The sequence below is a fragment of the Bradyrhizobium iriomotense genome (genome assembly GCF_018130765.1).
GTDB classification, from domain to species: Bacteria; Pseudomonadota; Alphaproteobacteria; order Rhizobiales; family Xanthobacteraceae; genus Bradyrhizobium; species Bradyrhizobium iriomotense_A.
Genome location: NZ_JAFCJZ010000013.1, coordinates 55,646 through 170,988 on the forward strand (window position 1 = coordinate 55,646; position 115,343 = coordinate 170,988).

The following is a 115,343-nucleotide window of genomic DNA, read 5'->3' on the forward strand; positions in this document are numbered from 1 at the left end:
TACGCGGCGAACTGGTGATCGAATTGGCGCCGCGCGCCCAGACCATCGCCGCCTTCTGGAAGCCGGCGAAGTCTCGTGCTTCGGCCTCGACGGAAAGGCTGCCCAGGCCGACCGGCAATCGCGGCACCGGCACGGGCACGCCAGGCAACGCCACGGTCTTTGCAACCGCGGCTGCCTTCGAGGCCCCCGCCGCCGTCTCACCGGTCGGCGTCGCATGAGTCACCGTGGCTTGGATCGTCAGGTCGGCTTCGTCGTCGCTCGAGACGATGCGAAACTTCTCGCTCAGCCTGAGACAGAGCTCGCGGCTGATCGCATTCGCGACCAAGGCCCGCTCCTTCTCGTTGAGAGGCACCCCGGCCCGCGCCGGAAACATGGCGGGAGCGATCCGAACGGTCTTTGCAGCGAGCAAGTCCTTCTTGCTTGCCCGGATCTGCGCCTTGGTGATCAGGCCATCGGCCTCCGACAGGCGGTCGTAACTTCGAAGCGAGCCTGCGCGGTCCAGCGGGGCTGTCGCGCACCCCCCGACCGCCAGAGCCAGCGACGCCATCGCGGCCACGTCCGCCCAGCAAAAACGCGAAGAGATGCGCACCACAGGAACTCGCAACGATTATTAGACTTATCTCTCTAATAATGGATCCGGACGACCTGTCAAGAATAATAGAGTTACCTCTCTATTTTTGACGCCGCCGCGGTCAAATTGTGGTAAGCGAATGTCAGAATTGGAGACGCCGATCGTGCGAAAAGTGGACCCCGTCAAACACGAACAGAAGCGCCGGGACATCCTCGACGCGGCGTTTCGCTGCTTCATCAAGGACGGTTACCACGGGGCGAGCACGACGGACATCTGTGCCGCGGCAAAGATCAGCCCGGGCCACCTGTACCACTACTTTCCCAGCAAGGAGGCGATCGTCGAGGCGATGACCGATATCGGCCTCGCGCGCGCGGCGGAGGAATTCGGAAAGATATCGGCGGCGCCGGACTTCATCGAGGCCCTGATCAAGTATCTCGAACAAGGCAGCCTGCGCCATCGCACAGCCCAGGTCCTCAGCCTCGATGCATTGGCGGAAGCCGCCCGAAATCCCCACTTCGCCAGGATTGTCGAGAAGCACGCCAGCTCCTTGCGGAATCTGCTGGTCAATTTTGTCGGCCAGGCGCAGCGCGAAGGGCGGATCGATCCGGAGCTCGACCCGACAGCCACCGCCAACATTCTGCTCGCAATCATCGACGGCGTGCGTGCGATGCCGATCCGCTCGCCGACGTTGGACATCGAGCATAGTGTCGGCCATCTTCGAACCCTGCTGTCGCGCTTCCTGAAGCCGCCGAAAGAGGTGTCAGCGCACGTGCGCCGCGTCACCAGCAGCAGGAACGCGGCCCTGAACACAAACCGGAAGAAATAAGCGGCGACAACGCGATCAACGCAGGGCAACGATCCATTTCATGGACCACTTCAGCACAAGCAGATTGATCGCCGAAAGGCTGAACGAAAGTCACCTCGCCGATCTGGTCGCGCTGCATCTCGACGCCGACGTGTCTCGTTATCTCGGCGGGGTGCGCTCGGCGGAGGCGACGAAGACCTATCTCGACGTCAACATGGCCCATTGGGACCAGCACGGTTTTGGCCTCTGGGTGCTGCGAACGAAAGACGGCGCGTTCGCCGGGCGGGCGGGCATCAGGCACATCCTCGTGGATGGCGTGGACGAGATCGAGATTGCCTACGCGTTCACGCGCAGTGCCTGGAGACTGGGATTTGCCAGCGAGATCGCGAGTGCGATGACGCGCATCGGGCTGTCACAGCTCGCGCTGCCCTCGCTCATCGGCATCGTCCATGCCGACAATGGCGCATCCCGCCGCGTGCTGGAGAAATCGAATTACCTGCTCGAGCGGAGCACGAACCGCTACGGCAACGACGCCGTGATCTATCGTAATCGACCGTGAGGGAGCATCCTCGTAGTGTCCTCGTAGGATGGGTAGAGCGAAGCGAAACTCATCGCGCCTCGACACGCTCAGAAGTAATGATGGGTTTCGCAAGAGCTCTACTCATCCTACGGACCAGGACGCGTACCCATAAACTGTCAGCGATGTCTGCTTCGCTCCGACACCGACCGCCTCTGTGCAACCGCAGAAAATGTCGCGAAGGGCCATCAGCAGAAATCATCGTCCACAGGTGCCGCCATTGACCGAGGCTGTCAAAGGTAGGCCGTATACGAGCTGACCCAGACCAGGATCGACATGATCAAGCCGATGACGCCGGCGTTCTCTGCAAACACGGTGGCGGTTCCGGGCATTCCGAGCCTGAGCTTGGTGCGGTCGAAGTCCTTCGGGATGGAAATGGCCGCCGGATAGACTTTGACGCCGCTGATCGAGCCCACCTTTGCCAGCGTCCCCGAGACCTCAAGCTGGCCTTGTCCCACGCCCTGCGGGATGTGCGTAATCGTCCCGGCGTAGATACGACCGGGGTCGTCGTCGAACACGAGCTTGACCCGCGCGCCGGGCTTGATGGTCTTAAATCCGTTGGGCGAGAACATGCCGACGATGTAGATCTCGTCGGCGACGATGAACGACATCACCGAGCGCGCTTGCACCGCGCGGTCGCCGACGGTCAGGGGCATCACCGTCACGAGGCCGTCGCCAGGCGCACGGATGGTCGTCTGGTCGAGCTCCCACTTGGCATTGTCGAGTTGGGCCTGGATTTGAGCGACGGTCGTGTTGATGCCACCGATCTCCGAGTCCATGGCAAGCTGCGCGTTGAGCTGCGCGGCCTTGGCCGCCTGCAGCTGGAACTCTACCGTCTCGTACTGCACCTGCGTGTCCTGCAGGCGAAACTGGCTCTGCGCGCCCTCACTGGTCAGCTTGCCGTAGTCGTCAAGCCGACGCTTGTGAAAGGCGAGTTGCTTGGCAAGTCCCTCAGCATTTGCGGTCGCCTGCTCATAGTTGGCCGCAAGTTGCTTGACCTGCTGCCGCGCCTGGGCGAGCGACGCCTCGAGTTGGTTGACCTTGTACTGGTACGGCGCCGGATCGATGCGGAACAGGACGGCCCCGCTCTTCACAGGCTCGTTCGTCTTGATCGGTATCTCGATCACTTGGCCGGAAACATTGGGCGTGACTTCCAGGACGCGAGAAATGACGACGAAGCTCCCCGACGGGGTCAGGTAGTTGAACATCGCCAGGAACACGGCGAGGATGAACGCACCGATCAGGACCGCCACCGTACCGGAGCCCCAGCCCCACCGGACCAGCTTGAGCTTGGAGAATACGAGCCACACCAGGACGACGTAGAGCGTCAGGATGATAAGCATCTAAAGGCTCCTTAGGTAATCTCCATTCACTTCGTCGCGGCCATTGATCGACGGACTGACTTACCTCGGTGTCATACCGGTCCCGCCGCACACCAGCGGCGGGACCTATAAGCCGGCAGCTATTTGCCCTTCTATCAAACCCTCTTTATTCCGGGCGGCTGCCAGGTGCCTTCGCCCGCGGGCAGGACCGAGGGTGGTTCTGTCTTCGGCCAGTAGAGCCGCATCACCAGATAGATCGGGCCGTTCGGGGCCGGCAGCCAATTGGCTTCCTTGTCGGCGCCTGGAGATTTGTTCTGGATGTACAGCGTCAACGACCCGTCCGGATTCGTCTTCATGGCCGGCAGCATCGGTGAATTGATCAGATACCGGTTGATCGGATTCTCGATGAGCAACTGCGTCTTGCCGTCGTACATTGTGATGGACCAGAAGGCACTCACCGGCGGCTGCTGACCCGGTGCAAAGGTCAGCGTGTAATTGTGCTTGCCGCCATCGAGAGTCTGGCCATCGCTGTCGCTGCGCGTGAGCGGATATACCGCCTCCACGGCATCATTGCCGTAGATACCGGCCTTGGCGGCGACAGCGCGCTTCAGCCAGTCGCCATTGTAGTGCGCGCTATCGCCCGGCAACGAACTGATCCGCCAGCCGTTGACATCCTTGCCGACCGTCGCGACGGCCTCATCGATCTTGCGCTCACCTTCCTTCATGCCGAGACCGACTTCGAGCTTTTGTTCCAGCGGCAGGTCCTTGAAGTTGAAGGTCTTGCCCGGCCCGACGCCGATGGCGGCAAGCTTTGCGCGTATCTCCTTCTCGTTCTCTTGGGCGGGCGCGAACTGCAGCGCGAAGTCGAGGTATTCGAAGAAGTTCGTTTTCACGAGCTGCTTGTCGATCTTTGGGAAGTCGACGGTCGCCGCGGCAGTCGTGCCCGGTTGTTTCAGATAGGCGGAAAGCGTCTGTACCTTGTATCCATCCTGCACCTTCTTGACGTTGTCGAGATCATCCGGGTTGAAAAGCTGGGTGCGATAGCCAGCCACTGAAAACTGTGTGCTTGACCGGAACACCTTCTTGATCCCGGGTGGGGTCGCGCCCTTCCAATCCGGCCCCACCACCATGTAGTCGCCCGGTTCACTTCCCGTGGCACGGCTGCCGATATAGCCGTAGTTGTAGGTATTGCCGTCGCAGAGCATGACCGAATAGTAGCGCTTGGGGTCTACTGCCGGAACGGACAGGACGACCGGCTCCGCCCGCAGGTCCATCCACACGAACGAATAGGGCGTGTCGCTGTTCGGCGTGACAATGGCAGTGTCTTTGTAGGTGAATACGTTGGGTTCGTTCTTGATCTGATTGAATGGCGCCTTGAATTGCCCGGAATTGCGATCGACGGCGTACTCGTACATGACGGCGTAGTTCATCACGATCGGCAGGCCGTAGATGAAGCCGGCTTCGGCAATGTCCTTTGCCTTGAAGAAGCCCGGACGATCGGTGCTTGTCTGCGCATGTACTGGGACGGATTTTGCCGTCGAGGCGGTGATCGCGGCGAGGGCGGCGGAACGAAGAAGATCGCGCTTCGTCAGCATTTGAACGTCTCCTCTTGTAGTTGCTTCACGGGCCGCCCATCGCGGCGCGCCGGGGGCTTTCATCCCCCAACGCAAGCGTGGTGAGGTTCACGCGACCCCGTCCTTTTTCACCGGCGGAATCTTCCACGATCCGTTGATGATCGAGGGGTTCTTCTCGCTCGGCCAGTACAGCCGCATCATCAGCACAAAGTCGCCTGCCGGTGCCGGCAGCCAGTTCGATTCCTTGTCCTTCCCGGGCGATTCTTTCTGGATGTAGAGGTCGGTCGAGCCGTCAGGGTTGGATTTCAGATTCTGCCGCGCGCTGATCGAATAGCGGTTGATCGGGTTCGCGACGAAGAAATAGTCGGCGTCATACATCGTCACCGACCAGAAACCCTGCGCCGGCGGCAACTGTCCCTTGGGAAAGCGGATGACATATCTGTTGGTGCCGTTGTACTTTCGGCCTTCCGCATCCTTCGTCGAAGTCGGATAGACGGCATCCTGCGGCCGGTTTGCACCGAGCCCGATGGCCGTGACGAACGCCCGCATCAGATAGTCGGTGCCGTAGATGCCTGTTTTGGTCGTGAATCCCCAGCCGTTCTCATCCTTCACGTCCTTGTTGATCTTGAACTGGAGCATGATCCGGTCGAACCCGATTTCCGGTACGTGTTTGACGAAATCTGCTTTGAGCTTGCTTGCATCGAAATCCTGTCCCGGCACGATGCCGATCCTGGCGAACCTGGCGAGCTGAGGCGCATCCGCAGCCGCCGGCGGGTTGTCCTTCATCAGCTTGCAAAGCAGCGTGAAATAGGCCGTCGTGTCCATGCGGTTGACCTGTTCGCGCACTGCCGTCTTCATGTCTTGGGACGGATCGACCGTGCCCGGCGGCGGCGTGTAGGGCTTGCCGTAGGCACTCAGCGGCACGAGTTTGACGTCGTCCTGCAACTTGTGCACTTCGGCGTAGTCCTCCGGCGTACCGGTGCAGTAGATGCGGCCGAGCAGCCACACGATGCTGGTGGGCGACTTGTACTCCTTGACACCGGCCGGCAGTGTGCCTTTCCAGCCGGGTCCGGTGATGGCGTAGGTCTGCGCGGCGGTGCCGGTGGTTCGCTTGCCAGGCACCTGGAATACCGTGGTCCAGCCGTCCAGCATCGGAAAGAGTGCATAGCGGCCTTTCATGTCGGGGAGGCTGAGCACCCACGGCTCCTTGCCGACGTCGAAGAAGGCGGTGGTGTAAAGCGTGTCAGCATTCGGCGCAGTCACGTCCCGGAAGGACGCATTTGGATACTCGCGCAGCTTGATGATCTGCCCCATCGGCGCCTTTGTCCCCTCCGGTGCCGCGACGTTGGTGATGACCCTGCGCGTCATCTCCATCGTTACCAGCGGATAGCCGTAGATGTAGGCATCAGTGGCGAGCGCGAAATCCTCAAGTCCCTCGCCGATGCCGAGAAGTTCACCAAGCTCGGCGCGAGTTGGTGCGCTCATCGAGGTGCCGGCGAGCAGGCTCATGCTGCCAATCATGACGTTGCGACGGGTGATGCTCATGGGATGGCCTCCCTTGGGATTCGATATCGAAAACCTGTTATCGCTTTTCATTGACAGGGCCCGCGTGTCGCCCTCTCACTCGCCTCAATAGCAAGGTGGATAAGGGTAATAGCCGCAGGCGGGGCGGCCGTAGCCGTACGCATAGGGCGCTGCGTATGCCGCCGCTCCCACGGCGCCGGCATACATCGCACCGCGAAACGCGGAGCGACGCGCTACGCCCGCAAACGACAGCGGCGTGAACGGGCGGCCGATGATGTCGATAAAGAGGGCAGCCCCGCCATCCGCGCCGGCGAGATCACCTTCGAGGATCTGAACATTGAAGGTCAGCTTGTCGCCCTCGAGCTTCGGATTCTTCAGCACCACGACGGCGTCTTTCACCGAGCCTTCCTTGCCGAGGACGGAGACGGTGGCATTCGGAGGATTCTTGGCAAAGCTGTCATCACCCGATCCCCATTCCGCGATGACGTCAGCGGTCGGCTGGTGGCCTGCCGCTCTGACCGGCCGATCGGCAAATATGATGGCGCTCGGTGTCACGCCGGTCAGCGTCAGGGTATCGCCCTGCAGCGTCGCGCCGTGGGAGTTCAACACGAACAGGGAGGGCACGATGTCTGGCTTGGCTGCGGCCGCGGGCGTGCCGATTGTTTTCATCGACGGCGCTGGCGGAGCGGTTTGCGCCACAGCCGCTTCCGCGCCCAGCACTATGGTTGCTGCCAGCAGCCCCGCGATCTGAACCAGTTTTAAGCTTCTCGTCATGTCAGCGTCTCCTGTCGGGAGTTCGGCTAAGCCTTTTCGAAATCTGCTTGCGGAAGGTCACGCGTTCGTCCGCACCGGTCTAAAAGCAATTCTCCCCTGGCGCGCGCGAAGTTGCGCCCAACGTGGGGCTGCGGGCGCAGTTTGTGCTGTCGCCCATCCGGCGCGCAGAGCAGCCCGGCAACAGTCAAGGTGAAGCAAGTTGCATGCTGTCGCATATGGCATCGCTCCATGAATGGGTGTGAGCAATACGTATTGGGTTCAGAGATTGGTGTCGAAAAGCCGTTGCACGCGCCGGATGGGTGAACTTAATGCTTGGTATCAGACGCTCCCTGCTCGCGACGAGATCGAGCCCATTCCGTGTTCAGGTGTAGGAGAAACGGAACGGCCCCCGTTCTGATTGATCTAGATCAAGGGAATGTCAGCCTTACGTTGCTGAAGTACAATGGCACCCGCTTTTCGAGAGGCATGGTTGGCTGCGTCCTGTCGCCTGGCACGGTTCCGTCAGGAGCTTCGGTGAAACACCTGAACGCAACCGACCTGAACAGCCATTCAAGAAAGTTTCGTCGCTGTTCCTGCAACAGGTGCTGGCGGCAGCCGTTGACCAGGCGACGATGCAGACCAAGGAGGAACAGATGAAGAAGCTGACTTACGCTCTTGCAGCCGTAGCGACGCTTGCAATCGGGACCCCTACCATCGCCAACGCGGCCGGCTTCGGCGTCTATATCGGCGGCGACAGGGATTATTATGTCGGCCCCCGCGCACGCTTCTACGAGCATGACCGCGGCTGGCATCGTGGCTGGTATCACCACGATCGTGACTACGACCGCGGCGTCGTGATCCGTCGTTATCATTATTGGGACGATTAGTGCGAGCCAGCACGGTCGAACAAGGAGGCCTCGCTTCGGCGGGGCCTTTTTGCATTTTGCATTGGACGCAAGGAGGCGGCCAAGCGCGGTCTCTCGATCGACTCAGATCGCACAGCAGCCCGATCACTCGCCGCGATGGCGCAGCGCGTCGACGATGACCTTGAAGGCGGGTGCGTTCTGGCGACGGCTCGGATAGTAGATGTGGTAACCGTCGAATGTCGGCGACCAATCGTCCAGCACCAGCACGAGGTCGCCCGAGGCGATGTGCTGCTGCGCGATGTTCTCCGGCGCATAGGCGATGCCGTATCCCTTCAGGGCTGCATCGACCTGGGCGTAGGAATTGTTGAACGTCAATTGTCCGTCGACGCGGACGCGAAGCTCCTGGCCTGCCTTGGCGAACTCCCACGCATAGAGCCCGCCCGCCCGTTCCATGCGCAGGTTGATGCAATTGTGCCGCACGAGCTCGTGGGGATGCGTCGGCGCGCCGTGCTCGGCGAAGTAGCCGGGTGAGCCCACGGCCACCAGCCGCCAGTCCGGTCCGATCCGCACCGCGACCATGTCCTTCTCGACGCTCTCGCCGAGACGGACGCCGGCGTCGAAGCCCTCCTCGACGATGTTGCGAAATCCACTGTCGAGGCTGACCTCGAGCTTGATGTCCGGGTAATCCTTCAGGACCGGCTGGAGCTTCGGCCACACCACGCTGTGGAACGCGTGCTCGGAAATCGTCATCCGGATCCGCCCTGACGGCTTGTCGCGGAATGCCATCAGATCGGCAATGTCGGCCTCGATCTCGGCAATGCGCGGCGCCATCGACAACCGCAAGCGCTCGCCGGCTTCGGTGAGTCCGACGCTGCGGGTCGTGCGCGTCAGGAGCCGGATACCCATCTGGTCTTCCAGACGCTTGATGGTGTGGCTCAGGGTCGACTGGGCGATGCCGAGCTTGGCGGCTGCCTTGGTGAAACTGCGCTCCCTGGCGACGGTGAGAAACCACAAGAGATCGTTGAAATCGTGCCTGGCCATCACTGTCCGCCGCTGAAACCCTCCATTTATGCTGCAGGTCGATCAATGCAAGCGGACTATTCCATCTAATCGGGTCGCGCGCGGGGCGCTATCTGGGACGGGACGGATCGAGCTTCTGTCCTGACGATCAAACCCGAAAGGTTACGAGCATGCTGGCAACGCTCATGTACGGTCCCGGCGACGTTCGCTGCGAAGCCGTCGACGATCCCAGGATCCTCAAGCCCACCGACGCCATCATCAAGCTGTCGGCGACCTGCATCTGCGGCTCGGATTTGTGGCCCTATCGCGGCCTGCAACCGACCGACGGCCCCGCGCATATGGGCCATGAATATTGCGGCGTCGTCGTCGAGGTCGGGAGCGAGGTGAAGACGGTGCGGCCCGGGCAATTCGTCGTCGGCTCGTTCTGCATCTCCGACAACACCTGTCCGCATTGCCGTTTCGGCTTCCATTCCTCCTGCGTGCAGCGCGAGTTCATGTCCGGCGCGCAAGCCCCCTACGCGCGCGTGCCGCTGGCGGACGGTACGCTGGTTGCGACCGCGGAGCTTCCATCGGCCGATCTCATTCCCCATCTGCTCGCGACCTCCGACGTGCTCGGCACCGGCTGGTATGCCGCCGACGCCGCCAACGTCCGCGCAGGAGCGACCGTCGTCGTGGTCGGCGACGGCGCGGTCGGATTGATGGGCGTGCTGGCAGCCAGGGAGATGGGCGCCGGGCGGATCATCGCCATGAGCCGTCACGCGACGCGGCAGAAGCTCGCCGCCGAGTTTGGGGCGACCGACATCGTGGCGGAGCGCGGCGACGAGGGCATTGCGCGCATCAAGGATCTCACCGGCGGCGTCGGTGCCGATTCCGTGCTGGAGTGCGTCGGCACGCAGCAATCGATGACGCAGGCGATCGCCTGCTCACGGCCCGGCGGGTCGATCGGCTATGTCGGCGTGCCGCACGGCGTGACCTTCGAGGGCGAGGCGATGTTCTTTGCGCAGCGGCGCATGCTCGGCGGGCCGGCGCCGGTCCGGCGCTTCCTGCCGGACCTGATCGACCGCGTGCTCGCCGGCAGGATCAAGCCGGGCAAGGTGTTCGATCTCAAGCTGCCGCTGTCCGAGGTGGCCGAAGGATACCGCGCCATGGACGAACGGCGCGCGATCAAGACGCTGATCACGGTGTGAAGATTTCGCTGCACTCGCAATGACGGTGTGGAAGCAGCTTACCTGAAATAACCCACGACGAGATCGACATCCGCGCTGCAGGCCACCGTGCCGGTCAGCTCGGCGTCGATGACGCGGCGGCAGGCCTCGATCGCGGCGTGGTCGCCGAGGTCGTTGGCGGCTTCGAGCACGAGCCAGGCTGCGTCCACCGAGGCCTTGTCGGGTGCTCCGCCGCCGAGATCGGTGGCGACAGCATTGTTGAGGTTCTTGTTCTTGCGAACTGCGGTGCCGAACTGAGGCAACATCTGCAATACTCCCCTCTCGAATTCCTGCTCAGTGCAATTCTTCAGTGAACCTGGAGCTCGGGCTGACGGCCCGAGGCGGAATCGGCACCCGCGCTGTTCTTGCGCGACTGGTAGAATTTCAGGATGCTGCGCGACGTCTCGATCTTGAGCCGGCCGAACTCGCGTTCATTGTCCTGGAGGTCGCGCGCCGTGATCAGATGATCCTTGGCGCCGAGGAACAGCAGCGACATGGTCGTATCCCAGGAGAAGTCGAGCGCCTTGCACAGCACCAGGATCATCTCGCGGTTGCGGTCCATCAGCGCGCGCTCGATGACGTCGACCGGCAGCGCCGACAGCAGCGACAGGCCGATCTGCACCTCGTCGAAGCGGTGCTGGCGCGCATAACTGGAGATCGAATCCTGGTTGAGGTTGCCCTGGCGGTACTGCGTCGTGACCACGCGCTTGGCGACGAAATAGCTGCGCGAGGACGGACCGAACTTGGATTGCAGATCGCCGGTGACCTCGGTCACCGAGCTCTGGATCTGCGCCATCATCTCGGGGCGTTCGGTCTCCAGGCGCCGGCGGACGTCTTCCGACGCCTTCGCGATCAGCTGCTGGAAGATGTGGCGCGGAACGTCCTTGCGGAGGCCAAGCTGCTCGGCAAGGATCGAGTCGCCCTCGGCGCGACGTACCATGTGCAAGAGGCCGGAGCCGGAGAAGCGCGCGCCTTCGTTCTTCGCAACCGAGGTCACGACCTCCTGATTGCCGCGCTTGACCAGCACGTCGGTCACGGCCTCGCCGATCGACTGACGCTGCGAGATCGCGAGCAGGTGCGCCTGGCCCTTGGTCATGGCGCTCTCGACCAGCACCTTCTCGGCGATCCGGGTGGAATCGCGTAGCACCGGGCCGGCGACCTCGATCGCATCGTCAAAGGCGAGCTTCTCGATGACGTTGAGCGGAGCGTGGTCGCAGGCCGACATCAGTTCGGACAGCTGCACGCGCGCGGCGACCTCGATCTCGTCGGCGAGCCGGCCGATCACCTCGCCGAACATGCTGATCTCGTCGTCGACATAGCGGCCGGTGATCAGAAGATCGGTCGCGTGCCACAACGCGCGTGCCCGGCTTTCGTCGGTGCCGCGCGCGATCGCGTCGTCCAGATCCTGCAGAAGCGATTTCGCCCCGTTCATCTCGATACCCCAGTTCTTGGTCGTTCTTTGGCGAACCGTTGCGCCTGTCTTGGCGCGACGCCGAATTCCTCTGGGAACCAACGCTAGAGATGAAACGCGAGAATTCGGTAAAATCGGCAAATCAGTTTTGCCGACGAAAATTCATTCAAATGCGAGGGAATGGGTTAACCGGCGTGCAAGGGGCTGCGCGGGAGGTGCGCTCCCTCTCCCGCTTGCGGGAGAGGGTTGGGGAGAGGGTGTCTCCGCAACGGGATAATCCCCAAGAGGAGAGAGCCCTCACCCGCGCCTTCGGCGCGACCTCTCCCGCAAGCGGGAGAGGTTAAGAAAGCCCGCGGCTCAATTCGCGCAAACCAATCCGCTCACGGATTCTGCGGCGTCAGCACCAGCGGCGGCTTCGGCTTGGGCTTTGCGGGCGGAGGGCCCGGCGCCGGCCGCACTTCGATCGGCGGCGGCAAGGGCGCGACCTGCTGGCTTGCGAGCGGCGGACTCGTGAGTGGAGGACTTGGCGCGGCGGGAGCGGCCTGCGGCGCCTTCGGCATCGGCGCGGCCTTCTTGGGCGGCGCGCGGCGCGGATCCTGGCCCGGCAGCGGCACATTGGCCGGCGCCGGCTCGGGCGCTGTCTCCGGAGAGACCAGCGTCGGCAGCGCGGCGGTGGCCGGTGGCGGCTCGCCGCGCTCGATCGCATCGAGCCGGCGCGTCTCGCGATCGATCGTGCGCACCGCAAGCCATGACGACAGCGGCGCGAGATCGACGGTGCGGCTAAGTCTATCGGGGGGACCTGCCGCAAACAGCTGGATCTCCGGCGGCGCACCGGAGAGCCCGGTCATGATCGGCGTCAGGCTGGCGCGGATGTCGGCCTGGTCGGCGGGAATGTCGTAGCCGCCGGAGACGATGGCGCGCGCGTTCTTGGCCTCCAGCGGCGTCGCGCCGACCCGCAGCCGCCCGTCGCGGATCGTGAACGGGATCTGCGCCGAGGCGACCGCGATGGGAGCGGCCGACAGCGCCGGCTCGACCAGCTGCCGCAGGCGGTTGTCGTCGCTGACCTGGCCGCCGTCACTGGCGCGGATGGCGATCTCGAAGGCGCGCGGATTGAGGCCGCTTATCTCGGCGGATTCCAGCGTCACGGTGCCGTTGCCGGCGAGCGCGCCGGTGAGCGCCGCGACGCTGCGGCCCTGGCTGGTCAGCGCCATCTGCACCGAGGCGCGGCCCTTCGGCAGCGCGAGATCGCGGTAGCGCAGCACGGTCGCATCGACATTGCTGAGCTCGATGCGCACATTCAGGGCAAGACCATTGGCGCCATTGCGCGCGTCAAAACTCGCCGACATCTCGCCGCCGCCGACACCACCCTTGAGGCCATCGAGCGCGAGCGACTGGCCGTCGCTGCGGATCATGCCGCCGAACGGGCGCAGCTCGATGCCGCCGGGCATCATGCCGCGCAACGCCTGGAAGGCGATGCGGCCGCGCCAGCCACCGAGCAGCCCCGCACTCAGCGGCTCACCCGCATCGCGTCCCGCCGCGCCGATCGCCATCGCGAGCGCAGGCCCAAGGTCGAGCGTATCGAGGCCGACCTCGCCGTCGACGCTATTCTCCTGATCGAGCGTGACCGCAAGACGGCCGCGCAGATGCGAGCCGGCCGCGCTGCCGTCGAGATCGTTGAAGGTCAGGCGGTTGCCTGACAGCGTGAGGCGCGAGGACAGGCTGGCGCTCTGCGCCGATTTGTCGGCCGTGCTCGTCCCAAACAGCGGCGCGAGGTTGACGTTGCGCACGCGCAGATTGACGCTGGCTTTCGGGTCCGACAGTTCGACGCTGCCCTGCGCATCCGCATCCAGCCCGCCGCCGCTAAGTTTTGCGTTGAGTTGCAGCGGCCGCCGCCAGGCGCCACTCAGCTTGCCTTCGAACTGCGACGCGCCCTCGCCCGCGGCCACCACGCGATCGAGGCCGAGCATGGCCAGCAATGCGCCGGCCTGCGGCGTCGAGACTTTCGATTCCAGCGTGAAGTCGCTGCTCTGCAATTTGTCGATATCGATGCCATTGACGGCCGCCACCGGTGTCTGCGCAGCCAGCGTCGCATTGGCCTTGAGCTGCGGCGCGTCGAGATCGAGCACGGCGCGGGCGTCGCTGCGATCGGCATGCTCGGCATTCTTGTCGAGGCTGAGGTCGAGCTTCAGGCGGGCTGCGCCCGGCAGCGACGGCAGGGCATCGAGGCGCGCACGCACCGACGGCGCAAACGGCTCGATCAGCGCAGTCAGCTCGCGCAGCGAATTGGCGGAGGATTTCAGCGCGAGCTTGCCGGTGGCCCTGGTGCGGTCGAAGCTGCCGCTCGCTTCCGTGGTCACGCCGCTGGTCTGGCCGAACCGCAACTGCTCCAGCGACAGCGACGCCGGCGAATAGCCGAGCTTTGCCGCGAACGGCCGCAGCTCCTGCCCGGCGGAGATGGCGCGGCCGACATCGAGCGAGAGCTTGGCTTCCTCCGGCCATTCACCTTGCGGCCCGGCGAGCGCGCGGACGAAACTCGCGGCGGCGTCGAGATCGAGCCGGTCGGCCTTGAGCTCGGCATCGATCCGCGAGCCCTTGCTCGCGCCGGTCTGAACGAAGGCAATCCGTCCCTCGACGGCGCCACCCTCGATGTCGGCCTTCAGCCTGTCGACGGCGAGATGGTTGGCGGCAATGGTCACGTCGCCGGCAAGGCGCAGCGGCCGGGTGCTGCGGCGGTTGATCTCGCTGCGGCCCAGGAGCCAGGCGACCAGCGTATCGGGATCTGACGACTCGACGTTGAGGCGGCCGCTGAAACTGTCGGCGCCCGGGGTTGCGCCGTTCAGCGAGAGCTGCGTCATGCCCGGCGCGCGCAGCTCGAGCCGCCGGAAGGTCCAGGACCGGCCGTCGGTCGCAAGCTCCGCCGCGATGTTCTGGAGCGGGCGGCCACCGAGCATGATCTGGTCGGAGTTGAACTCGATCTGCGCCGGGATCGGCGCCTGCGGGATCGCGGCGAGGCCCGCGCGTAGCGCCGGCAGGATGCGCAGCGGCTCGGAATCGTTTTTGGCTGCCAGCCTGTCGGCATCGATCTGGCGGGCCGACAGCACCGCGCGCAGCAGCGGCGAAGCGCCGAACCTGAGGTCACCGACGCCGCCGGCTTTCAGTGCGTTGTCATCAGTGCCGACGCTCGCATCGATCTGGTCGAACCTGGCGCCGGCCGGGTCGGCCTTGAGTTTTGCGGTGAGCTTCCACGGCGTCGGTCCCGCCTCGCCCGGCTTCTTCGCCGCGGGCACGGCGAGCGTCAGCGCGCCGTCGAATTTCGGCTGGCGGTTGTCGAAGGCGAGCACGCCTTCGAGATCGGCCAGGATCGCGCGTTCGCCGGGATCGACGTTGAGATGCAGACGCGTGGCGCTGCCGTCGGCGCTCGGGCCGGAGGAGATGCGGAACGGGTAGCGCATACCCGACACCTTGAAACTGCCGTCGCCGCGCACCGAGCCGGCGAGCGAGCGGACGTCGCCGGAGAACGCGATGTCGGTCAGCTCCAGCGTCGAACGGCTGGCGGCATCGTGCAAGGCGATGCGCCCGGTGAGGTTCACCCGCTCGATGGCGAGCGAGGCGAGGTTGAAGCTGCCGTTCGCGGTGGACGGCAAATCGACCCGCCCGCGCGCATCGAGGCCGAGATCGACCGCCATGCCGCCCACGGTCAGCTCGGTGGCGCGCCATTCGCCGCGCATGAGGGAGCCCAGGCTGAACTCGACGTCGAGCTTGTCGGCGCGCAGCCGGCCGAGATCGTTGTTGCCGCCGAATGTCACCGAGCGCAGCCGCAAGGTCGGCGCCGGCAGGAGCCGCGCGTCCAGCTCGCCCGCCACCCGCACCGGCACGCCGATGATCCGGCCGGCCTCCGCCTCGAACTGGGGCCTGAACTGGTTCCAGTCGATGAAGTAAGGCCCGATCAGCGCCGCCAGAAGCGCTAAGATGAAGGCAATCGCCAATCCGAGCAGCGTCGTCTGCACGGGTCTCCCCTCGGCCAAACCGGCACCCGGGCCAAACCTTGACCCCTGCAAACCTTGGCCTTGAGGCTTCAGGCGCGCCGGAACAGCCCCTTATATAGAGGGAAGTGTGGCGAAGTCACAGCGACTGTTGCGCGCGGAGGTTAACGCTGCGGCCTCACCAGCTGGCCGGGAGCTGCGTCAGGCCGCGCAGCACGAAGGTCGGCCGCCATTTCGGGCTCTCGACGTCGTCGATGCGCAAATCAGGCAGCCGCCGGAGCAGCGTCGCGATGGCGATCTCAGCCTCGATGCGCGCCAATTGGGCCCCGAGGCAGAAATGGATGCCGCCGCCGAAGGACAGCGGCTTCACGTTCTGCCTGGTGACGTCGAGCCGGTCGGGGCGATCAGGGTAAACGGCGGGATCGCGGTTGGCCGAGCCGAGCAGGCAGAGCACGGTCTCGCCCTTGGGGATCTGCTTGCCGCCGAGATCCTCGATGTCCTCCAGCGTGACGCGGCCGGTCATCTGCACCGAGGAATCGTAGCGCAGGAATTCCTCGATCGCGCCCACCATCAGCTCCGGCCGCGCCTTGAGCAGCGCAAGCTGGTCAGGATTGCGGTGGAGCGCCAACAGACCATTGCCGATCAGATTGACCGTGGTCTCGTGGCCGGCGCCGAACAGCAGGATGATGTTGGCAGTCAGCTCCTCATTGGTGAGCTTGTTGCCATCCTCCTCGGCCTGCACCAGCTGCGTGATGAGGTCGTCGCCGGGATTTTTGCGGCGCAGCTCGAACAGCTGCTGGAAATACATCTGCGCCATCATGTTGCCGGCGTTGCCCTTGGCGATCTCCTCCGGCGTCAGCGGCACGGGGTCGAGCAGCCGGCCGCCGTCGCGCGAGCTCTTGTAGAAGACCTCGCGATGGTCCTCGGGGATGCCGAGCATGTCGCAGATGATGGTGACGGGCAGGCGGAAGGCAAAATCCTCGATCAGGTCCATGTGGCCGCGCGCGATCACGGCATCGATGGCCTGGTCGACGATCTCCTGGATGCGCGACCGCATGTCCTCGACGCGGCGGGCGGTGAAGGCCTTCACGACCAGGCCGCGCAGGCGAGTATGGTCAGGCGGATCAGACTGCAGCATCCAGTGGCTCATGCTGCGGAACACCGGCTCGTCCATGATCTTTTCGCTGTAACGGCGCTTGGAGCGCTCGACGAAATCCTTGCCGAAGCGCTTGTCGCGCATCACGAGGCTGACATCGGCGTGGCGGCTGGCGACGAACTGGCCGAACGGCGTCACATGGATCGGGTCGATCGCGCGCAGGCGGTCGTAATGCGGATAGGGATCGCGGATGAAGTCCGGCGACAGCGGGTTGAACAGCGGATCGCCGCCTGCGGGTTGCACTTGCTCGTTCATGGTGACCTCAATCGGTTGCCGCATGACACGCATACGCAAGGCAGCCCCTGCCCGGCGTAACCATCCCCAAAACCGTTGAACTGCTGTCAACTCGATACATTATTGTATCGAGTTGCATTCTGCCCTAAGCTGCGCCGATGTCAAGGGTGAGAACCAGGCCGACCAGGGACGACACGCGCGACAGACTGTTCGAGGCGGCCGCGCGCGTGTTCGAGGAGGACGGCATCGGCGGCGCCAGCATCGAGGCGATCGCGGCGGCCGCGGGCTTCACCCGCGGCGCCTTCTATTCCAATTTCAAGAGCAAGGACGAGCTGATCATCGCCATGCTCGAGGACCATGTCGAGCAATCGATCCGCCGCAACATGGACATCCTCGCCCAGCACGACAATCTCGATGATTTCATCGCGGCATTGAAGGCGATGGACCGCAGCCGGCAGGATCCGCTCGGCCGCGCGCCCCTGCTCCACATGGAGATGATCCTCTACGTCGCGCGCGCCGAGAAGCGCCGCCCCGAACTAGCAAAACGCCTGCGCGCGCGGCGCAAGCTGGTCGCCGACATCGTCGAGGCGACATTGAAGGGCAACGGCAAGAACGACACCGTGAACCCGCCCTGGATGGCCTCCGTCGTGCTCGCGCTGGAAGACGGGTTCCGCCTGCACCGGCTGATCGATCCCGAGACGACGCCGGCCGACAGCTTTCTGCGTGCAATTACGGATTTGCGGCGCAGGACAGGACTTTCGTCGAACTAGGGCGTGGCTGCAGATGACACCTCTGTCACGCGCGCCGCCCGGTTTGCGATCAAAAGGACACACTCAACGTCGGGTACCGCATGTTGTACCAAATTTAATTTGCACCTCGCGATTTCAGGACGTAACTGCCATTCAAGAGCGACGTGATCCGGCAACGACCGGACGAGAAGGCGCTGCACCAACAATCAAGAAAAGCAAGCACTGCGGCTACTTTTCGTTCAGGAGAATTCATTGCCCGGCATCGTCCATGTCGTGGATGACGACGCATCGTACCTATCGGCCATCCAACAAGTTCTAGAGGCAAGCGGATACCGCGTCGCCACCTATGCATCGGCGCAACAGTTGCTGGAACAGCAGCCCGACGAAAGCAAGGGCTGCATTCTTCTGGACGTCAGGATGCCGGGCATGAGCGGGCTCGAGCTGCAGAGCCGCTTGACCGAGCGCGGCTCGACACTGCCCATCATCTTTCTGAGCGCTTATCCTGATGTCGGCGTCACCGTGAAGGCGATCAAGGCGGGCGCGGACGACTTCTTCATCAAGCCGGTTGGCGCGGATGATCTCTTAAGCGCTATCGCACGCGCGATCGCGCGGCATCGCAACGCGCGCGAACTCGACGGCGAACTGGAAGCGCTTCGGGCCCGGCTTTCGACCCTCACCCCGCGCCAGCGGCAGGTCTTCCAGATCATCGTCCAGGGCAAGACGAGCAAGCATGCCGCGCGCGAGCTCGGCAGCACCGAGCGGACCATCAAGGCGCATCGGAGCGCGATCATGGAGAAGCTTCAGGTTCAATCGGTGGTCGAGCTGGTCAGGATCGCCGAGCGGCTCGGCGTGCTCGGCGCAAAGGACGAGCCGGACACGACTGCATGAGCATGGCGCGGGGCCGTTGCTAGAGCGGAGCGGCTTCAGGTTCGAATGCCGCGGACCTGTTCACCTTTCCCGCTTGCGGGAGAGGAACAGGCCACTATTCCGGACAGACCCCGGTTGGACGCCTGCGAGGTAGAAGCGGACATCAGCCGGCCGACAATCTCTGCCGAAACCGTCGAAAATGTTCTCGGACATCAGCCCGGCCCGGTGACATGCGATTCAGGCTATCCCGGCCCTTCCTGAATGATGGTTTGGACCGATAAGATACCCTTCTTGACCCTTTGGGGGCGGATATGGCGCGGCCATCAAGAACGGGCGGCAAGACGAGCCAGGCGAAGACCCGCAAGGGCCGCAAGACCACCAAGAGCAAGCGCCGCATTGCGCCAGCGGCCAGCCGAGCGAATCGTCGTTCGGTCGCCGGTCCGAGCAAAGACCTGAAGGAGGCCCGCGAGCAGCAGGCGGCGACGGCCCAAATATTGAAGGTCATCGCAAGTTCGCCTGACGATGCGCAGCCGGTATTCGAGGCGATTGCGATCAGCGCCAACAGGCTGATTGGCGGTTTCTCTACGTCAGTGTTTCGCTATATCGACGGCATGCAACACCTAGAGGCGTTCACGCCGACCAATCCGGTCGCTGACGAAGCGTTGCGAGCTTCGTTCCCGCGGCATCTCACAACGTCTTCGGCGCCCTTCGAGTTGCTGCGTGATGGCAAACCAATGCAGATTGTCGATACCGAATCCTCGCCAAACATACTGGCCAGGGATTTGGCGCGATTGCGCGGCTTTCGCAGCATGTTGTTCACGCCGTTGATGAGCAATGGGGTGCCTATCGGCTTGATCACCGTGACGCGAGTCGAGACCGGTTCATTCGCCGACCATCACGTGCAATTGCTACAGACCTTCGCCGACCAGGCGGTGATTGCGATCGAGAACGCGCGATTGTTCAATGAAACGAGGGAAGCGCTGGAGCGGCAAACCGCGACGTCGGAAGTGCTACAAGTCATATCCAGTTCGCCTGGCGGACTTGGGCCGGTGTTCGAGGCCATGCTGGAAAATGCCGTGCGCATCTGCCGTGCCAGTTTTGGGACGCTGCTCCTATACGAAGGCGACAGGTTGCGGCGGGTGGCGCGAATGGCCGCGCAAAACGTGCCGCAATTGTACGCGCCCGACCAGGAAACGCCGCCACACTTCATCGCGCCGTTTGATGGGGCGCCTTCGCTGGGGCGCCTCGTCGAGACCAAGGCGCTGGTTCACATTGCCGATATCGCCACAGAGCATCCCGACGATCTGATCTACAAGGTCGCCGCAGCCCGCACCGTTCTGATTGTGCCGATGCTCAAGGAGAGCGAGCTTGTCGGTGGCTTTGCTGTCTACCGCAAGGAAGTGCAAGAGTTCAGCGACAAACAGGTCGAGTTGCTGGAACATTTTGCGGCACAAGCGGTGATCGCCATCGAAAACACACGACTGCTCAAGGAGCTGCGGCAGCGAACCGACGATCTCTCGCAATCCCTCGACGACCTCCGCACCGCACAGGACCGCCTGGTGCAGACCGAAAAGCTTGCCTCGCTCGGCCAGCTCACCGCGGGCATTGCGCACGAGATCAAGAACCCGCTCAACTTCGTCAATAATTTCGCAGCCCTTTCAGCGGAGTTGACCGAGGAGTTGAACGAGGCCCTCAAGCCCGCCGAACTCGTCGACAAGATCCGCACCGAAGTCGATGAGCTGACGGCGCTTTTGAAGAGCAACCTCGAAAAGGTCGTGCAGCACGGCAAGCGGGCCGATTCCATCGTCAAGAACATGCTGCTGCACTCACGCGAGGGACCGGGCGAGCGCCGCCTCGCCGACATCAATGCCCTCGTCCAGGAGAGTCTTAATCTAGCCTACCATGGCGCGCGCGCAGAGAAGTCCGACTTCAACATCACGCTCACGCAGGACCTCGACCCCGACGCGGGCGAAATCGAGGTATATCCGCAGGAGATCACGCGCGCGCTGCTCAACGTGATCTCCAACGGCTTCTATGCCGCGACCAGGCGCAAGTCCGAGGCGGGAGACGAGACCTTTGAGCCTGTGCTGAGTGCGACCACGAACAACCTTGACGACAAGGTCGAAATTCGCATCCGCGACAACGGCACCGGGATTCCGGTCGAGGTGAAGGAAAAAATGTTCAATCCCTTCTTTACTACCAAGCCAGCTGGCGAAGGCACGGGGCTCGGTCTGTCGATGACCCATGACATCATTGTCAAACAACACGGCGGAACCCTCGATGTCGAGAGCGAGCTGGGTGTGTTTACCGAGCTCATTATCACGCTGCCGCGAACCTCTTTGGCCCATCGCGACTGACTGCGCTGCCGCACGAACTTGGTCGCTATAGGAGCAAAGCGGACGTAGTCATCCGCCGGGTTGTTAGGTACACGGCCTAAGCTGACCGCTTCACCGCCTCGCGTTCCACCACCGCAACATCCAGCCGCCCCAACATCGCCCTCGCCTGCTCGGCGCAGTGCTCGATCAGCCAGCGCTCGAAGGCGACGGGCGCGAGCGCAGGCGCATAGAGGAAGCCCTGCACGACGTCGCAGCCGAGCTCGGCCAGCGTCCTGCGCTGGCCCTCGGTCTCGACGCCTTCGGCGACGACGGTCATGCCAAGGCCCTGACCGACACGCACCACGGCGGTGGCGATCGCGAGCGCGCCAGCGTCACGCTCGATGTCGCGCATGAAACTGCGATCGATCTTGAGCTCGCGGATCGGCAGATGCGCAAGGCGGCTGAGGCTGGAATAGCCGGTGCCGAAATCGTCCACCGAGAGCCCGACGCCGAGCTCGCGGATCGCATTCATGGTCTCGAGCGCGGCGACGCTGTCATGCATGAAGGCGCCCTCCGTGATCTCGAGCATCAGGGCGTCCGGCGGCAAATCGTATCCGGCCAGGATGTCCTTCAGGCGCTCGGCCAACGTGACGTTGCGGAAATTGATCGGCGACAGGTTCACGGAGACGCTGGGGACATTGAGCCCGGCGCCGCGCCAGCTCGCCATCTGCCGGCAGGCCTCGCGTACCGACCACAGGCCGATCTGCTCGATCAGGCCGCACTCCTCGGCAAGCGGGATGAATTTCGCCGGCGAGACATCGCCGAGCTCGGCATCATGCCAGCGCGCCAGCGCCTCGACGCCATGGATGGCGCCGTCGCAGCTGCGGATCTGCGGCTGGTAGCTGAGGCTGAGCGCGCCGTCCGCGATGGCGCGGCGCAGCGCCGCGATCAGCGCCAGCCGCTGCTCGGTCAGCCCGTTCATCTCGGCGCTGAACAGGCGATGGGTGGAGCGGCCGGCCTGCTTGGCCATGTACATGGCGGCATCGGCCTGCTGCATCAAAGTGTCGATGTCCGTCGCGTGATCGGGATAGAGGCTGATGCCGATGCTGGCCGACATCGGCATCAGCTTCGATCCGAGCCTCAAAGGCGCGGCCAGCGCTTCCGCGATCCCGGCCGCGATACGCTCGGCGGCCTCGGCGTTACGTTGCGGCAGCAGGATGACGAACTCGTCGCCGCCGAGCCGTCCCAGCATGTCTTCGGGCCCGATCTGCTCGCGCAGGCGCTGCGCGAGCTGGATCAAGAGCTCGTCGCCGGCGGCGTGGCCGAGCGTATCGTTGACGTCCTTGAAATGATCGACGTCGAGGAAGGCCAGCGCGACATGGCTGCCGGTCGAGCAGGCATCGATCGCAGTGGTGATCAGGTGGCGCAGCTGCGCGCGGTTGGGCAGGCCGGTGAGGATGTCGTGATAGGCGAGCCGCGCGATCTCGGCGCGCGCCTCCTTGCGCTCGATCGCGAAGGCGCCGAGATTGACGCAGGCATCGACGATGCGCCGGTGCCATTTGCTCGGCGCACGCGGCTCACGGAAATAGAACGCGAAGGTGGCGATGACGCGGCCGTCCTTGGCCTTGATCGGGGTCGACCAGCAGGCGCGCAGGCCGATCGCGAGCGGCATGGCCTTGTAAGGCTGCCAGCGCGGGTCGGTGTCGAGATCCTCGGCCAGAACCGGCACGCCGTAGAAGGCCGCGGTGCCGCAGGAGCCGACATTGGGGCCGATCGCGACGCCATCCAATGCGCGAGAATAATCGTCGGGCAGGCTAGGTCCGCCGAGCGGATGGACCAGGCCCGCGGCATCGATGTGAAGCAGCGAGCAGACCACGTCGGGTGCGATCTCCTCGACCCGGCGGCACAGCCTGTCGGCGATGTCGGCGATCGGAATCTCGTCGGCCAGCGCGCTCATGATGAGCTGCTGGAGCGAGCGGAGCTGCTTGGACTCGGTGATGTCATCGAGCAGCGCGAAGATCTGCTTGACCCGCCCCTTCCTGTCGCGGAAGGCATCGATCCGGGCGCAGACCCAGATCTCCTCGCCGTCCTTGTCGTAGACGAGCACCTCGACCTCGCCGCCGTGGCCGCCAGTCATCAGGCGCCTGACGAGATTCACAACGGCGTTGCGATCGGTGTGGCGGCCGGCGATCAGCTCGCCCGCGCGGCGCCCTTCGGCCTCCTCGCTGGTATAGCCGAACAGAGCCGTGAACGCGGAATTGACGTAGACGATGTTCTGCTCGACGTCGGTGATGATCACCACGCGGTTAGTCTGGTCGGAGACCGCGTGGAGAAGCCCGATCCTGGCGCGGCGTTCGGCATCGAGGGTGACGTCGCGCGCGAACACGATGCGATGGGTCGCGCCATCGACCGTCGCCGACGACATCGACACAAGCGCCTTGATACGGCTGCCGTCGCGCCGCACGAGGCTGATCTCCTCGCGGAGATCCGCGGTCGCACCGGCCTCCAGGCATTTGAGGGCGAGAACGGCGGCATCGCGGCCGAGCACCTCGGTAGCGGCGAGCTTCCAGATCCGTTCCGCGGCGGGGTTGAAATGCGTAATGCGATGCGCCTCATCGACGATGACGATGCCGTCGTCGGCGCGTTCGAGCACGGCGCGCGGCACGTCCTGAGTTTCTGTGACAAGGCGATCGGAGGCGGACATCGTCTGAACCGGCGGCATCGGGAAATGCGGCAATCGGCGAGAGGTTAACGCTCCGATGGTGTCCAAGACGTTTTTGCCATTCCGCCGCACCGCGCCAAGAGGCAGCATGCTTAATGCTTCGCGAAAACGGCAGAGCTATCTTGATGCGTCCGGAACCTATTCGGATGCCGGTTTGAGCTTGTGCAGCCGTCCGGCTACGGCGCGCACCTTACCCGGCGAGGCCCGCCACACCGACAGCGCCGACAAGCCGCTCACGACCATGGCGATGGCAAAGGCGAGCGTGTAGTCGCCGGTGCGATCATAGAGCAGACCCGTGAGCCAGGGACCTGCCGCACCGCCCGCCAGGGCCGCGAGCATGATGGTGCCGAAGATGCTGCCCTGGTGCCTGCCCTGAAAAATCTCGAACACCACCGCGCCCATGATCGAGGTCAGGCCGTAGCCGAGCGCGCCTTGCGTGAACACCATGACGTAGACGAGCCAGAGCGACGGCAGATATTTCAGCGCGATCAGCGCGCCGAAGCAGACGACAAAACCTGCGCAGCTGATCGCCCAGACCCACTCGCGCCCGATGCGGTCGGAGACATGGCCGAGCACGATCTGGCCGGGAATGCCGAGCAGGCTGACGATGCCGAGCGCCCACACCGCGACAGAAGGGCTGAAGCCGATATCGAGCAGGAATTTCGTTTGATGCACCTGCACCGCGTACCAGATGTACAGGCCGGAGAAATAGCCGACCGCGATCCACCAGAACCGCGCGGTCGCGACGGCGCGTTTCAGCGTCCAGTCGGTATTGACCCAGACGGGGTCGACCACATTGGAGATCGGCTTTACCGCGCCTGCGGCATGCGCCGCATCGCCGTCCGGCTGGAGGCCGATATCCTCGGGGCGCCTGTGCAGCAGCAGATTGATCGGCGCCAGCGCGATCAGGACGAGCAGGCCCATCGCGGTGCAGGCGGTGCGCCAGCCGGTCTGCTCGATCATGTGCTGCACCCATGGCAGCAGCGTCACCGAACCGATGCCGACGCCGGCAAAGGCGATGCCGATGGCAAAGCCGCGCTTGCGGATGAACCAGTTCGGCAGGAACAGCGACTGGCCGGAATAACCGAGACAGACGCTGCCGGCGCCGACCATGACGCCGATGGTGAGATAGAGATGCCAGGGCTGGCTGGTGAGCGGCGCCAGCAGCAGCCCGCCGCCCATCAGCGCCACGCCGAGCTCCATCACCGCGCGTGGGCCGGCGCGATCCATCAGGCGGCCGATCAGCGGGCTCGCAACGCCCGAGGCGACGAAGCCGAAGGAGAAGGCACCCGCGGTGATGCCGCGCTCCCAGCCGAATTCGGAGATGATCGGCGGAAAGAACAATGAGAAGGCCGTGCGCGCGTTGACGCCGATGGCCATGGTGACGAAGGTCACGGCGACCACGACCCAGCCGTAGAAGAACGGAAGCCGCATTTTTCTGTTTCATCCCTAGACGATCCTTCGGACCATCTGAGGGTGTCCGGGTCAAGCGCTTTTCGCGCATGCCCGTCGGGCAATGCGCTCAGGCCGCGTCGAGCTGCGACGGCTGGACTGACTCGTCGAATGCGATCTCGTCGACCGGCTGCGGGCGCCCGAACAGATAGCCTTGGGCGAAATTGACGCCGAGCGCCCTCAGCCGCTCGAATTCCTCAGCTGTCTCGACGCCCTCGGCGGTGACCGACATGTCCAGCCCGCGCGCCAGCGTCACGATCGAGGAGATGATGGCGGAAGAGCGCGGCTGGTGCGTGAGGTTGCGGATGAACGACTTGTCGATCTTGATCTTGTCGAACGGGAACGCGGTGAGATAGCTGAGCGACGAATAGCCCGTGCCGAAATCGTCGAGCGCGAGCTCAATGCCGATGCTCTTCAGCCGCTCCATGAAAGCGTGATTCTCGACGCCGCGCTCCAGCAGCACGGATTCCGTGATCTCGATCTCCAGCCGCTCGGGCGACAGGCCGGAATCCGCCAGCGCCGCACAGATCATCTCGAACAGCTCGGCTTCCTTGAACTGGATCGGCGAGAGATTCACGGCGACCATCAGGTCGGAGGGCCAGCCGGCCGCGTCCGCGCAGGCGCGCCGCAGCACGAATTCGCCGAGCGGAACGATCAACCCGGTCTCCTCGGCCAGCGAAATGAACTGATCCGGCGGGATCAGTCCGCGGCTCGGATGCCGCCAGCGCACCAGCGCCTCGAAGCCGCACCGCGCGCCGCTCGTGGCACCGACGAACGGCTGGTAATGCACCTCGAGCTGGCAGCGCGCGATGGCGTCGCGCAAGTCCCCTTCCAGCGTGTTGCGCGCCTCGAGCTCGGCCGACATCGCCTCGTCGTAGACGGTGAAGCAGTTGCGGCCCGCCGATTTCGAGCGGTAGAGCGCAAGGTCGGCCTTCTTCAGCAACTGCTCCTGGTCGCTGCCGTGATCCGGCGCGATCGCAATCCCGATGCTGGTGCCGATCTCGACACGATGGCCGGGCAGCAGGAACGGCTGCGCCACAAGCTTGGCGATCCGTGCCGCGAGCTCGGTCGAGCAGGTGCGCTGATCCTCGCAGGCCTCCTGGATGATGGCGAACTCGTCGCCGCCGAGCCGGGCCAGCACGTCGGTGGCGCGCAGCGCGGATTTCAGCCGCTGCGCCACCTGACGTAGCAGCACGTCGCCGGCGCCGTGACCGAGGGAGTCGTTGACGTTCTTGAAGCGGTCGAGGTCGAGCATCAGGATCGAGAAGGTCGCGCCGTTATCGTCGAGCTGGCGGTTGAGCTCGTCGAGCCGGGCGAGGAAGAAGGCGCGGTTCGGCAGGCCGGTCAGGATGTCGGTCTGCGCGAGCTCGAGCACCCGCCGGTTCGCCAGCGATAGCCGCCGCGAATTGCGGCTGGCGAGCATGAGATAGGTGGACAGCGACAGCGTGAGCAGCATGCCGACGATGAGGACCGCGGCCGCGCGATCATAGCCCGTCTCCAGCGCGCCGCCGGCCGTCGGCATCGCCCGCACCTGCCAGTCGGTGTCGCCGATCTTGAGACTGCCCGACCAGTGCAGAACCCGTGCGACGTCCCGCATCGACTGCGGCGCGGTGGCCGCCGACGAATAGTCCGGCAGCATCTCCTCGAGGCTGACGATCTGGCCGGTGAAGGGCGGATAGACGTTCACACTGACCGCGGGGCTTGCTCCGGTGGTCACGCGGATGGACTGGATCAGCAGCGGCAGATCGAAGACGCCGACCACGAAGCCGGCCAGATTGCGGCGCCGGTCCGCGACCGTGTCGCGCGACGTTCCCTTGGCGTAGACGGGAATGGCGACGAGGACGTCGGGCAGCCGGCCGCCCTCCCTGGGCTCGTAGAGGCGGGTACGGACGGCAGCAACCCGATCGCTGTCGCGGGCGCGCTCCAGCACCGCAAGGCGTTCCGGGATGCTCGTGTAATCCATGCCGTAGACCTGTGACGTCTTCGGCTGCGTCGAGTAGAACACCGGGAAATATTCGTCGCTCTGCGGCGCGGCCGCGAAGGCATCGCCCTGGAGCGACTTGATGCGATAGCCCGACACGCCGTCAGCGACCGCGGCGGCCTCGTATTCGGCGCGCTCCTTGCGGTTCACGCGCGGCAGCCAGGCGATGCGCAGCATGCCGGGATGGCGCTCGAACAGACGCGCGCTGAAGGTCTCGAACTCGCTGCGGGTGATTTCCTCGTTGGTGGATTCGAACAGCGTGCGCAGCGCGACCAGCCGTGAGATGTACTCGCCCATGCCGTTCTGCATGACGATCGCTTCGGTTTCGGCCGCGTTCTCGAACTCGATCCGGTTGACGCGGTTTTCCCAGCGCGCGACGGCGGCGGCGCCCACGATCGAGAACAGAAGCCCGACGGCGACCGCGACCAGCGCAGGGCGATAGAGCCCGAGCAGCGGCGCGGCACGCCACCATCCGGTCACACGCTTCCGATCCTGATCGTTCTGATCGCGACCGCCCATCTTGATCCGCACGTCCCCTTCGGCGCGGCGGCACGAACCTCTGGTTGAGCCGCCGGAACTGCTATCGGACAAGGATTGGGGTTAAGAACTGCACAATTTCGGAACAAGGGCGCCCCGCAATGCACGGCTTAGTTAATGATTGCCCCGCAAGTGCCGACAGACTGGAAATAACTTGCCGGTTTTACCCGGAGTCATACGGATCGGCGTTGCGACGCCGGTTAGCGAGCTGTTCAGCCTGCAGAACTATTGTGCGCGGGGCTCATCCTGCACCCGGCAAGCATCCCCATGATACGATCGCACTCAGCGACATGCCTCGCCTTGACCATCGCTTTGCTGGCAGCAAGCCTGCTGCCGGCGCAAGGCGGCGAGGCCGGCGTCAGCGACGATGCGATCCTGTTCGGCCAGGCGGCCGCGCTCGAGGGCCCCTCCTCCGCGCTCGGACAACGCATGCGGCAAGGCATCGTCGCGGCGTTCACCGAGATCAACGCCAAGGGCGGCATCCACGGCCGCAAGCTCCAGCTCATCAGCCGTGACGACGGCTATGATCCCGACCGCTCGGTGGCGCAGACGATGCGGCTGATCGAGGACGACAAGGTGTTCGCGCTGATCGGCGCGGTCGGCACGCCGACCGCGATGGCGACGATCCCGATCACCAGCGCCCGGAACATCCCCTTCATCGGCCCGTTCACCGGCGCCGAGTTCCTCCGCGACCTCGAGCTTCCCAACGTCGTCAACATCCGCGCGAGCTATGGCGCGGAGGCCGAGGCCTGGGTCAAGCATCTCACCGAGGACCGCCAGTTCACCCGCATCGGCATCTTCTATCAGGACGATTCCTTCGGCCGCGACGGCCTTGCCGGCGTGAAGCGCGCGCTCGCCAAGCGCGGCCTCGAGCTCGCCGCCGAAGGTACCTTCGAGCGCAACACCCGCGCAGTCGGCGCGGCCTGGCGCATGATCAAGCGCGCCGAGCCCGAGGCCATCGTCATGGTCGGGACCTACGGGCCCTGCGCCGAGTTCATCAAGCTGGCGCACCGCAGCGGCGCCTATCCGACCTTCGTCAACATCTCCTTCGTCGGCGCCAATGCGCTCGCCAAGGAGCTCGGCCCCGACGGCGAAGGCGTCATCGTCTCGCAGGTCGTGCCGTTTCCATGGGATCGCTCGCTCAAACTCGTCGCCGACTACCAGGCGGCGCAGCAGGCGTTCGACCCGACACTGACACCGGACTTCGTGTCGCTCGAAGGCTATCTCTCCGGTCGCCTCACCGCCGCGGCGTTGGAGAATGCAGGCCCGCAACCGACGCGCGCGAGCCTGCTGCGCGCCATCAACGACATCGGCCGCTTCGACATCAGCGGCAGCATCGTCACCGTCGGTATGCGCACGATCGACGCACCGCCGAAGGTGTTTTTGACGGTGATCCAGAAGGACGGAACGTTCAGGGCAGTGGACCGGCTGTAGGGGCTAGCGATCGGACTTCCTGCCATTCGCCTGGCCGTAAGGCGGCTTGTTGTCGGGATCGGATGTGAGGCAGGCGCTCAGAGACACGCCGATCAGGACCACGCACACCGCAGCGATCAGAAACTTCATCTGCTCAACCCTGCTCAATGAACCATTTCCCGACAAGCACGGAACTTTGACGTCGCGGGCCCGGACGAGGTTCAAGGCAGGGCGAGCTCTCAGGGCCGCCTAGTCCAACGCTCGGCGTTGACGGCGCCCGGCGGGACTTCGCCCCGTACGATCGCTTCCACCTGCCGCACGGTTTCGAGCGACTGGTATTCGATCGCCTGCGGCGTCAATCCGCCGACATGCGGGGTCGCGATCACGTTCGGCAGCTTTGCGAGCTCGGGCGTCGGCATCTGGTCGGGTGCACGGCCGACATCCATCGCCGCGCCGGCGATGCGGTTCTCGCGCAGCGCCTTTGCGAGCGCGGCCTCGTCGACGAGATTACCGCGGGAGAGATTGATGAACACGGCATGCCTCTGCATGCGCGCCAACGCCGCCTCCCCGATCAAATTCTCGGTCTGCTCGTTGGCGATGGCGAGGCAGACGACATAGTCCGACGCGGCAAGCAGTTCGTCGAGACCGACCTGCCTGATCGCGGCATCGCTGACGGTTGCGAAGGGATCGGAGACCAGCACCTCCATGCGCATCACCTTGGCGATCTCAGCAAGATAGCGCCCGATGCTGCCATAGCCGATGATGCCGATTTTGCTGCCGGCGAGCTGGCGGCCCATCCGTGCTTCCGGCTTGCGCCCGGCCTGATAGTCCGCCGTCGTCCGCGAGACGCCGCGGGAGAGGTCGACCATGAAGCCGAGCGCGAGTTCGGCAACCGCCTGCACGAAGCCCGGGCCGGCGCGGGTCACGAGCACGCCGGCCTCCGAGGCCGCGTCCACATTGACGTTGCGGATGTCGACGGCGCAGCGGACGAAGGCGCGCAGGCGCGGCAGTTGCGCAAAGATCTCGCCGCGCCCTTCCGTCATGCGATCGGCGACGATGATATCGGCATCTTTGGCGGCGCGCACGAGGCCGGCAGCGTCCAGCGTCTCATCGCTCTCGTGCAGGATCACCTCGGCAGCCGCGCGCAGGCCGTTCAGGCTGCGATCGCCATAGTAGTTGCGCCGCATCTCCGGCGTGTGCGCGAGCAGGACCTTCACGACAAAACTCCTTCAGTAGCCGAATGCTCGCGGCAGCGCGGTCGAGAGCCATGGCACGAAGGCGATGACGAGCAGGCAGAGGAACAGCAAACCAAGATAGCCCATGATCGGCTTCACCGTCTGCTCGATCGGCACGTTGCCGATCAGGCACGCGCCATAGAGCCCGAGCCCGAGCGGCGGCGCGAACAGGCCGATGCCCATCGCGATGACGAGCACGACGCCGAAATGCAGGGGATCGACCCCGAGCTGCACCGCGACCGGCAACAGCAGCGGCCCGAAGATGATCAGCGCCGCGGCGCCTTCCAGCACCGAGCCCATCACGATCAGCACGACGATCGCGAGCAGGATGAACAGCCAGACGCCCGAGGTCTTCGACAGTCCCAGCATGAAATCGCCGACCGCGTGCGGCACCTGCTGCAGGGTCAGCGTGAAGGCGAGCGACTGCGCGGCGGCGACGATGAACAGCACGAGCCCTGCCCTGGTCGCGGCCTGGACGAAACTGTGCGCGGCGGTCTTGAAGCTGAGCTCGCGGAACACGACGCTGCCGACGACCAGAGCATAGGCCACGGCAAAGGCGGAGATCTCGGTGGCCGTGGCAAAGCCGCTCTTGAAGCCGAAGAAGATCATGAAGATCAGGCCGAACGCGGCGATCGCGCCGCTCCAGAGCCCGGACACCGGCGCCTGCGGCGCGACGTCTTCGGCTTCTGCCGGCGGCTTGCCGAAGATGATGGACACCACGATCAGCACCAGCGCCATCAACGCCGCCGGCAGCAGCCCCGCCATGAACAGGCCGCCGATCGACAGGTTGGCGACGAAGCCGAGGATGATCAGGTTGATGCAGGGCGGAATGGTTTCCGCCATCACCGCGGAGGCCGCGAGCAGCGCCACCGCACCGCCCGGATTCTGCCTGGAGCGGCGCGCCGCCGGAATCAGCACGGAGCCCACCGCGGCGACGTCGGCCATCTTCGAGCCTGATATCCCCGAGAACAGCACCATCGACGCCACCATCACGACGTTGAGGCCGCCGCGCATGCGTCCTACCGCGCGCTGCAGCAGCTCGATCAGGCGCACCGACATGCCGTTGGCTTCCATGAGGTAGCCGACGAGGATGAAGAAGGGGATCGCGAGCAGGACGAAATTGTCGATGCCGCGCGCCATCTGCTGGGCGAAGATGACGCCGGGCAGCGCGCCCTCGACCCAGATGAAGATCAGCGCGGCGAGCGCCAGCGCAAAGCCGATCGGCAAGCCGCCGAACAGCGTTGCGAAGAAGCCGATCAGCATCAAGGTGCCCGCCGACGGCACCGTGGACGGCGACAGATAATCCCAGGCCAAATAGAGGCCGGTCACCACGATGATCGCGACGAGCCCCCTGACGATATCAGGAAGTGGCCGCGCACAGAGATGGTCGATCGCGAACACCGTCATGAACAGCGCACCGATGCCCATCGGGTAGAACGTCAGCTCCAGCGGCAGGCCGGAGCCGGTGGTCTGGCCGGCGGTGAGCGAGCCCAGCTTGATGGCGTGGTAGGCGACGTAACCGGAGATCAGCACGATCAGCAGTGCGCTGGCGGCATCGACCAGCGTGCGCAGCCGCACCGGCAGGAGATCACGGAAGAAGGAGACGCCGACATTCTCGCCGCGCGCGAGCGCGCTTGCCGCACCGAAGAAGGCCGAGCCGACCATCAATCCGCGTGCGACGTCATCGGACCATTCGACCGGCGCATTGAAGAAGAAGCGCAGCAGCACGGAGGCGCAGACGACCACGAGATCGGCGGCCAGCAGAGCGGCCGCGATCGCGTCGCTGGCGCGAAGCAGGAGCGTCATGCTGCCGTGGCGGCCGCCCGAGAAGGGCACGGCGGCTGTCATCGCCATTTCGGACTTGGCCATTGGAACTTGGCCATCAGGCTTGCGTCGCACGGATCATGTCGATGACCGGCTTGGAGTCCGGCCGCGCCTTGATGAAGTTCTCGTATTGCGGCGCGACGCGCTTTTTGAAGGCTTCGCGGTCACATTCGGCCACAGTCACACCCTTCTCGCCGAGCGCCGCCAGCGCCTCCTTCTCGACCGCAAGGCCATGAGCACGGGTGTCGACCGCAGCCTTCTTCGCCGCATCGAGAAAGCCCTCGCGCAGCTTCGGATCCATGCGGTTGTAGGTCATGTCGCTGAAGTAGATCGCGAGCGGCGAGAAATTGTGCTGCGTCAGCGCGTAGAGTTTTGCCGTCTCGAAGAACTTGCTGGCGAGGATCGTCGGCGGATCGTGCTCGAGTCCGTCAAGCACGCCGGCCTGCAAGGCCGTGTAGATTTCGCCGAAGGCCAGCGGCGTCGCGGCCGCGCCCATCAGGCGCAGGCATTCGGTGATGACCGGATTGGGCAGCGTGCGGATCTTGAGGCCGGCGAGATCCTCCGGCGTCCTCACCGGCTTCTTCGCCAACACGCTGCGCGAGCCGAAATTATAGGCCCAGGCGATGATGCGGATGTTGCCGCCCTTGAGCAGTGCATCCTCGATCGGCTTGGCGGCGCCGGAATCGAACGCCTTGGTCTGCTGCGGGAAGCTCGAGAACAGGAAGCCGAGATCGAAGGTGCCGACCAGCGGCACCAGATTGGCCGAGATCGATGAGCCCGACACCATGAGATCGATGACGCCGAGCTTCACCGAGTTGATGACGTCGATTTCCTGGCCGAGCTGGTTGTCCGGGAAGAAGGCGACCTCGACCTGCTCGCCGAGACCGTTCGCCTTCAGGTTCTTGACGAGGTTGTCGTAGTAGACGCGGCCATTGGCGTATTTGGGATCGTTCGGCAGCGAGGAGGAGCATTTCAGCTTCATCGTCGCAGCTTCGGCGCGGCCGATGATCGCGGGAGAGAGCACGAGGCCGGCGGTGACCGCCGCAGATGACTTGATGAACGCGCGACGGTTCACGGGCACGATGGTCATGGTGCGGTCTCTCCCCAATTATTCTTTTTGCAGCCGCGATCGTTGTCGCGGCGTGTTGGCTCGACTGTATGGCCAAAGCGACGACACAGGCAAGGGATGCAGCCGGCGGCGTCGCGATGGCGCGAGCGACAGGCGCTCTGCGGAAACCGCGACGGAACGCCTTTATTTATCGGTGTTTTCGCGCATGCCGCACGGCAGCGACGAGGCCTGCCATGCAAGATTGCGACGGATCGATCCAATTCAGGTATGGATCAATGCCGAACGCATATCGATTGGATTGTACGAAGCAGACGAACGAAAGCCGCGGGATCGTGATCCCGCGGCTCGCAAGGTCTAAGCGAATGCCGTGACGTCAGCGCGAATGCGCGCCGCTGAGCTGGCCGCCTGCCGCCGCGACATCACGCGAGGGGCGTAGCGCGTAAGCGCCGTCGCCGAGCAGGGCCTGCGCCGCGAGCGCGATCGCCCAGAAGGCAGGGAATTCCCAGCCGCCCTTCGGATTGGTGAAGAAGAAGCCGGCGGCGCCGTGCACCGTGAAGATCGCGCCGAGCAGGATCGGAATGCCGGCCAGCGCCGCATAGCGGGTCCAGACGCCGAGGATCAGGGCGACGCCGCTGAGCACTTCCACGGTCATGATGAGATAAGCGAGCTCGGGCGGGAAGCCGAGGCTGCCGAAGAACTTTGCGGTACCAGCGGGGGTGAACACGAACAGCTTCAGGCTGGCATGGGCGAGGAACAGTGCGCCCAGGGTCACGCGCAGCACCAGTGCGGCGTACGGGGCGGTACGGGAATCGATCATGGCGGTCTCCTTTGCGGCGCAACATGATCTATTCTCATTTGGATGATAATCTGCTATTTTCGAAATATACTTCACACCAATAGAGTGAGATAGGCTTGCTCGACCGCCTGACCAGCTTGGAGGTCTTCGCCAGGGTCGCCGCCGCCGGCAGCCTCTCCGGCGCGGCCCGGGCGATGGGCCTGTCACAGACCATGGTGACCAAGCATGTGGCCTCGCTTGAGGCGCGGCTCGGCACAAAACTGTTCCACCGCACCACCCGCCGGCTCTCCATCACCGAGGCCGGACGAAGCTATCTGGAATCCGCCGAGCGCATCCTCACCGACATGGAGGCCGCCGACGCCGCGATCGCGCGCGAACGCGTCGAGCCGCGCGGGCTGCTGCGCGTCAATGTCCCCGTCGTGTTCGGCACAAGGCAGATCGCGCCTGCGATCGCGGAGTTTTCGGCAGCCCATCCCGAGGTCACCGTCGAACTCGGTCTCAACGATCGCCTCGTCGATCTCGCCGAGGAAGGCTGGGACCTCGCGATCCGCATCGGCAGCTTGCGCGACTCCAGCATGGTGGCCCGAAAGCTTGCGCCGAACCGCCTCGTGGTCTGCGCCGCACCGTCCTATCTTGCCAAGCACGGCACGCCGCGCACCGTCGCCGACCTCGCCCGGCATAATTGCCTCGGATACACGCTCTCGCAGCAGGCGAGCGCGGCGGAATGGCTGTTCGGTGCAGAGGGCGAGATCCGCGTCCAGGTTAGCGGCACCTTGCGTGCCAACAACGGCGATGCGCTGCGCGCGGCGACGCTGGCCGGCCTTGGCCTCTCGCGGCAACCCACCTTCATCATCGCCGACGATCTTCGCTCAGGCACGCTCGCCGCGCTCCCGCTCGACCAGCCCGAGATCCAGACGTCGGCGGTGCATGCGGTCTACCTACCCGACCGCCGCCCGCCGGCCAAGGTGCGCGCCTTCATCGACTTTCTCGCCGCGCGCTTTGCGCCTGTGACGCCCTGGGACCGCGGACTGCCGTGACGCCGCACGGCCGGACGCGCCGGCCGGGCAGACATCCTGCCCGATTTGTCGCACGCCAAGCGTGAGCCAGCGCACAGACGGCGTCATGGTACGGATCTAGAAAAGGTGGCATCATCGCGCGCATTGCCGATGGAGGTGACATCATGCGCCGTCCAGTCCTTTCCAATTTGCTGCTTGCGTCCGGCCTTCTTGCTCTCACACAACTGACGATGCCGACCGATGCCGCGGCCGAAGCGCGGCTTGCGCTGGTGATCGGCCAATCCGCCTATCGCACCGTGCCGGAACTGCCCAACGCCGCCAACGACGCCAAGGGCATGACCGAGCTGCTCGGCAACGCCGGCTTCACCGTCACGTCGGCAGCCAATCTCGGTCAGAACGAGATGCGCGCGGCGATCTCGGATTTCGCGGGCAAGGTCAGCGCCAGCGGCGCCGACACCGTCGCACTGGTGTTCTATGCCGGCCACGGCCTGCAGATTGACGGCGAGAACTATCTGGTGCCCGTCGACCTCGACCCCAAGCGCGAGGCCGACATTCCGCTCCAGGGCGTGCGGCTGAACGATATGCTCAACACGCTCGGCGCGCTGCCGACGCGGGCGCGCATCTTCATGCTCGATGCCTGCCGCAACAACCCGTTCCCCGCGCTCAGCGGCGCCGGCCACGGGCTTGCGATCGTCGACACCAAGGCCGGCGCACCGGGCTCCTTCATCTCGTATTCGACCTCGCCCGGCGCCGAAGCCGAGGACGGCAACGGCATCGACAGCCCCTACACGACAGCCGCGCTGACCATCGCCAAGCAGCCCAATCTGCCGATCGAGGAAGTGTTCAAGCGCATCCGCGTCGCGGTGGCACAATCGACCGACGGACGGCAAATCCCCTGGGAAAGCTCGTCGCTGACGGCCGACTTCAGGTTCTTCGGCGGCGACAGCAGCAGTCAGCCGGCTCTCCCGGGCGCGTCCGCCATGGCGCTCGCCAGCGGCTCGCGCAGCGTCGCCGATTGGCGCCGGGATTTGCAGGGCAAGGAGCCGAAGGCCGCCTATGAGCTCGTGATCACTGAGGACACCGTGGAGGCGTATCAGGCCTATATCGAGCTCTACGCGCAGGACGCCCGCACGCCGCGCCTGCGCACGGTGATGGAGCGCCGGCGCCAGATGCTGGCCTGGGAGCGCGCAGTCGCCATCAACACCCGCGCCTCGTTCGAGGCGTATCTGGCGAACTGGGACAACAGCGATCTCGCGGCAACTGCGCGCAGGCTGCTGCTCCGCGTGCAGAACCGCAACTATGCCTTGCCGGTCGCCGCCGCAGCGAGCCCTGCTCCGGTCGCCGTCGCGATGGCGCCGACCTGCCCGTGCTCGACGCCGACGCCTCCGGCGAGCCCGGTCAACCCGGCCGTGGCGCCCGTGATCAAGAAGCGCGTCGACGACACCCCGCCGAAGCGCAAGGTGGTCGAGACGCCGCCGAAGCCGCGCCGGCCGCCGCCTGAAGACGTGGTCTACGAGCGCGCACCGCCGCCGGATCGCGGCCCGCCTCCCGCCGCCGTGATGCAAGGCATCGGCATCGGGATTGGCCTCGGCATGGGCCTGGGTGGTGGCGGCCGCGGCGGCGATTATCACAACGATCGCGGCCGGTACTGAGACTGCCGATACGAACAGATGTCCGCAGGCCACGCCTGCGGACATCTTTGTTGATGGCGAGCGATCAACAGCTCTCGTGCCCCGGACGCAGCGCAGCGCTCTTCAGCGGTGCGCTGCAGAGCCGGGGCCCATCTAACACCGCGTGATACGGCCTCCTGGGTCCCGGCTCTGCGTCGCACCGCTACGCGCTGCGCCGCCTCCGGGACACAGACGCAGCGGACATTCGCCATCTGCCCCTTCCGGAAATGCTGTAGTCTGATCGATCGACACAGGCTTTCCGGGGACCTCGATGCCGCACGATGCCGACGCCAAGCATGCATGGCCGCTGTTCCGCTCGCTCGCATCCTATTCCTTGCCCGGAGATCTCATCGCGGGACTAACGCTGGCGGCGATTGCGATCCCCGAGCAGATGGCGACCGCGCGGCTCGGCGGCTTTGAGCCGCAGATCGGCTTCTTCGCGTTCATGGCCGGCTCGCTCGGCTTCGCGCTGCTCGGCGGCAACCGCTTCCTGTCCTGCGGCGCGGACTCCACGATCACGCCGATCTTCGCCGGCGGGCTGGCGGCGCTCGCCGCAGCCGGCTCGCCGGAATATCAGGGGTTTGCAATCGCGCTGGCGCTGATGGTCGGCGCGATGATGCTCGCCGGCGGTGCCTTCCACCTTGGCGGCATCGCCAACCTGCTGTCGGTGCCGGTCATGGTCGGCTTCCTCGCCGGCATCTCCGTCCACATCATCGTGTCGCAATTGCCCGGCGTGCTGGGACTGAAGTCGCCGAGCGGGCCGACGCTCGATCGCATCGGCGTGCTCGCCGGTGAGCTCAACCGCAGCAATCCCTTCACGCTGTGCATCGGCCTCGGTGTGCTCGCAACGGTCTTCGTCTCCGAGAAGATCAGCGCAAAAATTCCGGGGGCGCTGATCGGACTCGTCGCCGCGACGCTGGCCACGATCGCGCTCGGCCTCGAAAGCAAGGGCGTCAGCGTCGTCGGCGTGGTGCCGGGCACGCTGCCGCGGTTGACCCTGCCCGAGCTTGCGCCGGAGCATTGGGTGCATCTGGTATCGCTCGCCTTCGTCATCACGGTCGTAGTGATGGTGCAGACCGCCGCGACCACGCGCTCGTTCCCATCCGATCCCGACAAGCCTGCCGATGTCGACCGCGACTTCCTCGGCGCGGGCGCCGGCAGCGTGCTGGCCGGCCTGTTCGGCGCGTTTCCGGTCAATGCCAGCCCGCCGCGCACCGGGATCGTCGCCGAGACCGGCGGGCAATCACAGCTCGCGGGGCTTGCGGCCGCGGCAATCGTGCTGGCGCTGCTCGCATTCGGCACGGGGCTGCTGCAACACGTTCCGGACGCGGCGCTCGGCGGCATCCTGCTGTTCGTCGCGCTGCGCATCATCCGCGCGAAGCAGATCGTTACGATCTACCGCCAATCCCGAAGCGAATTCCTGCTGATCGTCGCGACCGCGGCGCTGATCATCGTGCTGCCGATCCAGCAGGGCGCTTTCCTCGGCATCGTGCTGTCGTTGCTGCACGGCATCTGGAGCACGACACGGGCGCGGCTGGTCGAGTTCGAGCGCGTGCCGGGCACCACGATCTGGTGGCCGGCCCATCCACATCTCAGCGGCGAGCGCATCGACGGTGTTGCCGTGATCGGGCTGCAGGCGCCGCTCTCGTTCCTCAACGCACCGGGCTTTCGCAGCGACGTCGCCAAGGTGCTCGGCACGGCGACGCCGCAACTCCTGGTGCTGGAAGCGAGCGGCATGGTCGAGATCGACTTCACCGCCGCGCAGATCCTGCTCGACATCTTCAAGGCGTGCAGCGAACAGGGCGTCACCGTCGCGCTGGCGCGGCTGGAATCGGTGCGCGCGCAGGACGCGTTCGAGCGTTTCAGATTGTACGATGCCCTGCCCCGCGAGCACGTCTTTCACAGCGTGGACGAGGCCGTGCGCAAGCTGGCGAAATAGTCGCCTTCACGCGGTCCGCCGCCCAAGGGGGCGATACTTTTGGTCGCCGGCCAGATCACGGATCGAGACCGAGGCCTCCGCGTCAAAGCTAGCACTTGATTTCCTGCTGCGACGGACGAGAATGACGTCGCGCCAGCTTCCGGTACCGAACTTCATATAAGACGGGGAAAACCCGCTTGGCCGCGGCTATACCGTCGCTGCGCGGGAGGGATCGCTATGACGGTAGGGCTCAAGCGCTCGCCGCAGCGCCGACATGATCCAGGCCGCCGGTCGTATGGCCGTTACGATTGGGAGCGATGCAATCGCGCCGCTGCACCGCGAAAAGCGCCCCTTGGTTCGCGGCGAACTGGCCACCCCGGCGCTGCAAGCGGAACACCACCAAATGATCATCGAGCCAATGCAGTGCGCAGGCATCAACGCGCGCATGTGTTGAACCACGGAGACGTAATCGACTGAAAGGGACTCCAAGCCGGCGTAAGACTGGCCGTAGGGCATCAGCTCGGACACATCGAGGAGGGATGCATGACGACAGTAACCCGACGTAACGTCCTCAAGGGCGGTACCGCGCTTGCCGGCGGCATGGCCGGCATCCTGGCGGTTGGTAGGGCGCCCGCCTATGCGCAAGCCGCCACGGTGCACTGGCTGCGCTGGACCGACTTCGTTCCGGCGTCAGATCAGCTGCTGCGCAACGAAATCGCAAAGGAGTGCGAGAAAGCGCTCGGCATAAAGCTCAATATCGAGACCATCAACGCCAACGACATCCAAGCCCGCATCACCTCGGCGATCCAGTCGGGGTCAGGCCCCGACGTCGTCTGCGTCCTCAACAACTGGGGGCAACTTTACGGCGAGAGCGTCATAGACGTCAGCGACATCGCTGAGGAACTCGGCAAGAGTCAGGGCGGCTTCTACGATACATCCCGCGCTGTCGCCAATGACGGCAAGAAGTGGATCGCAGTGCCGTGGTGCATCGTCGGCCTGCAGATCGCGTACCGAAAGTCCTGGTTTGCCGAGATCGGCTACACGGACGGAAAATTTCCCCAGACGTGGGAGGAGTATCGCGAGGCCGGCAAGAAGCTGAAGGCAAAGGGACGGCCAATCGGCCAAACGCTGGGTCACACCTTCGGCGATGCGCCCGCCTTCGCCTACCCCTACCTGTGGTCCTGGGGCGGCAAGGAGGTCGAGGCAGACGGCAAGACGGTTGTGCTGAATAGCCCGGCAACGGTCGAGTCGGTGAAGTTCATGGTGGCCTTCTGGAAGGACGCCCACGATGAAGGCGGGCTCGCCTGGGACGATTCCAACAACAACCGCGCTTTTCTGTCCGGGACGTGCAGCGCCACGCTCAATGGCGCCTCGATCTACATCGAGGCTCTGCGCAAGCCGGATACCTACAAGACGGAGGCAGGCGGGCAACTTAAGGACGACATCCTGCACGCCGCGCTGCCCAGGGGCCCCGGCGGGCAGTTCAGCTATCACGTCCCGTTCTCGAACCTCCTGATGGGTTATTCGAAGAACCAGGATGCAGCGAAGAAATTCCTTGGCTGGATTCACTCCAAGGATGTCTACAACAAGTGGTTCGTCTCCCAGAAGGGCTTCTCGGTCGGCCCGACCACGGATTGGGAAAAGCACAAGCTGTGGGGCGACGACCCGATCATGCTGCCCTACAAGCAAGCGGCGCGCACAGGGCGCTTCGCTGGCTACGAAGGGCCCTCTACGCGCAAGGCAGCCGAGGTCGTAACCAAGTACATCATCATTGATATGTACGCAAAGGCCGTCCAAGGCATGCCCGCCGAGGATGCCGTGAAGAGGGCAGAGGCCGAGCTCAAGAAGGTCTACGCCTGAGACTATGCCGTCCCTCCCCGTTTTCCTGGGGCAAGGAGTCTTTCGGCCGACGAGGATCGAACATGGCGATAAGCGCGGTTTCCGATACCACGCTCCGCGAGGCGCCCCCTCCCCGGCGACACCGTTTGCTCGAGGACGAGCGTTGGCTGGCATTCGTGCTGCTGGTGCCGACCATCGTGCTACTCGGCATGTTCATTGCTTATCCCTTCATGCGAGGAATCTTGCTGTCGGTCACCAGCTCGCGTGTCGGCATGCCCGGCGACTTCGTCGGCCTCGCCAACTTTTACAAGATTTTCAATGACGGGATCTTTCGCACCTCCGTCTACAACACTTTCCTCTATACGGGTGTAACCACCGTCTTCAAGCTGGGGCTCGGGCTGTGGCTGGCCATGCTGCTCAACCGCAATTTCCGTGGCAAGGCGCTTGCCCGTGCCTTCATCCTACTGCCGTTCATTATCCCGACGGTGCTCTCGACCTTCGCCTGGAAGTGGATGTTCGACCCGACGTTCAGCGTTCTCAATTGGCTCCTCTACCATCTCGGTTTGATCACCGGTCGGATCAATTGGCTGGGCGATCCGGACCTCGCCATGATCTCGATTATCATCGTCAACATCTGGCGCGGGGTGCCGTTCTTCGCCATCAGCCTGCTCGCGGGCTTGCAGACCATCAGCCCCGAACTCAACGAGGCCGCCGCCATCGACGGCGCCAAGCCGTGGCAGCGATTCTGGCACATCACTTGGCCACTGCTGCTGCCCGTGACCATGGTCGTGATGCTGTTCTCGGTGATTCAGACGTTCGCCGACTTTCAGATCGTTTATGTGATGACGGGCGGCGGACCGGCCAACGCAACGCACCTGTTCGCCACCTACGCTTATCAGATCGGCATCGGCACCGGCCTCTTGAGCGAGGGCGCCGCCATCTCGCTCGCCATGTTTCCGGTGCTGTTTCTGGTCGTCATCGTCCAACTTCTGTACATCCGCCGCGTGGAGGTTCGCTGAGCCATGATCGAAGGCGCAAGGTGGCGAAAGTGGGTGTTCTTCTACGTCCCCATGGCGTTGTTCCTGCTTTTCCTGCTGTTCCCGTTCTACTGGATGGTGATCACTTCGGTGCGGCCGGACGGAGAGCTTTACCGGCCGTGGAATTCGATCAACTACAATCCGTTCTGGACTTGGAAACCGACCGCGGACCATGTCAGGTACCTGTTCGAGGAGACGCTGTTCGCATCGTGGCTCTGGAACACGACATTCATCGCGCTTGCGTCAACCGCTATCTCGCTCGTGTGTGGTGTAGCCGCCGGCTATGCTCTGTCGCGGCTGAACTTTCCTTTTGCCGGCAGCCTGGGCACCGCCATATTCATCACCTATTTGGTGCCTCAGACGTTGCTGTTCATTCCGCTGGCTGAGATCATACGCAATTATCGGCTGGGTGACACGCCCTGGTCACTGATCCTGACCTATCCGACCTTTCTTATTCCATTCTGCACCTGGATCATGATGGGCTACTTCAAGGCGGTCCCGAAGGAGCTCGAGGAATGCGCGCGCATTGACGGCGCCTCGCGCTGGCAAGCGATGCTCTATATCGTCATCCCGGTGGCGATCCCGGGCATCCTCTCGGCCGGCATCTTCGCTTTCACGCTGTCGTGGAATGAGTTCATCTATGCGCTCGTGTTCCTGTCCTCGCCCGAGCAGAAGACTGTGCCGGTCGGCGTCACGTCGGAGCTGATCCGCGGCGATGTATTCTACTGGGGGCCGCTGATGGCTGGGGCCCTGCTTGGATCGATACCGGTTGCGATCGCCTATTCGTTTTTCGTCGAGCATTACGTCGCGGGATTGACCGGATCAGTGAAGGGCTGACAGCGAATGGGCCAGGTCGTCCTCAAGGGGATCAACAAATTCTTTGACGGCGTGCACGCCGTCAAAGACGTCAACCTGCAGATCCGCGACAAGGAGTTCATGGTGTTCGTCGGCCCCTCCGGCTGTGGCAAGACGACGACGCTCAGGATGATCGCCGGGCTCGAAGCGATCAGTTCCGGCGATATCTCCATCGACGGCAACGTGGTCAATGAATTGGCGCCCATGGACCGCGACATCGCCATGGTGTTCCAGAATTACGCTCTGTACCCGCACATGACCGTGTACGACAACATGGCGTTCGGCCTGAAGATGCGTAAATTCGCAAGATCGGAAATCGACAAGCGCGTACTGGAGGCGGCTGACATCCTCGGCATCGGCGAATTGCTCACGCGCAGGCCACGCCAGCTCTCAGGCGGTCAGCGTCAACGTGTGGCGTTAGGCCGTGCCATCGTGCGCCACCCCCGCGTGTTCCTGTTCGACGAACCACTGTCGAACCTCGATGCCAAACTGCGGGTGCAGATGCGCGTTGAGCTGAAGAAGCTGCATCTGCGTCTTGGCACCACAGCCATTTACGTGACTCACGATCAGGTCGAGGCTATGACGCTGGGTGACCGGGTCGTCGTCATGAAGGACGGCGTGGTGCAGCAAGTGGGAGAGCCGCTCGAACTGTATAATCATCCCTCCAACAAGTTCGTCGCTGGCTTCATAGGCTCCCCAGCCATGAATTTCGCGGCCGTTACGGTGACCGAGGCGAACGGATCGCTGATCGCCGAGAACTCCGGCCTGCGCATCAAGCTGCCGGACGAGACCGCGCAGCGGCTGCGCGGCCGTATCGGACGCGAGGTCATGCTCGGCGTGCGGCCGGAGGACCTCACCGTGGCGGGTGGCGCTGATCTCGGCCACCCATGCTTCGATGCTGTGATTGAGGTGGTCGAGCAACTCGGCTCGGAAATCCTGCTCGATATGAAGGTGGGCGAGAGTATCATGGTGGCGAGCGTCGAGCCGACCGCTGGGGTGAGTGTGGGCGACAAGCTGCGCGTTGCCATGCGGCCTTCCAGGCTTCACGTTTTCGACCCGCAGACCGAGGCGGCCATCTGACGCCAGCAATGCGGGCCTCGCGTACCGGATTTACGAGTCCACGCCCTTAGAGCCATTTCCGTTCCGATGGAATCGGAACGGGGCTCTGGATTCTTGTTTTGACGCGTTTTCTTTACGCGAACCGGTATCCACTTCGCTCGAAAACGCTCTAGGCCAGCGCGGGGTGATCCCGCTGCACCGTCTCGCGGATCCAGCCGGCATGGATCGCGCGAAACAGGATCTGCGCGGTCTTGAGGTCGCCCGCCTCCATGCAGAGATCGACGATGCGATGGACCGCGTCATCGCGCATCAGTCCATCCGAGATCTTCATCGCGATCTCCATCGCGACCTTGGCGGCGCGCTCGTAGCGCGCGCTTTCGCGGCTGTCGTTGCGCGCAGACCCCGCCGCGCTCGCGGCCGCCGCCTCGCAGATCGCACGGATGCGCGCGGCGGCCTCGATGTCGCCGAGCGGCCCCTCGATGGCTTCATCCCAGATGTCCTGTCGCGTCTTGCGCGCGAACCACTTCATCGCCCCACCATCCGCGATCTTCGAGCCGTCATGTTGCCGCGCTGCAGCCTCTCTCCAGCATAGAGAGGCCTGCCGAGATCGGCGAGGCGATTCTTCCGTCACACTCCATCTCGATACGCATTCAGGACGTCCGACGTGGTCCGATGGCCTCGAACTGCGCCTTCTGTTCGTCATTCAGCGTGGCGTAGAAATCCTCCAGCGCCGCGCGCACCGACTTGACGCCGTCGAGCATCACGTCGAGCCGGTTGCGGACCGCGGCCATTCGCGCCGGCGGCGTCATCACCTCGCTCGGCTGGCAGCCCGCCTTGAGCGATGCGCTGACCTTGGCACTGGTGTCCTGGAGCACCTGTAGCGCGGCGCGCTGCGTGTCGTTGGGGTGAAGCCTCGCCTCGATGTCGGTGCCGGGCCAATCGAGCGCAGCAGGCGCACCGCAGGTCTGGACCAGCGATCCCCCGCTGCCGTTGGAAGCCGTCGCGCGGCGCTGATCTTCGGCCAGCGCGTTGAACCGCGCCTTCTGCTCGTCGGTGAGCGAGCCATAGAATCTGTCGAGCGCGGGCTGAACGAGATCGACGGCTTTCACCATTGCCTCGACACGCTGCTGCATCGCCGCCAGCCGGCCGGGTGCCGTCGCCGCGACCTGCGTCGGACAGGATGTGCGGATCAGCGCGGCAGCGTCGATCGAGGCATTGCCGAGAGCATCGAGACTGGCGCCTTGCGCCTCGGTCGGCTGCACCGCCGCAGCGATCTGGTCGATCGGCAGACCGACGATCTCGCGTCGGTCGCTGCCGCAGAGCTGATCGAGCGCGACACCTCGCGCTTGCCGCCGTCCCTGCGGACGCTGCGGCAGATAGGCCGACAGCCCGTCATAGCCGTAGGGCCCGAAGAGGCCGGCATAGATGTCCGGATAGCCGTAGCCCCAGAAGCCGAGGCCGTCGCCCCAGATCGTGTAGTCGTAGAGATCGTTATAGGCGAACGGCCAGAACAGCGGCCCGACCCAGCCATAGAAGCCGCCTGGATGTTGCCACCATCCGTTGCCGGCGCCATGCCAGCCGACCAAGGCGGCCGCAGCCGCAATCTGCGCGCGTGCCGCCGGGTTGCTGATCAGGCGACCGTTGCGGAAAGCGCTGGAATGCAAATTGAGAGCATTGCGGAAGTTCGCAGGGCGCACCGACGCATTGCGGATCTGACCGAAATTCGCACCGTGTCGGGCGCCGGTTGCGAACCGCATCGCGCGATAATGACCGCCCCCATGCGCATGCCCGAAACCGTGGCCATGGAAATGGCCGCCGCCGTGATGGCCACCGCCATGTCCCCCGCCGTGATGCCCGCCGCCATGACCACCGCCATGCCCGCCACCGTGTCCGCCCTTGCCGAGAGCGGTCCCCGCCAGCAGGCAGGCAAGCGCCATCACGGCAATTCCAATGACCGGTCGCAACATCGCATCCTCCCGCAAAGCCGAGCCATTGAGGCATCGAAAATTGTCGGGAATTGGAACCGGCAGGACTGCCGAAAGTTCCCGATCAGCGAGCGGCGGCGACGTTGCTGCGGAGCTGGTGCGCCGTGGGTCAGGCTTCCGGCACAATCTTGCCGGGATTGAAGATGTTGAGCGGGTCGAGCGCCTTCTTCAGTGCCCGCATCGCGTCCAGCGCCTCGGGGCCGAGCTCGGCCTTGAGGTATTTCTGCTTGCCCTGGCCGATGCCGTGCTCGCCGGTGCAGGTGCCGTCCATCGCCTGTGCGCGCTCAACCAGGCGATGCATGAACTCCTCGCCGCGCGCCATCTCGTCGGCGTCGTTGGTGTCGCAGACCAGCGAGCAGTGGAAATTGCCGTCGCCGACATGGCCGACGATCGGCGACAGCAGGTTGAGCCGCTTGAGATCTTCCTCGGTCTCGCTGACGCAGTCGGCAAGCCGCGAGATCGGCACGCAGACGTCGGTTGCGACCACGCCGATGCTGTCGCCGGGCCGCAGCGCCTTCACCGACCAATAGGCATCGTGCCGCGCCTGCCACAGCTTGGTGCGATCCTCCGGCTTGGTGGTCCAGGAGAATTCGCCGCCGCCACAATCCTTTGCGATCTCGCCGAACGCCTTGGACTGCTCGGCAACCTCGATCTCGCTGCCGTGGAATTCCATCAAGAGCAGCGGCGTCTCCGGCAGCGTCAGCTTCGAGTAGGCGTTGCAGGCTTTCACCTGCGCGGCATTGAGCAGCTCGATGCGCGCCACGGGAATGCCGGTCTGGATCGCCAGGATCACGGCCTGACACGCCCCGTGCACCGTCTCGAACGACACCGCGCCGGCTGCGATGGTATCAGGGATGCCGCGCAGGCGGATGGTCAGTTCCGAGATGATGCCGAGCGTGCCTTCGGCGCCGACGAACAGATGCGTCAGGTCGTAGCCGGCGGACGATTTCTTCGCGCGCGTACCCGTGGTGATGATCTCACCGTCGCCGCGCACCACCTTCAGCGCCAGCACGCTGTCGCGCATGGTGCCGTAGCGCACCGCGTTGGTGCCGGAGGCGCGGGTCGAGGCCATGCCGCCGAGCGAGGCGTCCGCGCCGGGATCGATCGGGAAGAACAGGCCCTGGTCGCGCAGGTGTTCGTTGAGCGCCTTGCGGGTGACGCCGGGCTGGATCACGCAGTCGAGGTCCTCGGCATGCACCGCGAGCACCTTGTTCATGTCGCGCAGGTCGATCGAGATGCCACCGGCGGGCGCGTTGACCTGGCCCTCCAGCGAGGTGCCGGTGCCGAAGGCGATCACGGGCACGCGGTTCTTGGCGCAGATCCGCACCACGTCCTGGATGTCGGCGGTCTCCTGCGCCATCACCACGCCGTCCGGTGGCTGGTTGACGATCCATGTGGTGGTATGGCCGTGCTGCTCGCGAACGGCCTGCGAGGTGATGAGGCGGTTGCCGAAGCGTGCGGCAAGCTGTTCCAGCGCGCTCGCGAGGGCTTTCGGCTCCGGCCGCGGCGGATTATTGGTGATGGTCGTACCCACGGACATTCCTCCCGACAGACGAAACCGTGGCAAAGGACATCTAACCGGTCAAGTCAAGGGACCGGACGCATAGCTTGGGAAGGACACATGCCGGAGACCGCCGCCACAGCGCCCGAAGCGGAGCCGTTCCGCTCCTCGATCATGCAGGTCGAGCCGCAATGGATCGACTACAACGGCCATCTCAACATGGCCTATTACAACGTGATGTTCGACCGGGCGATCGACGAGTTCTGGCTCGAGCTCGGGATTGGCCCCGTCTACAAGACCGAGCGCCACGGCTCGACCTTCACCGCCGAATGCCATGTGCGCTATCTGCGCGAGATCCATCTCGGCGATCCCGTGCTGATCCTGGTATGGCTGCTGGCGGCCGACGACAAGCGGCTGCACACATTCCAGGAGATGAGGCACGGCACCGAAGGCTGGCTGTCAGCGACCTCGGAGAACATGTCGCTGCATATGGACATGAAGGCGCGGCGCGTTGCGCCGTTTCCGCCCGACATCCAGCAGCGCATCGCCGGGATCGCCAGGGCCCACAGCACCCTGGTGCAGCCCGAGGGCATCGGCCGCAGCGTAGCGATGCCCTCGAAGAGATAGCGCTAGATCCTGCGCCCGCGGGCCAATCCGACCACGGCCGAGACCAGGAACAGGACGACCGCGATGAAGAAGATGATCTTGGCGATCTCGATCGAGGCGCCGGCGATGCCGCCGAAGCCCAGGATGCCGGCGATCAATGCGATAATCAGAAACGTCACAACCCAGCCTAACATGGTCAAACCCTCGTCTTGATGTCTCTCGGCACGGCTGGCCGCGCCGCCTGCCCAGACAATCTCGACGCGGGAACGATGGTTCCGGCACGTATAACGGCGAAATTCGCGCCCGCCGCAGGAACAAATCGGGCTGCCGCGTACGTGGAAAACCCGCATCGCCGCCCCATATAGGGACCAATCCCTGTTAAGAAGGCTCCCTCCCGTCACCCCGCGGTGCCATCGTGGGGCCAAATGATTCGCATGACCGAGCCGAGCAAGATCACCAGCGTACCCGACCACCAGCCCGCAGCCGGCGGCATCGCCGCGCGTGCGCGTGCCTCGGTGGGTCCGAAATACCTCTCCGGGCTCAATCCCGAGCAGCGTGACGCCGTGGAGACGCTGGACGGCCCGGTCCTGGTGCTGGCCGGCGCCGGCACCGGCAAGACGCGGGTGCTGACGACGCGCATCGCCCATATCCTGAGCCAGGGCCGCGCCCGCCCCGCCGAGATCCTGTCGGTGACCTTCACCAACAAGGCCGCACGCGAGATGAAGCACCGGCTCGGCCAGATGCTGGGCCACGCCGTGGAAGGCATGCCGTGGCTCGGCACCTTCCACTCCATCGGCGGCCGCATCCTGCGCTTCCACGCCGAGCTGGCGCAGCTCAAGTCGAACTTCACCGTGCTCGATGTCGACGATCAGGTGCGGCTCCTGAAGCAGCTCCTGCAGGCCGAGAATATCGACGACAAGCGCTGGCCGGCGCGCATGCTGGCCGGCCTGATCGACGGCTGGAAGAACCGCGGCCTGATGCCGTCGCAGGTGCCCTCGGGCGAAGCCGCGATGTTCGCCAACGGCAAGGGCGGCAAACTCTATACGAGCTATCAGGAGCGGCTGAAGATTTTGAACGCCGCCGATTTCGGCGATCTCCTGCTGGAGAACATCCGCATCTTCCGCGAGCACCCGGATATCCTCAGGCAGTATCAGCAGCGCTTCAAGTTCATCCTGGTCGACGAGTACCAGGATACGAACGTCGCACAATATCTGTGGCTGCGGCTGCTGTCGCAGGCGCCTTCTTTCACCTCTCCCCGCGTGCGGGGAGAGGTCGCATCGCAGAGCGATGCGGGTGAGGGGGACTCTCCAAGCACCGAGCTCGTGGAGACTCCCCCTCACCCCGCAAGCGGGGCGAGGGAGAAGACCAAAAACATCTGCTGCGTCGGCGACGACGACCAGTCGATCTATGGCTGGCGCGGCGCCGAGGTCGACAACATCCTGCGCTTCGAGCACGATTTCCCCGGCGCCAAGGTGATCCGCCTCGAGCGCAACTATCGCTCGACCGGACACATCCTCGCCGCCGCCTCGCATTTGATCGCGCACAATGAAGGCCGGCTCGGCAAGACGCTGCGCACCGAGGACCAGGACGGCGAGAAGGTCACGGTCACGGGCTCCTGGGATTCGGAAGAGGAAGCCCGCGGCATCGGCGAGGAGATCGAGCAGATCCAGCGCCAGGGCGAGAAGCTCAACGAGATCGCCATTCTCGTGCGCGCCTCCTACCAGATGCGCGAGTTCGAAGACCGTTTCGTCACGCTCGGCCTGCCCTATCGCGTCATCGGCGGCCCGCGCTTCTACGAGCGCGCGGAGATCCGCGACGCGCTGGCGTACTTGCGCGTCATCAATTCGCCGGCCGACGACCTCGCCTTCGAGCGCATCGTCAATACGCCCAAGCGCGGCCTCGGCGATGCCACCGTGCAGATGCTGCACGACCACGCCCGCAAGCGCCGCATTCCGCTGTTCGAGGCGGCGCGCGCCGTGGTCGAGACCGACGAGCTGAAGCCGAAGGCGCGCGGAAGCTTGCGCGATCTCGTCGCGCAATTCGACCGCTGGCGCGCCCAGCGCGAGGTCACCGCGCACACTGACTTGGCCCAGATCGTGCTCGACGAGAGCGGCTATACCGAGATGTGGCAGAAGGACCGCTCGGCGGACGCCGCGGGCCGGCTGGAGAACCTGAAAGAGCTCGTGCGCTCGATGGAGGAGTTCGAGAACCTGCAAGGGTTTTTGGAGCACATCTCGCTGGTGATGGACCGCGACGGCGGCGCCGAGGAGGACGCGGTGTCGCTGATGACGCTGCATTCGGCCAAGGGCCTCGAATTCGACAACGTGTTCCTGCCCGGCTGGGAGGAAGGCCTGTTCCCAAGCCAGCGCACACTGGACGAACAGGGCCGCGCGGGCCTGGAAGAAGAGCGCCGGCTCGGCCATGTCGGCCTGACCCGCGCCCGCCGCCGCGCCATGATCTATTTCGCGACCAACCGGCGCATCCATGGCACCTGGTCGACCACGATCCCCTCACGCTTCCTCGACGAATTGCCCGCGGCCAATGTCGAGATCACGGAGTCCAAAGGCGGCTCGGCCTGGGGCGGCACCGGCGGCTACGGCGCCTCGCGCTTCGACGACATGGAGGCGTTCGGCTCCAGCTACACGACGCCCGGCTGGCAGCGCGCCCAGGCCAACCGCAACCGCGGCGGCGGCCGCAATAGCGGTGGCAGGAGCGGCGGCTTCGAGGAAGAAGCCGCGACGTTCTCGTCCTCCTCGTCATCAGGCCCGGATTTCGGCAGCTTCTCCTCGCGCCGGCGCGGTCCCCTGACCATCGAGGGGGAGCTGGTCGCCAAATCGACAGGCACAACCTCGGAATTTTCGCTCTCCGACCGCGTCTTCCACCAGAAATTCGGCTACGGCCGCGTCACCAAGATCGACGGCAACAAGCTCACCATCGCCTTCGACAAGGCCGGCGAGAAGAAGGTCGTGGACAGCTTTGTGCAGCGGGCGTGAACCCGATATGGCTCAGTACGTTGCCATCATCGAGGACGCGGATCCGGACGCCGTCAGCCTGTGGTTTCCCGACCTGCCCGGCTGCATCTCCGGCGGCGACGATGTCGACGAGGCCCTCGAGAATGCACCCGAGGCGCTCGCGTTCTATGCGCAGGACCTGATCGAGGACGGTCGCCAGCTTCCCCCACCACGAACGCTGGCCGAGCTCGAGGCCGATCCTGCCGTTGCCGACGATCTCAGGAACCACACGGCCGTCCTGATCGAATGGCCTCCCCTCACTGAGGCCACGGAGTGAGGACTGTTCGCCGCAGTCGCCGGACTCTCGACAGTTCTCCCCCGAACGCCCCTTGACCACCGCGAACTTCCCCGTATCAGATGCAACCATGGTCCGGGGCTCCATCACATTGATCGTGCTGGCATTGGTTATGCCGTCGCTTGCGGCGGCGGAGACCATGAGCTTTGGCGATTCGATCGGGAAGCTGGCGGCGAGCTGCGGCGCGGAAATCGTCGCCAATTGCCGCGGCGTCAATCCGGATTCGACCCGCCTGAAGGAGTGCCTGTCGCGCAACCGCGACGTGCTCTCGCCGCAATGCCAGAGCGACTATCTCGGCGTCTTCGACGCGATCCAGAAGCGCATCGCCGCGCGCGTCACGGTGGCGAATGCCTGCCAGCGCGAGATCGTCAAGGTCTGCGGCGGCTCCACCAAGGAGACCAGCAAGTCGATCCCCTGCCTGGTCTCGACGCCCAAGGGCATCAGCAACAACTGCCTGAAGGCCGTCGACGATGCGGGGTATCGCTGATGCGCGCCAAGCGACTCTCCGCCGCAGGACTCTGCATCGCGCTTGGCCTCGCCTTGCTTGCGGGCGCCGCAAGCGCGCAGACGGCGGCGCCGACCCGCGATGACATCGTCGGCAAGCTCAACCATTTCGAGGAAGCTGCCGAGGCCGACCTCCCCGCGCTGAAGCAGCAGGTGATGGAGCGCGCCAAGACCAGGATCAAGAACGATCCGGGTCCGGTGAACCGGCCGCTGATTGCGCCCGACCTCGCCAAGCTGCCCGCCTTCAACGCGCAGATCCAGTTCGACGCCGACACGCCGATCATCCAGCCGGCGTCCTACCAGACCGTCGGCCGCATCGCGGACGCGCTGGTTCACTCCTCGCTGCTGCCCTACACCTTCCTGATCGTCGGCCATGTCGAATCCAATTCGAAGACGCGCGAGGCCAATGCGATCCTCAGCCAGCGCCGCGCCGACGCGATCCGCGACGTGCTGGTGAACACGTTCAAGATCTCGACCAAGCGGCTGCATCCGATCGGCCTCGGCGAGGAGCAGTTTCTCGACCGGGCAAAGCCGACCTCGGCCGTCAACGGCCAGCTGCAGATCCTGACCTATGCGAAGGTGCCCGAGGACGCCCCCGCGCATCCGACTGCGGCACCTGCGCCTGCGACGAAAAAGCCCGCCAAGAAACGGTAAGCAGACGCTCCCAAGCGTCCGACGGAACCCTTTGAAGTCCTGATCGTTTTGTGATCTGTCCCACAGCGCGACGGTATGGTCTTGCGCGACAATAGTGCCGGTTTGTGCACCGCCCTATCCGGTGCTATAGGCTTTTTTCGTCCTTCCCCGACCCCGTGCTGCATGAGACCAAGATGGGTGGCTTTTTTCAACGCCAACTTGCCGTTTATGTCGAGTACCATCGCGATCCCCGGAACACGGCGATGCATGTGGTGGGCATCCTCCTGCTGTTCACCGGCGCGGTGATGCCGCTGACGCTGGTGAAGGTCCCGCTGTTCGGGTCCGAGGTCAGCCTGGCGGTGATCCTGGCCTTGCCGGTCCTGATCTACTGGCTGCTGCTCGATCTGGCGCTCGGGGCCGGCATTCTGGCCGTCTCCATCGTGCTGTTCTCGATCGCGTCGACCATTGCGGCGCAGGTCAGCACCGTGACGATGTGGGCGATTTTTGCCGCCCTGGTCGCGCTCGGCCTCGCCGCGCAGACCATCGGCCACAAGGTTTTTGAGGGGCGCGAAGCCTCGTTGTTCACGTTTCCGTCGCATCTTTTGCTGGGACCGATGTTTGTCATGGCAAAATTATTCATTGCACTGGGCTTCCGTCGCGACCTTGCCGCGATTCTGGCGCCTCTTCCGACCAATTCCCTTTCAACCCGATAGCTCCAGAAGCGAAACAGCAAACCTTCTTCATGGCTCTCGTACTGGTTACCGGTGGCAGCGGTTTCATCGGACATCATCTCGTAGAAGCGCTCCGTGCCCGTGGGCAGCGGGTGCGTGTTCTCGATGTTCGTCCGCCGACTGCTGCGAACGCTGACGTCGACTATGTTCATGGCTCGGTGCTGGACGGCGCCGCGGTCGATGCCGCGGTGGCCGGCGTCGATCAGGTCTATCACCTCGCCGGCCTGCCCGGCATGTGGGTCGCCAACAAGCAGGACTTTCACGACGTCAATTGCCGTGGCACCGAGGTCGTGCTGGCGGCCGCGATGAAGCGCGGCGTGTCGCGCTTCCTGCACTGCTCGACGGAATCGATCCTGTTCCCCTATACCGACCTCAAAGGCGCTCCGGCCGAAGAGGCGCTGCAGCCGGCCGACGCGATGCCGGGCGCCTATACACGGTCGAAGTCGCTCGCCGAGCATCATGCCGCCAAGGCCGCGGCCGAGGGCTTTCCGCTGGTGATCGGCACGCCGACCATGCCGATCGGCGCCGCCGACCACAACCTGACGCCGCCGACCGCGATGCTCTGGTACTTCCTGCAGAAGAAGGTGCAGCCGCATCTCAACTTCCTGGTCAATCTCGTCGACGTCCGCGACGTCGCCATGGGCCTCGCGCTGGCCATGGAGCGCGGCCGCATCGGCCAGCGCTACATCCTCGGCGGCGACTGCGTGCCGCTGGGCAACATCCTGCGGATGATGTCGGCGATGAGCGGCCGCCGCCAGTTCCCGGTCGTCGTGCCCGGCAAGATCGCCGAGCTCTCCGGCATCATGCTCGAATATTTGTCCGACAACTTCACGCGCCGGCCGCCCAACGGCACCGCCGAGGGCGTGCGCATCGCGCTGGCCGCGAGCGATCTTTCGATCAGTAAGGCCCGTAACGAGCTCGGCTATTCGCCGCGCCCGATCGAGCCGGTCCTGCGCGAAACCATCACCCATCTGCTCGCCCGCAACGGCCAGCAGCCCTCCGGCGCCATCAAGCATCACGCGCTCTCCTCGCGCGCGGGCTGAAGCCGCCGCCTAACGCAAAGAACCTTCATGTCCTTCGATTTCAGCAAGCTTCTCTCTGTCGCCTGGGGTGGCTGGACCACGACCTGGCCGACGCAACTGCTCGCCCTGATCTGGCTCGCCTGGCTCGCCAGCTGGGTCGGCGCCTCGTTCTGGCAGGGCCGCACCCAGAAGCAGGTGCTGACGCTGGAGTCCGGCCGCTATCGCATTCCGATCCTGGTCGGCGGCATCCTGTTCACGCCGTGGACCGCCGAAGTGCTCGGCGAGAAGCCGCTCTGGGTGTTCAGCAACCTCGCTGTCTACATCACGGCCCTGATCGTGCTCGCCGGCATCTCCTTCACCTGGTGGGGACGGCTGCATCTCGGAAAATTCTGGTCCAACACCATCACCCACAAGGAAGATCATCGCGTCATCGATACCGGCCCCTACGGCATCGTGCGCCATCCGATCTACACCGGCCTGATCGCCGGCATGCTCGCGACCGGCATCGCGGTCGGCACCGTCACGGCGATCCTCGGCGCGATCCTGATCTCGCTCGGCATGTGGCAGAAGGGCCGGATGGAAGAAGTGTTCCTGTCGAAAGAACTCGGCGAGGACGCCTACGGCGCCTATTGCCGCCGCGTGCCGATGATCATTCCGTTCCTGTCGCCGCGGTGAGGGCGTCGCAGCGCTCGTAGCCCGCATGAGCGCAGCGACATGCGGGACCAGTCGCCCCGGATCTCGCTTCGCTCATCCGGGCTACGGGAACTCATTGCGCGGCGAGGCTGCAGGCCCCCTGCTCTCCATGCAAATTTGGTCATCTGCCATTCCGCGGGAATAGACGTCCGTCCAGTTCCGCGACGTTGACCTTTTTACCGCCAGCCAGTTGGATGCGCGCGCAACGAGGCACGACGACATTCTATCGTGGATCTGGAGAGGTCGACGATCAGGCCTGAGCCCGCGCGGGTTTTTGGCGATCCGGCGTTGGACTGTGCCGCAGGTTCGACAGGGGCTTCTCATGACCTTTTCCAGTATCTTCGCGCAGTTCGTCGCATTCGTCGGCGGCATCGCGCTGCAATGGCGCAAGATGACGGGCACCGAGCCGCCGCCCGCCTGGGGCCAGGCGCCCGCCATTCCCGAGGCCAAGCCGCAAGGCGCGATCCCGACGCTGAAGATGCCGACCGCGCGCGGCTGGAGCGAGGGCCATAAGCCGACCGTCGCGCCCGGGCTCAAGGTCAATGCGTTCGCGGCCGGTCTCGACCATCCGCGCTGGATCGAGGTGCTGCCGAATGGCGACGTGCTGATCGCGGAGGCGACGCAGGTCGCAGGCGCCCCGCGCAGCGTGTTCCACTACGCGATGCAGGCGACGATGCGGCGCGCCGCGGCGCTCGGCGTGTCCGCCAACCGCATCACGCTGCTGCGCGACAAGGACGGCGACGGCGTTGCCGAAGTGCGCGGCGCCTTCATGGAGAATCTCAACCAGCCGTTCGGCATGGCGCTGGTCGGCGACACCTTCTATGTCGGCAACACCGATGGCGTGATGGCCTTTCCTTACGTCGCCAATGCCGACCGCATCACCGCGCCGGGCAAGCGGCTGACCACCTTCAAGCCGGCCGGGCACTGGACGCGCAGCCTGCTCGCAAGCCCCGACGGCAAGAAGCTCTATGCCGGCGTCGGCTCGCTCAGCAACATCGCCGAGATGGGCATGGAGGTCGAGGAAGGCCGCGCCGCGGTCTACGAGTTCGATCTCGCCGCCGGCACGCATCGCATCTTCGGTGCTGGCCTGCGCAATCCGGTCGGCCTCGCCTGGGAGCCGACGACGGGCGTGCTCTGGACCGTCGTCAACGAGCGCGACGGGCTCGGCGACGAGACCCCGCCCGACTATCTCACCTCGGTGCGCGACGGCGGCTTCTATGGCTGGCCCTATTGCTACTGGGGCAAGACGGTGGACGATCGCGTGCCGCAGGATCCGGCGATGGTCGCCAAGGCGATTCAACCGGACTACGCGCTCGGCGGCCACACCGCCTCGCTCGGCCTGTGCTGGATGCCATCGGGCACCCTGCCCGGCTTCCCCGACGGCATGGTGATCGGCCAGCACGGCTCGTGGAACCGCAGCAAGCTCTCCGGCTACAAGCTGGTGTTCATCCCGTTCGAGAACGGAAAGCCCTCCGGCCCCGGTCGCGACATCCTGTCGGGCTTCCTGTCCCCGGACGAAAAGGAATCCTACGGCCGCCCGGTCGGCGTCGTGATCGGCCCCGACAAGAAGTCGCTGCTGATGGCCGACGACGTCGGCAACGTGATCTGGCGCGTCACGGGGGCGTAACGGTTCACGTCCCGACGCACAGCGTGGCGCGCTGCTTGCGCAGCAGCGCGATCACGGACAGCGCGGTGATCAGGCCGGTCTTGGGATTTTCGGACGGGATGTTCTCGATGCCCATCGAGAACCGCGCCGAATCCGCCTCGACCTCGATGCGATGAACATTGCGCGTTACGGTGGGGTCGGCCCAAACCTGAATCTGGGTGCGGTCGGGCCCGATGCCCGCCAGCGACAGCGCAACAGCGACATTGACGTTGGCCGGAAAGCCTTTCGCCGCTTCGCGCGCGCTGCCCTCAAACAGTTTTAGCGGCTCGCGCAGATTGTCGATGTCGATATTGTTCTGGACGATGAAGGGTGCGCCCTTCAGCCCGTCGATCGGCTTGCGCGTGACCATCTTCACCGAATGGATGGTGCCGATCGCAGCGGCGTTGACGGCATCGAGGCCGATCAGCGCGCCGGTCGGCACGATGATGCGGCCGCCATTGGCGCGGGCGAGATCGACCAGATCGAAATTGTCGAGCAGCCCGCCGACGCTGACCACGACCGCGGCCTTGCCGCGCTTCACCGCGGGCTCGACGATCGCACGCAGCTGGCTGCTCGGCGCGCATTCGACCACGATGTCGGCGGCGTCGCCGAGCTGGTCGAGCGGCAAGATCTGCGGCGGACGACGCAGGCCGTTGATGAAGGCCTGATGCTTGGCGGGGTCGCGCACGGCGACCGCCGCGAGCGACAGGCCCTCGATGCCCTGATCGAGCGCGGTCGCAATCTTGGTGCCGATCGAGCCCAGGCCTGCGATGGCAATCTTCAACTCGCCCGAAGCTTTCTGTTCAGTCATCGTATCCCACCGTTTGTCCAGGCCAATGTCATAGCCGCTCACGCCTCCCGCGCATAGCTGCGCAGGCGGGCCTCCAGAACGGCCAGCATGGCATCGCGGGCCGGATCACGCGAGCCGCGCAGCCAGGCCGCGGCGAGCGGCAGCCGGCCGACCGGGCCGCTCTGCTTCGGCCGCAGCGGCACGAAGCGCACGCCCGTAACAGCCATCCGCGTCGTCCAGCGCGGCACGATCGCGACCCCGAGCTTCGTTGCCACCAGATTGATGATCGTCTGCTTCTCGTCGGCGACCTGCACGATGCGCGGCATCAAGCCGGCCTGCTCGAACAGCTTGATGGTGAGGTCATGGCTGTGCGGCCGCGAGCGGCGGTCCGGCACCAGCATCGCCTCGTCGGCGATCTCCGCCAGGGTGATGGACTTCTTGCCGGCCAGCGCATGCCGCCGCGGGAACGCCACGATGGCGGTCTCCTGCAGCAGATCGCGGAATTCGAGCCGCTTGTCCGCGCGTTCGGGCGGGCGGACGAAGGCGAGGTCGAGCGCGCCGGTCAGGATCTTCGGCAGCAGCCGGACCGTCTTGTCCTCGAGCAGTTGCACCGCGATGTCAGGATGCCTGGCGCGGAAATCGCGCAGCAGTGGCGGCAGCAATCCCGCCGCCGCGCTGTCGATGGCGCCGACCCGGAGCCGCCGCGCGGCCCCTGCGCGCGAGCGATTGCGCAGATTGCTCTCTACCGCCTCGACCTTGGCGAGGATGGCGCGAGCATCACGCAGCAGCGTCGTGCCGTCTTCCGTCAGCGACACCGCGCGCGTGGTCCGCGCGAACAGCCGCGTGCCCAGATCCTCCTCAAGCAGCCTGATCTGCCGGCCGAGTGCGGACGGCAGCATCTGGAGCTGCTGCGCCGCATGGCCGAAATGCAGCTGCTCGGCCGCCGCCACGAAGCATCGCAACTGATGCAATTCCATCCAGTGTCCTCTCGTCTCGCCCAGCGAGGATTATATCATTTTTTTGTATAAACCAGCGCCAATTGAGTTCATCTCCTTGCCCCGCCTAGGCTCGCTGCCGCACAACGAAAAAACCGGGAGGCCAGGGTGGCGAGCGAGATTCAGACGCGCGTGCTGCGCAAGATCACTTGGCGCATCGTTCCCTTCATCATGCTGCTGTACTTCGTGGCCTTCATCGACCGCGTCAATATCGGCTTCGCCTCGCTGACGATGAACAAGGACATCGGTCTCTCCCCCGCGGTTTACGGCTTCGGCGCCGGCATCTTCTTCTGGGGCTATTTCCTGTTCGAGGTGCCCTCCAACATCATCCTGCACAAGATCGGCGCCCGGATATGGATCGCGCGGGTGATGATCACCTGGGGTCTGGTCTCCGCCGCCATGGCCTTTGTGCAAGGGCCGACCAGCTTCTACGTCCTGCGCTTCCTGCTCGGCGTCGCGGAGGCCGGCTTCTTTCCCGGCATCATCCTCTATCTCTCCTACTGGTTCCCGGCGCGGCAGCGCGCCGCCGTAACGGCGCTATTCATGGCGGCCGCGCCGCTCTCGACCGTGCTGGGCTCGCCGATCTCGGGCGCGCTGCTGGAGATGGACGGACTACTCGGCTTCAAGGGCTGGCAATGGCTGTTCGTGCTGGAGGCGCTGCCAGCCGTGCTGCTCGGCTTCGTCGTGCTCGGCTTCCTCACCGATCGCCCCGAGAAAGCGAAATGGCTCGCTGAGGACGAGCGGCGCTGGCTGGTTGAGACCATGAACGTCGAGACCACCAGCAAGGCCGCGACCGCGAGCCACAGCATCTGGCGGGGCCTCGCCGATCCGCGCGTGCTGGCGCTGTCGCTGATCTATTTCGGCACCTCCGCGGGCCTCTACACGCTCGGCGTCTGGGCGCCGCAGATCATCAAGCAGTTCGGCCTGTCCTCGCTCCAGGTCGGCTTCCTCAATGCGTTGCCGGCGACGGCCGCCGTCGTCGCCATGATCCTGTGGGCGCGGCATTCGGACCGCACCGGCGAGCGCACCTGGCACGTCGTGTGGGCCTGCCTGATCGCCGCCGCGGGCCTTGCCTATGCAGGCCTTGCGGCCGGCGTCGTCGCCGTGCTGGTCGCGCTGGCGCTGGTCAATATCGGCATCTCCTCGGCAAAACCGCCGCTGTGGAGCATGCCGACATTGTTCCTGTCCGGCCCTGCGGCCGCGGCCGGGATCGCCACCATCAACTCGATCGGCAATCTCGGCGGCTTCGTCGGCCCCGCCATGATCGGCTGGATCAAGGACCAGACCGGCAGTTTTGTCGGCGGACTCTATTTCGTCAGCGGCCTGCTCGTTCTCTCGGCGGTCCTGACCCTGCTATTGTCGCGCGCGAAAACCGCGCCCGTTGAACCCGTCCCGCAATCCCACTGATCTCTCAAACGGAGCACATCCATGCGCACCCATTCGATCGCAGCCATTCCCGCCGACGGCATCGGCCCCGAGGTCATCTCGGCCGGTGTCCGCGTGTTGGAGGCTCTCGCAAAACGCAGCGGCGACCTCGCTTTCAACGTCAAAACGTTCGACTGGGGCTCGGACTATTACAAGAAGCACGGCGTGATGATGCCGGCCGATGGCCTCGCGGAGCTGAAGAAGTTCGACGCGATCTATTTCGGCGCGGTCGGCGCCCCCGATGTGCCCGACCACATCACGCTGTGGGGCCTGCGCCTGCCGATCTGCCAGGGCTTTGACCAATACGCCAATGTGCGGCCGACAAAAATCCTGCCGGGCGTCGCCTCGCCGCTGCGCAATGTCGGCGTCGGCGACCTCGACTGGGTGATCGTGCGCGAGAATTCGGAAGGCGAATATGCCGGCATGGGCGGCCGCGCGCACAAGGGCCTGCCGGAAGAGGTCGGCACGGAAGTCGCGGTGTTCACCCGCGTCGGCGTCACCCGCATCATGCGCTATGCGTTCCAGCTCGCGCAGTCGCGGCCGCGCAAGTTCCTGACCGTCGTGACCAAGTCGAACGCGCAGCGCCACGGCATGGTGATGTGGGACGAAATCGCGGCCGAGGTCGCGACCGAATTCCCTGACGTGACCTGGGACAAGATGCTGGTCGACGCCATGACCGTGCGCATGACGCTGCATCCGAAGAGCCTCGACACCATCGTTGCGACCAATTTGCACGCCGACATCCTCTCGGATCTCGCCGGCGCGCTGGCCGGCAGCCTCGGCGTCGCCCCGACCGGCAACATCGATCCGCAGCGCCGCTTCCCCTCGATGTTCGAGCCGATCCACGGCTCGGCCTTCGACATTACCGGCAAGGGCATCGCCAACCCGGTCGCGACGTTCTGGACCGGCGCGCAGATGCTCGAGCATCTCGGCGAAAAGGATGCGGCCAGCCGATTGATGGCGGCGGTCGAGCGCGTCTGCGCGGCGGGCGTGCTGACGCCCGATGTCGGCGGCAAGGCGACGACCAGGGAAGTGACCGACGCCGTGATCGACGCGATCCAGGGGTCGAACGTCTAGCGGACCAATCCCGACGTCACTGCACGCCGTAGCGGGCGAACGCGTCGGCGATCTTGAGATCGATGAGCTTTGCCGCCGAGACGTCGCGGTCGCCGCCGGCGGCGTCGCCCTGCCTGAGCCTGGCAAGTCCGCGTCCATAGAGCGCGCTTGCCAGGTTTGGCGCCAGGCGCAACGCGGAATTGTAGTCGTCGATGGCCGCGGCGAACTGGCCCATCTTCAGATGGATCAGCGCGCGTGAATCGTATGTCGCGGCATCGTTCGATCCCGACTGTATCGCGCTGTCGCAGTCATCGAGCCCGGCCTGCAGGTCGCCGGTGATCGCTCGGGTCCAGCAGCGTCCACTCCGCGCCCACGTCAAGTTCGGATCGAGCCGGATGGCCTCGTCGAAATCCCGCGCGGCCCGATCATACTGGTTCAGCTTCAGGTGGGCTTCGGCGCGGTTGGCGAAGGCGCTGCCATAGTCCGGTTTGAGCCTGATTGCCTCGTCGAAGGACTTGACCGCGTCCTCATAGGCTCCCTTCCTCAAATAGGCGACGCCGCGATTGTTGACCGGCTTGACATAGCCTGAGGCGAGCTCGATCGCCCGATCGAAATCGCTGATCGCGCGATCGTAATCCGCCGCTGCGGCATAGGCGTTGCCGCGATTGTTGTAAGCCACAGCCAGCGCCTCCGGCTTGGTATCACCGGAATTGATCAGCGCCGTACAGCCGGCGATCCGGACCTCGGCCGGAATACGGTCCGTGCCGTTGCACTGCTCAATGCTCTGGAGCTGACTCTTCTTCTGCGGCTGCTGCGCGACCGCGGGCGAGCCGATCGACAGCAGCACGAGAACGGGCGCGACGCTGTCGATGATGGCGGCCCTGAACGTCATGTCCGTGTCGCTTCAGCATCCTCTGCAGATGTTCGGCCTGGGAGCGCTCCCCTGCTCCGGCGTTGCAGCAGTCATGCGCTTCTTCAGCAATTTGCTCTTGCCCTCTTCGATGAGAGTCGAGAACCTGACCGCGCCGTCATCCGCAATTTCGATATGCGGCGTGGTACCGCGGATTCCCATCGTTGCGACGGGCGTATCGACTTTCATATCGCCGCTCTTCGCGATCTGGCCGGCGACAAAGGTCGCCGTTCCCTTGGCCAGATTGAAGAACGTTGCGTTGGACTTGCCGTCCGGCTCGTACACGTACTCGTCCAGGGTCATGCGCGCATTGCTCGACAGATTGAACGACGAGCCATCGCTGAAATTGATGCTGACCCGGCTGTCCGCCCCGGTTCGCACCACGTCGCGCAGATAGACGGCATCGCCGACCTTGGTTTGCGCGGCCGGATCGCCGAGCTTCGCCTGAACGACGACCGCACCTGCATGCTCGATCGAGACCGAGCCTGCAACGGCGACGACCTTGCCGATGGGTTTCGGCACAACGTCCTCGGGGCCGCGTGTCACGGGATTGACTTGAGCCTGCGCTGGCGCAGCAAGAACGCTCGCCGATGCCCAAATGAAACCAGTCACCAAAACTGCAATCGTATGCCTGCACATGACCCGCCCTTTCCGAGAAGATCTGCGTGGCGCTTGATGGGAGCTATATGAGCCTCAACCAAGCTCGCGTGCATCGTGAATATCTACAACCTGGATCGGTCCTAACGGACCGTCGTCCAGAAAAAGCAACTCTGCCGTGCTTAATCTTAGGCCCAAGCCGTTTGCCTGGCCAGCGAAAGTGAGCTAGATTTCGCATAGCTCGACCGTCAACTTCTTGAGAGCGCAAATTGTTGTCGCGGAGAGGCATCTCCGCTGAACCTGCCATCACGTTGGCTATACCTATAAAGTTCGCATTTCATACCAGACGTTTTCGGCGTGCAGGCCTGGGGTTGCTAGCGCCAAAAATTGCGCCCGCGGCGTAGCAATACCGACAAGAAGACCACGGCACCGCGCCGAGCCGGAATTATTCGGCGCGCGAGGCCACGGCCATGTCAGTTGCGTTTGGCGTTGGACCCCAGAACGGGGTCACCAAGACTTTTCCCCTCCAGATCATCGGCATCGTTCAAAGCACGTTGGGATACGTTACCCTCACGCGCGATGACGGCCCGGCCACGCAGGTCAGCATTGGCGACCTTGTCTGCCGCCATGACGTAATCGAAACGGCGGCGGATGCGCAGATCGGGATTCGGCTTCTCGACGACACCATCTTCAGCGTCGCCAGCGGAGCTCGCGTCGAACTGCGCGAGTTCGCCTCCGAATCCGACTGCGCTCCGCGTTCGACAATCGTTGCGGTCACCAGCGGAAGCTTTGCGTTCGCGGCCGGTCGGCTGGCAAACAGCGGCGCCCTGACGGTCGACACGCCCCTTGGCAGCATTCGCGGCCGTCCCCATGCGACCGGCTTCGGCATCCTGACGATGGCGGCGCTGACGTTCTCGATGACGAAAGACGCGCAAGGCGCGGACCCTGACGGCGCGTCTCTGGATAGCGATACGCTCACTTACAAGGACCTGCAGCACGGCGCGTTCGAGCTCATCACCAAGGAGCGGGTGCCGCGACACATCATTGTCGACGATCCGGGCGAAACCGTCATCCTGAACAGGATCGGCTCCTCGGTCAGCGTGAGTCAGGTTGCCAACAGCGCTGCTCGCATGGAGGAGCTGCGCGCAGCCCAGCAGGACGTGCTCGCCAACCTCACGCAAGGCCCGACAGGGTCCAGTACGCCACCTGGCATCATTGCCCCCTCGCTGCAGCACATCAACTTCAACCCGGATAACGCGCCGGCGCCGCTAAACCTGCTTCCGGCACTGTCGCCGGCCGACATTCCCTTGATCGTACGCCCGCCGCCGTCACTGAACGTGCCGGGCGGACCTACCGAGATCGACACGATTGCATTCAACGACACGTTCACCGCGACCACCGGCACTTTCACCGCCAGCAGCCCGATCAATTCCGCCCTCACCTACGGCCTCAGCGGCGGGACGGCCGGCACCACGGTCCTGGACGGAGTGACCTACGATCTCTCGCAGACCGGTGCGTATGGCACCCTCTATCTCAATAGCGCATCCGGCGCCTATACTTTTGTTCCGAACGCGGCTGCCATCAATGCCCTGTCGTCGCCGACGACCATGGGTTTCGTCATCACGGTCTCGGACAGCGGGTTCTCGACGAGCCGAACATTCGTCGTCAACATCCTCGGCGTCAACGACACTGCCATCATCTCCGGCAACGCCGCCGGCACAGTGGTGGAGGCGGGCGGCGTCGCCAATTCGGTGCCGGGCGCACCAAGCGCAACTGGCACTCTCACAGACGCCGATGTCGACAATCCGCCCAACACCTTCACGACAGTCAGCTCGCCGACCAGGAGCGCAGGCGGCTACGGCACGTTCACGATGACCGCCGGCGGCGCGTGGACCTACACGCTCGACAATGGCAACGGTACGGTAAAGGCGCTGAATGCCGGCGATACGTTGATAGATCAGTTCACCGTGACCACGATCGACGGCACCCCGCAGCTGGTGACGATCACGATCAACGGCACGAATGACGCCGCAATCATCTCCGGGACCGCGACCGGTTCAGTCGTCGAGGCGGGCGGCACTTCGCCCGGCACGCCGGTCGCGACGGGTACGCTTCTCGCGGCGGATGTCGACAACCCCGCCAACACCTTCGCGGCGGTCAATACGCCGACGGCAAGCGCGCACAGCTATGGCAGCTTCACCATCACCGCGGCGGGCGTGTGGACCTATACGCTCGACAACAACAACATCACAGTACAGGCCCTCAACAATGGCGGCACGCTGACGGACAGTTTCACGGTGACCTCGGCCGACGGCACCGCACAGACAGTGACGATCACCATCAACGGCAGCAACGATGGGGCGGTCATTTCCGGAACGGCGGCCGGCTCGGTGATCGAGGCCGGAGGTGTGGCCAATGGGACGCCCGGTACGCCGACCGCAACCGGCACGTTGACCGATCTCGACCCTGACAATGCGGCCAACACCTTCACCCCGGTCACCACGCCAAAGACGAGCGCGGGCGGCTTCGGCACCTTCACGATGACGGCGCTGGGCACGTGGACCTACACGCTCGACAATAGCAACGGCACCGTGCAGGCGCTCAATGTCGGCGATACGCTGAACGATCAGTTCACCGTGACCACGGTCGACGGCACGCCGCAGCTGGTGACGATCACGATCAACGGCACCAACGACGCCGCTTCCATATCCGGAACGACGACGGGTTCGGTGCTCGAAGCCGGCGGCATCGCCTCCGGCACGCCAGTCGCGACCGGCACGCTCACCGACACCGACCTCGACAATCCGGCCAACACCTTTACGGCGGTGACCTCGCCCACGGCCAGCGACGGCGGCTACGGCACTTTCACGATGACCGCGTCCGGGCTGTGGACCTATACGCTCGACAATAACAACGCCGTGGTGGACGCGCTGGATGTCGGCGACACGATCACCGATCATTTCACGGTGACGTCAATCGACGGCACCACGCAAGAGGTGACGATCGCCATCCATGGCGCCAGCGACGCGGACCCCAACGATTTCGACAATCTGGCGACGGGATCAACTGTCGTCACCGATCCCCCGTTCGTCTACGGCACGCCTGGACACGACAGCGTCGCCGGCGGCGGCAGCGTTCCCCAGATCGTCTATGGCGGCGCCGGCGACGACACCCTCAACGGGACCGGCGTGAACGACACCATCTTCGGCGGATCCGGCGACGACACGATCAAGGGTAACAACGGGGCCGACGTCATCTACGGCGGCTCCGGGCAAGACACCATCGACGGCAGCAACGAGAACGACACCATCATCGGCGGCTTCGGTGCGGACAAGCTCACGGGCAGCAACGGCGATGACGTCTTCGTCTATCTGTCGGCGGTCGATTCCAGAGCCGGCCAGTTCGATACGATCACCGATTTCCGATCGGGAAGCGACAAGATCGATTTGACGGCGATCGGCGCGCTGGGATTCGTAATCCTGGCGTTGAGCTCGACAAGCTCGTCCGTGCCGCCCCATACCATCGCCTGGATCTACGACAGCTCGGCCAACGAAACCGTCGTGTATGTCAATCCGACCGATCAAACCCTGGAGATCGGCGATTCCAGCCTGCTGGAAGTTCATCTCCAGGGTGTCGCGACCATCGATTCCTCGGACTTCATCGTGGATCAAGCCGCGGCCCCGGTCCTGGCGGCGAGCGATACCCTCGATCCTGCCGCAGCCACGCTAGGCGATGCGGCGGTCGCGACATTGAGCACCTCCGACGCCTCCACCGGGGCGACGGACAGCAGCAGCTCGGTTTCCTTGGACGGAAGCTCGACCGCAATCGATGTGAGCTATCCCTTCGATATCGATCGGGATCACAGCGGGTGGAGCCACGAGATCACCGCTTCCGCCCCGGACGAGACTACAACACTCCCCGGCCTCTCGGAACCGGCAATCCATTCGCTATCGATGGAGTCCTTCAAATTTGTCTTCGAACCACCCCGGACCGACGACAGCATCCATCCGAACGGAATCGGCGCGACCGGCATGACGGAGCAAGATCATGCCACAGCTTTCAGCATTCCGGATGCGCTCCCAGCCATCGACCAGCATCTAGATAACGGCAAGGCTGCCGAGGCTCATGGCCATGCAGACCTTGCCGATACCGCCAGTGCACTTCTTGATATCGCCCACCAGAAAGGCCTCGTGAACGGCGGCAACGCTCATTCGAATCCATCTCAAGCAAGCGAGCACAATCATGCTTCGATGCAGGCGCTCGACAAGCCCAATGACCAACCTCATTCTGCGGTAGACGACACGCACGGCTCCCACGGAAACCCGCAGGGCCATTCGTCCGGACCGGGCGATTCCTTCAACTTCGTGAATCCGGCGATCGAGAAATCGAGCATCGCATTTCTGGGCGATCTCCCGGCGCCGCTCGATCATCATGAAGGCGTGGCACATGCCTACGGACATGGTGGTGCCGCGACAACGGGCGAGGTTCCGCCGCTGGACGATGGCGCTCACGGGGTGGGCGGCTTGGCCGCCTCTCATGTGCCGCACGATCTCCTGGTGTGAGCTCGATCTGCTGAACCCGCTCTTCCGCTACTTCCGCCCGGCGGGCGGCGGCGTCGCCATCGCGGCGGCCGGCTCCGGCGGCGTCAGATGGCGCGGGACGATGATGGTCTGGCCCGGGGTGAGCTGCGCGTTCTCTGCAAGCGAGTTGCTCTGTGCGAGCGTCCACAGCGGCACGCGATTGGCTGCGGCGATGCTCTCCAGGGTGTCGCCGCGGCGCACCGGCACCCGCACGCCGCTATCCCACAGTTCAACCAGCGCATCCGCGGGCACGAGATAGCGCAGCGGCACGGCATCAGGCTGGGTCTGCGGCGGAATGCGCGGCAGCTGCGTCACCATCTCGACGATCTGGCGATGGATGTCGTCGGACTTCTCGATATTGATGTGCGAGACGCGGCTGTTCTCTTTCAGATCGTAGCTCGCGTAATGGCCGCGAAAGCCGGGCACCGCCACGACATCGCCGCCGCCGAGCACGCTGTCGGACAGGAAGATGTTGATGAAGCGCTCGACGTTGAGCGGCACGTCGCCGGTCGCATGCGCGGGATCGATGGCAATCACGAGGCTGATCGGGATGTTCTCCTTGGCCGCCATCTCGGAGATGACGACCGAGCACAGCCCACCCATGGAGTGGCCGATCAGCACGATCGGCGCCGGGCTCTCCTTGTAGCTGGCGATGGCGCGGTTGCCGATCAGCCGGCAGATCGTGAATTCATAAACGTCGGCCGAGAAGCCGGCCTGCGTCAGCTTCTCGCTGAGCCGGTCCATGCCGGTCGAGAAGATCGGCCCCATGGCACCGCGGAACAGGTAGATTTTCGGCGGCGGCAGCGGCTCGGCGGGCGGAGCGGGAGGCGGCGCTGTGGCCGTCACGGCCGGGCGCTTCGACTTGGCGGGTGAGGCCACGGCTATGCCGTTGCCCAAGGCAAGCAGCGCCACCGCTGCCAGCACGACTAGCCGCCTCAAATCAATCATCAGTCCAGCAGTCCCACCGCGGGAGGCAAGGGCCTCTCCCAAACCGGCTTAGTGACGACCGATTGGGTGGTTTTTGGGGCACGGGAACTTGGGCGCGACGCACCGCCGCGCGCATCAAGGCTCCGTGACCTGCCGGATGGGTGCGCTGCCGGCCCGTCACTGCCTGCCCTTGAGGCGGCTGCGATGCGCGGCTTGCTTGGCGCGGTTGCCACAGACCGCCATGATGCACCACCGCCTCGCGCGCCTGCGGGTGTGATCGGCGAACAGCATCGTGCAGTTATGGCCCTCGCACGCCTTCACATCGGAAAAGTCTTCCTCGCAAACGAACTTCGCCATCGCCTCGCCGATGGGCAGCAGCAGGGCCTGCGGTGAGCGCCAGCGCCGCATCATCCGCAGCGCGAGGCCATGATTGCTGTCATCCTGCCGCGGTTCGATACGACTGAACATTTCGTCTTGTTGCAAAAGGCTGCTCAGCGGACCGAGCTCCTCCAGCGCGCTCGGCCCAAGCGGCCGGCCCGTATGCTCCAGTACAAATCCCCTGAACCATTCGCGCAACGCGCGCGCCTCGCCAGCGACCTCGTCGAGCTCGCCGGGCTTTGCGTGCGCCTTCAACGTGTCGAGCTCCTCCGCCGGCACCAGCTTCGCCTGGGCGAGCCAATCGATCAGGCCATCGCCATCGTCAAGCCAATCGACGGGCGTATCGACTGGCGTCGCCACCGAGTTGAGGAAATCGAGGCCGAGCGAGTCGGCGATGAACATGGCGGGCGGGCGATCCATGGGCGGTCCTTGGCCGTCGAAACAACGTCACCGTTAGTAACCAGTAAAATGCATATTGACAAGTTACTCATGGTCTACGTAACCTAAATTAAGGCTCTTAACGGGTTACTATCAGCAATGGAGACGGTCATGACCCCGACCACCTACCGCACCGCCGACGTCGATGGCTTCAAGGTGTTCTATCGCGAGGCCGGCTCTCGAGGTGCGCCGAAGCTGCTGCTGCTGCACGGCTTCCCGAGTGCCGGCCACATGTTCCGCGACCTGATCCCGCTGCTCGCCGACAAATTCCACATCGTCGCGCCGGACCTGCCCGGCTTCGGCCAATCCGACATGCCGGCACGAGAAAGCTTCCGCTACACCTTCGACAACGTCGCGCAGGTGATCGAGCGCTTCACTGAAGTGATCGGCTTCGATCGTTTCGCAGTCTACGTCTTCGACTATGGCGCGCCGACCGGCTTCCGGCTCGCGCTGCGTCACCCCGAACGGATCACCGCGATCATCTCGCAGAACGGCAACGCCTATGAGGACGGGCTGAGCGACGGCTGGACGCCGATCAAGGCTTATTGGCAGGACCCCACGCCGGCCAACCGCGAGGCGCTGCGTGCCTTCCTCACGCCGGAGGCGACGCGCTGGCAGTACACCCATGGCGTCCCCGATCCGACCTTGGTGTCGCCGGACGGACAGAACCTCGACAATTTCTATCTGGCGCGTCCGGGCTCCGATGACGTGCAGCTCGATTTGTTCGGCGACTACAGGAGCAACGTCGCGCTCTATCCGTCATTCCAGGAGTATTTCCGCAAGCACAAGCCGCCGTTCCTCGCGGTCTGGGGCAAGAACGATCCGTTCTTCATTCCGCCCGGCGCCGAAGCGTTCAAGCGCGACAATCCCAATGCGGTCGTGCAGTTCTTCGACACCGGCCATTTCGCGCTGGAGACGCATGCGAAGGAGATCGCGGAGAGCATTCGCGCGTTCCTGAAGTGACGAGAGTTGTGGCGATCGTCGATTGCCACATTGCGTGCCGGCCTAAAGCGGCAGCATCCGGTTCAAGAGGTCGAGCAGCGTGCGCTGCTCGGCTTCGCTCAGCGGAGCCAGCATCTTCCGATTATACGGCTCCGTCAGCCTTGCTCCCTCGGCAATGAGCTTTGCACCCTTTGGCGTGAGCATGAGCTCGACCGCACGGCGATCGGACTTCGAGCGGTTGCGCTTGATGAAGCCGGACGATTCGAGCTCGTTCAGGATCTTGATCAGGTTCGGTAGGCGCAGTCGAAGAAGGCTGGCAAGGCTGCTCGGCGGCACGCCGGGATTGTCGCGAATGACGGCGAAGATCGCATAGGTTGCCGGCGTCAGGCCCAGTGCGGCGAATTCCTCATAGAAGCCTTCGAAGAACTTCAACTGCGCGAGGCGCAGCATGAAGCCGGGCGTGCGCTGAAGCGCACTCAGATCCAGCGTTTTCTCCTGCTGCTCAGCAGATTTTGCTCCGGATTTCGTGGTCTTCGGGCTCATGATTTGCAATCCAAGGCGGGTCGAATTGACACTCTCAAAAATAGCTATAAAATATAACTATTATTAAGCGGCACCAAGACCGCCCATGGGAGAGGGACACAATGAACAGCAAATTTCTGCATAAATTGTGCATGTTGGCCGCGATGCTGACCGCGGCGCCGGCGTTCGCGCAGGACGTGGTGAAGATCGGCATCCTCAACGACCAGTCCGGTCCGTTCGCGAGCTATCAGGGCATCGGCTCGGTCGTCGCCGCCAAGATGGCGGTCGAGGATTACGGCGGAAAGGCCGCCGGCAAGCCGGTCGAGGTCGTCGCGGCCGACCATCAGAACAAGACCGATATCGGGATCGGCATCGCCCGGCGCTGGTACGAGAACGAGAGCGTCGATGCGATCTTCGACATCCCGAACTCGTCGATCGCGCTCGCGGTCGCCGGCATGAGCGCCGAGAAGAACAAGGTGTTCGTCGGATCGGGCGCCGGCACGGTGCTGCTGACCGGCGAGAAGTGCACGCCCAACACCGTGCACTGGACCTACGACACCTATGCCTACGGACGCGGCCTCGGCAAGGCGATCGTGCAGCAGGGCGGCAAGAAGTGGTTCTTCATCACCGCCGACTACGCCTTCGGTCACGATCTGGAGAAGCAGGCCGCGGAGGCCGTGAAGGCGTCAGGCGGCGAGGTGCTCGGCAGCGTGCGGCATCCGCTGGGAACGGCCGACTACGCCTCCTTCCTGCTTCAGGCCCAGGCATCGGGCGCGAACGTCGTCGGCTTCGCCAACGCCGGCGACGACACCATCACCTCGATGAAGCAGGCTGCCGAATTCGGGCTGACCAGGGATCATAAGCTGGTCGGATTGATCCTCGGCATGAACGGCCTTCCCGCGCTCGGCCTGAAATTTGCGCAAGGCGCGCAGATCATGAACCCGTTCTACTGGGATCTGAACGACGGCACGCGGGCCTTCGCCAAACGCTTCGCCGAGCGCATTCCATCGAAGGCCTATCCGAACGATATGCAGGCCGGCGTCTATGCCTCGGTCATTCACTACCTCAAGGCGGTCGACAAGGTCGGCAGCGCCAGGGACGGCAAGGCCGTCGTCGCCGCGATGAAGGAGATGCCGACCGACGATCCGCTGTTCGGCAAGGGCTATATCCGCAAGGACGGGCGCAAGATCCACCCGCTCTACCTGCTCCAGGTCAAGGCACCGGAGGAATCGACGTCGGCCTGGGATCTGCTGAAGGTCGTCGCCACCATAAAGGGCGAGGACGCATTCCGCGCCGAGAGCGAAGGCCAATGCCCGCTTAGCAAGCAATAGCAGCGGAGCTGACCATGAGCGGCATCGCATCGAGCCCGGTCGACCCGTTTGCGCCTGACTTCCTGATGGACCCTTATCCTGCCTATGCGGCGCTACGCGCGCTCGGGCCCGTGTTCGAATTGGAGCATTACGGCGTGTGGGCCATGGCCGGCTATGCCGAGGTCGAGCCGGCGCTGAAGGACTGGAAGACGTTCATCAGCGGCGAAGGCGTCGGGCTCCACGGCATGAATCCGGCGCTGCCAAAACCGCTGACGCTCCAGATCGATCCGCCCGACCATGATAAGGGCCGCCGGGTGCTCGGCCGGACGCTGTCTCCGGGCGTCGCAAGGAAGCTGCGCGAGACGTTTCAGCAGGAGGCCGAGAAGAAGGTCTCGGAGCTGATCGACAAAGGCACCTTCGATGCCGTGACCGATCTTGCGGAAGCCTATCCGATGAAGGTGTTTCCGGACGCGATCGGCATCCGGCCAGACGGCCGCGAGAAGCTTTTGGCCTGGAGCACGTTCGTGTTCAACAGCTTCGGCCCGGAGAACGAGATAGCCGCGGCTTCAAGGAAGGAAGGCCTCGCGGCGCAGAGCTGGATCATGGAATGTTGTGCGCGAGATGCGCTACGGCCCGACAGCCTCGGCATGATGATCTACCAGGCGGCCGACGAGGGCGAGATCACCGAGCACGAGGCAACGCATCTGGTGCGGCCGTTCCTCACCGCCGGGATCGACACCACCGTCAACGGCATCGGCAACACCCTGCTCGCGCTCGCCACCCATCCGGAGGAATACCGCAAGCTCCACCATAAGCCGGAGCTGGCACGCAACGCGTTCGAGGAAGGCCTGCGCTATGATTCACCGGTGCAGACGTTCTTTCGCACCACCTCGCGCGACGTCGAGATCGCAGGCGGCGTGATCCCCGCCCACCGCAAGGTGTTGCTGTTCATGGCCTCCGCCAACCGGGATCCAGCGCGGTGGGACAGAGCCGACCGCTTCGACGTCGAACGTGTCGCGACCGGGCATGTCGGCTTCGGCGCCGGCATCCACGCCTGCGTAGGCCAGATGATCGCGCGCCTGGAAGGCGAATTGATCTTCAGCGAGCTCGCAAGGCGCGTGAAGACGATCGAGCTCACGGCCGAGCCGAAACGCAGGCTCAACAATTCGCTGCGCGGGCTGGAGACCATGCCGGTCCGCGTGACGGCCGCTTAGGCTGCGTCACACGATCCGGGCATGGGCGTCGCTCAGTTCCGCGGCGCTGTTGCCGCCGCCGACCGCGCGGACCGCGGCGCGCCGGGTTCGGCGACGGGAGCCGCCGGAGCGCGCGAGCGCATGATCGCGGCGTCGATCTCGGCGATGACGCGGCGCTGGATCGCCTCGTTCTTGTCGATCGAGATGTGGCCGACGCCGGTGCCGCGCACGTCGACATTGTCGAGCTTGCCGCGCAGGCCCGCCGCGGCCCGCACCGGCTCGCCGGGACCGTCGCCGATATAGATGTTGATGTAGCGTTCGGCACCGGTCGAGAGCTTGGTCTTGAACACGGAATCGAGGCCGATCGCGAGCTTCACGGGCACGCCGAGCTGGTTGAGCTTGGCGATCATGTCAGGCAGCGCGGTCGCGCCGGAGGAATGGCCGACCAGGATGATGGTCTTGATGCGGCCGGCCCGGTAGGCGGTCGCGGCTTCATCGGCGAGCGAGGACCAGGACACGAAGTTGGCGACGGTCACCGGGATGCCCTGCGCCTGGAGGCGGGAGCCGATCGTGTCGAGCCCGAGCGAGAAGATGTTGAGCACGCCGCGCAGCAGATAGACATGCGTGGTCTGGACCGCAGCCTGGGTTGGCGCGGCCTTGGCGGTGGTCGGGTTGATGGCAACAGCTGACAGCAGAAGCAGACAGATCGCCCACGCGCGGAGGGCGGGCAATTGGCTGGCGCCGGCGGTGTGACGGCCGTTCGGTCTCATCTCAATGTTTTCCCTGGGGACAATACGCTTCGCGATTGGCCGGAATCGTAGCCATGGCCCGCTCGCAGACGCAACAAAGAGCCGCGTGAGCGACAATCTTAGCCGCAGCCCGTGGCGGTTGCGCAACACTTGCCCGGAACCTGCCACCGAAGGGCCCGTTTTGAGGCCATTTTTCTCCAGCCGATTGCGGCCGGGCAAGGGCATTCCTATCTCAGGGCTCCGCTGACCGCCCTCCCGGGCCGGTTCCAGCCTCCCTCCCCCACCCTGCCGGCCATCATGTCCTCCATCATCTCCGTCGCCAATCTGTCGAAGACCTATGGGTCCGGCTTCAAGGCGCTCAAGAACGTCAATCTCGATATCAAGCGTGGCGAGATTTTTGCTCTGCTCGGCCCGAATGGCGCCGGCAAGACCACGCTGATCTCGATCATCTGCGGCATCGCCAATCCGAGTGAAGGCAAGGTCCTGGTCGGCGGCGAGAACATCCAGACCTCATACCGCAAGGCGCGCTCGCTGATCGGCCTCGTGCCGCAGGAATTGCACACCGACGCCTTCGAGAGCGTGTGGGCGACCGTGAGCTTCTCGCGCGGCCTGTTCGGCAAGCCGAAGAACCCCGCGCATATCGAGAAGGTGCTGAAGGACCTCTCGCTCTGGGACAAGAAGGACAACAAGATCATCACGCTCTCCGGCGGCATGAAGCGCCGCGTGATGATCGCGAAAGCGCTGTCGCACGAGCCGCAGGTCCTGTTCCTGGACGAGCCAACCGCCGGCGTCGATGTCGAGCTGCGCAAGGGCATGTGGGAGGTCGTGCGCACGCTGCAGCAGTCCGGCGTCACCATCATCCTCACCACGCACTACATCGAGGAAGCCGAGGAAATGGCCGACCGCATCGGCGTCATCAACAAGGGCGAGATCGTGCTGGTCGAGAACAAGGCGACCTTGATGCAGAAGCTCGGCAAGAAGCGGCTGACGCTGCACTTGCAGAACAAGATCTCCTCGCTGCCGGAAAGCCTCGCGCAGTACGAGCTCGACCTCTGCGATGCTGGCGCGACGCTGGTCTACGATTACGACACCAAGGGCGAGCGCACCGGCATCACCAGCCTGCTCAGCGACCTCCGCAACGCCGGCATCCGTTTCAACGATCTCGACACGACGCAATCGTCGCTCGAGGACATATTCGTCGACCTCGTGAGGACGTCATGAATCACCGCGCCATCCGCGCCATCTATCTGTTCGAAATGGCGCGCACCTGGCGCACGCTGCTGCAAAGCATCGTCTCGCCCGTCGTTTCGACTTCGCTCTATTTCGTGGTGTTCGGCGCTGCGATCGGCTCGCGCATCAGCCAGGTCGAGGGCGTCAGCTACGGCACCTTCATCGTGCCGGGCCTGATCATGCTCTCGGTGCTGACGCAGAGCATCGCCAACGCCTCCTTCGGCATCTACTTCCCGAAATTCACCGGCACGATCTACGAGATCCTGTCGGCGCCGATTTCCTATTTCGAGATCGTGCTCGGCTATGTCGGCGCCGCCGCGACCAAGTCGATCATCCTGGGCCTGATCATCCTGGCGACGGCCGGCCTGTTCGTGCCGCTGCACATCCATCATCCCATCTGGATGCTGACTTTCCTGGTGCTGACGGCGGTGACGTTCAGCCTGTTCGGCTTCATCATCGGCATCTGGGCCGACGGCTTCGAGAAGCTGCAAATGATCCCGATGCTGGTGGTGACGCCGTTGACCTTCCTCGGCGGCAGCTTCTACTCCATCGACATGCTGCCGGCGGGCTGGCGCACGGTCGCGCTGCTCAACCCGGTCGTCTATCTGATCTCGGGCTTCCGCTGGAGCTTCTACGAGATCGCCGACGTCAGCGTTTCCGTCAGCATCGGCATGACGGTGGCGTTCCTGGTGGCCTGCCTGATCGTGATCTGGTGGATTTTCCGCACCGGATATCGGCTGAAGAACTGATGGCTGTCATTCCGGGGCGCCCGAAGGGCGAACCCGGAATCCATTCATCTACCGCCTCTGCCGCCTGATGGATTCCGGGTTCGCGCCAAGCGCGCCCCGGAATGACGGCGGAAGTCTTCACCTGTAGCAATGGAAGCGGTGGTAGCCGTCGTAGTACCCACGACAGTGGCGATAGTGGCGGTGAGGAATGCCGAACACGCCCTCCACCGCACCGACGGCGCCGCCAACACCGGCGCCGACCGCACCACCAACCACGCCTCCTACGGGACCGGCGATCCGGTTACCTTCGTAAGACCCTTCCTGGGCGCCGCGCACGATGCCTTGAGCATGACCAGTTCGAGGCAACGAGAGCAGTGCAAGCAGGATAGCGGCGGCTGCGAACAGCAGGCGGACGGGGAATCCAGTCGGCAGGACGGCGGCGGTGACGCGGGCTTTGTTCATCTTCAGTCCCAGGGAAGTACAGAGTAAACGGCGGCGAAAGCCGCCAATCGGCAGCCCATCATCAACGCGCCGAGCGGCCAATGGTTGCGTCTTTGTGACGAATTGTCGGCGATGTGAACGCATGTCCGCTCGCGAAAATGTCAGCATCGGCGCTGGCCGCGCGGCACAAAGCGGCCTTGCTTACATCAGACATCACGTTAACGATGGGTCGGCGGGCCGCTGGAACGGAAGCCGGATTGCAGACATATTGCACGCCGGGGGACGGAGAGCCGCGGTGTTATTGTTTGAGCATGATCTTTTCGGAAAACCGCTACACACTTTTCCGGATCATGCTCTAGCGTGAACAGGCCGGAGGCCAGAAGTCAGATGCGTTTCCAGATGCGTTCATTTTTTATCGCTTTCACCTCGCTGATGCTTTTGAGCGCGGGCACCGCGCAGGCCAAGGTCGAGATCACCGTCGACAAGGACAATCAGCAGATGACCGTCGCGGTCGACGGCGTCGCGCGCTATCACTGGCCGGTGTCGACAGGCATCCCCTCCCGCGAGACGCCGGCCGGCGCCTTCCGCGCCTTCCGCATGGAAGAGGATCACTACTCCAAGGAATTCGACGACGCGCCGATGCCGCACGCGATCTTCTTCACCAAGGTCGGGCACGCCATCCACGGCACGGACTCGGTCGGCCGGCTCGGCTCGCCGGCCTCGCATGGCTGCGTGCGCCTGTCGCGGCAGAACGCATCGACGCTCTATGCGCTGGTGCAGCAGCAGGGCGTGCTCAACACCACGGTGACGCTGACCGGCTCGGCGCAGGTGGCGCTGGCGCGCAATCCGCGCGGCCGCACCAACAATGCGGTAGCCCGCGCCCAGCAGCCGGCAGAGGAGCAGTATGCGACCACGGGCGATCCCGTGAACCTGACGCCGCCGCAGCAACCCGCCCGCCGTTACATGCCGCAGGACGACAATTACATCTATCCGGCGGACGGCAGCGACACCGGCGCGCGCTATCCGGCACCGCGCCCGATCACGCGCCCCTATGGCACGCAGGCCTATCAGCAACTGCCGCAGCCGACCTACGACCAGGGCTATGGCCAGCAGGGCTACTATTATCAGCAGCAGCAGCCTCGCCAGTATTATCAACCGCGCGGCTATTACTATCAGAACTGACGCAGCCGCCATCAACCGCCCTCACCGGTCGAGGCATCATGCCGTCCCGTGCCACGACGATCCTGACCGTGCTCTCGGTTCTCGCCGCAGGACACGCCATTGCAGGACAAGCCATGGCCTTTGATCTCGAGGCGCATCGCGGCGGGCGGGCGCTGCTGCCGGAAAACACCCTGCCCGCCTTCGCCAACGCGCTGTCGATGGGCGTCGACACGCTGGAGCTCGACGTCGGCGTCACCGCCGATGGTGAGGTCGTCATCTCGCATGAACGCGGGCTCAACCCTGATATCACACGGGATGCGAGCGGCGCCTATGTGGCTGCGCCCGGCACGCCCTTTGTCAAGCTGCGGCTTGACGACGTCAGGGCCTATGACGTCGGCCAGATCCGCCCCGACAGTGCCTATGCCAGGCAATTCCCCGAACAGCGCGCCGTGCCGGGGACGCGCATCCCTACGCTGAAGCAGCTGTTCGCGCTGGTGCGCAAATCGGGCAACACCAATGTGCGCTTCAACATCGAGACCAAGATCGATCCGAACCATCCGGACGAATCCCTCGATCCGCAAGGATTCGTCGCAAAGCTGCTCGGGCTGATCGAGGCCGAAAAATTCTCCGATCGCGTCATGATCCAGTCGTTCGACTGGAGGACCCTGCAGCTCGTCCAGCAGCAGGCGCCGACGATTGCAACCGTGTACCTGACGCTTCAGCGCGGCTCGGCTCCGACGGTGGCGCTGGACAAGGCCACTGGCTGGACCGCGGGTTTCAGCCCGGCCGATCACGGCGGCTCACTGCCGCGAACCATCAAGGCTGCGGGCGGCGCGATCTGGTCGCCCTATTTCGGCGACGTGACCGCGGCGCTGGTCACTGAAGCCCATGCGCTCGGATTGCGCGTCGTGGTCTGGACGGTCAACAAGCGTGAAGACATGGCGCGCATGATCGAGACCGGCGTCGACGGGATCATCTCGGACAATCCGGACCTGTTGCGGCAGGTCGCCGGCGAGAAGGGAATTGCGCTGCCGGCAGGAACGCCGGTGGAGCCGTAAGCCGTCTCGTGTCCCGGACGCGGTGCAGCGTGCAACGCTGCTCCGCAGAGCCGGGACCCAGAATGCCGTACCATGGGCCCCGGCTCGGCAGCGCATCACCATAGCGTGTCGAAGACGCGCGTAAACGCGCTTATGGTGCTGCGCAGCGTCCGGGGCACGAGTCTCCTACGCGGCGAAACGTCCCTACTCCCCGTCCCTCAAACGCCGGTACAGCGCGCCCAGGATGTTCGAGTAGTCGTCGGTCCAGACCCGCACCCGGTCGTCGGCTTCGGTCTGCTCCCACGATTTGGAGGCGGCGAGCTTGCCGACGTCTTCCTCCTCGCGCGCGGAGATGACGACGTCGGTCGAAAAGATGTAGTCGGAATCGCGGCCCGAATCCTCGTTGAAGACCCAGCTCTTGAGATCGTTGGCATCGGCAATGCCGACCACGACGGTCTCGAGATCGAGGTGGCGGTTGGAGACGTGCATCACCACCGCGCCGTGCGGGGCGAGCTTGTCCTTGTAGATCTTCATCGCCTCTTCGGTCGCAAGATGGATCGGGATCGCATCGGACGAATAGGCATCGACGATGATGAGATCGTAGGCGCCGTCGGGCTCCTTGGCGAAGGTGAGGCGCGCGTCGCCGATGACAGGCTTTAGGTCCGGCAGGCAACTCGAGATGTAGCGGAAATTCTTGGGGTCACGCGCGGCATCCACCATCGACTGGTCGATCTCGAAAAATTTCCAGTCTTCCCCCGGCTCGGCGGCGCAGGCGAGCGTGCCGGAGCCAACGCCGATCGCAGCGACCTTGAGCGGCGTGCCCTTGCGCTCGCGGATCGCGGTCACGGCCTGACCGATGCCGCCGTCCTTGTGGTAGTAGGTGATCGGTTCGGGCCGGCCGGTGACCGGCGTGCCGTCATTGTTGCGGAAGCGCTCGGCGCCGTGAATCGTGGTGCCGTGCATCAGCACGTGGAAATAGCCGCCGGGCGTCTCCACGATCTTGTGCACGCCGAAGAAGCTGCGCACGGTGGTGACGCGACCCTCGTCCGCCGGATAGACCCGGATCAACGTCAGCGCCAGCGCGACGGTGGCGAAGATCTTCCAGCGCCCGGCATTGAGCGCCAGCGTCAGCAGCGCGGCGAGCACGCCGACAGCGCCGGCAACCCAGACGCGGTGATCTTCGAACCAGGTCGAGAGATTGCCGGTGGTCGTGGACGGCGCGATCAGCGCCACCGCGAGCGCGGCGAGCGCCAGCCAGTACCATCTCACGATGCCGGCGAGGCGTTCGTTCGCGGACGGTCGGCACAGCGCGGCGAGCGCGATCAGGATCGGATATTCGGCGATCCAGGAGAAGGTGAAGGGCGCGACCAGGCCGGCAAAGAGGCCGCCGACCATGCCGCCGAACGACAGCGCGACATAGAAGCCGGTGAGATATTTGGCCGCCGGCCTCGTCCGCGCCAGTTCGCCATGACAGGCCATGGCGATGACGAAGAAGCACAATTGATGACCGCCGAGCGTCAGCAGCAGGTTCTGCTCGCCGCCGAACGCGAGCAGGACGACGACGCCCGCGATCGCGACCGGCTGGAGCATCAGCATCCATTTGTGCGGCAGCAGCGGTCGCGACTGGAACACGACCACCCAGGTCAGCAGGTACAGCGACAGCGGCAGCACCCAGAGCAGCGGCGCGGCCGCAACGTCGGTCGAGATGTGCGCGGTCACTGCGATGAGCAGGCCCGACGGCACCGCAGCGAGGAAAATCCAGCGCAGCCGCGTCAGGAGGCTTGGTGCTGGCGCATTGACGTCCTCGCTTCGCGCATCGGCGACCGCCAGCTTCGGCGAGCGCAACAACAGCACGCCGCAGCCGCCGATCAGGAGGATCAGGAGGCCGTAACCGCCGGTCCAGAACCGGTTCTGGGTGTGCAGCGTGAACATCGGCTCTAGCAGGAACGGATAGGACAACAGCGCCAGGAAGCTGCCGATGTTGGAGGAGGCATAGAGGAAATAGGGATCGTGCCCGGCGGGATGGCCGGTGCGGACGAACCAGGCCTGCAGCAGCGGATTGTTGGCGGCCAGCGCGAAGAACGGCAGCCCGATCGAGACCACGAACAGGCCGAGCAGCCAGAACGCATAGCCCGAAGCGGGCGGCTCGCCATAGGCCGACGCAATGCCGAGCGGCAAAGTGGCGAAGGCCGCGACCAGCAGCACCAAATGCACCGCGACCGGAACGATTCGGTTCCTCGCCTGCATCAAGAGATGCGCATAGGCATAGCCCGCCAGCAGCAGCGACTGGAAGAACACCATGGCCACCGACCACACCGCCGGCGAGCCGCCGAGCCGCGGCAGCACCATCTTCGTGAACAGCGGCTGCACCGAGAACAGCAGCAGCGCGCTGACGAAGATCGCAGCGGTGTAGACCGTCAGCAGCAGCCGGTTGCGCGACGACGAAGGCTGCTCCGTGGCGGCGGGTTGCACGATCGAATCCATGAAAGCTCCGGCAAAACCCCGGCGGGCGCCGGACGGGGTGCAATGGAGCACAAGGCGCCTGAACGGGCAATAAAGGGTGTCGTGATGTTGCAGCGAGGATTGCTTGATATAGAGATGTCATTCCGGGTCCGGTTCTTCCGACCGTCCCGGAATGACCCGGGAACATTTTGAATCTCTCATGAGCGAAACCGACGTCCTCATCATCGGCGCTGGCCATAATGGCCTCACCTGCGCGGCCTATCTCGCGGCGGCGGGCCTGCGCGTGCGTGTGGTCGAACGGCGCAAGGTGGTCGGCGGGGCGGCGGTGACGGAGGAGTTTCACCCCGGCTTTCGCAATTCGGTCGCGGCCTACACCGTGAGCCTGCTCAATCCGCAGGTGATCAGTGATCTCAAGCTCGCTGAACAGGGCCTGCGGGTCGTCGAACGACGCGCCCAGAACTTCCTGCCCGCGCCCGACGGCAGCTATCTCCTCACCGGCGAGGGGCGGACCAAAGCGTCAGTCGCGCGGCTCAGCGCGCATGATGCGGAAGCGCTCGACGGCTTCTCGCGCGAGCTGGAGGATATCGCCGACGTGCTCAGGCAATTCGTGCTGCGCGCGCCGCCGAACCTGCTCGACGGCTTCGGCACGAACGCGATCCGCGAGGCCGTGAACGCATTGCAGAGCGCCAACATCCTGCGCGGCCTGACTCTGGAGCAAAGCCGCAGCCTGCTCGATCTCTTCACCCGCTCGGCCGGCGAGATGCTCGACGAACGTTTCGAGCACGATCTGGTCAAGGCGCTGTTCGGCTTCGACGCCATCGTCGGCAATTACGCCAGCCCCTACGCCGCCGGCTCGGCCTATGTGATGCTGCATCACGCCTTCGGCGAGGTGAACGGCAAGAAGGGCGTCTGGGGCCACGCCATCGGCGGCATGGGCGCAATCACGCAAGCCATGGCGCGCGCCGCCAGGGATCGCGGCGTCGCGATCGACACCGATGCGGGCGTGCGCGAGGTGATCGTCGAGCGCGACCGCGCGGTCGGCGTGGTGCTGGAGAACGGCGAGACGATCCGCGCCAAATATGTCGCGGCCAACGTCAATCCAAAGCTGCTGTATACGCGGCTGATCGCGGCCGACGCGCTGCCCCAGGATTTCCTCGCCCGCATCAGGCACTGGAAGAACGGCTCTGGCACCTTCCGCATGAACGTGGCGCTGGACCGCCTGCCCTCCTTCACGGCGCTATCAGGCGAGGGCGATCACCTCACCTCCGGCATCATCCTGGCGCCAAGCCTTCCCTACATGGATCGCGCCTATCTCGATGCGCGCGCGCTGGGCTGGAGCCGACAGCCTGTCGTCGAGATGCTGATCCCCTCGACGCTCGACGACACGCTGGCGCCGGCAGGAAAACACGTGGCGAGCCTGTTCTGCCAGCACGTCGCGCCGGAGCTTCCCGATGGAAAGTCCTGGGACGACCATCGCGACGAGGTCGCCGATCTCATGATCGCGACTGTGGACAACTACGCGCCGGGCTTCGCATCCAGCGTGCTCGGCCGCCAGATCCTCTCCCCGCTAGACCTCGAACGGCAGTTCGGCCTGTTAGGGGGCGACATCTTCCACGGCGCGCTGACGCTGAACCAGCTGTTTTCGGCGCGGCCGATGCTGGGCCACGCCGATTATCGCGGGCCCCTGAGGGGCCTCTATCACTGCGGCTCCGGCGCCCACCCCGGCGGCGGCGTCACCGGCGCCCCCGGCCACAATGCGGCGCGCGTGATCCTGCGGGACCACCGCGCGCTGTTCGGAAGCCGTGGATAGGTCTGTGGATGGGCTGTGCACAGGCTGTCGAGATGTCTGCGGTCAGACCGAGGACTCGATCCGGACATGCAGGGGAAAAGGCGGTGGACAACCGCGGGACAGTAAGGGGATGAGCCGGTGGACGACGCCTTGATAAATGGCTGATGGCCTGTGGACACCACCGCCCCAAAACGACCTCGCCCGCCGAGGGCAATTCCCCGCGCGGGCGCTCGTCTGGAGATCTATGAAGAAAATTGCCCCCGCTGGAAATTGGAGGCGGAAATTACTTCAAGGAGCTGCTAATCGAACCGAACTTGTCGTTCATCGTGCTGCCCAGGCTGTTCACCACAGTGATGATCGCCAGAGCGATACCGGCCGCGATGAGGCCGTATTCGATTGCGGTTGCACCGGATTCATCGGACCAGAACTTCAAAACCATGCGCTTCAAGACACGCCTCCATCTCAATTACAAGCTGCGTTGGTTGGCCCCAACGGCCGCAAATCTACGGGATGCGACCTTCGGTCCAGTTAATCCCGAGATTCAACTTATGCGGAAAATTGAGCGCAAAAGTTCCAAAAATTGAACCCGACGGACCTCCGAGGATGCAGCCTTCCCCCACCCACCGCGCCAGTTTCTCGATCGGCACCGAGGCCGCCGCAAGGCGCGTTGTCGATGTGCTCACCGAGGTGTTTTTCGAGGGCGATGCAGCGGTCGCCGCGTTCGAGCGGCCGGACGGCCAGTGGGACGTGACGCTGCATTTCGCCGAGCCGCCGGACCAGCCATGGCTGCGCGAACTCATTGCAACTTCAGCAGGAAATGAGATCGCCGAGACGCTTGCCTTCGACACCGTCGAGGCCAAGGACTGGGTCAAGGCGAGCCTGGAGGATCTGGTCCCGGTGCCGGCCGGGCGCTTCGTCGTGCACGGCAGCCATGACCGCGATCGTGTGCCGCCGAACAAGCTCAAAATCGAGATCGAGGCGGCGCTCGCCTTCGGCACTGGACACCACGGCACCACGCGCGGCTGTTTACTCCTGCTTGACCATGTCCTGAAGAGTTCCCGTCCGCGCAACGTGCTCGACCTCGGCACCGGAACCGGCGTGCTGGCCATTGCGGCGGCGAAGGCGCTGCACCACGCGGTGCTGGCTTCCGACATCGACCCGCCCTCGGTGCGGGTGGCGGCGGAGAATGCGACGCTGAATGAAACCGGTCATCATGTGCGGGTGATCCGCGCGACCGGCTTTGCCGCGCCGGATTTTGCCCGGGCCGGCCCGTTCGACCTGGTGCTGGCCAACATCCTCGCCAACCCGCTGCGGCAGCTGGCAAGCCCGATGGTGCGACACCTCGCGCCCGGCGCCCGCGTCATCCTCTCCGGCCTGTTGACGCATCAGGCCCCCGCCGTGATCGCCGCCTACCGTGCGCACGGCCTCGTGCCATTGCGGCATCTGCGGATCGAGGAGTGGAGCAGTCTGTTGCTGAGGAAGGTCTCGTAGGGCGGATTAGCGAAGCGTAATCCGCCAACGCATGTCGCACCAAAATGGTGGGTTACGCCTTCGGCTAACCCACCCTACGGCATGATCGTTGCCGCCTTACTCCGCCGGCTTCTCGTCGCGGCGCACGACGCGCTCGGCCTGCAGGGCACGCCTGGCGCGACGCTCGGCGAAACGGTCGATCATCTGGCTAATGAGGCCGCGCGGCTTCTTCGGTCCCGTTGCGGCCGGAGCGCGGCGCACCGGCGGCGAGATCTTCTCAAACGTGAACGCTGGCATCGTGTGTCCCCTCGCCGTTGAGATGAACCACTTGCTCGAATTTCCCTGTTATCCGGACGAAGCGCAACTGCCGCATCCTTTACTCCACTCAATTCGAATGGAACATTTTCAAGCACAGTCCATGCCAGATGCGATGGAAATGCGTCTAGATTGCGGACTGATGCCCATGATCCTAGAGTGATCCACATGTTCGAAGCGCACTTCCAGACATTCGAGGAGCCCGAGGCCGGCGTCGCGTTAACCGCGCGCCTTGCTGCACTCCGCGAAGAACTCGCCCGCCGCAAGCTGACCGGCTTTGTCATTCCGCGCGCCGACCAGCAGCAGAACGAATATGTGGCACCCTCGGAAGAGCGGCTGGCCTGGCTGACCGGCTTCACCGGTTCAGCGGGCTTCGCGGTGGTGCTGACCCGCGAGGCCGCATTGTTCGTCGATGGCCGCTACACGCTGCAGGCGGCCAAGCAGGTCGACGCCAAGGCCTGGGCGGTGGAATCGCTGATCGATCCGCCGCCGGAAAGCTGGGTGTCGGCGCATCTGAAGGCCGGCGATCGCCTCGGATTTGATCCGTGGCTGCACACTTTTGCGGCAGCCGAGCGCCTGTCCGCCGCCTGCGCCAAGGCCGGCGCCGAGCTGGTGCCGGTCGACGGCAATCCGGTCGATGCGATCTGGCATGACCGGCCGCCGCCGCCGCTTGCCCCCGTCGCCGTGCACAGCCTCCAGCATGCCGGTGTCACCGAAGCCGAGAAGCTGACGCAGATCAGGGGCGAGATCGCCAAGCTCGGCGCGGATGCGCTGGTGCTGTCGGACAGCCATGCGGTGGCCTGGACCTTCAACATCCGCGGCGCCGACGTCGCGCACACGCCGCTGCCGCTGTCCTACGCGCTGGTGCCGAAGGACGGCCGCCCCACCATCTTCATCGACCACCGCAAGCTCTCCAACCTCTCGCGCGATCATCTCGAGCAATCCGCCGATGTGCGCGAGCCCGACGCGATGGCGCCGACGCTGATGGCGCTCGCCAAAAGCGGGGCGGCGATCGCGCTCGACAATGCGACCGCGGCCGAGGCGCTGAGCCGGCTGATCGCCGGCGCCGGCGGCAAGCCGGTGCGCGGCAGCGATCCGATTGCATTGTTGAAGGCGGTCAAGAACGCGACCGAGATCAAGGGCACGAAGACGGCCCATGTGCGCGACGCCGTGGCGCTGGCGCGCTTCCTGGCGTGGGTCGATCGCGAGGCACCAAGCGGCAAGCTCACCGAGATCGACGCAGTCGAGGCGCTGGAGACCTTCCGCCGCGACACCGGCGCACTGAAGGACGTGTCGTTCCCGACCATCTCGGGCACCGGCCCGAACGGCGCCATCGTGCACTACCGCGTCACCCGCAAGAGCAACCGGCGGATCGCGCCCGGCGATCTCCTGCTGATCGATTCCGGCGCGCAATATGAAGACGGCACCACCGACGTCACGCGCACCATGGCGGTGGGCGAGCCGACTGCCGAGATGCGCGACCGCTTCACCCGCGTGCTGCGCGGACACATCGCGATCGCGCGCGCGGTCTTCCCCGACGGCACCACCGGCGCACAGCTCGACACGCTGGCGCGGCAATATCTCTGGGCCGCCGGCGTCGATTTCGAGCACGGCACCGGCCACGGCGTCGGCAGCTATCTTTCGGTGCATGAGGGACCGGCCCGGATCTCGAAGCTCGGCACCACGCCGCTGAAGCGCGGCATGATCCTCTCCAACGAGCCCGGCTACTACAAGACCGACGGCTTCGGCATCCGCATCGAGAATCTCGAGCTGGTGGTCGAAGCCAGCATCAAGGGCGCCGAGAAGCCGATGAACGCCTTCGAGACGCTGACCCTGGCGCCGATCGACCGCCGGCTGATCGACGTGACGATGCTGAACAATGACGAGCTCGACTGGCTCAATGCCTACCATGCGCGCGTGAGGGCCGAGGTGCGGCCGGCGCTGGACGAGGCGACCGGAGCCTGGCTCGATCAGGCGACGGCGGAGCTGAAGGCGTAGCGCGCGTGCCGGAGCGCGACGCATAGCACTACGCGATTTGTGCAAGGCTGTCTCTCCGCCACAACTGTCATGCCCCGCGAAGGCGGGGCATCCAGTATTCCAGAGACAGCAAAAGTATCCGGATAGGCCGCGGCGAACTGGATTCCCCGCTTTCGCGGGGAATGACACCTGTTGATACCGCGCGAGCAACGCGCCCAATCGGTCGCCATCGCGCTGTTATTATAACCGTCCCAAAATCCGAATAGCCGCATTCCGAAACGCCGATATCCGTCTTGCGTGAGCACGCTACAGTCGATTCGGATTTCATCGAGACGGACACGCATGCACGGCATGATCAGCAGGCCGCCGGAAGCGGCAACGAAGACCATCGCGACCTCGCGCGTGATGCTGCTGTTGCTCGTCTGCATGACGGGCGTTGCGCCGATCTCGCTTTACATGCTGGTTCCAGCGCTCCCCGTGCTGGCGACGACGTTTGGCAGCGACATCTCGGTCGCGCAGATGACCGTGTCCCTGTACATGGTCGGCATCGCCTGCTCGCAACTGATCATGGGCCCGCTGTCCGACAAATTCGGGCGGCGCCCGGTGCTGCTCGCAGGGCTCGCGCTGATGGTCGCGGCAAGCATCGGCTGTGTCTTCGCCGGGAGCCTGCCGCAACTGATCGCTGCACGTTTCTTCCAGGCGCTCGGCGGGGCTACCGGCATGGTGGTGAGCCGTGCCATCATCCGCGATCTCTACGCGCGCGAGCGCGTCGGCGCCATGATCAGCCTCGTCATCGCCGTCATGATGATCGCGCAGATGCTCTCGCCGCTGACCGGCGGCCTGATTGAGACCGCGTTCGGCTGGCGCGCGATCTTCTACGCGATTACCGCAGGCTCTCTTGCGGTCGCGATCGGCATCGCGCTCGCGCTGCCGGAGACGCGCCGCGACCGTGCAGGCGGCAGCGGCTTTCGCGGCGATGTCGGCAGCCTGATCAGGAACCGCGCCTTCGTCGGCTACGTGCTGTGCCAGGTGCTGGCCTCGCAGATCATCTTCACCTTCGCCGGTGGCGGTCCGTACATCGTGGTGACGCAGATGGGCCGAACCACCGTCGAATATGGCGCGTGGTTTGCCACTAGCAGCCTCGCCTTTCTCGTTGGAAATCTGCTCTGCGTGCGCTTTGCGCCGCGTCACTCGCTGGAGAAGCTGATCTGGTTCGGGCTGGCGCTGCAGCTCGGCGGCAGCATCTTGAACCTGCTTTGGAGCTTAACGGGACTGAACGCGACCCCACACTGGCTGTTCGGCACCCAGATGATCGTGATGGCCGGCAACGCCATCGTGATGGCAAATTCCGCAGCCGGCGCCATCAGCGTCCGCCCCGAGGCCGCCGGCACGGCGTCGGGCGCGATGGGCTTTCTGCAACAGGGCCTCGGCGCGCTGATGTCGCAGTTCGGCGCCTATCTCGGCGGCCACTCGACGACGGCGCTGCCGCTGACCGCGGCGATCCTGGCGATCTCGCTCCTCTGCGCCTGCACGATGATCTTCGTCGTCCCGCGCCGCGAAGTTGTGGTGAGCGAAGAGCTGATCGAGCAGGCGGAGGAGGAAGAGACGGGGATGATGTGAGGGGCGCTGTGCGCCCTTCCCTTCCCCTCTCCCCTTGTGGGAGAGGGTGGCTCGCCGCAAAGCGGCGAGACGGGTGAGGGGTATGTCTCCGCGCAGGTTACTCTCAATCGCGCTTGTGGATGCAACCCCTCATCCGGCGCTTCGCGCCACCTTCTCCCACAAGGGGAGAAGGAAGAAAGCATCACTCTCCGATCAGCTTCAGCCACTCGTCTTCAGTCAGCACCTTGACGCCGTGCTTGTTGGCTTCCGCGAGCTTTGAGCCCGCGCCGGGGCCGGCGACGACGAGATCGGTCTTCTTCGACACCGAGCCCGACACTTTCGCCCCTAAACGCTCCGCGGTCGCCTTCGCTTCATCCCGCGTCATCTTCTCCAGCGAGCCCGTGAACACCACGGTCTTGCCGGCGACGGGCGAGTTGCTCTTCGGCTTCTCGGCGTCGACGATCTCGACCTCCCTGGTCAGGCGCTCGACGATGCCGCGATTGTGGCTCTCGCCGAAATAGTCGGCGATGCTCTTGATCACGGTGTCGCCGATCTGGTCGAGCGCGTCCATCTCGGCCATCGCCTCCTCGTCACCCTTGGCGACCTTGAGGCAGGCATCGTGGAAGGCGTCCCAGGAGCCATAGCCGCGCGCCAGCGCCAGCGCAGTGGTCTCGCCGACATGGCGCATGCCGAGCGCGTAGACGAAACGCTCCAGCGCGATTTTGCGCCGGCTTTCGATGGCGCCGAACAGGTTGCGCACCGAGGTCGCGCCGTAGCCCTCGATCTCCTCGAGCTTGAGTTTTGCGTTGCGCTTCTCCAGCGTGAAGATGTCGGCGGGCTCCTTCACCCATCCTTCATCGAAGAAATACTGGAGCTGCTTCTCACCGAGACCATCGATGTCGAAGGCGCGCCGCGACACGAACAGCTTGAGATGCTCGATCTTCTGATAGGGGCATGCAAACTCGCCGCTGCAGCGGGCGCGGGACTCCTCCTCGCCGGCGGCCGTCTCGCCGCGCACGACGTCGGTGTGCAGCGGGCATGGGCACTTCTTCGGGAACTGGAATTCCTTCGCCGTCTTCGGCCGCTTGTCGAGGACGACGTCGACAATCTGCGGGATGACGTCGCCGGCGCGCTGGATCACGACGGTGTCGCCGATCCTGATGTCGCGCCCCTCGCGCAGCACCTCGCCCTTGTTGCCGATGCCCTTGATGTAGTCCTCATTGTGCAGCGTGACGTTCTGCACAATCACGCCGCCGACGCCGACCGGCTCGAGCTTGCCGACCGGCGTGAACGAGCCGGTGCGGCCGACCTGGATCTCGATGTCGCGCAGCACCGTCATGGCGCGCTCCGCCGGAAATTTGTGCGCGATGCCCCAGCGCGGCGTGCGCGAGACGAAGCCGAGCCGCTCCTGCCAGTCGATGCGGTCGACCTTGTAGACGACGCCGTCGATGTCGTAGTCGAGCTCGGCGCGCTCCTCCTCGATCCGCTGATGGAACGCGATCAGCTCCTCGACCGAGTGGCACAGTTTCGTCAGCGGATTGGTCTTGAAGCCGCAGCGCTCGAACCAGCCGATCATGCCGCTCTGCGTATCCTCCGGCATCGCGCTCATCTCGCCCCAGGCATAGGCGAAGAAGCCGAGAGGGCGCGAAGCCGTGATGGCCGGATCCTTCTGCCGGAGCGAGCCCGCGGCCGAGTTGCGCGGATTGGCGAAGATGGTGTCGCCCGCCGCCTTCTGCCGCTCGTTGAGCGCGAGGAAGGCCTTCTTGGTCATGTAGACCTCGCCGCGCACCTCGCAGATGTCGGGGACGTTGCGGCCCTTCAGCTTCTGCGGCACGTCTTCGAGGGTGCGGATATTGGCGGTGACGTCCTCGCCCACCGCACCGTCGCCGCGGGTCGCCGCGGTGACGAGCTCGCCGCCCTCATAGCGCAACGACATCGAGAGACCGTCGATCTTTGGCTCGGCAGAGAAGTTGATCTTGTCGTCGTCGAGCTTCAGGAAACGCACGATGCGGCCAACGAAGTCGCGCACGTCCTCTTCGGCAAAGGCGTTGTCGAGCGACAGCATGGGCACGGAGTGCGAGACCTTCTTGAAGCGACCCGACGGTGCCGCGCCGACCTTCTGCGAGGGCGACTCCGCGCTGACGAATTCCGGAAACCGCTTTTCGATCGCGTTGAAGCGCTGGCGCAGCGCATCGTATTCGGCGTCGGTGACGGTGGGCGCATCCTCCTGATAGTAGCGCTCGTTATGTCCCTCGATTTCGAGTGCGAGCCGCATATGCTCGACCTTGGCCTGCGCCTTGGTGAGCTCAGTGACGTCGCGAGGCGGTGTTGCTTTGGATTTTGCTGCTCTTGCCATGGTGCTTGGATACGACGGAGCGGGCGGGAGGGTAAAGGCGGGAAAAGTTGTGTGCCCCGGACGCGGCGCAGCGCTTCCCTGGCGATGCGAAGCATCGTCCAGCTCAGCGGTGCGCCGCAGAGCCGGGGCCCATGCGGCGGCATTCTGGGTCCCGGCTCTGCGGAGCAGCGCTATGCGCTGCGCCGCGTCCGGGACAAGTGAATCAAGCCGTCGCCGCCTTCAGCAGCCTCTCCGCGGCCGCCCTCGCCTCGGCCGTGATCTCGGCGCCGGCGAGCATGCGGGCGATCTCCTCGCGGCGGTGGTCGGCGGCGAGCGCATTGACGCGGGTGGCGACGCGCTTGCCCTTGTCGAGGGCGTCCTTGGAGATGAGAAGGTGCTGGTCGGCCCGCGCGGCGACCTGCGGAGCATGGGTCACGGCCATCACCTGCACCTTGCCGGCAAGCCGCGCCAGGCGCCCGCCGATGGCATCCGCAACCGCGCCGCCGACGCCTGAGTCGATCTCGTCGAACACCAGCGTCGGCGCCGAACCGCGGTCGGACAACACGACCTTGAGCGCCAGCAGGAAGCGCGACAGCTCGCCGCCGGAGGCGACCTTCATCATCGGCCCCGGCTTGGTGCCCGGATTGGTCTGCACCCAGAACTCGACGCGGTCGAAGCCCTGCGGGCCCGGCGCGGCCTCGTCGGTCTCGACCTGGGTCATGAACTTGGCGCGCTCGAGCTTGAGCGGGGCGAGCTCGGCATTGACGGCCTTGTTGAGCTTCTCCGCCGATTTCTGCCGCGCCAGTGACAGCTTCTTGGCGGCGGCAGCATAGCGGCTATCCGCCTCGATCGCGGCCTGCTCCAGCTTCTTCAACCGTGAGGCGCCGGCATCGATCAGCACGACGTCGGCGGCATATTTGGCGGCGAGCGCCGCGAGCCCATCCACCGGCGTCGAATATTTGCGCGAGGCGGCGCGCAGGGCGAACAGCCGCTCCTCGATGCGTTCGAGCTCGGCCGGGTCGAAATCGGTCGCGGCAAGCGCGGCCTGGAGATGCTGGTCGGCTTCCTCCAGCGCGTTGATCGCGGCGTCGATCGCCTTCACGGCGGGCTCGACCAGGGCCGGCGAGTTGACGCCGCGGCGCTCCAGCCGGCGCACCGCCGCCGACAGTGCCGCAACCGGCGAATGATTACCGCCGACCGCCTCCTGCGCCTCACGGAGGTCGGAGGCGATCTTCTCGCCCTGCATCATCGTGGTGCGGCGGTGGGCCAAGGAGGTCTCCTCGCCCTCCTTCGGCGCGAGCCGCTTCAGCTCGTCGGAGGCGTGGCGCAAATAGTCGGCCTCGCGCGCGGCGCGCTCCATGCCGGCGCGATGCTCTTCCAGAGCGGTGTTGGCGGTGCGCCGGGCATCCCACAGCTCTTCGACGGCCGCGACGTCCTTCTCCAGGCCGGCGAAGGCATCGAGCAGGCGACGGTGGGTGGCGGCATCGACCAGCGCGCGCTCGTCATGCTGGCCGTGGATCTCGACCAGCGCGGCGCCGACCGCCTTCAGCGTCTGCACGCTGATCGACTGGTCGTTGATGAAGGCACGGGTGCGGCCATCGGCGAGCTGCACCCGGCGTAGAATCATCTCGCAAGAATCTGCAACGCTCGCGTCGTCCAGCCCGTTCTCGGCCAGGATCTTCGTCGCGGGGTGATTCTTCGGGATATCGAAGACGGCGGTGACCTGCCCCTGCTCCGCGCCGTGGCGCACGAGGCCGGCGTCGCCGCGGCCGCCGAGCGCCAGCGCAAAGGCATCGAGCAGGATGGATTTGCCCGCCCCGGTCTCGCCGGTCAAAACCGCAAGGCCGGTGGCGAATTCGATATCGAGCCGTTCGATCAGGACGATGTCGCGGATCGACAGACGCGCCAGCATGGAACCCCAAATTTCCTAGCCGAGGCCATCTTGATGGCCCTAGAGGCCCATCTTCTTGAAGGTCTTGCTGATCCAGGACCCCTGATTCTCGCTCGGCTCGAGACCACCCGATTTTACAAGATTATAGGCGTCCTTGTACCAGCGACTGTCAGGAAAATTGTGGCCGAGCACGGCGGCCGCGGTCTGTGCCTCGCCGACGATGCCGATCGCCATATAGGATTCGGTCAGCCGGTAGAGCGCCTCCTCGACATGGCGCGTGGTCTGGTACTGGGTGACGACGGCCTTGTAGCGGTTGATCGCGGCGGTGTAGTCGCGCTTCTGCGCGTAGTAGCGGCCGACGTTCATTTCCTTGCCGGCAAGCTGGTCGCGGGCGCCCTCGATCTTGGCCTTGGCCGAGGTCGCATATTCGGATGTCGGATATTTGCGTACCACCTCTTCCAGCGAGGCGATCGCCTTCTCGGTGCGGGTCTGGTCGCGGCTGATGTCCGGGATCTGGTCGTAATGCGAGGCGGCGATCAGATACTGCGCATAGGCCGCATCCGGGCTGCCGGGATGCAGCGTGACGTAGCGGGTGGCGGCGCCGATGCAGCCGTCATAGTCGCCGCCCTGGTAGGAGGCGTAGGCCGACATCAGCAGCGATTTGCGGGCCCAGTCGGAATAAGGATGCTGGCGGTCGACCTCCTCGAACTTCTTGTTCGCCGCCTTCATGTCCTTCTTCTCGTTCATGAGGTACAGGCCCTCATTGTAGATCTTGTCGGCGGGCTCCTCGACGAAGGTGTCGTCCTTGGCGGTGAACTTGTCCCAGAGATCGCCGGTGCCGCAGCCGGCCAGCGGCAGCGCGAGCAGGACGAAGGTGACGGCCTGGAGCAGCCCACGGGCCGCAATCGAGGCCTTTGGCGAAATCGAAAGAGATCCGCGCGTCATACGCTGTGCCGACATAAATTTTGCCCTGACGCCCTGTGATGCGGTGCCCGCAAGCCCATGAACCCCGTCATGAGCGCGAAATGGTGCCGTGGTGCCTGCCATGCGCCCACGCCGATGTATCCAAAAACGATCCTTAACCAACCGGATAGGCAGGCATTTCGCCCGGATTAAGGCGAACGTGCCGCAATGCTAGCCGATCATGGTTACCAGGAGTTTCCCCGGGGCAAGTCGCCGTCACATGCCAGCGGCGGCAGATCCCTTCAGGACACGTCCGGCCCGTAGGCCGCGGCGATCCGGCCGCCGACAATGCCGCGACCGACTTCGCCCACCGGACGGGTGGTGCGACGCACCGCCTCGCCCTCGACCACGCGCCAAGCGGTACGGTCGGCAAGCAGAGCGGTCAGGACAGCGTGGTTGAGCTTGTGGCCGCCGCGGACCGAGCGGTAGGCGCCAAGCAGCGGCAGACCGGCCAGCGCGAGGTCGCCGATCACGTCCAGCACCTTGTGACGGGCACATTCGTCGGCGTAGCGCAGGCCCTCGGTGTTGAGCAGCCGCTCCTCGTCGAACACGACGGTGTTGTCGAAGGAGGCGCCGAGGGCATAGCCCGCGCTCCAGAGCCGGGCGACGTCGCACATCAGGCCGAAGGTCCGGGCACGGCCGACTTCGCGGCGGAAACGTTCCGGGTTGAGGTCGAGCGCGTAGCTCTGCTGACCAATGACGGGATTGGTGAAATCGATCTCGACCTCGGCGCGGAACCCGTTGGCATAGGGCCGGATCTCACCGAAGGAGTCGCCGATCTTGGCCGAGACCGGCTTCAAAACCTGGATGAAGCGGCGCTGCGCGGACTGGGTGACGATGCCGGCCTGGTCGATGGCGGCAACGAACGCCGCGGCGCTGCCGTCCATGATCGGCACTTCCGGCCCGTCGAGTTCGATCGTGGCGTTGTCCACGCCCATGCCCCGCAGTGCAGCAAGCACATGCTCGGCAGTGGAGACCAGCGGACCGTTACGATCGCCGAGGACGGTGGCAAGGTCGGTCGCGATCACCTGGTCGGCGGTCGCCTGAACTTCGCGGTCACTTCCCTCAAGGCCCGTACGGACAAAAATAAAACCTGCGTCGATAGGCGCAGGCCCAAGCGTGAGAGTGACAGGAAGACCGGAGTGAACGCCGACGCCGACCACGGTGGCTTGCGCACGAAGCGTTGTTTGCCGGCTAAATTTCATCAGGAACCCGCCCCACTACGACCCATTGCGACTTATACTGAACTCGACCGATCCGCCTACGCCGACGTCCGAATCCGTATCCCCAAGTCACGGCAAACCATAGTTGCTGCCTCAAACAGCGCCAACTCACGGTTTTTTACCGATTGTTACCCCAAACCTGCCGTATTCGCGCCAAGGCTTAACCAAATTGCGCCGGGGTTTGGGGCCGCTGCCGACGGGTTTTACTGAACCACCGAATACGTAATTAATGATTTAAAATCAGTTGCTTGACCACGCAATCGTGACCTGCGCGGGACAAAAGGAAAGGCCCCGGCAAGCTTCCCACCGGGGCCCTTTTGCATCTGCCTTATTGTAACAATCCTCAGGTCGCCTGCCGCCGCAGGAAGGCCGGGATATCAAGATGGTCGTCACCCTGTGGTGTCGGCGCAACAGGTGCGGGGCGGCCATGCATGTCGAGGCCCTGCGGCGCGGGACGGCGGGCATACTCCGATACCGGCTCGCTGGCCGCGATCTGCTGCGCCACGCTCTTCTGCGGACGGCGCTCGGGCAGCGGCGGCATGGCGGGACCGGCGGTGCGGGCGGCCACCGGCGGCTCGCTCTCCTCGTCGCGGCGGCCAAGGCCGACATTGGCGAGGCGCTGCAGCAGCGACAGGCGGGTCTTCTGCGGGGTCTCCTCTTCCACCTCGCCGCGCGCCTGGCGAAGCTCAGCCTGGGCCGGAATCGGCAGTTCATCGATGCGCGGCATCCTGGGCGCACGGACCGGCGGACGCTCGGCCTGCGGCGGGATGAAGTTTTCCGGCGTCATCGGCTCCTGCATCGCGACCGGGGCCATGTCGGGCTCCGGGAACAGGGTCGGCTTCTGCGCGATCGGCCGCACGGTGACGTCGCCATAGGTCTGCGGCGCGGGCGCCTGCGGGACCTCGGCAACGGCAGCCGCGATGGCGGCGAGCGCCGCGCGCTCGACGTTCTGGCGCGGCGCGACCGGCGCGGCAGCAACCGGCGCGGCGGCCGGGATCTGCGATTCCAGCTTCTGCGCACGTTCAGCGAGACGCTGGTTGTCAGCGCGCAGACGCGCGGTGAGGTCGGCGAGACGGCTCTCGGCGGCGGCAGCGGGAGCTGCGGGCGCCTGCTGCGCCTGCGGCGCCGCGTTCGCGACCGGCGCGGAGGTCGCCTGGCTGTTGCGGGCGATCGCGGCCTGCTCAATGCCGGTGGCGACGACCGAGACGCGGATCAGGCCGTCGAGCGCTTCGTCGAAGGTGGCGCCGACGATGATGTTGGCGTCCTGGTCGACTTCCTCGCGGATGCGGGTCGCGGCCTCGTCGACCTCGAACAGTGTGAGGTCCTTGCCGCCGGTGATGGAGATGAGGAGGCCCTTGGCGCCCTTCATCGAGCTGTCGTCGATCAGCGGGTTGGCGATCGCGGCCTCGGCGGCGGTCAGCGCGCGCTTGTCGCCGGAAGCTTCGCCGGTGCCCATCATCGCCTTGCCCATCTCGCGCATCACGGCGCGAACGTCGGCGAAGTCGAGGTTGATCAGGCCTTCCTTGACCATCAGGTCGGTGATGCAGGCGACGCCCGAATAGAGCACCTGGTCGGCCATCGCGAAGGCGTCGGCGAAGGTGGTCTTCTCGTTGGCGACCCGGAACAGGTTCTGGTTCGGGATGATCAGAAGCGTGTCCACGACCTTGTGAAGCTCGTTGATGCCGGCTTCAGCGGTGCGCATGCGGCGGCCGCCTTCGAAGTGAAACGGCTTGGTGACGACGCCGACGGTAAGGATGCCCATGTCGCGCGCGGTCTTGGCGATGACGGGTGCAGCGCCGGTGCCGGTGCCGCCGCCCATGCCGGCGGTGACGAACACCATGTTGGCGCCCGAGAGATGGTCGCGCAGCTCGTCGATCACCTCTTCCGCCGCCGCGGCGCCGACGTTCGGCTGCGAACCTGCGCCGAGGCCTTGCGTGACCGCCGTGCCCATCTGCACGATGCGCTGCGCCTTCGACATCGTCAGCGCCTGCGCGTCGGTGTTGGCGACCACGAAGTCGACGCCCTGCAGGCCCGCCGTGATCATGTTGTTGACGGCGTTGCCGCCGGCGCCGCCGACGCCGAACACGGTGATCCGGGGCTTCAGTTCGTGAATATCAGGAACATTGATGCTGATGGTCATGGTTGCCTCTCGATCACGCGCGCGTGGGTTCGCCCCGGCCGGCGGCCGCGGGAGTTGGTGAAAATCGGGAATTGCGGAAAGGAGTCATCAGAAGCCCTCGCGTAGCCATCGTCCCACCTTTCCGAAATAACCGCCGGTCCCTGTCCTGACCTGCTGCCGCGTATGCCGCGGTTCGACATGTTCCTGGTGAACATATTGCGGGTAGACGAGGAGGCCGGCCGGCACCGCGAACGCGGCGTTCTTCGCCTCGTTGGGCAGCCGGCCGAAGCCGAGGGGACGTCCGACCCGCACGGGCCGGCCGAGAATTTGCGTTCCGAGTTCGACAAGACCGGTCAGCTGCGAGGCGCCGCCCGAAAGCACGACGCGGCCGTTGGGCTCTGACGCGAAGGGCGAATCCTTCAGCCGGTCGCGGACCATTTCGAAGATTTCCTCGGCACGGTGCTTGACGATATTGGCGATGGTGGCGCGGGAGACGATCTGCGGCAGATCCTGCTCGTCACCGGCTGTCGGCACAGACATCAGCTCACGCGAGTCCGATCCGCCGGTGATGACGGTCCCGTATAACGTCTTGATTCGCTCGGCATCGGCAATGGTCGCGGAGAGTCCGCGCGCAAGATCCATCGTGATATGTTGCCCGCCGACCGCAAAACCCGCCGCATGCACGAAACGGCCGCCGGAATAGACCGCGATCGTCGTGGTGCCGGCGCCCATTTCGACGACGGCAGCGCCGAGATCGGCTTCGTCGTCCGTCAGCACCGACAATCCGGCGACATAGGGACTCGCCGCCATGGCTTCGACATTGATGTGGCAGCGCTCAACCGCGAGCATCAGGTTCCGCGCCACGGTGGCGTCGCAGGTGACGACGTTCATGTCGACGCCGAACTGGTGCGCGACCATGCCGCGAGGATCGCGGATGCCCTTGACGCCGTCGAGCGTGTAGCCGACCGGAAGCGCGTGCAGCACGGTACGGCCCTCGCCAGTGGCGTGGCGCATGCCGGTGGAGGTGACGCGGCTGACGTCGGCCGGCGTCACGGCGCCGCCGCGGATGTCGGCGGCGGCTTCGACCAACTGGCCGGAGAGCCGGCCGCCCGAGACCGAGAGCAGCACGGACTCGACCCGCACCTTGGCCATCTTCTCCGCCAGCCCGACGGCCTGGCGGACCGCCTGCTCACATTCGGTAAGATCGACCACCGCGCCGGCCTTCATGCCGCGCGACTGGATCTGGCTGTAGCCGATCAGTTCCACCGCGTGGGTGCGGCCGCGCAGCGCATCGCTCGGCGCCGACGGTTTCAGCCGCGCGATCATGCAGGCGATCTTGCTGGTGCCGATGTCGAGACAGGCGACGAGGCCGCCGCGCTTGTGCGGCATCTGGCGCGTCTTCGGCGTCTGGGTGCGATCAAGACCGGTCATGCAGCGTCCCCGGCCTTCTTTTTCTTCTTGTCCTTGAACTGGTCTTCGCGCGCCTTGGCGGCGTCGTCGGACAGCTGCACCACCAGCCGATCCGGCAGGCGCATGTCGACGGCGACGATGTCGCGGGAGAACAGCCTGTCCTCCTTGTCGAGCCTGGACAGCGTCGCAAGCGCATTGCCGACGTCCTGCTCGGGCAGGCGGATGTCGAGGCCGTCCTTCAGCCTCAGGTTCCAGCGCCGCTCGCCGACATAGACCGCAGCCTTGGTCACCGCATTGACCTGCGGATAGCGCGCCAGCAGCGCCAGGAAATCACGAGCCTGGGTATCGGCGCCCTTGCCGACCACGAGCGGCAGCGACAGGAAACGGCGCGAGACATAGGGCTCGAGCACGGCGCCGTCATCGGCGATGACCGAGAGGCGGCCGGCCTCCTGCCACAGCGCGAACGCCTGGCGCTCGGTGATGTCGATCATGAGCCGGCCCGGATACAGCTTCAGCACGGTCGCATCCGCGATCCAGGGATTGGCCTTGAGCTTCTCGCGCACGACGTCGGCATCGAGGAACAGCAGCGAGGAGCGGCCGCTGACGCCGCCGATCGCGAGGATCTCGTCCTGGGTCAGCTGCTTGCGGCCGTTGATCACCACGGAGGTGATGCGGAAGCCGGCGGAATTGGCCATCGCGTTGCGGGCATCGCTGACCGCGGTGATGAAATCCTGGAGATGGCCACCCTTGACGATGCCGAAGCCGCAGCTTCCGAGCAGCAGCAGCGCAGTCATGGCGATCCCGACCCGGCGCGGCGCATAGCGCTCGACCAGAGCGACCACGCGCGGCGGCGGCTCGCGCTCGACGACGGCCTTGGCCCTGGCTTTGGCCTTGATCTTGGCGGCAGCGCGCTTCTCCTCGCGCTTGTCCTGGACCCACTCGCGCAGAAGCACGACCGCTCCGATAGCGGCCGCCTTCAGGTCAGCTTGGGGCCTCAGCGATCTGAAAAGCGACCGGGTGAGGCTTCCTGCTCCATCCATTGCACGAGCTCGTCAATTTGCCCGCGACATCGCGCGGATCCTGGCGAACATGACGTCTCGGTGCCGGGCCGGGTGCTGGTCTTCAGCAGAAGAAGCCTCTCCCCTTCAAAGCGTTCGCTGGAGGTGAACATCACCCGCCACAGCTCACGCGCCGGCAGCCAAAGCGCCATATGCGCCGCCAGCGTTAACCTTCGGATGTCCTGGTAAACAAAAGGTAAACTTCGTTAACGCCGGACGCTTTTTGCCCAGCCATGTGAGGCATTTATGCCGCGATGTCCGGCATTTTACCGGATTTGGGCCCCAAACCGGGCCGTTTCGCCCGCCCGGCCGTTAACCAGTCCTAATTATTTCCGCACGCCCCGCCCGGCGAGCTCGACCAAGCCGCGCAGGAAGTCGACAAATTCGATGCCCTCGGCTTTCAGCGCCTTGGGGTAGAGCGAGGACTTGGTCAGCCCGGGCAGCGTGTTGGTTTCGAGGTAGACGAGGCCCCGCTCCGAGACGATGAAGTCCGAGCGGGAATAGCCGGTGCAGGACATCGCCCGGTGCGCCAGCATCGCCTGCTCCCTCAGCGCGGCGGTGATCTCGGGCGAAAAACGGCCGGGGCAGATCTCCTGGGTCGACTTCAAAAGATATTTTGCGGCGTAGTCGAAATTGCCCTCGCCCGGAATGATCTCGATCGGCGGCAGCGCTATGATCGAGCCATCGGTGCGCTCCAGCACGCCGCAGGTTGCCTCGACGCCGGCGATATAGGGCTCGATCACGTACTCTTCATGCTTGGCGGCATTGCGGACGGCGACGAGATCCTGCTTCGCATTGACGAAAATCAGGCCGTAGCTCGACCCGTCCCGCGCCGGCTTTGCGATAAGCCTGCCATATTCGGCGAAGGCCTCATCGATATTTTCAAGCGCAACGTTGGCCGGCGGCGTGACGCCGCCGAGTGCGGCGAAACGCTTGGCCGCGATCTTGTCGAAGGCGAGATGCGAGGACGCCGAACCCGAGCCAGTGAAGGGCACGCCGCGCGCCTCGCACATCACCTGCAATTCGCCATTCTCCGCGCGTCCGCCATGCAGGCCGAGCACGAGCACGCGATCTTCCGCCTTGGCCTTGTCCAGCGCCTGCGCGAGCGGAATCCCTGACGTGCCCGGCTTGAACTCGTCCTCGAACGGACGGGCATGCTCGAGCAGCTGCTTCGACTGCACCACATGCACCTTGTCCTCGACGTCCCACCACCAGAGATCGGCCTCCGGCAGCGCCTGATGCAGCGCCTGCGCCGAGGCGACCGAAACCAGACGCTCGCGGTTGGAGCCGCCGAAGAGGATGGTGATGCGCATGTTCATAGTCCGCAATCTCTCTCGCTCGTCATTCCGGGGCGCGACGAAGTCGCGAGCCCGGAATCCATTTCGCCACCGTCTCTGCGGCCCGATGGATTCCGGCTTCTCGCTTCGCGAGCCCCGGAATGACGATCGTCATGAAACCCCGATCCGCTTGATTTCCCAGTGCAGCTCAATTCCGGAATTCGCCTTCACGCGCTCGCGCACGGTTTCGCCGAGCGTCTCGATGTCGTGCGCGGTGGCATCGCCGGTGTTGATCAGGAAATTGCAGTGCATCTCGGACACCTGCGCGCCGCCGACGCGCAGGCCGCGGCAGCCGGCGGCATCCACCAGCTTCCAGGCCGAATGGCCGGGCGGATTCTTGAAGGTCGAGCCGCCGGTCTTTTCGCGGATCGGCTGCGCGGTCTCGCGGTGGCTCTGCACCTCGGCCATGCGCGCGCGGATTGCCTCGGTATCCTTGATCTCGCCGCGAAAGCGCGCGGAGGTGAAGATGATGGAGGGATCGACGCCGCTGTTGCGATAGACGAACTTCATGTCGGCGTTGGAGAAGACATGCTTCGTGCCGTCGCGCCCGACACCCCGCGCCTCGATCAGCACATCCTTGGTCTCGCCACCATTGGCGCCGGCATTCATGCGCAGCGCGCCGCCGATGGTGCCGGGAATGCCGAAATAGAATTCGAGCCCGCCGATATTGGCGCTTGCTGCAACCTCCGCCACGCGCTTGTCGAGCGCGGCAGTGCCTGCGGTGACGACGTCGCCAGTCGCGGTCGCCTCGCCGAAGGCGCGCGGTGCAAGCCGGATCACCACGCCGGCAATGCCGCCATCGCGCACGATCAGGTTGGAGCCGACACCGATGACGTAGACGGGGATGTCGGCGGCAAGATGCGCGAGGAAGTAGGCGAGATCGTCCTCGTCCGCCGGCGTGAACAGCACCTGCGCAGGACCGCCGACGCGAAACCAGGTGAGCTCGGCGAGCGACTGGTTGGCCAGCAGCCGGCCACGCAGGTCAGGCATCGCGGCTTTGAGCGAGGGGGTGATATCGGGAAAGCTCATGGTGCGCTGACCGGCATGCGAGCTGGGTTGAGATTGCGTCGCATAACGTTATCCGCCAGCGCCCGGGGCTTACCCCTCTCCCCAACCCTCCCCCGCAAGGGGGGAGGGAGCCTGACCAGCGTGCTCGCCTCACCTGACATCACAGCTGCACTCTGATCCTTTGCAAGAGTCAGGGAGGCACCGGCGGAAGGGTTCCCTCCCCCCTTGCGGGGGAGGGTTAGGGAGAGGGGTAGCCACAACGGCAGTGGTCGACGATGACTCGACATCCGCTCGCCCTACCCCAGCGCCTTCAATTCGCCCGGCAACGCATACGCCCATTGCGTGATGTTGCCGGCGCCGAGGCACACGACGAGATCGCCGGACTTCGCCAATCCCTTGACGATGCCTGCAAGCTCCGTCGCGGCCGGCAGCGGGATCACCTCGCGGTGGCCGTGTGCGCGCAGGCCGGCAACGAAATGATCGCGGTCGATGCCCTCGATCGGCGCTTCGCCGGCGGCATAGACGTCGGCGACAACAACCACGTCCGCGTCGTTGAAGCAGGTGCAGAATTCCTCGAACAGCGATTGCAGGCGGGTGTAGCGATGCGGCTGCACCACGGCGATCACCTTGCCGGTGTAGGAATCGCGCGCCGCTTTCAGCACCGCTGCAATCTCCACGGGGTGATGGCCGTAGTCATCGATCACGGTGACGTCGTTCCATTCGCCGGTCTTGGTGAAGCGGCGCTTGACGCCGCCGAAGCCTGCGATGGCACTGCGAATCTTGTCGTCGGAAACGCCGAGCGCGTGAGCGACTGCAATCGCAGCCGTCGCATTCGAAGCGTTGTGCCGGCCCGGCATCGGCAGCGCGAGATCGGCGATCTCATGCGTGGCGCCGGTCTTGCGGTCGCGGATCACGACCTTGAACTTCGAGCCGCCGCCGCCAGCGGTGAGATCGACGAGCCGCGCGTCAGCCTGCGGATTCTCGCCGTAAGTGATGATGCGGCGATCCTCGATCTTGCCGACGAGGTTTTGCACCACCGGATGGTCGATGCACATCACGGCAAAGCCGTAGAACGGCAGGTTCTCGACGAAATGCCGGAACGCGTCCTGCACGGCATCAAACGTCTTGAAGTGATCGAGGTGCTCGGGATCGACATTGGTGACGATCGCCACGTCCGTCGGCAGCTTCAGGAACGTGCCGTCGCTCTCGTCCGCTTCCACCACCATCCAGTCGCCGGCACCTAACCGCGCGTTGGAGCCGTAGGCGTTGATGATGCCGCCATTGATCACGGTGGGATCGAGCCCGCCGGCATCGAGCAGCGTTGCGACCATCGTGGTCGTCGTGGTCTTGCCATGGGTGCCGGCGATGGCGACGCAGCTCTTCAGCCGCATCAGCTCGGCCAGCATCTCGGCGCGCCGCACCACGGGAATGCGGCGTTCGCGCGCCGCCACCAATTCCGGATTGTCGCGCTTGATCGCGGTCGAGACTACGACGACCTCGGCACCGTCGACATTCTCGGCCTTGTGGCCGACCGAGACCTTTGCGCCCTTCTTGCGCAGACGGTCGAGATTGTAATTGTCGGCGGCATCCGAGCCCTGCACGGCGTAGCCGAGATTGACCAGCACCTCGGCGATACCGCTCATGCCGATCCCGCCGATCCCGACGAAGTGGATGGGTCCGATCTCGCGCGGCAGTCTCATGCTCTGTTCCCTGACCTTGCCGCCGGAAAGGCGGCATCTGGCGAAGGTCACGGCCAAATCAGCCGCGCGCCCTGCCTACTGGATGCCCCGCTTTGGAAGGCCATGACAAGGGCTTTTTCGCGTCAGATTCCCGCAACCTTGACCACCAGATCAGCCAGCCGCTCGGCGGCATCGAGCCGCCCTGCCCCCTTCGCGGCCGCGGCCATGGCGGCGAGGCGTGCGGGTTCGGCGGCGAAGCCGGAGATTTCGGCGGCGAGGCGGTCGGAGGTGAACTCGGTCTGCGGGATGCGGATGGCGCCGTCGACCTTGGCCAGCACGCCGGCATTGGCGAACTGGTCCTGGTCGATCGAGCCCGGCAGCGGCACCAGGATCGAGGGCCGTCCGATTGCGGCAAGCTCGGCGACGGTGCCGGCGCCGGAGCGCGACACGATCAGATGATTGGAGGCGAGCCGCGCCGGCAAGTCGGTGAAGAACGGCGCGAGCTCGAACTTGATCTTGAGCTTGTCGTACACGGCGCGGACACGCGCCATGTCCTCATCGCGCACCTGCTGGGTGAGGATGAGACGACTCCACAGCGCAGGCTCGAGCCGCTCGATCGCGCCGGGGACGATATCGGCCATGATGCGCGCGCCCTGGCTGCCGCCGACGACGAGCAGGCGCAGCGGTCCGCTCACCTCAGGCGCTGCATAAGGCACGGCAGCCGCTGCGAGCACCGCGGGCCGCATCGGCGTGCCGACCGTCGTGGTCTTGCCTGACAGCGCCGGATCGCGATCGAGCACGCCGGGCAAGGATGTCGCGATGGCACGGACGCGGCTCGACAGGAAGCGGTTGGCGCGACCGAGCACCGCATTGGCGTCGTGGATGATGCCGGGCACGCCGGCGAATTTTGCCGCGACCAGCGGCGGCAGCGTCGGATAGCCGCCGAAGCCGACGACGGCGGCCGGCTTCAATCGCTTGATCAAGCTGTAGGCGGAGAACGTGCCGACGGCGAGCGTGAGGCCGGCATAAGCGAGCTGGAGCGGATTACGGCCGCGCGCGGTCTCGCTGGAGACGACGTCGATCATGTCCTTGCTGAACAGCCCGCTGTAGCGCAGCGCGCGCTCGTCGGTGACGAGGCGGACGCGAAAGCCGCGCCGGATCAATTCGACGCCGAGCGCCTCGGCCGGAAACAGATGGCCGCCGGTGCCGCCCGCGGCGAGAAGAATCAGGGGGGAGGTGTCCATGGTGAGCGTATTTACAGGGAAAGAGCGGCTATTGCGAGCCAACTACCGGAGGCTCGTGCCCCGGGCGCAGCGCAGTGCGCCGCACTTCGCGGCGTAGTGCGCTGCTGAACCGGGGCCCATGCGCGCGGCATTCTGGGTCCCGGCTCTGCGCTTCGCTTGTCCGGGACACGAGAGCGGCTACGCGTAGCTCCGCATCGCCTCGGCGTGGCCGCTGGCCTCGACCTCGGTGCGTGGGCGCAGGCGCGTCAGCGCCAGCATCATGCCGACGCCATAGGCGAGCGACACGATCGAGGAGCCGCCATAGGAGATGAACGGTAGCGTCATGCCCTTGGCGGGGATGAGCTGCAGGTTGACCGACATGTTGATCGCCGCCTGCACGCCGAACAGGATCGCAAGGCCCGAGGCCGCGAAGCGCGAGAACATGTCCTCATTGGCGTAGGCGCGCGACAGCGTACGGATGACGACGAAGGCGAACAGCGCCAGCATGGCGAGGCACAGGACGATGCCGAACTCTTCGGCGGCGACCGCGAACACGAAGTCGGTGTGGCTGTCCGGCAGGCTGCGTTTCGCAATGCCCTCACCCGGCCCGAGGCCGAGCCAGCCGCCGTTGTAGAACGCCTCCATGGCGGTATCGACCTGGAAGGTGTCGCCCGACGCCGGATTCATGAAGCGCTTGATGCGGCCCGCAACGTGCGGGACGAACAGATAGGCGCTGAACAGGCCGGCGGCGGCGGCGCCTGCGAGACCGAACACCCAGATCATGCGCATGCCCGCGATGAAGAACAGCGAGCCCCACACCATCAGGATCAGCATGGTCTGACCGAAGTCCGGCTCCATCACCAGCAGCGAGACCAGCATCAGAAGCAGCACCAGCGCCATCGAGGTCGCCGGCATCTCCGGCCGCTTGGTCGATTCCGCGAACAGCCAGGCCGCGATGACGACGAAGGACGGCTTTGCGATTTCGGAGGCCTGGATGTTGACGCCAAGCAACGTGATCCAGCGCCGCGAGCCCTTCACCTCGGGGCCGATGGCGAGCGTCACCACGATCAGGATGATGCTGACGGTGAAGATGATCAGCGCCGAGCGGCGGATCGCGCGCGGCGACAGGAACGACACCCCGAGCAGCACCAGGCAGGACGGGAGAAGGAACATCACGTGGCGGCTGAAGAAATGGAACGGATCGAGCCCGATGCGGGTCGCAACCGGCGGACTCGCCGCCAGCGACAGGATGACGCCGGTGAGCATCAGCGCCAGGATGGCGCCCATCAGCGGCTTGTCGACGGTCCACCACCACTCGGAAAAGGGGGTGCGTTCTTCACGGGAGAGCATGGGCGGCCGCTTTCGGACAGAGGTCCGTCCATTGGTCGCCGAGGTTGGTTACCGGGGGGTTAATGAATCGTGGATGTTTTGAGATAGCCCCTATCTATCATGGCTCCGACTTATCGGGGACATAGACGTGAAACTCCAGCGAGATCCGCAGGCGCGTCAACGCCAGCAGCAAATCGTTGCCAAGCAGCTCGCCGGAATGCTCGTCAAGGAACCAGCCGACAGCAAGACTGACCGTACCGCCCGTGGATGACAGCCTCCGTAGAACCGCTCCATGAGGTGTGAATCGCTTCAGTGCGATCTCGATCTGCTTCGCCAATGATTTTCGCGACGATGGAAGTTCAATTGAACAGTAAGAGCTGTTGCACTTGCCGCCAAGCAGACTTCCCTTCGGCGTCCGTCGTTCATCCCCCTTCTTCCAAATTCGGTTTGGCTCCAATCCGAGAGCCTTACACACATCCGAAAGATCGCGAGTTGGGTGCGTCAGCTTGAGAGAGAGCTGCGCCCGATACCGGTTCATGATCACACCACCGGCTTCACACCCGGCAGCGCCTGCACCAGCTCGCGGAATTTTGCGCCGCGGATCTCGAAGTTGCGGTACTGGTCGAAGGAGGCGCAGGCGGGCGACAGCAGCACCACCGCATCCGTATGCCCCGACGCCTCCGCATCGCGCGCGGCGTGCTCGACGGCGACGTCGAGGGTCTGGCTGATCTCGTGCGGGGCCGTGCCCAGCGTTCCCGAAAACTCCTGCGCGGCTTCGCCGATCAGATAGGCCTTGCGGATGCGCGGGAAGAAACCCGTGAGACTCGTGATGCCGCCCGCCTTTGGCTTGCCGCCGGCGATCCAGAAGATATCGGCGAACGACGACAGCGCATGCGCGGTGGCGTCCGCGTTGGTGCCCTTGGAGTCGTTGACGAACAGCACGTTGCCGCGCCGGCCGACCTGCTCCATGCGATGCGCTAGGCCCGGAAAGCTGCGCAAGCCGTTCTGCAGCACATCCTGGCTGATGCCCATCGCGAGTGCGGCGGCGGCGGCACAGGCCGCATTCTGCGCGTTGTGCAGGCCACGCAGCGAGCCGATGCCGCCGAGCGCGGCGACCTCGCTGCGGGCACCACCCGAGGCACGCACGATATTGCCGTGCTCGAAATAAATGCCGGAGGCCAGCGGATTCTTGACCGAGATGCGCACGACGTTCTTGCCGGCGCGGTCAAGCCGGTCGGCGACATCGCGGCAATAGCCGTCATCGACGCCGACGATCGAGGTGCCGCCAGCCTGCACGCCGGCAACGAGTCGCTCCTTCACCGCGGCATAATGCGTGATCGTGCCGTGCCGGTCGATATGGTCCTCGCTGACGTTGAGCAGGATGCCTACGGAGGGATCGAGCGAGGGCGTGAGGTCGATCTGGTAGGAGGACATCTCGATGACGTGGACGCGGCCCATGCGCGGCGGCTCCAGCGACAGGATCGCGGTGCCGATATTGCCGCCCATCTGGGTGTCGTAGCCGGCGACCTTGGTCAGATGCGCGATCAGCGCCGTCGTCGTCGACTTGCCATTGGTGCCGGTGATGGCGACGAACGGCGCATCCGGCGCGTGGCGCCGGCGCTCGCGGCAGAACAGCTCGATGTCGCCGATAACCTCGACGCCGGCCTCTCGCGCCTTCAGCACGCTCCAGTGCGGCACCGGATGGGTGAGCGGCACGCCGGGCGCGAGCACGAGGGCTGCGAAATTCGCCCAGGACACGTTGCGCAAATCCGCGGTGATGAAGCCGGCTTGCGCGGCCTTGGCGACGTTCTCGGCATTGTCGTCGGCGGCGACCACCTCGGCACCGCCCGCTTTCAAAGCATGGCAGGAGGCGAGCCCCGAGCCGCCGAGGCCGAACACCGCGACCGTCTTGCCGGCGAAGGATGTGACCGGGATCATCGCGGACCCGTCAGCGCAGCTTCAGCGTCGAGAGGCCGGCGAGCGCCAGCATCACCGAGATGATCCAGAAGCGAATCACGATCTGCGGCTCGGTCCAGCCGAGCTGCTCGAAATGATGATGGATCGGCGCCATGCGGAAGATGCGCTTGCCCGTGAGCTTGAACGACACCACCTGTACGATGACGGAGACCGCCTCCAGCACGAACAGGCCACCGATCACCGCGAGCACGATCTCGTGCTTCACCGCGACCGCGATGGCACCCAGCATGCCGCCGAGCGCGAGTGAGCCGGTGTCGCCCATGAAGATCGAGGCCGGCGGCGCGTTGAACCAGAGGAAGCCGAGGCCGGCGCCCAATAGCGCGCCGCAGAGCACTGCGAGCTCGCCGGTGCCGGCGACATATTTGATCTGGAGATAATCGGCGAACACGGCGTTGCCGGCGAGATAGGCGATCATCGCAAAGCTCGCGGTCGCGATCATCACGGGCACGATGGCAAGGCCGTCGAGGCCGTCGGTGAGGTTCACCGCGTTGCCGGCGCCGACGATGACGAAGGCGCCGAAGACGACGAAGAACCAGCCGAAATGCAGCACCGTGTCCTTCAGGAAGGGAATCGTCAGCGCGGTCGACGCGGGATCGCGGTTCAGCCGCACCAGCGCGTAGCAGGCGACCAGCGCGATCGCCGCCTCGATCAGCAGGCGGAGCTTGCCGCCGAACCCGGTCGTGGTCTGCTTGGTCACCTTGAGATAGTCGTCATAGAAGCCGACGAAGCCGAAGCCGAGCGTCACGGCGAGCACGATCCAGACGTAAGGGTTGAGCGGATTGGCCCACAGCACGGTGCCGACCGTCAGGCCGGACAGGATCATCAGGCCGCCCATGGTGGGCGTGCCCTTCTTGCTGAGATGCGATTGCGGGCCGTCAGCGCGGATCGGCTGGCCCTTGCCCTGGCGGATGCGCAAATGGTCGATGATCCAGGGCCCGAACAGGAACACGAACAGCGCGCCGGTGACGACCGCGCCGCCGGTGCGGAAGGTGATGTAGCGGAAAACGTTCAGGAGGGTACGAAACGCACCCAGGCTCGGAAATGTATTGGAGAGCTCGATCAGCCAGTAAAACATTCAGACGGTCCTATGGCGCCTTTCGCACGTGGCCTTGCCTGGCCCCGGCGTGCTTCATGCGCATTCGCTGGTCTTCTTCATGGGGTCGGGCGACCGACCTCTGGGACAACGGACGGCTTGGTGCCGCGGTGGGATTGGGAACTGCGCCTTCCAAGCAGTTTACGCCTTTGCCTGCAAGGCGGCCACTAGGCCCGGCACAAACTTGTTGACCCAGAACATCTTCTTGCTGCCCTTGACAACCACGACATCGCCTGCCTGCAGCAGGTTCGCGACCTCGCCCGGCTTCAGCGTGGCGGGATCGTCGTGCCAGCCGAGGGCCTTGCCTGATGGCAGCACGTCATAAAGGTGGCGCATCAGGGGGCCGACGCAATAGACGCAGTCGATGCCGTCGAGATGTTTGGTGAGGCCGGTGTGATAGCCAGGTGCGTCATCGCCCAGCTCCAGCATGTCGCCGAGCACCGCGATGCGACGACCGCCGGTCATATGGCGCGCCTGCAAGCTCTGCAGCGCCGCAGCCACGCTGGCCGGGTTGCCGTTAAAACTGTCGTCGATCACGGTGATACCGCCGACCGCCTGCTCGACGCCGCGGCCGGTCATGATGCCGACCCGGTCGAGCTTGATCGCGAGCGTCGCCGGATCGAGGTTCGCGGCACGGATCGAGGCGAGCGCGGCCAGCGCATTCTGGACACGGTGCGGCGCGCCCGGCGTCAGGCTGAAGGCGATCTCCTTCTTGCCGATCATGGCCACGATTTGCCAGCTCTCGCCGTGCGGCGCGTGCGCCACCTCGTGCACCTCGGCATGCTCGCCGAAGCGCACCACCTTGCCCTTCCACTCCGACGCCTTGATCCCCGCGGGCAGCACCAGCACGCCGTCCTCGGGCAGGCCGAGCGCAATCGATACCTTCTCGCGACGGATGGCTTCGAGCGAGCCGAGCTTTTCCAGATGCACGGGCTGGACGTTGACGACCAGCGCGACCGTCGGCCGCGTGAGTTCGCTGAGCCGCGCGATTTCGCCGGTCTGGTTCATGCCCATCTCGACGACCCAGAGGCTGGCATCTGCCTTCGCATTGCACAGCGTCAGCGGCACGCCCCAGAAATTGTTGAAGCTCGACGGGCTGGCATAGGCGTTCGGATAGGCCGCCAGGAATTCCTTGGTGCTGGTCTTGCCGGCGCTGCCGGTGAGGCCGATCACCGGCCCATTGAAGCGCGCGCGGGCGGCACGCGCGAGGCCCCAGAGACCGTCGATCAGTGTGTCCTTCACGACGATCTGGGGAATGCGGATGCCCGCGATCTCATGCGGCACGATCATCGCGACCGCGCCGGAAGCTTCCGCCTTGTCCGCGAATTCCCAGCCGTCGCGCGCGCTGGCGAAGGCCGAGATGAAGCCGCCGCTCGGCGTGCCGCTCAGCGCGACGAACAGGCTGCCCGGCTTCACCAGCCGGCTGTCCTGGGTGACGAAGTCGATCGGCGTGTCCGGAAACGATCCGACTGCGCCCAGCGCGCGCGCCACTTCGGCTACCGTCCAGATTGGCGCGCTCATGCTGTCCTCGACGCTAATGCGGCGGCGACCGCCTCGTGATCACTGAAGGGCAGCACCTCGCTGCCGACGATCTGCCCGGTCTCGTGTCCCTTGCCGGCGACGAGCAGCGCATCGCCGTCTTCCAGTTCCTCGATCGCGACGCGAATGGCCTCGGCACGGTCGCCGATCTCGCGCGCGCCTTTCGCCGCGGCGAGAATGGCGGCACGGATCGCTTCGGGCTTCTCGCTGCGCGGATTGTCGTCGGTGATGATGACACCATCGGCATTCTCGGCCGCGATCTCGCCCATGATCGGACGCTTGCCGGCATCGCGGTCGCCGCCGGCGCCGAACACGACGATCAGCCGGCGCTTGGCATAGGGACGCAGTGCCTGCAGCGCCTTCGCCAGCGCATCGGGCTTGTGCGCGTAATCGACGAAGATCGGCGCGCCGTTGCGCTCGCCCACGCGCTCGAGCCGGCCCTTGGCGCCTTCGAGATGCTCGAGGCTGGCAAACACGTTTGCGGCGTCGCTGCCGGTGCCGATGGCAAGACCGGCCGACACCAGCGCGTTCTCGATCTGGAATTCGCCGACCAGCGGCAGCCGGATCGCGTAAGGCTTGCCGCGATGCTCGACCGTCAGCTTTTGCGAGAAACCTTCGACAACGGCCCCGGTGAGACGAACGCCCTCGCCTGCTCCATCGCCGTTGCGCCCGACCGCCATCACGCGCAGCCGGCGCGACTTCGCGGCATCGATGGCCTCCGCCGAGCAATCATGATCCGCCGAGATCACGGCAGCGCCGCCCGGTGGGATCAACTCACGGAACAGCCGGAGTTTTGCGGCAAGGTAATGCGCGACGGTCGGATGGTAGTCCATGTGGTCGCGCGAGAGATTGGTGAAGCCGCCGGCGGAGACGCGCACGCCGTCGAGGCGATATTGGTCGAGCCCGTGCGAGGACGCCTCGAAGGCGAGATGCGTGACGCCTTCGCGCGCGATCTCATCGAGTTGCCGGTGCAGTGCGACCGGATCGGGCGTGGTCAGCGAGCCGTAGACGGTGCGTTTCGGCGAGACGAGACCAATGGTGCCGATGCTGGCGGAGGCATGCCCCAGCCGCTCCCAGATCTGCCGCGTGAACGCAGCGACCGAGGTCTTGCCGCTGGTGCCGGTCACTGCGGCAATGGTCGCGGGCTGCGCGGGGAAGAATCTTGCCGCGGCCAGCGCCAGCGCCCGGCGCGGATTGGCGACCGCGATGAACGGCACCTTGCAGGCCGCCGGCGCATGGTCGCCGAGGACCGCGACCGCGCCTGCGGCAATTGCAGCATCGATGAAACGCGCACCGTCGGTCTTGCTGCCCGCGAGCGCGAAGAACAGATCGCCCGGCCTGACCACGCGGCTGTCGAGCGCAACGCCTGTCACCTCGAGCGCCGCGACAGCGGGCTCGATTGCGGCATCATTGCCTAGAAGTTCGCGCAGCTTCATGGTCTTCCAGTCGACACGCCGCGCCGGAGAGCCGAATCGTCAGGAAAAGCCGAATCAGCACCGGCGATGGCCTACCCCGTTGATTACTGGGTTGTCCTGGATGCTGCAAGAATAAGGCGGTCCGCAGGCGGCAGGTCGAACCGCGGCTCGACGCCCAGCAGCGGCGCGATCCGCTCGATCACCTTGCCGCCGGTCGGCACCGTGTTCCAGCCCGAGGTGATGAAACCCTTGGTTTCCGGAATCGCCTGCGGCTCGTCCAGCATGATCAGGATCTGATATTTCGGATCGTCGCAGGGCATGATCGCGGTGAAGGAGTTGAGCACGCGCTTCTTGGCGTAGCGGCCGTTGATGACCTTTTCGGACGTGCCGGTCTTGCCGCCGACATAGTAGCCCTTGACGTCGGCGGTCTTGGCGGTGCCGATCTCGGCGTTGAGGCGCATCAGGAACCGCATCTTGTCGCTGGTCTCCGGCTTGATGACGCGCTTGGCCATCGCCGCGGCCTCGGACTCGCTGCGCTTCATGAAGGTCGGCGGAATCAGATAGCCGCCGTTCACCAGCGCATTGATGCCCATCACCGCCTGCAGCGGCGCCACCGACATGCCCTGGCCGAACGCGATGGTCACCGTGTTCAGTTCGCCCCAGCGCCGCGGCACCAGCGGCGCCGCGCTCTCCGGTAGCTCGGTGCGCAGCCGCGTCAGCTGGCCCATCTTAGCGAGGAACGCCTTGTGCGCCTCGACGCCCTGGCCGAGCGCGATCCGCGCGGCGCCGATGTTGGAGGAGAAGGTGAATACTTCCTTGGTGTTGATGAAGCGCCCGAGCGGATGGCTGTCGTGGATGGTGAACTTGCCGTAGTGCAGGTTTCCGCGCGCGTCCCACGACGAGTTCAAATTGATCTTTCCGGAATCGAGCGCCATCGCCAGCGTGAACGCCTTGAAGGTCGAGCCCATCTCGTAGACGCCGGTGGTCAGGCGGTTGATGCGGTCAGGGTCGTGCGCTTCCTTCGGATTGTTGGGGTCGAAATCCGGCAAGGACACCATCGCCACGATCTCGCCGGTCTTGACGTTGGAGACGATGCCGGACGCGGCCTTGGTGTGGTACTTCTCCTTGGCCTTCAAGAGCTCGTCGCGCAGCGCGTGCTCGACGCGCAGGTCGACCGAGAGCTCGATCGGCTTTTGCAGCCGGTCGGTGGCAAAGCCCGCGCGGTGGAGATCGGCGAGGCCCTGATTGTCGAGCCACTTCTCCATGCCGGCGATGCCCTGGTTGTCGATGTTGACGAGACCGATGAGGTGGGCGACCTCGTTGCCGGTCGGATAGACGCGCTTGTTCTCGCGCAGGAAGCCGATGCCGGGAATGCCGAGCTTGTGGATGTCCTGCTGCTGCTTCGGCGTGATCTCGCGCTTGAGCCAGACGAAACCCTTGCGCGTCCTCAGGCGCTCGCGCACCTCGGCCTCGTCGAGGTCGGGCACGGTCGCGGTCAGAAGCTCGATCGCCTCGTCCTTGTCGATGATGCGGCGCGGCTCGCCGAACAGGCTCGAGGCCTTGACGTCGGTCGCGAGGATCGCGCCGTTGCGGTCGACGATGTCGGGCCGCGCGGTGGCGACCACCTCCTGCGCCGCCGCGCGGCGCGCACTGTGGGCGTCGGCGCCGATTGCGAACATCACGAGCCGGCCGCCGATCAGGGCATAGACCGAGGCGAAGGCGAGCATGGCGAGGCCGACGCGCGCCCGCGCCTTGGCCGCGCGGTCGACGTTGCGCCCGTAGAGCAGGCTGCGGACCAGCCGCTGCCGCCAAGGTTCGGTCGGCTTTTCAGTGGGCTTTGCAGGCGTTGCCGGGCTCATTGCTTGTCCTCGGGCTGAGGCACGGAGCCCGTCACGGTGTCAGGATCGCTGGCGGCTTCGATGGTGTTGAGCATGGCCCCGATCGGGTCGGGCTCGCCCGGCCTGAACATCCGCGGCGGACGCTCGGGCAGATTCTTCAGCGAGTCGTATTGCGTGCCGTTGACCGGCTTGAGCGGCAGATGCCGCTCGGACAGGCCCTGCAGGCGCAGGGGCGCATCGAGCTTGGCCCATTCGGAGCGCAGCGAGGCGATCGCGTCGCGCTGCTCGCGGATCTCCGCATGCAGCCGCAGCACCCTCTCGGTGCGCGCGGTGGAGTCCATCTTGATCCGGTAGACATAGGCCGCCGCGAAGATCAGCGCGCCGATGACGAGGAGGTGGATGATGCGCATGCGCTAGCCTCCCCTCATCACGTCGGAGAGTTTTGGCCAGGACGATTGTTCATCGTCACGATGCGCTGGCGCGTCGGTGCGCTCAGCGGCGCGCAGCTTGGCGGAGCGCGCGCGCGGATTGTTCGCGACTTCCGCTTCGCCGGCAACCACGGGCCGCCGCGTCAGCAGCTGGAAGCTCGGCGGGACTTGCGACACCTCCGGCAGATGGCGCGAGCCGCCGCCGGTCTTGGAGCGCTCGCCAAGGAAATTCTTGACGATGCGGTCTTCCAGCGAATGGAACGAGACGACGACGAGCCGGCCGCCGGGCTTGAGCACGCGCTCGGCCGCCGCGAGCGCGGTCTGGAGCTCGTCGAGCTCTTCGTTGACGAAGATGCGCAGGGCCTGGAACGTCCGCGTCGCCGGATGGATGTCGCCGGGCTTGGAGCGCACGATCCTGCCGATGAGATCGGCGAGCGCGCGCGTGGTCGTGAACGGAGTCTCCTGCCGGTCGGCGACGATGGCGCGGGCGATGCGGCGCGACTGCCGCTCCTCGCCGAAGAGATAGATGATGTCGGCGAGATCGCCTTCCGAGGCACGCGCGACCACGTCGGCTGCGGTCGGGCCCGCCTGCCCCATGCGCATGTCGAGCGGACCGTCGAGACGGAAGGAGAATCCGCGGCCGGCCTGGTCGAGTTGCATCGAGGACACGCCGACATCCATCACGACGCCGTCCACGCCATCGACGCCTTGCGCGGCACAGACTTCGGCGAGATTGGAGAAGCGGTCCTCGACCAGCGTCAGCCGGCCCGCGGACCGCTCGACCAGTTCGGCCCCACCCGCAATCGCGGTGCGATCGCGGTCGATCGCGATCAATCGGGTTCCCGGGACGTCGAGGATGGCACGGCTGTAGCCGCCGGCGCCGAAGGTGGCGTCGACATAGATGCCGCCCGCGCGCGGCGCGAGATGATCGATCGCCTCGCGGCCGAGCACGGGAATGTGAGGAGCGGAACTCATGCGCCGCACCTGCCGAATGACCATGACAGATCGGGGGCGAGCCAGCCCATAACGCCTCGAATGATTCCGCGTCGCGGCGGTTCCACGACCAAGCCCCAGTCCAACATGGTTACCGAGCCCGGTCGTCCCGGGCGCCAAACCCAGAGTTCCCAGTGGAATTTGTCGGGCAGCCATGGGATTTCGAGCCAAAATGCGCTTTGGCCGCCTCCGGACGCGGGTCGGCTCTTCATCTCTCAGTAACGGCCCTTAGCGTTAAGAAAGCGTTGATCGGCTGGTTACAAGTGGAAAAGGTGAGGCGATGGTGATGCCTCATCCACACACCCGGTGCAAAATGCATCCGTTAACCGCGTCGCGCGATTGCGCACGGCGGAGGGTAAAGGAATAGTAAAGAGAAGGGCTTGGCCCACTCTCCTGTTCCCACTTGAGCTGCTTATGTCGTCCGGTTCGCCGTCTGGATCTGATTCGAAGCGTCCGCGCGTCCTCCCGGTTCCCAAGGCCGCGGCGAACATGCGCACGTTCGAGCCGGATTCCTCCATCGTCTCCGACATCATCCCCTCGCCGAACTATGGCGAGCGCAACGGGGGTCGGCAGGTGGACATGATCGTGCTGCACTACACCGGCATGCCCGACGTCGAGGGTGCGCTTGCGCGGCTGTGCACGGCGGGGACGGAAGTGTCGGCGCATTATGTCGTGCTGGAGGACGGCCGCATCGTGCAATGCGTGCCCGAGGCCAAGCGCGCCTGGCACGCCGGCGTCTCGTCCTGGGCCGGCGAGGACGACGTCAATTCCTGTTCGATCGGCATCGAGATCGTCAATCGCGGTCACGACTGGGGCTATCCGGAGTTCCCGCTGCGCCAGATCGCGGCCGTGATCGCGTTGTGCCGAGGCATCATACTTCGCCGCAAGGTACCTGCGCACCGGGTGCTCGGCCATTCCGACGTCGCCCCCGCGCGCAAGAAGGATCCCGGCGAAAAGTTTCCGTGGCATTCGCTGGCCAATTCCGGTGTCGGTCACTGGGTCACGCCCGCACCGGTCGTGCGCGGCGAGACCTTGATGCTCGGCACCATCAGCGATGCGGTGCTGAGCATGCAGCAGGCGCTTGCAAAGTACGGCTATGGCGTGCCGCTGACCGGCAAATACGACGCCGCGACCATGGAGGTGGTCACCGCCTTCCAGCGCCATTTCCGCCCGGCGCGGCTGGATGGTGTCGCTGACCATTCGACGCTGTCGACCTTGCAGGCACTGCTGGCGAGCCTGCCGCCGGAAGGAACGCCGGTCGCGTCGACGTGACGGCGACGCCGTAAGCGCGTCATTGCCCACTTCCGTGTCCCGGACGCGATGCAACGCCCTTCGCGTTGCATCGCAGAGCCGGGACCTAGTTGGCGACACGAGTTCACTGCGGAGAGATGGGCCCCGGCTCTGCAGCGCACCGCCGAAGGGCGCTGCGCTGCGTCCGGGGCACGAGGCTGGACTCGATCAACTACCCCATCTCCCTCACCC

Annotated in this window: 95 protein-coding genes (2 of these 95 running past the window's edge); 40 read left to right on the forward strand and 55 right to left on the reverse strand. The window is 65.0% G+C overall.

Annotated features, from left to right (window positions below; translation table 11 throughout):
• Positions 1-547: the 5' portion of a DUF3313 domain-containing protein gene (locus tag JQ635_RS22175; RefSeq protein WP_211412076.1), read on the reverse strand. It extends 293 nt beyond the left edge of the window; 547 of the gene's 840 nt are visible here — the first part of the coding sequence; the start codon lies at positions 545-547; the stop codon falls past the left edge of the window.
• A 163-nt stretch (positions 548-710) separates the two neighbouring features.
• On the opposite strand from JQ635_RS22175, the gene JQ635_RS22180 reads away from it, so the two are divergent.
• Entirely contained in the window at positions 711-1,397 is a 687-nt protein-coding gene (locus JQ635_RS22180; protein WP_433996572.1) for a TetR/AcrR family transcriptional regulator, read from the forward strand.
• 40 nt (positions 1,398-1,437) lie between these two features.
• Entirely contained in the window at positions 1,438-1,935 is a 498-nt protein-coding gene (locus tag JQ635_RS22185; RefSeq protein ID WP_211411898.1) for a GNAT family N-acetyltransferase, read from the forward strand.
• Between the two features lie 251 nt (positions 1,936-2,186).
• On the opposite strand, the gene JQ635_RS22190 is transcribed toward JQ635_RS22185, so the two are convergent.
• The 4 genes from JQ635_RS22190 to JQ635_RS22205 all read right to left on the reverse strand — a co-directional run bounded on the left by JQ635_RS22190 (position 2,187) and on the right by JQ635_RS22205 (position 7,147).
• Positions 2,187-3,296, reverse strand: coding sequence for an HlyD family secretion protein (locus JQ635_RS22190; protein ID WP_211411899.1), 1,110 nt, complete (start codon positions 3,294-3,296; stop codon positions 2,187-2,189).
• A gap of 134 nt (positions 3,297-3,430) precedes the next feature.
• The gene (locus JQ635_RS22195; RefSeq protein ID WP_211411900.1) at positions 3,431-4,870 is read right to left on the reverse strand and encodes a DUF1254 domain-containing protein; all 1,440 of its coding nucleotides are present in this window, start codon (positions 4,868-4,870) and stop codon (positions 3,431-3,433) included.
• An 87-nt stretch (positions 4,871-4,957) separates the two neighbouring features.
• Positions 4,958-6,394, reverse strand: coding sequence for a DUF1254 domain-containing protein (locus tag JQ635_RS22200; protein WP_211411901.1), 1,437 nt, complete (start codon positions 6,392-6,394; stop codon positions 4,958-4,960).
• An 84-nt stretch (positions 6,395-6,478) separates the two neighbouring features.
• Positions 6,479-7,147, reverse strand: coding sequence for a hypothetical protein (locus JQ635_RS22205; RefSeq protein WP_211411902.1), 669 nt, complete (start codon positions 7,145-7,147; stop codon positions 6,479-6,481).
• 632 nt (positions 7,148-7,779) lie between these two features.
• Between JQ635_RS22205 and JQ635_RS22210 the strand changes: the two genes are divergently transcribed.
• Positions 7,780-8,013, forward strand: coding sequence for a hypothetical protein (locus JQ635_RS22210; RefSeq protein WP_211411903.1), 234 nt, complete (start codon positions 7,780-7,782; stop codon positions 8,011-8,013).
• A 123-nt stretch (positions 8,014-8,136) separates the two neighbouring features.
• On the opposite strand, the gene JQ635_RS22215 is transcribed toward JQ635_RS22210, so the two are convergent.
• Positions 8,137-9,033, reverse strand: coding sequence for a LysR family transcriptional regulator (locus JQ635_RS22215; RefSeq protein ID WP_211411904.1), 897 nt, complete (start codon positions 9,031-9,033; stop codon positions 8,137-8,139).
• A 149-nt stretch (positions 9,034-9,182) separates the two neighbouring features.
• On the opposite strand from JQ635_RS22215, the gene JQ635_RS22220 reads away from it, so the two are divergent.
• Positions 9,183-10,199 (forward strand): zinc-dependent alcohol dehydrogenase family protein, encoded by a 1,017-nt coding sequence (locus JQ635_RS22220; RefSeq protein WP_211411905.1) that lies wholly within the window; start codon positions 9,183-9,185, stop codon positions 10,197-10,199.
• A 38-nt stretch (positions 10,200-10,237) separates the two neighbouring features.
• Here JQ635_RS22220 and JQ635_RS22225 read toward each other — a convergent pair whose 3' ends face one another.
• From JQ635_RS22225 to JQ635_RS22240, 4 genes are all read right to left on the reverse strand, one after another.
• Positions 10,238-10,483, reverse strand: coding sequence for a hypothetical protein (locus JQ635_RS22225; RefSeq protein ID WP_211411906.1), 246 nt, complete (start codon positions 10,481-10,483; stop codon positions 10,238-10,240).
• 41 nt (positions 10,484-10,524) lie between these two features.
• On the reverse strand, positions 10,525-11,649 hold the full coding sequence (locus tag JQ635_RS22230) for a DUF2336 domain-containing protein (RefSeq protein ID WP_211411907.1): 1,125 nt from the start codon (positions 11,647-11,649) through the stop codon (positions 10,525-10,527).
• A gap of 359 nt (positions 11,650-12,008) precedes the next feature.
• Positions 12,009-15,635 (reverse strand): AsmA family protein, encoded by a 3,627-nt coding sequence (locus JQ635_RS22235; protein WP_211411908.1) that lies wholly within the window; start codon positions 15,633-15,635, stop codon positions 12,009-12,011.
• 154 nt (positions 15,636-15,789) lie between these two features.
• A complete protein-coding gene (locus JQ635_RS22240) occupies positions 15,790-17,022 on the reverse strand; it encodes a cytochrome P450 (protein WP_211411909.1) in 1,233 nt (410 codons plus the stop codon).
• A gap of 137 nt (positions 17,023-17,159) precedes the next feature.
• Here JQ635_RS22240 and JQ635_RS22245 point away from each other — a divergent pair, with 137 nt between their 5' ends.
• From JQ635_RS22245 to JQ635_RS22255, 3 genes are all read left to right on the forward strand, one after another.
• Entirely contained in the window at positions 17,160-17,771 is a 612-nt protein-coding gene (locus tag JQ635_RS22245) for a TetR/AcrR family transcriptional regulator (protein WP_211411910.1), read from the forward strand.
• A gap of 231 nt (positions 17,772-18,002) precedes the next feature.
• Positions 18,003-18,638 (forward strand): response regulator transcription factor, encoded by a 636-nt coding sequence (locus JQ635_RS22250; RefSeq protein ID WP_211411911.1) that lies wholly within the window; start codon positions 18,003-18,005, stop codon positions 18,636-18,638.
• A 290-nt stretch (positions 18,639-18,928) separates the two neighbouring features.
• Positions 18,929-20,974, forward strand: coding sequence for a GAF domain-containing protein (locus JQ635_RS22255; RefSeq protein WP_211411912.1), 2,046 nt, complete (start codon positions 18,929-18,931; stop codon positions 20,972-20,974).
• 76 nt (positions 20,975-21,050) lie between these two features.
• On the opposite strand, the gene JQ635_RS22260 is transcribed toward JQ635_RS22255, so the two are convergent.
• The 3 genes from JQ635_RS22260 to JQ635_RS22270 all read right to left on the reverse strand — a co-directional run bounded on the left by JQ635_RS22260 (position 21,051) and on the right by JQ635_RS22270 (position 27,606).
• The gene (locus JQ635_RS22260) at positions 21,051-23,636 is read right to left on the reverse strand and encodes an EAL domain-containing protein (RefSeq protein WP_211411913.1); all 2,586 of its coding nucleotides are present in this window, start codon (positions 23,634-23,636) and stop codon (positions 21,051-21,053) included.
• Positions 23,637-23,792: 156 nt separating this feature from the next.
• On the reverse strand, positions 23,793-25,088 hold the full coding sequence (locus JQ635_RS22265; RefSeq protein ID WP_211411914.1) for an MFS transporter: 1,296 nt from the start codon (positions 25,086-25,088) through the stop codon (positions 23,793-23,795).
• Between the two features lie 88 nt (positions 25,089-25,176).
• A complete protein-coding gene (locus JQ635_RS22270) occupies positions 25,177-27,606 on the reverse strand; it encodes a bifunctional diguanylate cyclase/phosphodiesterase (protein WP_211412078.1) in 2,430 nt (809 codons plus the stop codon).
• 285 nt (positions 27,607-27,891) lie between these two features.
• Between JQ635_RS22270 and JQ635_RS22275 the strand changes: the two genes are divergently transcribed.
• Complete coding sequence (locus tag JQ635_RS22275) at positions 27,892-29,058, forward strand: ABC transporter substrate-binding protein (protein ID WP_211411915.1); 1,167 nt, start codon at positions 27,892-27,894, stop codon at positions 29,056-29,058.
• Between the two features lie 3 nt (positions 29,059-29,061).
• Here JQ635_RS22275 and JQ635_RS39230 read toward each other — a convergent pair whose 3' ends face one another.
• From JQ635_RS39230 to JQ635_RS22295, 5 genes are all read right to left on the reverse strand, one after another.
• The gene (locus JQ635_RS39230) at positions 29,062-29,187 is read right to left on the reverse strand and encodes a hypothetical protein (protein ID WP_283826895.1); all 126 of its coding nucleotides are present in this window, start codon (positions 29,185-29,187) and stop codon (positions 29,062-29,064) included.
• 89 nt (positions 29,188-29,276) lie between these two features.
• Complete coding sequence (locus tag JQ635_RS22280; RefSeq protein WP_211411916.1) at positions 29,277-30,254, reverse strand: hydroxyacid dehydrogenase; 978 nt, start codon at positions 30,252-30,254, stop codon at positions 29,277-29,279.
• Positions 30,255-30,266: 12 nt separating this feature from the next.
• Entirely contained in the window at positions 30,267-32,120 is a 1,854-nt protein-coding gene (locus tag JQ635_RS22285; RefSeq protein ID WP_211412079.1) for a TRAP transporter large permease subunit, read from the reverse strand.
• 34 nt (positions 32,121-32,154) lie between these two features.
• Entirely contained in the window at positions 32,155-33,186 is a 1,032-nt protein-coding gene (locus tag JQ635_RS22290; protein ID WP_211411917.1) for a TRAP transporter substrate-binding protein, read from the reverse strand.
• Positions 33,187-33,538: 352 nt separating this feature from the next.
• Positions 33,539-33,982: a DoxX family protein gene (locus tag JQ635_RS22295; protein WP_061877608.1), complete on the reverse strand. Its 444-nt coding sequence runs from the start codon at positions 33,980-33,982 to the stop codon at positions 33,539-33,541.
• Positions 33,983-34,077: 95 nt separating this feature from the next.
• Between JQ635_RS22295 and JQ635_RS22300 the strand changes: the two genes are divergently transcribed.
• From JQ635_RS22300 to JQ635_RS22335, 8 genes are all read left to right on the forward strand, one after another.
• Entirely contained in the window at positions 34,078-34,998 is a 921-nt protein-coding gene (locus JQ635_RS22300) for a LysR family transcriptional regulator (protein WP_211411918.1), read from the forward strand.
• Positions 34,999-35,141: 143 nt separating this feature from the next.
• Positions 35,142-36,629 (forward strand): caspase family protein, encoded by a 1,488-nt coding sequence (locus tag JQ635_RS22305; protein WP_211411919.1) that lies wholly within the window; start codon positions 35,142-35,144, stop codon positions 36,627-36,629.
• Between the two features lie 289 nt (positions 36,630-36,918).
• Positions 36,919-38,586 carry a SulP family inorganic anion transporter gene (locus JQ635_RS22310; protein WP_211411920.1) on the forward strand — a complete coding sequence of 556 codons (1,668 nt, stop codon included), beginning with the start codon at positions 36,919-36,921 and terminating at the stop codon, positions 38,584-38,586.
• A 253-nt stretch (positions 38,587-38,839) separates the two neighbouring features.
• On the forward strand, positions 38,840-39,019 hold the full coding sequence (locus JQ635_RS22315; protein ID WP_211411921.1) for a hypothetical protein: 180 nt from the start codon (positions 38,840-38,842) through the stop codon (positions 39,017-39,019).
• Positions 39,020-39,108: 89 nt separating this feature from the next.
• A complete protein-coding gene (locus JQ635_RS22320) occupies positions 39,109-40,425 on the forward strand; it encodes an ABC transporter substrate-binding protein (protein ID WP_211405541.1) in 1,317 nt (438 codons plus the stop codon).
• A 62-nt stretch (positions 40,426-40,487) separates the two neighbouring features.
• Entirely contained in the window at positions 40,488-41,423 is a 936-nt protein-coding gene (locus JQ635_RS22325; RefSeq protein ID WP_211405540.1) for a carbohydrate ABC transporter permease, read from the forward strand.
• A gap of 3 nt (positions 41,424-41,426) precedes the next feature.
• Positions 41,427-42,278 (forward strand): carbohydrate ABC transporter permease, encoded by an 852-nt coding sequence (locus JQ635_RS22330; RefSeq protein ID WP_211405539.1) that lies wholly within the window; start codon positions 41,427-41,429, stop codon positions 42,276-42,278.
• 6 nt (positions 42,279-42,284) lie between these two features.
• Positions 42,285-43,376: an ABC transporter ATP-binding protein gene (locus JQ635_RS22335; protein ID WP_211411922.1), complete on the forward strand. Its 1,092-nt coding sequence runs from the start codon at positions 42,285-42,287 to the stop codon at positions 43,374-43,376.
• Between the two features lie 148 nt (positions 43,377-43,524).
• Here the strand turns inward: JQ635_RS22335 and JQ635_RS22340 are convergent, their stop codons facing one another.
• The 3 genes from JQ635_RS22340 to JQ635_RS22350 form a co-directional block, all read right to left on the reverse strand.
• Complete coding sequence (locus JQ635_RS22340) at positions 43,525-43,884, reverse strand: hypothetical protein (RefSeq protein ID WP_211411923.1); 360 nt, start codon at positions 43,882-43,884, stop codon at positions 43,525-43,527.
• Positions 43,885-44,005: 121 nt separating this feature from the next.
• Positions 44,006-45,322: a Spy/CpxP family protein refolding chaperone gene (locus JQ635_RS22345; RefSeq protein ID WP_211411924.1), complete on the reverse strand. Its 1,317-nt coding sequence runs from the start codon at positions 45,320-45,322 to the stop codon at positions 44,006-44,008.
• Positions 45,323-45,449: 127 nt separating this feature from the next.
• Complete coding sequence (locus JQ635_RS22350) at positions 45,450-46,874, reverse strand: FAD-binding oxidoreductase (protein ID WP_211411925.1); 1,425 nt, start codon at positions 46,872-46,874, stop codon at positions 45,450-45,452.
• A gap of 87 nt (positions 46,875-46,961) precedes the next feature.
• On the opposite strand from JQ635_RS22350, the gene JQ635_RS22355 reads away from it, so the two are divergent.
• On the forward strand, positions 46,962-47,468 hold the full coding sequence (locus tag JQ635_RS22355; protein WP_211411926.1) for a thioesterase family protein: 507 nt from the start codon (positions 46,962-46,964) through the stop codon (positions 47,466-47,468).
• Positions 47,469-47,470: 2 nt separating this feature from the next.
• Here JQ635_RS22355 and JQ635_RS22360 read toward each other — a convergent pair whose 3' ends face one another.
• On the reverse strand, positions 47,471-47,641 hold the full coding sequence (locus JQ635_RS22360) for a DUF1328 domain-containing protein (protein ID WP_074116717.1): 171 nt from the start codon (positions 47,639-47,641) through the stop codon (positions 47,471-47,473).
• Positions 47,642-47,872: 231 nt separating this feature from the next.
• Here JQ635_RS22360 and JQ635_RS22365 point away from each other — a divergent pair, with 231 nt between their 5' ends.
• From JQ635_RS22365 to JQ635_RS22400, 8 genes are all read left to right on the forward strand, one after another.
• Entirely contained in the window at positions 47,873-50,440 is a 2,568-nt protein-coding gene (locus tag JQ635_RS22365) for an ATP-dependent helicase (RefSeq protein ID WP_211411927.1), read from the forward strand.
• A gap of 7 nt (positions 50,441-50,447) precedes the next feature.
• Positions 50,448-50,735, forward strand: coding sequence for a type II toxin-antitoxin system HicB family antitoxin (locus JQ635_RS22370; protein ID WP_211411928.1), 288 nt, complete (start codon positions 50,448-50,450; stop codon positions 50,733-50,735).
• A gap of 88 nt (positions 50,736-50,823) precedes the next feature.
• A complete protein-coding gene (locus JQ635_RS22375; RefSeq protein ID WP_130364978.1) occupies positions 50,824-51,240 on the forward strand; it encodes a hypothetical protein in 417 nt (138 codons plus the stop codon).
• Complete coding sequence (locus JQ635_RS22380; protein WP_211411929.1) at positions 51,240-51,911, forward strand: OmpA family protein; 672 nt, start codon at positions 51,240-51,242, stop codon at positions 51,909-51,911. Before JQ635_RS22375 ends, JQ635_RS22380 begins: the two co-directional genes overlap by 1 nt.
• Positions 51,912-52,084: 173 nt before the next feature.
• Positions 52,085-52,603 carry a DUF962 domain-containing protein gene (locus JQ635_RS22385; RefSeq protein ID WP_211411930.1) on the forward strand — a complete coding sequence of 173 codons (519 nt, stop codon included), beginning with the start codon at positions 52,085-52,087 and terminating at the stop codon, positions 52,601-52,603.
• A gap of 29 nt (positions 52,604-52,632) precedes the next feature.
• Positions 52,633-53,664 (forward strand): NAD-dependent epimerase/dehydratase family protein, encoded by a 1,032-nt coding sequence (locus tag JQ635_RS22390; protein ID WP_211411931.1) that lies wholly within the window; start codon positions 52,633-52,635, stop codon positions 53,662-53,664.
• Between the two features lie 27 nt (positions 53,665-53,691).
• Positions 53,692-54,318 carry a methyltransferase family protein gene (locus JQ635_RS22395; RefSeq protein ID WP_211411932.1) on the forward strand — a complete coding sequence of 209 codons (627 nt, stop codon included), beginning with the start codon at positions 53,692-53,694 and terminating at the stop codon, positions 54,316-54,318.
• Positions 54,319-54,658: 340 nt separating this feature from the next.
• A complete protein-coding gene (locus JQ635_RS22400; protein WP_211411933.1) occupies positions 54,659-55,963 on the forward strand; it encodes a PQQ-dependent sugar dehydrogenase in 1,305 nt (434 codons plus the stop codon).
• A gap of 4 nt (positions 55,964-55,967) precedes the next feature.
• Here the strand turns inward: JQ635_RS22400 and JQ635_RS22405 are convergent, their stop codons facing one another.
• Both JQ635_RS22405 and JQ635_RS22410 read right to left on the reverse strand, forming a co-directional pair.
• Complete coding sequence (locus tag JQ635_RS22405) at positions 55,968-56,792, reverse strand: aspartate dehydrogenase (protein WP_211411934.1); 825 nt, start codon at positions 56,790-56,792, stop codon at positions 55,968-55,970.
• A 38-nt stretch (positions 56,793-56,830) separates the two neighbouring features.
• Positions 56,831-57,748, reverse strand: a complete 918-nt coding sequence (locus JQ635_RS22410) for a LysR family transcriptional regulator (protein ID WP_211411935.1) — start codon at positions 57,746-57,748, stop codon at positions 56,831-56,833.
• Positions 57,749-57,874: 126 nt separating this feature from the next.
• Here JQ635_RS22410 and JQ635_RS22415 point away from each other — a divergent pair, with 126 nt between their 5' ends.
• Together JQ635_RS22415 and JQ635_RS22420 are read left to right on the forward strand one after the other, a co-directional pair.
• Positions 57,875-59,173 carry an MFS transporter gene (locus JQ635_RS22415; protein ID WP_211411936.1) on the forward strand — a complete coding sequence of 433 codons (1,299 nt, stop codon included), beginning with the start codon at positions 57,875-57,877 and terminating at the stop codon, positions 59,171-59,173.
• Positions 59,174-59,194: 21 nt separating this feature from the next.
• Entirely contained in the window at positions 59,195-60,268 is a 1,074-nt protein-coding gene (locus JQ635_RS22420; RefSeq protein ID WP_211411937.1) for a tartrate dehydrogenase, read from the forward strand.
• A 16-nt stretch (positions 60,269-60,284) separates the two neighbouring features.
• On the opposite strand, the gene JQ635_RS22425 is transcribed toward JQ635_RS22420, so the two are convergent.
• Together JQ635_RS22425 and JQ635_RS22430 are read right to left on the reverse strand one after the other, a co-directional pair.
• Entirely contained in the window at positions 60,285-61,139 is an 855-nt protein-coding gene (locus JQ635_RS22425) for a tetratricopeptide repeat protein (RefSeq protein WP_211411938.1), read from the reverse strand.
• Positions 61,140-61,151: 12 nt separating this feature from the next.
• A complete protein-coding gene (locus JQ635_RS22430) occupies positions 61,152-61,679 on the reverse strand; it encodes a FecR family protein (RefSeq protein ID WP_349631878.1) in 528 nt (175 codons plus the stop codon).
• A gap of 545 nt (positions 61,680-62,224) precedes the next feature.
• Here JQ635_RS22430 and JQ635_RS22435 point away from each other — a divergent pair.
• Positions 62,225-66,316 (forward strand): VCBS domain-containing protein, encoded by a 4,092-nt coding sequence (locus tag JQ635_RS22435; protein ID WP_246583689.1) that lies wholly within the window; start codon positions 62,225-62,227, stop codon positions 66,314-66,316.
• 27 nt (positions 66,317-66,343) lie between these two features.
• Here the strand turns inward: JQ635_RS22435 and JQ635_RS22440 are convergent, their stop codons facing one another.
• Together JQ635_RS22440 and JQ635_RS22445 are read right to left on the reverse strand one after the other, a co-directional pair.
• Positions 66,344-67,282, reverse strand: coding sequence for a LysM peptidoglycan-binding domain-containing protein (locus tag JQ635_RS22440; protein WP_211411940.1), 939 nt, complete (start codon positions 67,280-67,282; stop codon positions 66,344-66,346).
• A gap of 156 nt (positions 67,283-67,438) precedes the next feature.
• On the reverse strand, positions 67,439-68,059 hold the full coding sequence (locus JQ635_RS22445; RefSeq protein WP_211411941.1) for a CGNR zinc finger domain-containing protein: 621 nt from the start codon (positions 68,057-68,059) through the stop codon (positions 67,439-67,441).
• Between the two features lie 129 nt (positions 68,060-68,188).
• On the opposite strand from JQ635_RS22445, the gene JQ635_RS22450 reads away from it, so the two are divergent.
• Positions 68,189-69,040, forward strand: coding sequence for an alpha/beta fold hydrolase (locus tag JQ635_RS22450; protein WP_211411942.1), 852 nt, complete (start codon positions 68,189-68,191; stop codon positions 69,038-69,040).
• A 42-nt stretch (positions 69,041-69,082) separates the two neighbouring features.
• On the opposite strand, the gene JQ635_RS22455 is transcribed toward JQ635_RS22450, so the two are convergent.
• Complete coding sequence (locus JQ635_RS22455) at positions 69,083-69,562, reverse strand: MarR family winged helix-turn-helix transcriptional regulator (protein ID WP_211411943.1); 480 nt, start codon at positions 69,560-69,562, stop codon at positions 69,083-69,085.
• A gap of 101 nt (positions 69,563-69,663) precedes the next feature.
• On the opposite strand from JQ635_RS22455, the gene JQ635_RS22460 reads away from it, so the two are divergent.
• Positions 69,664-70,872, forward strand: coding sequence for an ABC transporter substrate-binding protein (locus JQ635_RS22460; protein WP_211411944.1), 1,209 nt, complete (start codon positions 69,664-69,666; stop codon positions 70,870-70,872).
• 14 nt (positions 70,873-70,886) lie between these two features.
• Positions 70,887-72,065 (forward strand): cytochrome P450, encoded by a 1,179-nt coding sequence (locus tag JQ635_RS22465; RefSeq protein WP_211411945.1) that lies wholly within the window; start codon positions 70,887-70,889, stop codon positions 72,063-72,065.
• 32 nt (positions 72,066-72,097) lie between these two features.
• Here the strand turns inward: JQ635_RS22465 and JQ635_RS22470 are convergent, their stop codons facing one another.
• Entirely contained in the window at positions 72,098-72,814 is a 717-nt protein-coding gene (locus JQ635_RS22470) for a hypothetical protein (protein ID WP_211411946.1), read from the reverse strand.
• Between the two features lie 276 nt (positions 72,815-73,090).
• Between JQ635_RS22470 and JQ635_RS22475 the strand changes: the two genes are divergently transcribed.
• Together JQ635_RS22475 and JQ635_RS22480 are read left to right on the forward strand one after the other, a co-directional pair.
• Entirely contained in the window at positions 73,091-74,014 is a 924-nt protein-coding gene (locus JQ635_RS22475) for an ABC transporter ATP-binding protein (protein WP_211411947.1), read from the forward strand.
• Entirely contained in the window at positions 74,011-74,772 is a 762-nt protein-coding gene (locus JQ635_RS22480) for an ABC transporter permease (RefSeq protein WP_211411948.1), read from the forward strand. Before JQ635_RS22475 ends, JQ635_RS22480 begins: the two co-directional genes overlap by 4 nt.
• Positions 74,773-74,889: 117 nt before the next feature.
• Here JQ635_RS22480 and JQ635_RS22485 read toward each other — a convergent pair whose 3' ends face one another.
• Positions 74,890-75,213, reverse strand: coding sequence for a hypothetical protein (locus tag JQ635_RS22485; protein ID WP_211412081.1), 324 nt, complete (start codon positions 75,211-75,213; stop codon positions 74,890-74,892).
• A gap of 378 nt (positions 75,214-75,591) precedes the next feature.
• On the opposite strand from JQ635_RS22485, the gene JQ635_RS22490 reads away from it, so the two are divergent.
• Complete coding sequence (locus JQ635_RS22490; RefSeq protein WP_246583690.1) at positions 75,592-76,374, forward strand: L,D-transpeptidase; 783 nt, start codon at positions 75,592-75,594, stop codon at positions 76,372-76,374.
• Positions 76,375-76,412: 38 nt separating this feature from the next.
• On the forward strand, positions 76,413-77,411 hold the full coding sequence (locus tag JQ635_RS22495; protein ID WP_211411950.1) for a glycerophosphodiester phosphodiesterase: 999 nt from the start codon (positions 76,413-76,415) through the stop codon (positions 77,409-77,411).
• A gap of 183 nt (positions 77,412-77,594) precedes the next feature.
• On the opposite strand, the gene JQ635_RS22500 is transcribed toward JQ635_RS22495, so the two are convergent.
• Entirely contained in the window at positions 77,595-79,874 is a 2,280-nt protein-coding gene (locus JQ635_RS22500) for a fused MFS/spermidine synthase (protein ID WP_211411951.1), read from the reverse strand.
• A 151-nt stretch (positions 79,875-80,025) separates the two neighbouring features.
• Between JQ635_RS22500 and JQ635_RS22505 the strand changes: the two genes are divergently transcribed.
• Positions 80,026-81,663: a phytoene desaturase family protein gene (locus JQ635_RS22505; RefSeq protein WP_211411952.1), complete on the forward strand. Its 1,638-nt coding sequence runs from the start codon at positions 80,026-80,028 to the stop codon at positions 81,661-81,663.
• A 262-nt stretch (positions 81,664-81,925) separates the two neighbouring features.
• Here JQ635_RS22505 and JQ635_RS22510 read toward each other — a convergent pair whose 3' ends face one another.
• Positions 81,926-82,081: a Flp family type IVb pilin gene (locus JQ635_RS22510; RefSeq protein WP_092021903.1), complete on the reverse strand. Its 156-nt coding sequence runs from the start codon at positions 82,079-82,081 to the stop codon at positions 81,926-81,928.
• Between the two features lie 164 nt (positions 82,082-82,245).
• On the opposite strand from JQ635_RS22510, the gene JQ635_RS22515 reads away from it, so the two are divergent.
• Positions 82,246-83,133, forward strand: a complete 888-nt coding sequence (locus JQ635_RS22515) for a 50S ribosomal protein L11 methyltransferase (protein ID WP_211411953.1) — start codon at positions 82,246-82,248, stop codon at positions 83,131-83,133.
• 96 nt (positions 83,134-83,229) lie between these two features.
• On the opposite strand, the gene JQ635_RS22520 is transcribed toward JQ635_RS22515, so the two are convergent.
• Entirely contained in the window at positions 83,230-83,409 is a 180-nt protein-coding gene (locus JQ635_RS22520) for a hypothetical protein (RefSeq protein ID WP_211411954.1), read from the reverse strand.
• Between the two features lie 186 nt (positions 83,410-83,595).
• Between JQ635_RS22520 and JQ635_RS22525 the strand changes: the two genes are divergently transcribed.
• Both JQ635_RS22525 and JQ635_RS22530 read left to right on the forward strand, forming a co-directional pair.
• The gene (locus JQ635_RS22525) at positions 83,596-85,425 is read left to right on the forward strand and encodes an aminopeptidase P family protein (RefSeq protein WP_211411955.1); all 1,830 of its coding nucleotides are present in this window, start codon (positions 83,596-83,598) and stop codon (positions 85,423-85,425) included.
• A 321-nt stretch (positions 85,426-85,746) separates the two neighbouring features.
• Complete coding sequence (locus tag JQ635_RS22530; RefSeq protein WP_211411956.1) at positions 85,747-87,024, forward strand: multidrug effflux MFS transporter; 1,278 nt, start codon at positions 85,747-85,749, stop codon at positions 87,022-87,024.
• Between the two features lie 181 nt (positions 87,025-87,205).
• On the opposite strand, the gene ligA is transcribed toward JQ635_RS22530, so the two are convergent.
• The 20 genes from ligA to rsmH form a co-directional block, all read right to left on the reverse strand.
• The gene (ligA, locus tag JQ635_RS22535; RefSeq protein WP_211411957.1) at positions 87,206-89,359 is read right to left on the reverse strand and encodes an NAD-dependent DNA ligase LigA; all 2,154 of its coding nucleotides are present in this window, start codon (positions 89,357-89,359) and stop codon (positions 87,206-87,208) included.
• Between the two features lie 202 nt (positions 89,360-89,561).
• The gene (gene recN / locus JQ635_RS22540; RefSeq protein ID WP_211411958.1) at positions 89,562-91,250 is read right to left on the reverse strand and encodes a DNA repair protein RecN; all 1,689 of its coding nucleotides are present in this window, start codon (positions 91,248-91,250) and stop codon (positions 89,562-89,564) included.
• A gap of 39 nt (positions 91,251-91,289) precedes the next feature.
• Positions 91,290-92,189: an outer membrane protein assembly factor BamD gene (locus tag JQ635_RS22545; protein ID WP_211411959.1), complete on the reverse strand. Its 900-nt coding sequence runs from the start codon at positions 92,187-92,189 to the stop codon at positions 91,290-91,292.
• A 245-nt stretch (positions 92,190-92,434) separates the two neighbouring features.
• Positions 92,435-93,397 carry a UDP-3-O-acyl-N-acetylglucosamine deacetylase gene (gene lpxC / locus JQ635_RS22550; RefSeq protein ID WP_211411960.1) on the reverse strand — a complete coding sequence of 321 codons (963 nt, stop codon included), beginning with the start codon at positions 93,395-93,397 and terminating at the stop codon, positions 92,435-92,437.
• A 361-nt stretch (positions 93,398-93,758) separates the two neighbouring features.
• Positions 93,759-95,555, reverse strand: a complete 1,797-nt coding sequence (ftsZ, locus tag JQ635_RS22555; RefSeq protein WP_211411961.1) for a cell division protein FtsZ — start codon at positions 95,553-95,555, stop codon at positions 93,759-93,761.
• 87 nt (positions 95,556-95,642) lie between these two features.
• Positions 95,643-96,965, reverse strand: coding sequence for a cell division protein FtsA (gene ftsA, locus JQ635_RS22560; protein WP_130365013.1), 1,323 nt, complete (start codon positions 96,963-96,965; stop codon positions 95,643-95,645).
• Entirely contained in the window at positions 96,962-97,984 is a 1,023-nt protein-coding gene (locus JQ635_RS22565; protein WP_211411962.1) for a cell division protein FtsQ/DivIB, read from the reverse strand. Before JQ635_RS22565 ends, ftsA begins: the two co-directional genes overlap by 4 nt.
• 344 nt (positions 97,985-98,328) lie before the next feature.
• On the reverse strand, positions 98,329-99,315 hold the full coding sequence (locus tag JQ635_RS22570; RefSeq protein ID WP_211411963.1) for a D-alanine--D-alanine ligase family protein: 987 nt from the start codon (positions 99,313-99,315) through the stop codon (positions 98,329-98,331).
• A 135-nt stretch (positions 99,316-99,450) separates the two neighbouring features.
• Positions 99,451-100,368: a UDP-N-acetylmuramate dehydrogenase gene (gene murB, locus JQ635_RS22575; RefSeq protein WP_211411964.1), complete on the reverse strand. Its 918-nt coding sequence runs from the start codon at positions 100,366-100,368 to the stop codon at positions 99,451-99,453.
• A gap of 275 nt (positions 100,369-100,643) precedes the next feature.
• Positions 100,644-102,047, reverse strand: a complete 1,404-nt coding sequence (gene murC, locus JQ635_RS22580) for a UDP-N-acetylmuramate--L-alanine ligase (protein WP_211411965.1) — start codon at positions 102,045-102,047, stop codon at positions 100,644-100,646.
• Between the two features lie 122 nt (positions 102,048-102,169).
• On the reverse strand, positions 102,170-103,270 hold the full coding sequence (gene murG / locus JQ635_RS22585) for an undecaprenyldiphospho-muramoylpentapeptide beta-N-acetylglucosaminyltransferase (protein WP_211411966.1): 1,101 nt from the start codon (positions 103,268-103,270) through the stop codon (positions 102,170-102,172).
• 177 nt (positions 103,271-103,447) lie between these two features.
• Positions 103,448-104,599 (reverse strand): putative lipid II flippase FtsW, encoded by a 1,152-nt coding sequence (gene ftsW / locus JQ635_RS22590; RefSeq protein WP_080139453.1) that lies wholly within the window; start codon positions 104,597-104,599, stop codon positions 103,448-103,450.
• 97 nt (positions 104,600-104,696) lie between these two features.
• A complete protein-coding gene (locus JQ635_RS22595; protein ID WP_211411967.1) occupies positions 104,697-105,116 on the reverse strand; it encodes a DUF4279 domain-containing protein in 420 nt (139 codons plus the stop codon).
• Between the two features lie 2 nt (positions 105,117-105,118).
• Positions 105,119-106,516 (reverse strand): UDP-N-acetylmuramoyl-L-alanine--D-glutamate ligase, encoded by a 1,398-nt coding sequence (gene murD / locus JQ635_RS22600; RefSeq protein ID WP_211411968.1) that lies wholly within the window; start codon positions 106,514-106,516, stop codon positions 105,119-105,121.
• A 10-nt stretch (positions 106,517-106,526) separates the two neighbouring features.
• Complete coding sequence (mraY, locus tag JQ635_RS22605; protein ID WP_211411969.1) at positions 106,527-107,630, reverse strand: phospho-N-acetylmuramoyl-pentapeptide-transferase; 1,104 nt, start codon at positions 107,628-107,630, stop codon at positions 106,527-106,529.
• Between the two features lie 159 nt (positions 107,631-107,789).
• A complete protein-coding gene (locus tag JQ635_RS22610; RefSeq protein ID WP_211411970.1) occupies positions 107,790-109,169 on the reverse strand; it encodes a UDP-N-acetylmuramoyl-tripeptide--D-alanyl-D-alanine ligase in 1,380 nt (459 codons plus the stop codon).
• On the reverse strand, positions 109,166-110,623 hold the full coding sequence (locus JQ635_RS22615) for a UDP-N-acetylmuramoyl-L-alanyl-D-glutamate--2,6-diaminopimelate ligase (protein WP_211411971.1): 1,458 nt from the start codon (positions 110,621-110,623) through the stop codon (positions 109,166-109,168). The genes JQ635_RS22610 and JQ635_RS22615 overlap by 4 nt, the downstream gene beginning before the upstream one ends.
• Before the next feature lie 83 nt (positions 110,624-110,706).
• Positions 110,707-112,461, reverse strand: coding sequence for a peptidoglycan D,D-transpeptidase FtsI family protein (locus JQ635_RS22620; RefSeq protein WP_211411972.1), 1,755 nt, complete (start codon positions 112,459-112,461; stop codon positions 110,707-110,709).
• The gene (ftsL, locus tag JQ635_RS22625) at positions 112,458-112,850 is read right to left on the reverse strand and encodes a cell division protein FtsL (protein ID WP_211411973.1); all 393 of its coding nucleotides are present in this window, start codon (positions 112,848-112,850) and stop codon (positions 112,458-112,460) included. Before ftsL ends, JQ635_RS22620 begins: the two co-directional genes overlap by 4 nt.
• A 3-nt stretch (positions 112,851-112,853) precedes the next feature.
• Positions 112,854-113,843, reverse strand: coding sequence for a 16S rRNA (cytosine(1402)-N(4))-methyltransferase RsmH (gene rsmH, locus JQ635_RS22630; RefSeq protein WP_211411974.1), 990 nt, complete (start codon positions 113,841-113,843; stop codon positions 112,854-112,856).
• A 507-nt stretch (positions 113,844-114,350) separates the two neighbouring features.
• On the opposite strand from rsmH, the gene JQ635_RS22635 reads away from it, so the two are divergent.
• Positions 114,351-115,133 carry an N-acetylmuramoyl-L-alanine amidase gene (locus tag JQ635_RS22635; RefSeq protein ID WP_246583692.1) on the forward strand — a complete coding sequence of 261 codons (783 nt, stop codon included), beginning with the start codon at positions 114,351-114,353 and terminating at the stop codon, positions 115,131-115,133.
• A gap of 190 nt (positions 115,134-115,323) precedes the next feature.
• On the opposite strand, the gene JQ635_RS22640 is transcribed toward JQ635_RS22635, so the two are convergent.
• A protein-coding gene (locus tag JQ635_RS22640) for an RNA polymerase sigma factor (RefSeq protein ID WP_211411976.1) crosses the window boundary here: on the reverse strand, positions 115,324-115,343 show its 3' end. Its footprint extends 1,213 nt past the window's final position; the window shows 20 of its 1,233 coding nt (coding positions 1,214-1,233); the start codon falls outside the window, past its right edge; its stop codon occupies positions 115,324-115,326.

Excerpts from the sequence above, each read along its gene's own strand:
- rsmH (WP_211411974.1), bottom strand. The coding sequence starts at position 113,843 with ATGAGTTCCGCTCCTCACATTCCCGTGCTCGGCCGCGAGGCGATCGAT.
- JQ635_RS22275 (WP_211411915.1), top strand. The coding sequence starts at position 27,892 with ATGATACGATCGCACTCAGCGACATGCCTCGCCTTGACCATCGCTTTG.
- JQ635_RS22500 (WP_211411951.1), bottom strand. The coding sequence starts at position 79,874 with ATGGATTCGATCGTGCAACCCGCCGCCACGGAGCAGCCTTCGTCGTCG.
- JQ635_RS22510 (WP_092021903.1), bottom strand. The coding sequence starts at position 82,081 with ATGGTTTTGAAGTTCTGGTCCGATGAATCCGGTGCAACCGCAATCGAA.
- JQ635_RS22180 (WP_433996572.1), top strand. The coding sequence starts at position 711 with ATGTCAGAATTGGAGACGCCGATCGTGCGAAAAGTGGACCCCGTCAAA.
- JQ635_RS22595 (WP_211411967.1), bottom strand. The coding sequence starts at position 105,116 with ATGAACCGGTATCGGGCGCAGCTCTCTCTCAAGCTGACGCACCCAACT.
- JQ635_RS22310 (WP_211411920.1), top strand. The coding sequence starts at position 36,919 with ATGCCGCACGATGCCGACGCCAAGCATGCATGGCCGCTGTTCCGCTCG.
- JQ635_RS22515 (WP_211411953.1), top strand. The coding sequence starts at position 82,246 with ATGCAGCCTTCCCCCACCCACCGCGCCAGTTTCTCGATCGGCACCGAG.
- JQ635_RS22200 (WP_211411901.1), bottom strand. The coding sequence starts at position 6,394 with ATGAGCATCACCCGTCGCAACGTCATGATTGGCAGCATGAGCCTGCTC.
- JQ635_RS39230 (WP_283826895.1), bottom strand. The coding sequence starts at position 29,187 with ATGAAGTTTCTGATCGCTGCGGTGTGCGTGGTCCTGATCGGCGTGTCT.
- JQ635_RS22220 (WP_211411905.1), top strand. The coding sequence starts at position 9,183 with ATGCTGGCAACGCTCATGTACGGTCCCGGCGACGTTCGCTGCGAAGCC.
- JQ635_RS22265 (WP_211411914.1), bottom strand. The coding sequence starts at position 25,088 with ATGCGGCTTCCGTTCTTCTACGGCTGGGTCGTGGTCGCCGTGACCTTC.
- JQ635_RS22615 (WP_211411971.1), bottom strand. The coding sequence starts at position 110,623 with ATGAAGCTGCGCGAACTTCTAGGCAATGATGCCGCAATCGAGCCCGCT.
- JQ635_RS22620 (WP_211411972.1), bottom strand. The coding sequence starts at position 112,461 with ATGAGCCCGGCAACGCCTGCAAAGCCCACTGAAAAGCCGACCGAACCT.
- murC (WP_211411965.1), bottom strand. The coding sequence starts at position 102,047 with ATGAGACTGCCGCGCGAGATCGGACCCATCCACTTCGTCGGGATCGGC.
- JQ635_RS22495 (WP_211411950.1), top strand. The coding sequence starts at position 76,413 with ATGCCGTCCCGTGCCACGACGATCCTGACCGTGCTCTCGGTTCTCGCC.
- JQ635_RS22375 (WP_130364978.1), top strand. The coding sequence starts at position 50,824 with ATGGTCCGGGGCTCCATCACATTGATCGTGCTGGCATTGGTTATGCCG.
- JQ635_RS22315 (WP_211411921.1), top strand. The coding sequence starts at position 38,840 with ATGATCCAGGCCGCCGGTCGTATGGCCGTTACGATTGGGAGCGATGCA.
- JQ635_RS22475 (WP_211411947.1), top strand. The coding sequence starts at position 73,091 with ATGTCCTCCATCATCTCCGTCGCCAATCTGTCGAAGACCTATGGGTCC.
- JQ635_RS22210 (WP_211411903.1), top strand. The coding sequence starts at position 7,780 with ATGAAGAAGCTGACTTACGCTCTTGCAGCCGTAGCGACGCTTGCAATC.
- JQ635_RS22520 (WP_211411954.1), bottom strand. The coding sequence starts at position 83,409 with ATGCCAGCGTTCACGTTTGAGAAGATCTCGCCGCCGGTGCGCCGCGCT.
- JQ635_RS22570 (WP_211411963.1), bottom strand. The coding sequence starts at position 99,315 with ATGCGCATCACCATCCTCTTCGGCGGCTCCAACCGCGAGCGTCTGGTT.
- JQ635_RS22445 (WP_211411941.1), bottom strand. The coding sequence starts at position 68,059 with ATGGATCGCCCGCCCGCCATGTTCATCGCCGACTCGCTCGGCCTCGAT.
- JQ635_RS22295 (WP_061877608.1), bottom strand. The coding sequence starts at position 33,982 with ATGATCGATTCCCGTACCGCCCCGTACGCCGCACTGGTGCTGCGCGTG.
- JQ635_RS22325 (WP_211405540.1), top strand. The coding sequence starts at position 40,488 with ATGGCGATAAGCGCGGTTTCCGATACCACGCTCCGCGAGGCGCCCCCT.
- JQ635_RS22490 (WP_246583690.1), top strand. The coding sequence starts at position 75,592 with ATGCGTTCATTTTTTATCGCTTTCACCTCGCTGATGCTTTTGAGCGCG.
- JQ635_RS22525 (WP_211411955.1), top strand. The coding sequence starts at position 83,596 with ATGTTCGAAGCGCACTTCCAGACATTCGAGGAGCCCGAGGCCGGCGTC.
- JQ635_RS22395 (WP_211411932.1), top strand. The coding sequence starts at position 53,692 with ATGTCCTTCGATTTCAGCAAGCTTCTCTCTGTCGCCTGGGGTGGCTGG.
- JQ635_RS22610 (WP_211411970.1), bottom strand. The coding sequence starts at position 109,169 with ATGAGCGCGCCAATCTGGACGGTAGCCGAAGTGGCGCGCGCGCTGGGC.
- ftsZ (WP_211411961.1), bottom strand. The coding sequence starts at position 95,555 with ATGACCATCAGCATCAATGTTCCTGATATTCACGAACTGAAGCCCCGG.
- JQ635_RS22340 (WP_211411923.1), bottom strand. The coding sequence starts at position 43,884 with ATGAAGTGGTTCGCGCGCAAGACGCGACAGGACATCTGGGATGAAGCC.
- recN (WP_211411958.1), bottom strand. The coding sequence starts at position 91,250 with ATGCTGGCGCGTCTGTCGATCCGCGACATCGTCCTGATCGAACGGCTC.
- ftsL (WP_211411973.1), bottom strand. The coding sequence starts at position 112,850 with ATGCGCATCATCCACCTCCTCGTCATCGGCGCGCTGATCTTCGCGGCG.
- murB (WP_211411964.1), bottom strand. The coding sequence starts at position 100,368 with ATGAGCTTTCCCGATATCACCCCCTCGCTCAAAGCCGCGATGCCTGAC.
- JQ635_RS22380 (WP_211411929.1), top strand. The coding sequence starts at position 51,240 with ATGCGCGCCAAGCGACTCTCCGCCGCAGGACTCTGCATCGCGCTTGGC.
- JQ635_RS22450 (WP_211411942.1), top strand. The coding sequence starts at position 68,189 with ATGACCCCGACCACCTACCGCACCGCCGACGTCGATGGCTTCAAGGTG.
- JQ635_RS22305 (WP_211411919.1), top strand. The coding sequence starts at position 35,142 with ATGCGCCGTCCAGTCCTTTCCAATTTGCTGCTTGCGTCCGGCCTTCTT.
- JQ635_RS22455 (WP_211411943.1), bottom strand. The coding sequence starts at position 69,562 with ATGAGCCCGAAGACCACGAAATCCGGAGCAAAATCTGCTGAGCAGCAG.
- JQ635_RS22285 (WP_211412079.1), bottom strand. The coding sequence starts at position 32,120 with ATGACAGCCGCCGTGCCCTTCTCGGGCGGCCGCCACGGCAGCATGACG.
- JQ635_RS22215 (WP_211411904.1), bottom strand. The coding sequence starts at position 9,033 with ATGGCCAGGCACGATTTCAACGATCTCTTGTGGTTTCTCACCGTCGCC.
- JQ635_RS22505 (WP_211411952.1), top strand. The coding sequence starts at position 80,026 with ATGACCCGGGAACATTTTGAATCTCTCATGAGCGAAACCGACGTCCTC.
- JQ635_RS22205 (WP_211411902.1), bottom strand. The coding sequence starts at position 7,147 with ATGACGAGAAGCTTAAAACTGGTTCAGATCGCGGGGCTGCTGGCAGCA.
- JQ635_RS22635 (WP_246583692.1), top strand. The coding sequence starts at position 114,351 with ATGCGCACGTTCGAGCCGGATTCCTCCATCGTCTCCGACATCATCCCC.
- JQ635_RS22390 (WP_211411931.1), top strand. The coding sequence starts at position 52,633 with ATGGCTCTCGTACTGGTTACCGGTGGCAGCGGTTTCATCGGACATCAT.
- JQ635_RS22330 (WP_211405539.1), top strand. The coding sequence starts at position 41,427 with ATGATCGAAGGCGCAAGGTGGCGAAAGTGGGTGTTCTTCTACGTCCCC.
- JQ635_RS22400 (WP_211411933.1), top strand. The coding sequence starts at position 54,659 with ATGACCTTTTCCAGTATCTTCGCGCAGTTCGTCGCATTCGTCGGCGGC.
- JQ635_RS22385 (WP_211411930.1), top strand. The coding sequence starts at position 52,085 with ATGGGTGGCTTTTTTCAACGCCAACTTGCCGTTTATGTCGAGTACCAT.
- JQ635_RS22320 (WP_211405541.1), top strand. The coding sequence starts at position 39,109 with ATGACGACAGTAACCCGACGTAACGTCCTCAAGGGCGGTACCGCGCTT.
- JQ635_RS22405 (WP_211411934.1), bottom strand. The coding sequence starts at position 56,792 with ATGACTGAACAGAAAGCTTCGGGCGAGTTGAAGATTGCCATCGCAGGC.
- JQ635_RS22270 (WP_211412078.1), bottom strand. The coding sequence starts at position 27,606 with ATGGGCGGTCGCGATCAGAACGATCAGGATCGGAAGCGTGTGACCGGA.
- JQ635_RS22365 (WP_211411927.1), top strand. The coding sequence starts at position 47,873 with ATGATTCGCATGACCGAGCCGAGCAAGATCACCAGCGTACCCGACCAC.
- JQ635_RS22360 (WP_074116717.1), bottom strand. The coding sequence starts at position 47,641 with ATGTTAGGCTGGGTTGTGACGTTTCTGATTATCGCATTGATCGCCGGC.
- JQ635_RS22240 (WP_211411909.1), bottom strand. The coding sequence starts at position 17,022 with ATGAACGAGCAAGTGCAACCCGCAGGCGGCGATCCGCTGTTCAACCCG.
- JQ635_RS22485 (WP_211412081.1), bottom strand. The coding sequence starts at position 75,213 with ATGAACAAAGCCCGCGTCACCGCCGCCGTCCTGCCGACTGGATTCCCC.
- mraY (WP_211411969.1), bottom strand. The coding sequence starts at position 107,630 with ATGTTTTACTGGCTGATCGAGCTCTCCAATACATTTCCGAGCCTGGGT.
- ligA (WP_211411957.1), bottom strand. The coding sequence starts at position 89,359 with ATGGCAAGAGCAGCAAAATCCAAAGCAACACCGCCTCGCGACGTCACT.
- JQ635_RS22425 (WP_211411938.1), bottom strand. The coding sequence starts at position 61,139 with ATGACGTTCAGGGCCGCCATCATCGACAGCGTCGCGCCCGTTCTCGTG.
- JQ635_RS22470 (WP_211411946.1), bottom strand. The coding sequence starts at position 72,814 with ATGAGACCGAACGGCCGTCACACCGCCGGCGCCAGCCAATTGCCCGCC.
- JQ635_RS22440 (WP_211411940.1), bottom strand. The coding sequence starts at position 67,282 with ATGATTGATTTGAGGCGGCTAGTCGTGCTGGCAGCGGTGGCGCTGCTT.
- JQ635_RS22370 (WP_211411928.1), top strand. The coding sequence starts at position 50,448 with ATGGCTCAGTACGTTGCCATCATCGAGGACGCGGATCCGGACGCCGTC.
- JQ635_RS22190 (WP_211411899.1), bottom strand. The coding sequence starts at position 3,296 with ATGCTTATCATCCTGACGCTCTACGTCGTCCTGGTGTGGCTCGTATTC.
- ftsA (WP_130365013.1), bottom strand. The coding sequence starts at position 96,965 with ATGACCGGTCTTGATCGCACCCAGACGCCGAAGACGCGCCAGATGCCG.
- JQ635_RS22260 (WP_211411913.1), bottom strand. The coding sequence starts at position 23,636 with ATGTCCGCCTCCGATCGCCTTGTCACAGAAACTCAGGACGTGCCGCGC.
- murD (WP_211411968.1), bottom strand. The coding sequence starts at position 106,516 with ATGATCCCGGTCACATCCTTCGCCGGCAAGACGGTCGCGGTGTTCGGC.
- JQ635_RS22410 (WP_211411935.1), bottom strand. The coding sequence starts at position 57,748 with ATGGAATTGCATCAGTTGCGATGCTTCGTGGCGGCGGCCGAGCAGCTG.
- JQ635_RS22230 (WP_211411907.1), bottom strand. The coding sequence starts at position 11,649 with ATGAACGGGGCGAAATCGCTTCTGCAGGATCTGGACGACGCGATCGCG.
- ftsW (WP_080139453.1), bottom strand. The coding sequence starts at position 104,599 with ATGCTCTCCCGTGAAGAACGCACCCCCTTTTCCGAGTGGTGGTGGACC.
- murG (WP_211411966.1), bottom strand. The coding sequence starts at position 103,270 with ATGGACACCTCCCCCCTGATTCTTCTCGCCGCGGGCGGCACCGGCGGC.
- JQ635_RS22355 (WP_211411926.1), top strand. The coding sequence starts at position 46,962 with ATGCCGGAGACCGCCGCCACAGCGCCCGAAGCGGAGCCGTTCCGCTCC.
- JQ635_RS22480 (WP_211411948.1), top strand. The coding sequence starts at position 74,011 with ATGAATCACCGCGCCATCCGCGCCATCTATCTGTTCGAAATGGCGCGC.
- JQ635_RS22545 (WP_211411959.1), bottom strand. The coding sequence starts at position 92,189 with ATGTCGGCACAGCGTATGACGCGCGGATCTCTTTCGATTTCGCCAAAG.
- JQ635_RS22530 (WP_211411956.1), top strand. The coding sequence starts at position 85,747 with ATGCACGGCATGATCAGCAGGCCGCCGGAAGCGGCAACGAAGACCATC.
- JQ635_RS22195 (WP_211411900.1), bottom strand. The coding sequence starts at position 4,870 with ATGCTGACGAAGCGCGATCTTCTTCGTTCCGCCGCCCTCGCCGCGATC.
- lpxC (WP_211411960.1), bottom strand. The coding sequence starts at position 93,397 with ATGAAATTTAGCCGGCAAACAACGCTTCGTGCGCAAGCCACCGTGGTC.
- JQ635_RS22420 (WP_211411937.1), top strand. The coding sequence starts at position 59,195 with ATGCGCACCCATTCGATCGCAGCCATTCCCGCCGACGGCATCGGCCCC.
- JQ635_RS22465 (WP_211411945.1), top strand. The coding sequence starts at position 70,887 with ATGAGCGGCATCGCATCGAGCCCGGTCGACCCGTTTGCGCCTGACTTC.
- JQ635_RS22335 (WP_211411922.1), top strand. The coding sequence starts at position 42,285 with ATGGGCCAGGTCGTCCTCAAGGGGATCAACAAATTCTTTGACGGCGTG.
- JQ635_RS22345 (WP_211411924.1), bottom strand. The coding sequence starts at position 45,322 with ATGTTGCGACCGGTCATTGGAATTGCCGTGATGGCGCTTGCCTGCCTG.
- JQ635_RS22255 (WP_211411912.1), top strand. The coding sequence starts at position 18,929 with ATGGCGCGGCCATCAAGAACGGGCGGCAAGACGAGCCAGGCGAAGACC.
- JQ635_RS22435 (WP_246583689.1), top strand. The coding sequence starts at position 62,225 with ATGTCAGTTGCGTTTGGCGTTGGACCCCAGAACGGGGTCACCAAGACT.
- JQ635_RS22185 (WP_211411898.1), top strand. The coding sequence starts at position 1,438 with ATGGACCACTTCAGCACAAGCAGATTGATCGCCGAAAGGCTGAACGAA.
- JQ635_RS22290 (WP_211411917.1), bottom strand. The coding sequence starts at position 33,186 with ATGACCATCGTGCCCGTGAACCGTCGCGCGTTCATCAAGTCATCTGCG.
- JQ635_RS22245 (WP_211411910.1), top strand. The coding sequence starts at position 17,160 with ATGTCAAGGGTGAGAACCAGGCCGACCAGGGACGACACGCGCGACAGA.
- JQ635_RS22460 (WP_211411944.1), top strand. The coding sequence starts at position 69,664 with ATGAACAGCAAATTTCTGCATAAATTGTGCATGTTGGCCGCGATGCTG.
- JQ635_RS22225 (WP_211411906.1), bottom strand. The coding sequence starts at position 10,483 with ATGTTGCCTCAGTTCGGCACCGCAGTTCGCAAGAACAAGAACCTCAAC.
- JQ635_RS22565 (WP_211411962.1), bottom strand. The coding sequence starts at position 97,984 with ATGGATGGAGCAGGAAGCCTCACCCGGTCGCTTTTCAGATCGCTGAGG.